The following is a 103,387-nucleotide window of genomic DNA, read 5'->3' as shown; positions in this document are numbered from 1 at the left end:
GGTGACCCCCCCCCGCCCCCCGCCGGCCCGCGGCGGGGGGGGGGGGGGGCCCCCCCCCCGCCCCCCCCCGGGCGGCCGGCCCGGCCCGGCCGACGAGCGCACGCCCACCGAGCGCCTGGTGGAACTGGCCGAGACCATCAAGGGCTCGGGCGCCAGGAAAGAAGAAGACCTGACGTGGCGCCAGGGCACGGTGCGCGAGCGCCTGACGCACTCGCTGGTGCATGGCATCACCGCCTTCATCGTCGAGGACACCGAGGAAGTCCGGGAGGAAATCATGTCGGCCGGCGGACGGCCCATCGAGGTCATCGAGGGCCCGCTGATGGACGGCATGAACGTGGTGGGCGATTTGTTCGGCTCCGGCAAGATGTTCTTGCCCCAGGTGGTCAAGTCGGCGCGCGTGATGAAGCAGGCCGTGGCGCACCTGCTGCCCTTCATCGAAGAGGAAAAGCGTCAGCTGGCCGAGGCCGGCGGCGACGTGCGCTCCAAAGGCAAGCTGGTCATCGCCACGGTCAAGGGCGACGTGCACGACATCGGCAAGAACATCGTCACCGTCGTCCTGCAATGCAACAATTTCGAGGTCGAGAACATGGGCGTGATGGTGCCCTGCGCCAAGATCCTCGAGAAGGCCAAGGAAATCGGCGCCGACATGGTCGGCCTGTCCGGCCTGATCACGCCCAGCCTGGAAGAAATGGCCTACGTGGCTTCGGAAATGCAGCGCGACCCGTATTTCCGTGAACGCAACATCCCCTTGCTGGTCGGCGGAGCCACCACCAGCAAGGTCCACACCGCCGTGAAGATCGCCCCCAACTACGAGGGCCCGGTGATCTACGTGCCCGACGCCAGCCGTTCCGTGGGAGTGGCCACCAGCCTGATGTCCGATCAGGCGGACGCTTATCTCAAAGGCGTCGCCGACGAATACGAGCGGGTGCGCGAACGCCATGCCAACCGCCAGGCCGTGCCGATGCTGACGATCGAAGAGGCGCGCGCGAACAAGCCGGCGATCGACTGGGCGAGCTACGTCCCGCCGCGGCCGAAGTTCATCGGCCGGCGGACTTTCAAGCATTACGACCTGCACGAGATCCTGAAATTCCTGGACTGGACGCCTTTCTTCCAGTCCTGGGGACTGATGGCGCAGTTCCCGGCCATCCTGACCGACGAAGTCGTGGGCGAGGAAGCCAGCAAGCTTTATGCGGAAGGCCAGGCCATGATGAAGCGTATCGTCGAGGGCCGCTGGCTGACGGCCAATGGCATCGTCGCCTTCTATCCCGCCAACAGTGTCAACGACGACGACATCGAGATCTATCGCGACGAGACCCGCAGCGAGGTGCTGCTGACCTGGCGCGGCGTGCGCCAGCAGACGCAGAAACGCGGCGGCGTGGACAACAAGTGCCTGGCCGACTTCATCGCGCCCAAGGACTCCGGCGTGACCGATTACATCGGGATGTTCGCGGTCACGGGCGGCATCGGCATCGAGCCACACGAAAAGCAGTTCCAGGACGCGGGCGATGACTACTCCGTCATCATGCTCAAGGCCCTGGCCGACCGCCTGGCCGAGGGCTTCGCCGAGACGCTGCACGCCCGGGTGCGTCGCGATCTGTGGGGCTACGTGCCCGACGAGTCCCTGCCCAACGAGGCCATCATCGACGAGCAGTATCAGGGTATCCGCCCGGCGCCCGGCTACCCGGCCTGCCCGGAACACCTCGTCAAACGGGAAATGTTCGACTTGCTCGACTGTGCCGAGATCGGCATGCGGCTGACCGAAGGGTTCGCCATGATGCCGGCCTCCAGCGTCTGCGGCTTCTACCTCAGTCATCCCCAGGCAAAATACTTCAACGTCGGCAATATCGGTGCCGATCAGGTCGCCGATTACGTCCGTCGAACGGGGCGCGACGAGGACGACGTGCGCCGCACCCTGGCCAGCGTGTTGCGCTGAGGCACGATGCACGGCGCCCGACCCGGAGACGACCATGCCGCGCGATGACGCGGCCCGGCGCCGGGAGCTGGGCGCCTTCCTGCGCAGCGCCCGGGCGCGCGTCGCGCCGGCCGACCATGGCCTGCCCCCCGGGGTGCGGCGCCGCACCCCGGGCCTGCGGCGCGAGGAGATCGCCCAGCTGTGCGGGATCAGCGCCACTTGGTACACCTGGATCGAACAGGGCCGCGACGTGTCCGTGTCCGTCGATGTCTGGTGCCGCTTGGCCGACGCGCTGCGGCTGGCGCGCGCCGAGCGGCATTATCTGTTCAGCCTGGCCGAGTGTGCCGACCCGCAGGCCGGCCATCTGGATGCGATCGCCCTGCCCGACGGGCTGCAGGATTGCGTCGACAGCATCCGCTGTCCGGCCTACGTGCTGGACCAGGCCTGGAACGTGCTGGCCTGCAACGCCGCCCTGTTGCGCGTGTTCGACGGCTGGCCCGTTCGCGGGCAACCCAACTTGTTGCGCTATATCTTCCTGGATCCGGCCGCGCGTACGCTGGTGGTGGACTGGGAAGAGCGCGCCAGCCGGGTGGTGGCCGAATTCCGCGCGGACGTGGCGGCGCTGGCGGGCGAACCGGGCATCGGCGCGCTGGTGGCCGAATTGCAGGCCGGCAGCCCCCTGTTCGCCCGGGCCTGGACGCGCCAGGTCGTGGTGGACCGGGAAGGCGGCCTGCGTGAATTCCAGCACCCGGCGGACGGACGGTTGCGTTTCCGGCAGTTCACCTTCCGGCTGGCGATCCGGCCGGATTGCAAACTGGTGATGCTGCTGAACGATTGAGGATCCTCATTCCCGCGCGCGCAACTGGCTGCCCGCGCGAGCCGGCAGGCGCCGGAAGGACAGGGCGGATGCCGCCACGATCGCGGCGATGACTGCGAACCCCCACATCACATCGATGCGGTCGGCCTCGGTGCCGCCGCGCAGCGTCATGCTGAGATTCAGGGTCATCGCCGCGCAGGCCACCCCCAGGCTGATGCCCAACTGCTGGGCCGTGGCGGCGAAACTGCTGGCCCGGCTCATTTGGGCGGAATCCAGGTCCGCATAGGTCAGGGCGTTGACGGCGGTGAATTGCAGCGAGCGGAAAAAGCCACCGACCAGCAGGACCGCCACCATGGCCCAGATCGGCGTGTCGGCCTGGAACAGGGCGCAGGCGGCGGTGAAGGCCGCCGCGATCAGGGCGTTGGCGATCAGGACGCGGCGGAAGCCGAAGCGGCGCACGATGGGCGTGGCCACCAGCTTCATCAGCATCGCCCCGGCGGCCGACGTGAAGGTGATCATCCCGGCCGAGAACGCCGACAGGCCGAAGCCCACCTGCAGCAGGATGGCCAGCAGGAAGGGCGAGGCGCCGACGGAGAAGCGGCACAGGTTGCCGCCCAGCACCGACACGGCGAAAGTCCGGGTGCGCAGCAGGCTCAGGTCGATGATGGGGTAGGTGACGTGGCGGGCGTGGCGGACGTAGAGAATGCCGCAACCCAGGCCCAGACACAGCAGCCCCGCAGTCGGCCAGAGCCCCAGGCCGCCGTGCCCGGCGGCTTCCAGGCAGGTCATCAGGGCCGCCATGGCGACGCCGCTGAGCAGGAAGCCCATGGTGTCCAGCCGGGGCCGGCTGGCGGGCACGTCACGGGCGATCCAGCGCCGCACCATGGCGATGCCCAGGATGCCCACGGGGATGTTGATCAGAAAGATCCAGTGCCAGGACGCGTAGGTGACGAGGAAGCCGCCGACCGGTGGGCCGATGACCGGTCCCAGCAGGGCGGGGATGGTGAGGAAGGCCATGGCCTTGAGCAGGTCGGCCTTGGGGATGCGGCGCAGCAGGATGATGCGCCCGACCGGCACCATCATGGCGCCGGCGGCGCCCTGGACGACCCGGGCGGCGACCAGCTGGCCCAGGGTGCCGCTGGCTGCGCAGGCGATGGATCCCAGGGTGAACAGCGCGATGGCCGCCAGGAATACGGCACGGGCGCCGAACCGGTCCGCCGCCCAGCCGCTGATGGGCACGAACACAGCCGTCGCCAGCAGATAGGATGTGATGGTGACATTCATGTGCACCACCGTGGTGCCGAAATCCAGCGCCATGGTCGGCAGGGCGGTCGCCACGACCGTGGAATCCAGCATCTGCATGAACAGCGCGCAGCCGACGATGAAGGGGATCATCCGGATTTCGCGCGACGAGGCGGCGGGCGGTACGGGGATGCGATGCTGGGATTCTGGCATGGACGGGCGTGAGCGGGGCCGAGTGCAGTAAACTTGGAGCCCATCGGTCATGGAAAACGGCTACGGCACCATTATGGCAAACAACTTCACCTCTGAACTGACCCAGTTCCTGAACCAGTACAAAACGGATCATCCCGACACGGAGTCGCGCCAGTTCGCCGGCCGCGCGCGCCTGTGGGACAAGGACCTGGACCCGGAGCAGCAGGAAGGCTTCCGGGCCGCCCGCGTGCCCCAGGATCCCTACGTCTACTATCAGAAGGCCTGACCGGGGGCCATGCCTCCCCGGCCGCCCGATCCCGGGCTGGACGCCCTGATGGCGCCCACGGAAGACAGTACCCCCGACGTGGTCGACCACGTCGCCTTGGCGCGCCTGTATGGCGAACCGCTGTTCTCCATTCCCCAGGATCTCTACATCCCGCCCGACGCCCTCGAGGTCTTCCTGGAAGCCTTCGAGGGACCGCTGGATCTGCTGCTCTACCTGATCCGCAAGCAGAACTTCAACGTGCTCGACATCCCCATGGCCGAGGTCACCGCCCAGTACCTGGCCTACGTCGATCAGGTGCGGCAATCGAACCTGGAACTGGCGGGCGAATACCTGCTGATGGCGGCGCTGCTCATCGAGATCAAGTCGCGCATGCTGCTGCCGGTGCGCCAGTCCGAGAGCGGCGAGGAAGCCGAGGATCCGCGTGCCGAATTGGTGCGCCGCTTGCTGGAATACGAGCGCATGAAACTGGCGGCCCGGCGTCTTGACGACATGCCGCGCGTCGGGCGCGATTTCCTGGTGGCCCACGCCGCGGCCGATTTCGAGGTCGCGCGGCTGCTGCCGGAAGTATCGGCGGACGACCTGCGCGAGGCCTGGTCGGCGATCATGCACCGGGCGCGCCTGAACGCCAGCCATCGCATCACCCGGGAGCAGTTGTCCGTGCGCGACCACATGAGCCATATCCTGCGTCGCCTGTCGGATGTGCGCTTCATGGAATTCACTGAACTGTTCCTCGAACGTGTCCGCATGGGCGAGCCGGCCGCCGTCATCGTGGTCCATTTCCTGGCGCTGCTGGAACTGGCCCGCGAATCCCTGCTGGAAATCACCCAGGCGGCGCCTTACGCGCCGCTCTACGTCAGACTGTCCTACACGCGCTCGGCCTGAGGCCGCTCGCCGGAGAATCCCCCGTGAAAGTCGTCCATTCCATCGAGGCCTTGCGCGACCAGTTGCGCGGCCAGCTGCGCGTCGCCTTCGTGCCCACCATGGGTAATCTGCATGCCGCGCACCTGTCGCTGATGCGGCTGGCGCGTCAGCATGGCGACCCCGTGGTCGCCAGCATCTTCGTCAACCGGCTGCAGTTCGGTCCGAACGAGGATTTCGACCGTTATCCCCGGACCCTTGCCGAGGACATCGAGAAGCTCGAGGCCGAGCGTGACGTCTACGTGCTGTTCGCGCCCGACGAGCGCGAGCTGTATCCCGAGCCGCAGAACTTCCGCATCCAGCCCGCCGAATCCCTGGGCAAGATCCTGGAGGGCGAGTTCCGGCCCGATTTCTTCATGGGCGTGAGCACCGTGGTGCTGAAACTGTTTTCCTGTGTCCAGCCGCGCGTGGCCGTATTCGGCAAGAAGGACTACCAGCAATTGATGGTGGTGCGTGCCATGTGCCGCCAGTTCCAGCTGCCCGTGGAAATCATCGCCCACGAAACCGTGCGCGATGAGGACGGTCTGGCGCTGTCCTCCCGCAACCGCTATCTCGGCGCGCAGGAGCGGGCCGAGGCGCCCAATCTGTACGGCCTGCTCCAGCGGGTGCGCGACCAGATCCAGTCCGGCCGGGCGGATGCCGCCGCGGCGGAGGCGCAGGCCATGTTGACCTTGCGCGAGCGCGGCTGGGATCCCGACTATGTCGCCGTGCGCCGTCAACGCGATCTGATGCCCCCCACCGCCCAGGAAATCCGCGATGGCGAGCCCCTGGTCGTGCTGACGGCCGCCCGCCTGGGGGCGACGCGGCTGATCGACAATCTGGAGTTCCAGAGCCTGGATTCCGAGGGCGCGGCAAGCTGTCAGAACTGACAGGTGCGGACTCCGCGTGGGTCATGCAGAATCCCCCTGCATACAACAATGAACAGGGGGAGCATCCATGCAGGAAAACCATTCGATCCGTGCATACCCGGACGGCCGGGATACGTCGCTGAGCCGCCTGACGGTGCGTGAACGGGAAGTCACGGACTATCTCACCCGGGGGCGGTCCAATAAATACATCGCCGCCGAACTCGGGGTCACGCAGCGGACGATCGAGGCCCATCGGGCGCGGATATTTCAGAAATTGCGTGTGCGCAACGCGGTCGAATTGACCCGCTACTGTCTGTCGGGCGATCCGCCCTGTCCGGACACCGGCACGGCCGTTTCGGGACCGTCCGCCTTGGGCGCCGTCCCGACTTCGCCCGGACTCAGCGTGCGGTGCAGGCTTCGGCCGGTTGCGATGCCAGCTCCTGGATGGGGTCGATATCTGCCTGGCGGGTCAACCGCGATTCCAGCAAAGGCGCCTGGCCGTCCATCCGGGTCAGGCGCAGGACGTTCGCCTGGATGAATTCCAGCGTGGCCCGGGCCTGGTCGCCGGTTTGCAGCACGATGCCGACGGGCTCGGTCGACACCAGATGCCAGCAGCCCATGGACGCCGTGGCCGTTGTGCCGTCCAGTGGCTTGCTGCGGGCGCGCCATTGGCCGTCCGGCGCCAGGGTCAGGGTCATGCGTCGCGCGGGACAGGCCTGTTGGCCGGCGGGGCAAGCGACAGTGCCCAGGTAGGTGCGGGTCTCGGCCAGCTCAGTGGGGATTTTCACGGGGGTTGCGGGGCGGGCGGGTTGTCCGGCCGCGTTTTCGGCGCCAGCACCGGTGCCGCTTTCCGAAGCCGGCTTTTTCTGGCTGTCGGCGCCGAATCCGAATTGCAATTGCGCGGGGGCGACCGTGCCCGCGTCGCCCTGGGCGCGATGCCGGGCGTCGGACGCCGTGTCGCCGCGCGGGACGTCATAGAAGCCGGGTTCGCGCTGCTGGGCGCAGGCGGCCAGCAACGCCAGCAGCGCCAGGCTGAATAGGCGGGGGATCGTGGTGGAAAGGGCGCGCGGCATGGTCATGACAGACAGGATCGTGAAGCCGCCATTCTACGCATTTGAGGGGGGCTTGGCGATGGGGAGCGGCGCAATGGCCGGGTGGGCGGACGGTGCGTTCCAGGGGTTGGCGATCCTGGCCGCCGCCGCGCAGGGCGCGGCTGGCTGGGGCGCGTACGGGTTGAACGCGGCGGCGGGCGCGGGCGCGGGTGTCTTCCTGGTACGTTGGGCCGAGGCCTACGCGGCGCGCCTGGCGGCCGGCGCGCCAGCCACGGCGCGCACGCTCTGGGCCGCGGCGGTGGATGCTCCGTCGCGGCCCTGGCGGCCAGCCCGGGATGGATCGATGGCGGTGCTGTTGGGCTTGGTGGCGGGGCTGCTGGCCGCCGCAGGCGCCCCCGGGCTCGCGCCGCTGGCGATCGTCCTGGCCGCGCTGGCCTGGATCGATACGCGCAGTGGTCTCCTGCCGGACGCGCTCACCTTGCCGCTGATGGCGGCCGGCTGGCTGCTGGGTGCCCGGAATCCCATGTCCGCCGTCATCGCTTCCGTCCTGGCCTGGGCGGGCCTGGCCGGCATGGCATGGCTGTATCGCCATCTGCGCGGACGGGATGGTTTCGGCGGCGGCGACGTGAAGTGCCTGGCGGCGCTGTCGGGCTGGCTCGGGCTGGAAGCCGCCGCCGGCATCCTCTGGCTTGCCTGCGTGCTGGGGCTGTTCGGCGGCCTGGGGCGGCGTGGCGGCTGGCGGCGGCCCTATCCTTTCGGGCCCTGCATCGCCCTGGCGGCCGCCGCATGGGTGCTGGCCCCGCTGGCGATGCGGGCTTGCGGTACAGTCATGATTCCGAATCATCATGCGGAGATGCCATGTTTTCCATCGGCCTGACCGGGGGCATCGGCTCGGGCAAGTCCAAAGTGGCCGACTGGCTGGCCGAATGGGGGGCGACGGTGATCGACACCGACCGGATCGCCCACGATCTGACGGCGCCGGGCGGCGCGGCCATCGAACCGCTGCGGGCCGCTTTCGGCACGGAGGCGATCGGGTCCGACGGCGCGTTGGACCGGGACTGGATGCGCGCCCGCGTTTTCGCCGATCCGGCGGCCCGCCGGCGGCTTGAATCCGTGCTTCATCCCATGATCGACCGGTCCGTGCGCGACCAGGCCGCACGGGCGCGGGGGCGCTACCTGGTGTTCGTCGTGCCGCTGCTGGTCGAATCCGGTCGCTGGCGCGACCGGGTGGACCGTGTCTGCGTGGTGGACTGCGATCCCGAGACCCAGGTGGGCCGGGTGCGGGCGCGCAGCGGGCTGACGCGCGACACCATTGAGCGTATCATGTCCGCTCAGGCATCCAGGGCGGATCGCCTGGCCGCTGCCGACGACGTCATCGTCAATGATGGCTCCACCGATCTGGACACGCTGCGCCAGAACGTCTCCCTGCTTCACCAGGCCTGGTGCGACCGCGCGTCCCGGCCGACGGATGGACGCACCACTCATGGATAGGGTCTTTTGCGCGTGATTCTGTACGAGTATCCCTGTAATGAACGTGTACGCACCCTGCTGAGGGTCGAATACCTGTTCGACCGCCTGTTCTTCTTCGCCCGGGGCGAAGACGCCCATTGCCATCAGATCGCCATGACCACGCTGTTCGATCTGCTGGACATCTGTGAACGCGCCGACGTCCGTACGGCCGTGCTCCAGGACATGGACCGGCACCGTTCCGCGCTGTCGGCGTTGCGCGAGCATCCCGGCGTCGACGGCGTCACGCTGGACAAACTCCTGACGGAAATCCAGGCGGTGTCGGCGGCGCTCGCCGGGCAGGGCCGCATCGGCCAATGCTTGCGCGACAACGAATGGCTCGCCAGCCTGCGCGGGCGCATCACGGTGCCGGGCGGATCCTCGCCCGTCGACATGCCTTCCTACTATTCCTGGCAGATCAAGCCATCCGATACGCGGGTCGCCGACCTGCGTGGCTGGATCGAACCGTTGATGCCGCTGCACCGGGCCATGGCCCTGATCCTGCAATTGCTGCGTGATGCCGGCGATGCACGCGATCAAATGGCCGGCCAGGGCGCCTATCAGGAAATGCTGGGCGGCAAGTCTTTCCAGTTGCTGCGTGTCTGGGTCGATCCGGCCCTGGGCGTGTTCCCGGAAGTCAGCGCCAACAAGTACGTCATCTGGGTGCGTTTTTCATCGCAGGACAACGAACTCAAGCCCCAGCCGGTCGGCCGCGACATCGCCTTCCGCCTGGCCCGCTGCAATCTGTAGGATTCCATCGTCATGACCAACGCAACGACGCGGCCCTGGTGGGCGCGCCGCAGGATTCTGGTGTGGATGGCGGCATGCGGTGTGGCGGCGTTCGTTCTGTGGCATTTCTGGCCGGGCGCGGCCGACGGGCCCGGCGGGCGGGGTTTCCGGATGGGCGGGCAGGCGACACCGGTGTCCGTCGCGCGTGCCGAGTCCGGCCGGATCGATCGCAGTGTGCGGGCGCTGGGGACTGTCACGCCGCTGGCGACCGTCACCATCCGCTCGCGTGTGGACGGCCCGCTGCAGTCGGTGGATTTCGCCGATGGCCAGACCGTGCGGGCCGGCGACGTGCTGGCGGTGATCGATCCCAGGCCTTTCCGCATCCAGCTGGACCAGGCCCTGGGCCAGCAGATGCAGCATGCCGCGCAGCTGGATCAGGCGCGCCGCGACCTGGCCCGCTACGAGCAATTGTTCAAGCAGGATTCCGTGGCCCGCCAGCAGCTGGATTCCGCGCGGGCCCTGGTGCGCCAACTCCAGGGGCAGGCGAAATCGGATCAGGCGGCGGTGGACGACGCCCGGCTGCAATTGGGCTACACCGAGATCCGCGCGCCCGTCGATGGCCGCCTGGGCCTGCGCAAGGTCGATGTGGGCAACATGATCCGCGCCTCTGACGCCGACGGCCTGGTCGTGCTGACGCAGAGCCGGCCGATCGATGTGGTCTTCTCCATTCCTCAAACACGCCTGCAGGACCTGCTCGAGGCGCGCCGCGCCGAGCCCGGCCTGCGGACGCAACTGTTCGGCGATGTCGCGGGCACGGCGCTGGCCACCGGAACCCTGGTGGCGGTGGACAATCAGATCGATGTGGCCACCGGCACCGTCCGGCTCAAGGCCCGTTTCGACAACGCCGACGAGTCCCTCTTCCCCAATCAGTTCGTCCAGGTCCGCCTGCGTCTGGGCGTGCAGGATGGGGTGACCCTGCCTCTGAGGGCGGTGCAGCGCAGTTCGCAGGGCGAATACGTCTATCGCGTGGACGCCGAACGCAAGGCCCGGGTCGTGCCGGTCGTGACCGGGGTGGATGACGGCGAGCGGGTGGTGGTCGAATCCGGTATCCAGGCGGGCGACACGGTGGTGGTCGAAGGCACGGACCGCTTGCGCGACGGCAGCGATGTGGAAATCGTCGTGCCCGAGGCCTCGGGCGCCGTGTCGTGAACCTGTCGCGCCTGTTCATCCTGCGGCCGGTCGCCACGACCCTGGCGATGGTCGCGCTGGCGTTGGCGGGCCTGCTGGCTTACCGCGAATTGCCGGTGTCGGCGCTGCCCCAGGTGGATTTTCCCACCATCCAGGTCACCACCCTGTATCCGGGGGCCGGGCCGGATGTCATGACCGCGCTGGTGACTTCGCCGCTGGAGCGTCAGTTCGGACAGATGCCGGGCCTGTCGCAGATGCTGTCCACCAGTTCGGGGGGCTCGTCGCGCATTACCCTGCGCTTTGACCTGGGCCTGCCGCTGGACGTGGCCGAACAGGAAGTCCAGGCGGCCATCAACGCGGCCTCGAATCTGCTGCCTCCGGACATGCCTTCGCCGCCGATCTACAGCAAGATCAATCCGGCCGATGCCCCGGTGATGACCCTGGCGGTGACGTCCCCCACGCTGCCGCTGCCCCAGGTGCGCGACCTGATCGAGGTGCGCGTGGCGCAGAAGCTGTCCCAGATCAGCGGCGTGGGGCTGGTCAGCGTGGCGGGCGGCCAGCGGCCGGCCGTGCGCATCCAGGTCGATCCGCAGGCGCTGGCGGCGCATGGCCTGACGCTGGCCGACGTGCGCAAGGCCGTGAACCAGTCCAACGTCAACCAGCCCAAGGGCAATCTGGACGGACCGCAGCGCTCGATCACCATCAGCGTCAACGACCAGCTCAAGGATCCGGCCGAATACGAGCGCCTGATCCTGGCGTACGAAAATGGCGCGCCGCTTCGGCTGGGTGACGTGTCGCAGGTGCGCCGCGCGGCGGAGAACCGCGACCAGGCCGCCTGGTTCGGCCGCACGCCGGCCATCCTCCTGAACATCCAGCGCCAGCCGGGCGCCAATGTGATCGAGGTGGTGGATCGCGTCCGGGCCTTGCTGCCCGGCCTGCGGGCCACGTTGCCCACCGGCGTGGATCTGCGGGTGGCGTCGGACCGCACGCGCACGATCCGCGACTCGGTGGCCCATGTGCAGATCGAGATGCTGCTGGCCATCGCCCTGGTGGTGGCGGTGACCTTTGTGTTCCTGCGGACCTGGCGCGCCACCCTGATTCCCGGCGTGGTGGTTCCCTTGTCCCTGGTCGGGACCTTCGCCCTGATGGCACTGCTGGGGTTCAGCATCAACAACCTGACCCTGATGGCCCTGACCATCGCCACCGGTTTCGTGGTGGACGATGCCATCGTCATGATCGAGAACATCGCCCGCCATATCGAGGAAGGCGAAACCGCGATGGCGGCCGCGCTGCGCGGGGCCAGGCAGATCGGCTTCACCCTGGTGTCGCTGACCCTGTCGCTGATCGCGGTGCTGATCCCGCTGCTGTTCATGGGCGACGTGGTCGGGCGTCTGTTCCGCGAGTTCGCCGTCACCCTGGCCGTCGCCATCCTGCTGTCGCTGCTGATCTCCCTGACGCTCACGCCCATGATGTGCGCGCGCATGCTGAGACCGGAATCCGAAGAGCGGCACGGTCCTTTCCTGCGAGGCACAGGGGTGTTGATGGACAGGCTGATCGCCGCCTACGACCGGTGGCTGACCTGGGTGCTGGCGCACCAGCGTGCGACCCTGTGGGCGTTCCTGGCGACGCTGGGCGTCACGGCGAGCCTGTACGTCGCCATCCCCAAGGGCTTCTTCCCGCAGCAGGACACGGGGATGGTGCAGGCCATCACGCAGGGACCGCAGTCGGCCTCGTTCCAGGTCATGGACCGCCTGCAGCGGCAGGCCGTCGAGCGGGTGCAGGCCGATCCGGCCGTGGATTCGGTGGCATCCTTCATCGGCATCGACGGCGACAATGCCACGCTGAACACCGGCCGTCTGCAGATCACGCTCAAACCGCTGAACGAACGCCGGGACCGGGCGGACATCGTGATCGCACGCCTGCAGGCGGCCTTGAGGCGGGTCGTGGGCCTGGAGGCCTGGTTGCAGCCGGTGCAGGAACTGTCGGTCGAGGATCAGGTCAGCCGCGCCCAGTTCCAGATGACGCTGGCCAGCCCGGACGAGGCCGCGCTGGCCGAATGGACCCCCCGGCTGGTGGATGCCCTGCACGCGCTGCCGCAACTGCGCGACGTGGCCGGCGATCTTCAGGATCGCGGCCTGGCGCTGGCCGTGGTGGTGGATCGCGACGCGGCGGCTCGTTTGGGCGTCACTCAGGCCTCGATCGACGATGCCCTGTACGACGCTTTCGGCCAGCGCCTGATTTCCACGATCTACACCCAGTCGGCCCAGTACCGGGTGGTGCTGGAGGCCGATGCGGACCTGCTCGACGGCGGCCCCGCGGCGCTGCGGCGCCTGCACGTGCCGACGGCCTCGGGCGGAGTCACGCCCTTGTCCACCGTGGCGCGCTTCGAGCCCGGGCTGGCGCGCCTGGCCGTGCAGCGCCTGGATCAGTTCCCGGCCGCCACCGTGTCGTTCGGCCTGACGCCGGGCACCGCCCTGTCCGACGCCGTGCGGGCCGTCGAGTCGGCACGCGCGGCGCTGGGCGTGCCGGACTCGGTCGAGATCCGCTTCCAGGGCGCGGCCCGGGCTTTCCAGGCTTCGCTGTCCAGCACGCTGTGGCTGTTGCTGGCGGCCGTCGTGACCATGTACATCGTGCTGGGCGTGCTGTATGAAAGCCTGATCCATCCGGTCACCATCCTGTCCACGCTGCCTTCGGCGGCCATCGGGGCGCTGTTGGCGCTGTGGCTGGGCGGCGCGAACCTGGACATGATCGGCGTGATCGGCATCATCCTGCTGATCGGGATCGTCAAGAAGAACGCCATCCTGATGATCGATTTCGCGCTGGACGCCCAGCGCGAGCGCGGCCTGGGGCCTCAGGCCGCGATTCACGAGGCGGCCCTGCTGCGTTTTCGCCCCATTCTGATGACGACCCTGGCCGCTTTTTTTGGCGCCATCCCACTGATGCTGGCTGCGGGATCAGGCGCGGAACTGCGCCAGCCGCTTGGCCTGGCCATGGTGGGCGGGCTGCTGTGCAGCCAGGTGTTGACACTGTTCACCACGCCCGTGATCTACCTGTTGTTCGAACGACTGGGGCGTCGGCGTGCGGTAGGTGGCTGACATGCGGTTCTTTGCCCTGTTCCTGCAGCGGCCGGTGGGCACATCGCTTCTGTGCCTGGCGCTGGCTTTGGCCGGGGCGCTGGCGCTGCGTTTCTTGCCGGTGGCTCCATTGCCGCAGGTGGATCTCCCGATGATCATGGTCTCGGCCTCGCTGCCGGGGGCCAGCCCCGAGACCATGGCCTCCAGCGTTGCCATGCCCCTGGAGCAGTCGCTGGGCGCGATTGCGGGGCTGGACAGCATGAACTCGCGCAGCAGAGAGGGCCAGACCACGATTGTCCTGGTGTTCGATCTCGACCGGGACATCAACAGTGCGGCGCGCGATGTCCAGGCAGCCATCAACGCTGCGCGGCCCATGCTGCCCTCGGGCATGCGTGACAACCCCACCTACCGCAAGGTGAACTCTTCGTCTTCGCCCATCATGACGCTGGCGTTGACTTCGGACACTGCCACGCGCGGCGAGCTCTACGACCTGGCGTCCACCGTGCTGGCGCAGAAGCTGGCCCAGGTCAACGGGGTGGGGCAGGTGACGCTGGGGGGCAGTTCGTTGCCGGCCGTGCGCGTGCTGGTGAACCCGCGGGCGCTGGAGTCCATGGGAATCCCGCTGGACCGCGTGCGCCAGGTCCTGCAGGACGTGAACTCGCTCAAGCCGGGCGGGCTGGCGCGGCGCGGCGATACCCAGTGGCAGATCCATTCCGACGGGCAGTTGCGCAAGGCCGCCGACTACGCGCCTCTGATCGTGGCATGGCGCGACGGCCGCCCCGTGCGGCTGAGCGACGTGGCGCGCATCGAGGATTCGGTCGAGGACACCAATCAGGTCGGTTATTTCAACGACCGTCCCGCCGTGCTGCTGATCATCCGCCGACAGGCCGACGCCAACATCATCGAGACCGTCGATGCCATCCGCGCGCTGCTGCCGGCATTCCAGTCGCTGCTGCCCGATCGGGTGCGCCTGGCCGTGGCCCAGGACCGTACGCCCAGCATCCGGGCCTCGCTGTCCGAGGCCGAGCTGACCCTGGTGCTGTCGGTCGTGCTGGTCGTGGCCGTGGTGCTGGTCTTTCTGGGTGACTGGCGCGCCGCCCTGATCCCGGCCGTGGCCGTGCCGGTCTCGCTGGTCAGCACTTTCAGCGTGATGTGGTGGTTCGGCTTCACCCTCAATACGATTTCCCTGATGGCCCTGATCGTGGCCACCGGCTTCGTCGTGGACGATGCCATCGTGGTGCTGGAAAACATCATGCGCTACATCGGGCGCGGCATGCGCCCGGCGCGTGCCGCCCTGCGCGGCGTGACCGAGGTCGGCTTCACCGTGTTGGCCATGAGCCTGTCGCTGATCGCCGTCTTCATTCCCTTGTGGCTGGTGGGCGGTCTGGTGGGGCGGTTGTTCAAGGAGTTCGCCGTTACCCTGTCGGTGGCCATCGTGGTGTCGCTGCTGGTGTCGGTGACGCTGACCCCGGTCATGGCGGCGCGCCTGCTGCGCGCGCCGGCCGCGCACGAACCGCCGCCACGGGGCCTGCTGCGGCGATGGCTGAGCCGTTGCGGCCAGGCGGGCGAGGCCGCCTACAGGCGGTCCCTGCGCTGGTCCCTGGACCATGGGCGCATCGTCCTGCTTTTGCTCGTGGCCACGATCGGCGTGAACGTCTATCTGTACGCCAGTATTCCCAAAGGGTTTTTCCCGCAACAGGATACGGGGCAATTGCTCGGTTTCTTCCGCGTGGATACCGGCATGTCCTTCGACGAGACCCAGGTCCGGTTGGACGCGTTCCGCCGCGCACTGCTGGCCGATCCGGCGGTGGACACCGTTACCGCCTACGCCGGCGGACGGGGCGGCAGCAACTCCAGTTTCATCCAGGTGCAGCTCAAGCCGCTGAGCGAGCGCACGGCCAGCGCCAGCGACGTCGTCGACCGCCTGCGGCCCCGTTTCGAGCACACGCCCGGGGCGCGCATGTTCCTGGTGCCGCAGCAGGACATCTTCGTGGGCCACTCTTCGCGGGCGGGCTCCTATTCCTATATGTTGATGGGCAGCGACCTGGCGTTGCTGAGCCAGTGGCTGCCGCGCGTGCGCAATGTCCTGGCCGCGCTGCCCGAGCTGGTCGATGTGGACGACGACGTCGAGGACAAGGGGCGCCGGGTGGAACTGGTCGTCGATCGGGACGCCGCGCGGCGGCTGGGCGTGCAGATGGCGGATCTGGCGGGGGTGCTGAACAACGCCTTCAGCCAGCGGCAGGCGGCCGTGCTGTACGGCGCGCTGAACCAGTATCACGTCGTCATGGCGGTGCAATCCCAGTACGCCCGCGATCTGCATTCCCTGCGGGCACTGGGCGTGCTCAACGCCGCCGGCGAGCGCATCCCCCTGACGGCCTTCACCCGGATCACCGAGGGCACCGCGCCGCGCTCGGTCCACCACGAGGGCCTGCTGGCGGCCGATTCGGTGTCCTTCGGTCTGGCGCCAGGGGTATCCCTGGATCAGGCGCTGACGGCCATCGACCGGGCCGTGGCGCGCATCGGCCTGCCGACGCAGGAACTCCAGGCGGGGCTCGACCAGAGCGCCAGCATGATGCGCGACGCGGTGGCGCAGCAGCCCTGGATGCTGGTGGCGGCGCTGGCGGCCATGTACCTGGTGCTGGGCATGCTGTACGAAAGCACCATCCATCCGGTCACCATCCTGTCCACACTGCCCTCTGCAGGGATCGGCGCCTTGCTGGCCCTGCGGCTGGCGGACATGGAATTCACCCTGATTGCGCTGATCGGCGTCTTCCTGCTGATCGGCATCGTCAAGAAGAACGCCATCATGATGGTGGACTTCGCCCTGCAGGCGCAGCGCTGCGAGGGCCTCGATCCGCGCGAGGCCATCTACCGCGCCTGCCTGGCCCGCCTGCGTCCGATCCTGATGACCACGCTGTCGGCCATGCTGGGCGCGCTGCCGCTGCTGCTGGCCACGGGGGCCGGGGTGGAGATGCGCCAGCCCCTGGGTCTGACGATCTTCGGCGGTCTGTTGGTCAGTCAGGTGCTCACGCTCTACACTACGCCCGTCGTTTACCTGAGCCTGGATCGTCTGCGTGGATCCCGCCGTCGTGCCGCCCCTTCGCCGCAACAGGAGCCTGCCCCTCATGGCTGATTGTGTGTCCACGCGCCCCGCCGTGCGCGTGCTGCTGGCCATCGTGGCGGCCCTGGCCCTGTCGGCCTGCGCCGTCGGCCCCGATTACCGGCGACCCGTCCAGGACGTCGGGGCGACCTATGCCCACGCGCCGGAAGGCCGCTGGATGCCGGCCGACACCCCGCCGCGCGCATTGCCCTCCGACTGGTGGACCTTGTTCGGCGACGCGGTGCTGGACGAACTGATGCGCCGGATGCCCCAGGGGAATCTGGATCTGGCCCAGGCCGAGGCCCGGTTCCGCGAAGCCCGCGCCGCCCTGGATGCGTCGCGTGCGGGCCTGTTCCCGACGCTGGGGGTGTCGGGCGCCGCGACCCGGGAGGGGCAGGGCGTGTCCAGGGCGGGCAACCCCGCCAATACTTACAGCCTGTCGGCCACCGCCAGTTGGGAAGTCGATCTGTGGGGCCGTGTGCGGCGCGACGTGGAAGCGGCCCGGGCCGGAGAGCAGGCCAGCGCCGCCGACCTGGAGGCCATGCGCCTGAGCCTGCGCTCCACCTTGGCGCAAGCCTATTTCGGTGTGCGGGCCAGCCAGCGTCAGGACGACTTGCTGGCCCGCACACTGGACGAATATGCGCGCGCGCTGGAGATGACGCGCAACCGCCTGGCGGCGGGCGTGGCGTCTCCGGCCGACGTGGCGGCGGCCTCCGTGCAACTGGATCAGGCCCGCGCCCAGCGCATCCGTCTGGGCTGGCAGCGCCAGCAGCGGATTCACGCCATTGCCGTGTTGCTGGGTCAGGTGCCGGGGCGCTTCCGCCTGGCGGACGGCCCCGGTCTGCCGACGGTGCCCGAGGTTCCGGTGGGCGTGCCTTCGGCCTTGTTGCTGCGCCGTCCCGACGTCGCGGGCGCGGAACGGCGCGCGGCGCAAGCCAATGCGCGCATCGGCGTGGCGCAGGCCGCCTGGTTTCCCGACCTGACCCTGAGCGCCCAGGGGGGCTACCGGGCGGCGGAGTTCGCTTCCTGGATCATGACGCCCGCGCGTTTCTGGACGCTGGGGCCGACCCTGGCGATGAGCCTGTTCGACGGCGGCGCGCGCGCCGCCGCCGCGGCCTCCGCCCGCGCGGCCTATGACGCCCAGGCGGCGGCTTATCGCAAGACCGTCCTGGATGCCCTGCGCGAGGTCGAGGATGCCCTGGTCCAGTCGCAGGCGCTGGCCGAGGAGCAGGTCGCCCGGGACCGGGCGCTGGCGGCGGCGCGCGAGACCCTGCGACAGGTCACCAATCAATACCGGGCCGGCCTGGTGGACTACCTGAGCGTGGTCCAGGCCCAGACCAGCGCCCTGAGCGCCGAACAGACCGCCCTGGACGTTCGCGCCGAGCGGCTGACGGCCTCGGCGCAACTGATCGCCGCGCTGGGCGGCGGCTATACGCCTAGCTGACCAGCATCCCGCGGATCGCCGCGATCCCGTGCGCGCCATGCCGGCGCGCGACGTCCAGCGTATCCAGCGATTGGCCCCCGATGGCGAAGACCGGTCGGCCGGCGGCATCCGCCAGGGCGCGGAAGCGCTCCCACCCCAGCGCCGGGAGGCCGGGGTGGCTGTCCGTGTCCAGCGCGTGTCCCAGCACCACGAAATCGGCCTGGAGCTGGCGCGCGCATTCGATGTCATCCGCCGTGTGGGCGGATACCCCCAGCCAGCCCGGTGGGCGTGTGTCGTCTCGCAGGACGCGGGCCGCGTCGCCAGCGCGCAACTGCACGCCATCGGCCTCGGACCACCAGGCGGTAGGATGGACACTGTTGACCAGGCAGCGGGCCCCATGCTGGCGGCACAGGGCCAGCGCGGCCAGGAAAGCCTCGCGCAGCGAGGCCGGATCGCCTTCCCAGCCCGGCTCGCGGAATTGCACCAGTTGCAGACCGCGCAGCAGTTCCTGGCGCAGGTCGGCCAACCAGCCGGCCAGCCGGTCGGGATGGCCGATCCGGCTGATGCGGTAGCGCGTGGGCAGGCGCAGCCAGCGCAGCGGCGGGGCGGCGGCCGGCAACAGCGAGCCGCCACCCGGGCCGATGGGGTGTTCGGATTCGTCCAGGCGGATTTCCCAGGGGTCCACCCAGTCCAGCGCCTGGTTCTCGCGGCCCTGGGGCTCGCCTTCCCAGGCGGTCACCTGGCAGAAGGCCAGTTCGACGATGGTCTTGGGATATTCATGCACGTGCACCACCCAGGGGTAGACGCATGTGGCCCGGATGCCGAGTTCCTCGTCCAGTTCGCGCACCAGGGCCTGTTCGACGGTTTCGCCGGCCTCGATCTTGCCGCCGGGGAATTCCCACCAGCCGGGCCAGGCCTTGCCTTCCGGACGCTGGCCCAGCAGCAGCCGGCCCCGGGAGTCGATGATCAGGCCGGCGGCCACGCGGATGTAGGGTTTGGAGTCAGTCATGGCGGTTTGGAAACGAGAGGAGGGTGGACGACGCCCAGTCAGACATGGCGGGCCGCCCAGTCGCGCGCGAATTGTCGGGCCACCCGTCCGGACCGGGAGCCGCGTTCCAGTGTCCATTGCAGGGCCTCGGTGCGCGCGTCCCGGACCTGGGCCTCGTCGCAGCCGTGGAACCGCAGCCAGTGGCCGACGATGTCCAGGTAGTCGTCCTGTGCAAAGGGGTAGAACGACAGCCACAGGCCGAAACGTTCGGACAGGGAAATCTTTTCCTCGACGGTTTCGCCAGGATGGATCTCGCCGTCGGGCTGGTGCCGGGCCTCCAGGTTCTCGCGCATGTATTCCGGCATCAGGTGGCGCCGGTTCGAGGTGGCGTAGATCAGCAGGTTGTCGCCCGGCGAGGCGACCGAGCCGTCCAGCGCGGACTTCAGCGCCTTGTAGCCGGCCTCGCCCTCCTCGAAGGACAGGTCGTCGCAGAACACGACGTAGCGTTCCGGGCGGTCATGGATGAGTTCGATGATCTGCCCCAGGTCGCCGAGATCCGATTTGTCGATCTCGATCAGGCGCAGGCCCCGGTCCGCATGGGCGTCGAGCAAGGCCCGGACCAGCGAACTCTTGCCCGTGCCGCGCGCCCCGGTCATCAGGACGTTGTTGGCCGGCTTGCCATCCAGGAAAGCCAGGGTGTTGCGTTCGAGGACGGCCTTCTGCCGGTCGACATGGCGCAGATCGTCCAGGTGGATGGGGGCGATGCGGCGGACGGCTTCGAGCCAGCCGCGCGTGCCCCGGCGCTGCCAGCGATAGGCGCGGGCCGTCCAGTCGATGGCGGGCGGGGCGGGCGGCAGCCAGGCTTCGAGCTGGGCCAGCACGCCCATCGCCCGGTTCATCAGCGCCTGCAATTGATCGTCTGCCACGGGGTTCTCCATGTGTCCTGTCGGGTGCGGTCGTGTATTCGGATTCTGCGGAAAGTATAATCTGGCTCTTTGCGGCCGCCGGAGTGGCCGCCCATCAGCATCCGGGTCCGTCTTGAACTTCTCAGAACTGTTCGCTCCCATCGTGTCCGACATGCGGGCGGTCGACGCCGTCATCCGCGCCCGCCTGGATTCCGAAGTCGTCCTGATCCGCACCATCGGCGATTACATCGTCGGCGCCGGCGGCAAGCGCATGCGTCCGGCCATGGTGCTGCTGGTGGCGGGGGCGCTGGGTTACCGGGGCGACAACCACCACCGCCTCGCGGCCGTGGTGGAATTCATCCACACCGCCACGCTGCTGCATGACGATGTGGTGGACGAGTCCGACATGCGCCGCGGCCGCGAGACGGCCAATGCCGTGTTCGGCAACGCCGCCAGCGTACTGGTGGGCGACTATCTGTATTCGCGCTCGTTCGAGATGATGGTCGAGACCGACTCCATGGGCGCCATGGCGGTGCTGTCGGCGGCCACCACCATCATCGCCGAGGGCGAGGTCCTGCAGTTGCTGAACGTGCACGACCCGGACGTCTCGCTGGACCGCTACCTGCAGGTGGTGCGCTACAAGACCGCGAAGCTGTTCGAGGCCGCCGCGCAGGTGGGGGCGATCATCTCCGGCGCGACGCCGGAACAGGAGACCGCCGCGGCCACCTATGGCCGGCACATCGGCACGGCTTTTCAACTGATCGACGATGTGCTGGACTACAGCGGCGACGTCCAGACCCTGGGCAAGAACGTGGGCGACGATCTGCGCGAGGGCAAGCCCACCCTGCCGCTGATCCGGGTGCTGGAAACCGGTACGCCGGAGCAGCGCGACCTGATCCGCGGCGCCATCGAGACCGGCGACGCCGACTTCGAGGCCGTGGCGCGCGCCATTCACGCCACCGACGCGCTGGACTATACCCGCCAGGCGGCCCGCGCCGAGGCCGATCTGGCCTGCGAGGCCCTGGCCGTCTTCCCAGATTCCGTTTATCGGGAAACTCTGCTAAAATTCTGTGCTTTCGCGGTCGAGCGAGACCGTTGAAATATTCCCGCTGGTGGGTGTTTGCCTGGTTTTCACCAGGCACCGGCATCCGCCTAGGCAGCACCGTCGGGGTGTAGCTCAGCCTGGTAGAGTACTACGTTCGGGACGTAGGAGTCGCATGTTCGAATCATGTCACCCCGACCATCCATTCCTGCAAAAGCGCACGGCCTGAAGCCGTGCGCTTTTGTTTTTGTGCCGGTGCCCGCAGGCGCGGTCGTGCGGACGCGTCACTTTGCCGTCAGCCTCAGCAACCCCGCGCCGTCGCCGTCCTCGATCACCCAGACCGCGCCGTCGGGCGCCACCGCCACGTCGCGGATGCGCCGGCCCAAGACCCAGCGGTCCGCCTGGCGGGCGGTCCCGTCCGCGCCGAAGACGACGCGCACCAGGCCTTCGGCGCGCAGGCCGCCGATCAGGGCCGAGCCTTGCCAGGCCGGGAATTGCGGCCCATGGTAGAACACCAGCCCCGCCGGCGCGATCACCGGCGTCCAGTACAGGCCCGGTGCGTCGAATTCCGGGCGGGTGGCGTGCCGGGGGATGGGCCAGCCGCTGTACTGGTCGCCGTTCGAGACTTCCGGCCAGCCGTAGTTGCCGCCGGGCCGGATGCGGTTCAGTTCGTCGCCGCCGCGCGGCCCCATTTCATGTTCCCAGAGCGCGCCATCCGGCGCGAAGGCCAGGCCGTAGGGATTGCGGTGGCCCATGCTCCAGGTCAGGGCGCGGATGCCGGCCCGCCCGGCCATCGGATTGTCCGGCGGCGCGGATCCGTCCGGATTCAGGCGCAGGATCTTGCCCCGGGCGGCGTCGGGGTCCTGGGCCGTGTCGGGCTCCATCCGGTCGCCGACGGTCAGGAACAGATGCCTGCCGCCGGGTGAAAAGGCGATGATGCCGCCGGGTTGCCCGCCGCGGCTGGCGGGCTGCTGGCGCCACAGGGTCTCCGGATCACGCAGGCGCGCGCGACCGCCGGATTCCTCCAGCCGGGCGCGGGCCAGGACCAGCGCGCCGCCGCCATCTCCGGGCGCCACGCGGGTGAAGTACAGCAGGCTGTCGCGGGCGAAGTCCGGCGAGGGGGCCACGTCCAGCAGGCCGTTCTGGCCCCGGTCGTCAACCGTCGGCACGCCCTCGATGGCGGTTCTGGCGCCGGACTGCGTGACCAGGAACAGGCGGCCGGCCTTTTCGGTGAGGACGAGGCGGCCGTCGGGCAGGAAGGCGATCGCCCAGGGGCGGTCGAAGGTCGCGACCCGCCGGGCGGCGAACGGGACGGTGCCGTCCGCCGGAAGGGCGCCGGCGTTTTCCGGGGCGGCGCTGCGTGCGCCGGCCGGTGCCAGCGCCAGCAGCGCGGCCAGCGCGAACGCGGCGGGAAGGGCGGGTCGGTTCATGGTGCGCGGACCTTCCGGAAGGTTTCCGATCGGGTTTCCATGACGGAGTTATAGTCGGCGCGCGCGGCGCCATCAAGGGGCGCGGTCCGGGTCTATACTCATTGGAGCAGGCGATATTTCACCCTGTGTTCATTCAACCCTCCGGTTCCGAACGATGACGATTTCCACGATGACGCCCCTCGCCTATCCCGATACCCGGCTTCTGATCGACAACCAGTGGGTCGACGCGGCCGACGGCCGGACGCTCGATGTGCTCAATCCTGCCGACGGCCAGGTGATCGGCCGGGTGGCCCATGCCGGCATCCCCGACCTGGACCGCGCGCTGGCCGCCACCCAGCGGGGTTTCGAGACGTGGCGCGACACGCCGGCGCATGAGCGCGCCGCCCTCATGCGCCGCGCGGCGGCCCTGCTGCGCGAACGCGCGGAGGACATCGCCCGCCTGCTGACCCGCGAACAGGGCAAGCCGCTGGCCGAGGCGCGGGCCGAGACCCTGGCCGGCGCCACGATCATCGAATGGTTCGCCGACGAGGGGCTGCGCGTGTACGGCCGCATTGTGCCGTCGCGCAATCCCTCGGCCCTGCAACTGGTCATCAAGGAGCCCGTGGGGCCGGTGGCGGCCTTCACGCCCTGGAATTTTCCCGTCAACCAGGTGGTGCGCAAGCTGGGCGCCGCGCTGGCGACCGGCTGCTCCTTTCTGTGCAAGGCCCCCGAGGAAACCCCGGCTTCGCCCGCCGCGCTGCTGCAAGTCTTCGTGGACGCCGGCCTGCCGCCCGGCGTGGTGGGACTGGTGTATGGCAATCCGGCGGAAATTTCCGGCCACCTGATCCCGCACCCCGTCATCCGCAAGGTCACGTTCACCGGATCCACGCCGGTCGGCAAACAATTGGCCGCGCTGGCGGGCGCCCACATGAAGCGGGTGTCCATGGAACTGGGCGGCCATGCGCCGGTGATCGTCGCCGAAGACGCCGACGTCGAGCTGGCGGCCAGGATCTCCGCCGCCGGGAAATTCCGCAATGCCGGGCAGGTCTGCATTTCGCCCACGCGCTTCCTGGTGCACAGCAGCCTGGTCGGCGAGTTCACCCGGGCCTTCGTGCGTCACGCCGAAGCCCTGAAGCTGGGGGACGGGCTGGACGAGGGCACCACCCTCGGGCCGCTGGCCAATGCGCGCCGCGTCGCCGCCATGACCCAGGTGGTCGAGGACGCCCGCCGGCGCGGCGCCGAAATCCTGACGGGGGGCGCGCGCGTCGGCGACACGGGCAATTTCTTCGCGCCCACCCTCATTTCGGGGCTCACCACCGAGGCCGACCTGTTCAACAACGAGCCCTTTGGACCGGTGGCGGGCATCCGCGCCTTCGAACGCCTGGACGAGGCCATCGCCGAGGCCAACCGCCTGTCCTACGGTTTGTCCGCCTACGCCTTCACCCGTTCGCTGCGCAACGCGCAACAACTGATGCACCGGATCGAAGCCGGCATGCTCTGGATCAACCAGCCGGCCACGCCCTCGGCCGAACTGCCGTTCGGCGGCGTCAAGGACTCCGGCTACGGTACGGAGGGCGGCCCCGAGGCGCTGGAGGCCTACCTGAACACCAAGGCGGTGTCGGCCGTGGGGATCTGAACCGCGGGCCGATCGTATCCATGGACGAGCCCCCGATCCACCGGACCATCGACGCCGTCATCTTCGACTGGGCCGGCACCATCGTCGATTTCGGTTCTTTCGCCCCGACTCAGGTCCTGGTCGACGCTTTTGCCGCGGCGGGCGTGGCGATCACCCTGGACGAGGCGCGCGGCCCCATGGGCCTGGCCAAAAGGGACCACATCCAGGCCCTGGGCCGGGTGCCGGAGATCGCCGCACGCTGGCGCGAGCGCCATGGGCGCGACATGAGCCGCGAGGATGTGGACGCGGTGTACCGGACCTTCATGCCGCTGCAGGTGGAACGCGTCGGCCACTATTCGGCCCTGATCCCGGGTGCGCTGCAGGCCGTGGAGGCTTTGCGCGCGCGCGGCATCCGCATCGGTTCGTGCTCCGGTTATCCGCGCAGGGTGATGGACGCGCTGGCGCCGATGGCCGCGGCGGGCGGGTATGCGCCGGATTGCGTGATCGCCTCCGACGACCTGAGGGCGGGCGGCCGGCCCGGCCCCTGGATGGCCCTGGCCAACGTGATCGAACTGGGCATCCGCGACGTGGCCGCTTGTGTCAAGGTCGACGACACGGTGCCAGGCATCGCCGAGGGTCTGTCGGCCGGCATGTGGACCGTCGGCCTGTCGGCGTCCGGCAACGAGGTCGGCCTGAGCTGGGATGCGTGGGTTGCGTTGCCGCCGGGCGAGCGGGATGTCCGCTGCAGGCCGGCCGAAGAAAAGCTGCGCGGGGCTGGCGCGCACGAGGTGATCCGCACCGTGGCCGACCTGCCGGCCGCGATCGCGCGCATCGAGGCGCGCAGGGGACGCGGCGAACGGCCCTGAGACTCGCTCAGGCGTAGGATACCAGCCCCTTGATCTTTTCCTGGTCGTAGCCCGACCAGGTCTCGCGGCCGGTTTCCACCACGGGGGCGCTGCGGTGGCCCAGGCCGATCAGGCGCTCGAGCTGGTCCTGGCGCTGGGTCAGGTCCACGGTTTCGTACGCGATGCCCAGGATGTCCATGTCACGCTTGGTCAGGTCGCATTGCGGGCAGTTGGGCTTCGAATAGACGGTAATGGGCATGTCGGCTCCTTGAGTGTTTCGGTCGTTGTTTGATCGGGGTGCGGCAGGGTGGGGCGAGGCGCTGGCGGATTCAGAAATCCACGTCGAACACTTCGTTTTCGTCGTCGCGCTTCATGACGCCGACCTTGTATTGGGCGGTGTCCTCTTCCTGGTTGGACGCTTGCACCTTGCTCATGTTGAGCCAGCTTTCCATGTATTTCAGGGGGTTCTCGGTGATGATCGGGAAGGACACCTGGTCTTCGACGTTGAAGAAGCGGGCCACGTCGGTGGCGCTGAAATGGACCCAGTCCTTCATCATCTGGCAGGTCACGCCGGTGAGTTCGCGGCCTTCGGAGAAGGCGTAGTCGGTCCATTCGACTTCGCTGGCGGTGACTTCGTCGAGGATCTGGACGATCTTGCCCCGGCACTGTTCGAAGGCGGTGCGGCCGCGCTCGGTCTTGAACATCGCGCGCAGGACTTCCTTGCCATACTGGACGTGGACCTCGAATTCGTCCTGGGCGATCTTCTGGACCGCCTTGCCGATGGGCTGGAACAGGCCCGTGCCGTCGCAGATGCCGAAAGTCACGGCGAAAGAGGCCAGGAACTGGATGCGCTCCATGCACAGGATCGCGACGATGAACAGGTAGATGGCGTTGTAGGTTTCCTGGTCGTTTGCGCGCTGGCCCCGGGCATAGTCGTAGCTGACCACGAAGGCCTGGTTGAAGACCTCGCTGACGACGCGCAGGCGGCTCATGGCCTCCTTGACCGAGAGAATCTCGTTGAGGATGTCGTCCGGGTTGTCGAAGCTGTTGCGGACGATTTCGGAGTAGGTGGCGGCGTGGACGATCTCGTTCTTGGTGATTTCCACCCAGCCGGACCAGGCCTCGCTGCTGGTGCAGACCGGTGCCAGCACGGCGGCGATGGAGCGCGACGCGACGCTGTCGGCCTCCCATTGCCACGCCAGGGTCTTGACCATCATGTCGTAGGTGTGGCGGTCGCAGGTCTTGAACTGCACGTTGCAGGTGGAATAGTCGAACTCGTTCTCGTCCCAGTCCTGGTTCTTCAGCGTCTTGTAGAGCTTCCAGATTTCGGGATAGAACTTGTTGATCGTGTCGAACAGGCCGAGATCCTGGCCCAGAATGATTTCCGGGAAGGCGTAGTCGGATTTTTCGGTGTTGAAGATCTTGGTGGGCAGGGCTTCTGGGGTCATTTTCGGATCATGGGGAAAGACGGTCGGCGGCCCCGGCGTGGTCGCCGGGGCCGGAAAGGGGGTGAAGCGGTCGAACCTTACATCGTGCAGCTTTCGCAGACGATCTTGTCCTCCACGCCGTCGTGGATGCTGCCGGCGTTGTCCAGCGTCTTGTCCGAGGCCACGTTCGAGTTGTAGTAGTAGCGGGTCTTCATGCCGTACTTCACCATGGCGAAGTAGTGGGTGAGCAGTTCCCGGCTGGAGACCTTGTCGTCGTCCTTGATGCGGCGCCACAGGTCGGCGGAAATCCCCTGGTCGGTGAATTTCTGGAACACCGCGTAGGCCTTGATCATGTCGACCTCGGAAATGTCCCAGGCCGACTGGTAGAAGTAGGCCGGGTTGTCGCTGTCGGGCGCGGCCCAGCGGATCGTGACCGACCCGTCGGTCTTGTTCAGCGTGATGTCGCGCACGGGATAGAGAGAATTGGGCTTGCCCAGCGCCTTGGAGGACGATTCGCCCGGCATGTAGGCCACCAGGCAGGAATGGCCGATGCCGCCGTTCTGCATGATCTCGGTGCGCAGGGCTTCCCAGTCGTAGCGATTGTGGAAGTCGCCCAGTTCGTCGACATTGCGATTGTAGGTGTCGATCGGCAGCCAGCCGTCGGGCCAGCGGGTCTTGTGCATCCAGGGCGCGACGCCGCGTTCCTTGCTGATGCGCAGAGAGGCGCGGATGGCATGGTACATGTGGCGCTCGGCGATGCGGTGCAGTTCCTCGCGGCCTGCGGCGGTGTCGTAGCGCAGACCCTTGCGGGCCATGTGGGTGGCCACGCCCATCAGACCCACGCCCGCGTTCATGCGGGCCTTGGCGGTCACCGCCACGTGGGGCAGCACGTAGTGCGAGTTGAGGATGCAGTAGTCGATCATCTTCAACGTCAGATACATCGCCTCCTGGTAGGTCTCGTCGTCGTCCTCGCCGATGGCGTCGTAGGCGATGGCGCCCAGGGAGCACAGGGCGATTTCGGGTTCCTCGTGGGTCTCGACCACGCGGGCGACCCGGCCGCCCTTGCCCGGCTCATCGGACAGGATGTCGTCGCCCGCCTTCAGCTCGCCGGCGAAGATGACGCGCGGCAGGGTGGAGTCGGCGACCGCGACGGTCAGGGGCGCGTTGAAATTGAAAGTCTGCGTCGCGCCGCCGGCCAGTTCGACCGTGATGAAACCGACCTCGCGGTCGGAATACAGGTCCTGCATTTCCTGATAGGGGCGATTGGGTTCGCTGATCTCCAGGCACAGATTGCTGGAATGGATCGGCTCCTTGAAGGGCGTGTGGCGGTTCATCTCGTCGATGTTGGCCAGGTAGGCCACGCCGGTCTCCAGCGCCTCGTTCAACGAAGTCAGGATCAGGTCGCGCGGCTTGAAGTATTCCTTCTTGAAAGAGGGATCGCGTTCCAGGCGTTCGTATTCGCGCTTGAAGGCGGCCGAGTCGGGGCCGAAGAACAACCGGGTGAGTTCGGGGGCGGTGCGTACGTTGAACGAGAAGGCTTCCTCGTTGCGGGCGGCCTTTTCGGCGAAGAGCTTGTTGGTGACCAGCGCGTAATGCAGGTCGCGGTTCTTGCGGTCCTCGGTACTGCGCGGGTTGCGCAGGTAGGCGATGACCTCGGCCTCGGGGTCGAAGCCGGAGTAATAGGTGGTGCAGGCGCCGCCGCGTCCGGCTTGCATGTTGGCGTGGACCGCCTTGCCCAGGGAGGCCAGGTAGGGCAGTTTGCCCTGGTGCTGGATCAGGCCGCCGCGCACCGGGTCGCCCTTGCTGCGGGTGATCAGGTGGCTGCCGATGCCGGCCGAGGCGGCCGTCATGCGGTAGGCGATGTGGTCGCCGATGGCCAGGGACGATTCGTTGTCGTCCACCACGTACAGGCAGCACGAGGCGAAGCCGCGCAGTTTGGTGCCCAGGTTGACGTAGTTGGGCGTCGGCGCCGAGATCCGCTTGGCGGAGAATTCTGTATAGAAGCGCCGCACCAGGTCGATCCGGCGCCCGGCGGGTTCGTTTTCCGACAGGGCCATGGCCATGCGCATGTAGACGAACTGCTGGGTCTCGTATTCCTGCCGGGTGACGCGGTTCTGCAGGCTGTACTTCTTGCGGATGTAGTGCAGCGAGAAGTGCGGCGTATCGTAGTCCTGTTCGTGGTCGATGAAGGATTCGATCTCGGCGTATTCGGCGTCGGTGTAGTTCATCCGCACCATCACCCCGTCGGCCACCATCCGGTCGTGCAGCGCCTTGACGGTGGGAATGGACGGGCCGTGGATGATCTTGTGCAGGTGGGACGCATAGAGCCGGCCCGCCATCAGGTAGTAGGACCAGGTGTCCTTGTCCAGGCAGTTCTGGATCAGTTTTTCCTGCAGGTCGGCGGTGGAGACCGTCTCGGGCATGGTGCTGACGGCCTGCAGGACGATGCTGCTCCAATCGACCTTGTGGCCCAGATTGGCGGCGGCCCATCGACCCCAGCCGTTGAGCTTGCTGGGGATATAGGGTTCGATGCGCCCATCACGCTTGACGATGTTCTTGATCACGGCCGGAAGTCCTTGGTGGAAAAGCTTTATTTTCTACATGTAGTGCGGTTTGAAATCATAAACACAATATATGGTGTGATCAAGCGGCGTTGCAATTTCTTTTCCTGAAACATCTTCGAGGTTTCGAATGTTCCCGGGCTCGTGATACCCTGGACCGCTTCAGGGGATTCCGAGACGGTTTCCGGACCGCGAAATCCCGGTGTCATTTCCCCGGATCCGCGTGGTCCGGGCTCCCTGCGCGTCACTTCATGAATCGCTTCATCCGGCCGTTGGCCGCGTCGGTCCTGCTGTGCGGCGCCTGTCTTGCCCCGGCCCGCGCCTGGCAGGCGGCCGGCACGGATCCGGCCCTCATCGATCTCGCCCCCCAGCGCTACGCCGTTCCCGACGTGCCCCGGGACACGCCGTCCGATGTCGCGCCGGATGCGGGTGCGTCCGGCGCGGCATCGGATTCGGATTCGGACATCCGCTACGACGTGCTGTTCCTGGACGGTCGCGCGGAAGGCTACCGCTACCGGCCGGACGGAGTCGGCCTGCGCTGGTTCGGTACGGCCGCCGACCCGGCCGAACCGCCGGACAGGCTCGGCACGGTGCCTTCCACGGGTCTGGATGCCTGGTCATTGGGTGCGCGGAATTGGCGTTATCGCAGTTCCGCCGGCTATCGCCTGACCCTGGGCAATACGGCGTCCGGCGCCCCGGGTTTGGGGCGGTCCGTGCATCTTGCCGGGGTGGGTCTGGCACGGTCCGTCACCCAGGATCGTCTGCCCGCCGGATCCTGGGACTACGCCGTGGTGGCCGGCGCCCTGGACGGACAGGCAAGCCGTCCGGCAGCCGAGGGCGACCTGGCGTACGGACCGGTCGCGATCGATGCAAGCACGCGCTACGCCCTGGACAGCGACCTGATTCTGGCCTCGCGACTGCAGCGCACCCCGGGCCTGACGGCGCTGGGCGTCGGCGGCGATTATTCCATGGGAGACGCGGGCGCCTGGCGGTTCGGAGTATCCGGCTCTCAGCGCCCGATGTCCCAGGGCTGGCGCCGCCAACTGGGCTATACCCTGGGCTTGCATCCGGGCTGGGACCTGTCCTGGGTGAACGCGCGGCAGGGAAACGGCTATGCCGACCTGGCCGCGTACGGCAGCGGCCAGGTCGGCTGCGACTGCGTCAGCAACCAGTGGCGACTGGATCTGGCGGCGGGCCGCTGGGGTTCGCTCAGCGGTTCATTCGAGCGGCGGGTGGACGCGGCGGGCAGTCTGGACGAACGGGTCGGCCTGGTCCACGGTTTTCGCTACGGCCCGCATCTGAGAGTGCGCCTGGAAACGAACCGCGACCTGACGTCCGGGGACTACGGCGTGGGTGCGCGGGTTTCCCTGCCGCTGGATTGGTAGGGAGGGGCGTCGGCCAAGGCGTCCGATGCCCGGGGCGAGAAATACGCTTGCAGGTGTTCGATGCAGGCCTTGACCTTGGCGGAATTGTCCAGCCGTTGCGGATAGACCGCCCAGATGCCGGCGTTCTGACGGTAGCTTGGCAGGATGTGGACGAGCGCACCCGTTTCCAGGTGCCTGCGGGCGTCCCAGAGCGAGCGCAGGACGATGCCGTGGCCCGCCAAGGCCCAGGCCAGGGCGATCTCGCCGTTGTTGGTGACCAGAGAGCCGCCGACCTTGACGGTGGTGATGACATCTTTGCGCGACAGGGACCAGATGCCCACGGGATGGTCGCGTTCGCGCACGATCAGGCAGTTGTGGCGCGGCAGGTCCTGCAGTCCGCGGGGCCTGCCGTGCCGCTCCAGGTACGACGGCGCGGCGCACAGGATGCGGTGATTGTCCGCCAGATGGCGCGCGATGTAGTTCGGATCGATCATGTCCCCGATGCGGATGTCCAGGTCGTATTGTTCCTTGGTCATGTTGACCAATTGGTCGAGGATGTCCAGCTTGATCTGGATGGCGGGGTAGCGCAGGGAAAAGTCGGCCAGGGCGGGGGCCACCACCTGGCGTCCGAAGCCCATGCTGGTCGATATCCTCAGCGTGCCCCGGGGCTCGCTCTTGAACTGGGCGATCCTGTCGTGCAGTTGTTCCACATCCTGCAGGATCCGCAGGGCCATGGCGTGGGCCTGTTCGCCCTGCTCGGTGAGCGTCACCTGGCGGGTGGTGCGGTGGAACAGGAGCGTGTCCAGCTCGGACTCCAGCAGTTTGATGTGCTTCGTGACGTAGGCGGGCGAACTGCCGATCATCCGTGCCGCCTGGGAAAAGCTCTGGTAGCGGGCCGCCTCGCAGAACACCCGCAGGGCGTCGATGGTCAGGTTTTCTTTCATGATTCATAAAAACTGTTTTAACAGTATGGGAATTGTAGGCTGGAAAGCTTCTTTATATAGTCACCCCAGAATCGAAAATGACGCGGCCGACGGCATCCATGCCCGGACCGCGGCACGCAGCGGGCAAGGGGGCCTCCATGGATCTGACGCATCTTTCTCTCGAGCAGTTGAGCAACGGCCTGCGCCGGGGGGACTGGTCGGCGGCGGATCTGGCGCGCCACTGCGAGGAAAATCATCACCGGCACGAGCCTGTCCTGCAGGCTTACAAGACCTGGAACGGCGAGGGCGCGATCGCCACGGCGGATCTGGCGGACCGGTTGCTGACGCGCGGCATCGACCTGGGACCGCTCATGGGCCTGCCCGTGTCGGTCAAGGACCTGTATGCCGTGCGAGGCCTGCCCACCTTCGCCGGTTCGGTCGAACCCCTGGGGCCTGACTGGGAACGGCCCGGACCCCTGATGGGCGGGCTGGAGCGTCAGTTGGCCCCGGTCATGGGCAAGACCCACACGGTGGAGTTCGCATTCGGCGGCATCGGCGTGAATGCCCACTGGGGCACGCCGCGCAACCCCTGGAAAACCGACGAACATCGCATTCCGGGCGGTTCCAGCTCCGGCGCGGGCGTCTCGCTGGCGCAGGGGTCCGCCGTGCTGGCGTTGGGCACCGATACTGCGGGCTCCGTGCGGATCCCCGCCTCGGTCACCGGCCAGGCGGGTCTGAAGCCGACGCATGGCCGCTGGCCGCAGGAAGGCATCGTGCCCCTGTCGCCCAGCCTGGATACGCCGGGCATCCTGGCGCGCTCGGTGGAGGATCTGGCATTCGGCTTCCGGGCCATCGAGCAAAGCCTTGGGCGGACGTCGGCGCCGATTGCCGTGCCGGCCGCGATGTCCTGTCTGCGCCTGGGACGGGCGGATGCTTTTTTCCTGGACGATGCCGACCCCGCCGTCGTGGAGGTCTATGACCGGGTCATGACGCAGTTGGCGGCCTTGGGCGCGTCCGTGCGCGGTGTCGAACTGCCCGGTTGCACCGAGGCTTATGCGATTTTCCGCCAGGGCGGTCTGGCGGCCCCCGAGTTCTGCGCCTTTCTGAAGGCCGAGCTGCCTGACCGGATGGACCGCCTGGATCCCGTGGTGCGGCTGCGCGTCGAAGGCGCCGAGTCCCTGTCGTCGGTCGACTATCTGCTGCGCGTGCGCACCTTGCGCGAAGCCGCGCGTCGGGCCTCGACCGCTTTCGGCATGGCCGATGTGCTGGCGATGCCCACTGTGGCCATCACGCCGCCGCGCCTGGACGCGATCCAGGACCCCGAGGCCTATCGCCGCGCCAACATGCTGGTGCTGCGCAACACCAGCATGGCCAATCTGCTGGGGCTGTGCGCGCTGACGCTGCCGATCGGGCTGGATGCCCAGGGCATGCCGGTCGGGCTGCAGCTGATGGCCCCGCCGGGGGCCGAGGAGCGCCTGCTGGCCGCCGCCCTGCTGATCGAATCCCATCTGGGGAAGCCCGTCGACGTACTGGGTTCCCCGCGTTTCCCGCAGTGAGCTTTTCATTTTTTCGTTACCCCCTCGATAGACAGACAAGGAGTGAGACATGATCCGTTTCCCCATCGGCAAGCTTTCCCTCGGCATCGCCGGCGCCCTGGTCAGCGTTTCGCTGGCCCAGGCCGCGGACTACACCTTCACCTTCGCCCATGTGCTGACCGAGCAGACGCCCAATGCGCGCGCAGCGGTCAAGTTCAAGGAAGAAGTCGAGAAGAATTCCAACGGTCGCATTGAAATCAACGTCCGGCCCGCCGCGCAGCTGGGCGGCGACGTGGAAATCATCGAGCAGACCCAGATGGGGCTGGTGCACATCGCGATCCCGCCGACCGGCAACCTGGCCAATTTCGAGCCCAAGATGTTCCTGTTCGACCTGCCCTACCTGATCAAGGGCGAGCAGTCGATGAAGCAATTGCTGGACGGCGAAGTGGGCCGCGAGCTGCTGGGTACGCTGGAAAAGAGCAATCTGCACGGCGTGAACTACTGGGGCGCCGGATTCCGCAACATCACCAACAACATCCGCGAGATCAACCAGCCCGACGATCTGAAGAACATCAAGATGCGCACGCTGCAGGCCCCGACCATCCTGGCGACCTACCGGGCCTGGGGCGCCAATCCCACGGCGATGGCGTACACCGAGGTCTACAACGGCCTGCAGCAGGGGGTGGTCGAGGGGCAGGAAAACCCGCTGGCCAACATCGACTCGATGAAGTTCTACGAAGTCCAGAAATACATGACCCTGACCGGCCACGCGTACCACACCTATGCGGCCGTGATGAACAAGGACGCCTGGGAATCCCTGCCGGCGGACCTGCAGAAGGTCATGGCCGATGCGTTCGACGTCGCGCGGGACTACGGCCGTGAATTGACCAAGCAGGACGAGGGCCAGATCCTGGAGAAGATCAAGGGCCAGATCCAGATCGTCGAACTCACGGACGAGGGGCGCCAGAAGTTCATCGAGCGTTCCGAGCCGATCTACAAGCAGTTCGAGGCCAACATCACGCCGGAATTGCTGCAGCGCGCGCTCAAGGCCGCCGCGGTGAACTGATCCCGACCTTCTCCCAGGAGACGCCCATGCTTGCGGGAATCAACCGGTGCCTCGACCGCGTCGAGTCGTTCGCCATGATCGTGCTGATGCTGGTGGCCACCTGCGTGGCCATCGTCCAGGTCATCGCGCGCTACGTGTTCAACAACTCGCTGTACTGGTCCGAGGAGACCGTGCTGTACACGCTCATCATGATGAGCTTCCTGACCTGCAGCATGGGCGTGCGCTACGCGGCGCACATCTGCGTCGAGATCCTGCCCCTGATGGTGGGGCCCCGGCTGGCCCGGGTGCTGCGCTACCTGGCGAGCCTCCTGGGCCTGGCATTCGCCGTGGTCCTGGTCTATTACGGCGGCCGCCTGGCGATCAACACGCTGAACATGAACCAGCTCTCCCCGGCCATGCGCATTCCGGTCGGGTACGTCTACATGGTCATCCCGATCTCGGGCGCCTTCATGGGGCTGCGCTACCTGTGGATCCTGTGGAGCATGCTCACGGGCCAGGAGTACCGGCCCCTGGCCATCGACATGAGTTCGGCGGGCTGAGCGCGGCGTTCGCGCCGCCCGTTCCGCACAGTCATACAAACGGATAGAGAAATCCCATGATTGCCGCCCTGGTTCCCATTTTCTTCGCGCTGCTGCTGTTCGGCCTGCCGATCTTCGCGTCCCTGTCGCTGGCCGTGGCGCTGGCGCTCAAAGGCTTCGGCACGATCGACCCGCTGGTCGTGCCGATGCGCATGTTCTCGGGGATGAACAACTTTTCCCTGATGTCCATTCCCTTCTTCATCCTGGCGGCCGAGCTGATGCGCATCGGCGGCCTGTCGGACCGGCTCATCGGCCTGGCCCGCGCCCTGGTCGGCTGGCTGCCCGGCGGCCTGGGCGCCGCCACCGTGCTGGCCTGCCTGTTCTTCGGCTCGATCTCGGGGTCCAGCCCCGCGACCGTGATCGCCATCGGCAGCATCATGTTTCCGGCGCTGGTGGCGGCCGGCTACAACAAGTTCTTCGCCATCGGCCTGATCACGACGGCCGGCACGCTGGGCCCGATCGTGCCGCCCAGCATCGCCCTGATCATCTATGGCTCGGTCACGGGTTCCTCGGTGGGCAAGCTGTTCGCCGCGGGCGTGCTGCCGGCCATTCTGATCGCGACGCTGTTGATCGCGTACTGCTGCTGGTATGCGACCCTGCGTCGCTATCCGCGCGAGCCCTTCCCCAGCCTGAAGCAAGTCCGGGAAGCCGTCGGCCGGTCGCTCTGGGGGATGGGTCTGCCCGTGCTGTTGCTGGGCGGCATCTACACCGGCCTGTTCACGCCGACGGAATCCGCCGCGGCCGCCTGCCTGTACGGCTGGTTCGTGGGGGCCGTGGTCTACCGCACGATTTCCCTGCGGGCCTCCCTGACCATCCTGCGCAACACCGGTGTGTTGTCCGGCACCCTGTTGCTGATCACGGCGGGCGCCTCGGCATTTTCCTGGATCCTGGCCAGTACCGGCGCGCCGTCCAAGCTGGCGGCCGAAGTCCTGTCCGGGACGGATTCGCCGATCGTCATCCTGATGCTGTTCAACCTGATCATGCTGGTGGCAGGCATGTTCCTGGACAGCGCGTCGGCCATCATCGTGCTGGCGCCCCTGATGCAGCCGATCGCCGCCCAGGTCGGCGTGGACGCTGTTCATTTCGGCGTCATCACGCTGGTGAACCTGTCGGTCGGCATGTTGACGCCGCCGGTGGGCCTGAACCTGTTCGTGGCCATGACGATTTCGGGCATGACGCTGTTCCAGGTGTTCCGCGCGGCGCTGCCGACCATCATTCTGATGATCATCGCCCTGATCGTCATCACGTATGTGCCCTGGTTCAGCATGGCCCTGCCCAACCTGCTGTATTGAATCCGGCGCGCCCGCCACGCGCCGGGCGGCGTGCTTCGAATGGAGGATCTCCCGATGGAACAGGCTGAAATCTTTGCCGCGGGCCATTATCGCTACGTGCCCAGCGGCGTCATGCAGTATTCGGGCGGCGCCGCCGCGATGCCCGGCCATGCGATCCGGCGCGCCGTCTTCGCCCGCCCCGTGCCGCTGGCCGAAGGTTTTGAACGGATCGCGCGGCTGCTGCGGGCCGAGGGGCGTCCCCTGACCGCGCTGTGCGGCTGCGAACTGCGCTCGCCGGGGCAGTTCAGCGAGGAAGGTTTCGCGCGCTTCAACGCGGAATACGTCGGCACGCTGCAGGCCTGGGGCATCGCCGACGATCGGGTCAACCCCGTGCCGCGCAGCAACGTCTGCCCGCAGGTGGATCCGCCGGCCGTGCCGTCCTTCCATGCCTTCAGCTACACCGTGCCCAGTCAGGCCGATGAGCGCAGTTTCGTCATCGCCGGCAGCAGCGAGGTGCCCGAAGGCCATGCCAACTACAAGGATCACCTGATCGCCTACCGGGACATCTCGCCCGAGGGCATGCGCAAGAAGGCCCGCTGGGTGCTCGACGAAATGGAGCGCCGCATGCGGGTGCTGGGATATGGCTGGGACGACTGCACCGGATCGCAACTCTACATCGTGCACGATCCGCATCCCTTCCTGGAAGAAGAGTTCGCGCGCCGGGGCGCCATGCGCCTGGGCCTGACCTGGCATTTCGTGAGGCCGCCGGTCGTGGACATGGAATTCGAGATGGATTGCCGCCGCGTCCTGCTGGAACGCGTCCTGCCGGTCGACGCCGCATGAAGCGCGTCGTCGTGCTGTCCACCGGCGGGACCATCGCCAGCCGGCCCGGCCCGGAAGGCCGCAACATCGCGGGCGCGCTGCCGGGGTCGGATCTGATGCGCCAGGTGCCCGGGGTCGAGGATATACGGGTCGAGGTGCGGTCCCTGTTCCAGAAGGCCAGCAACGCCTTGCTGCCGGATGATATCCAGGCGCTGCGCGCCGAATGCCAGCGGCTGGTCGACGAGGGAGGGGTCGACGGCATCGTCGTCACCCACGGCACCGACACGCTGGAGGACACCGCCTATTTCCTGGAATGCGGCGTGCGCGCACGGGACGTCGTTCTGGTCGTCACGGGTTCGCAGCGCGTGCCCCACGCACCGGGCACCGATGCCTATACGAACCTGCGCGACGCCATCCGGGCGGCCGCCTCGCCCCAGTGCCGGGGGCTGGGCGTGCTGGTGGTTTTCAACGAGACCGTCCATGCGGCCGCTTTCGTGCGCAAGACCAGCAGCTTTCAGCTCAATGGTTTCGAGTCCCCGGGTCTGGGCTGTCTGGGTTTCGTCGATGGCGAGGACGTGCGGATCTACCAGCAGCCCCGGCGCCAGCCGCTGTTGCAAGCCCCGTCCGGCGCCTTGCCTCAAGTCGAAATCGTGTCAGCCAGCCTGGGGGCAAGCCCTTTGGCGCTGCGCGCACTGGTCGACGCGCGTGTGCCGGGGCTCGTGCTGGAAGGGACAGGGCGCGGCCAGGTGCCGCCCTCCTGGGTGCCCGAGGCCGAGCGGGCCGCGCGCGCCGGCATCTCGGTGCTGGTGTGCAGTGCCGCGCTGCATGGGGCCGTCCTGCCCTGCTACGAATATCCGGGCTCTCTGCACAGCCTGCAGGAAGCGGGCGCCCTGGGCGTCAGCGGCCTGTCCGCGCGCAAGGCGCGCATGCGCCTGATGCTGGCGCTGGCCTGCCTGGGCGGCCAGGGCAATCGCGACGCCCTCCGGCCCCTGTTCGACTGGGGCGCTGGCCGCGACGCTTGAACGGGGCGGCATCCACCGCCTTCCGATGACCTTTGACTCATACGACATCATGCACACATTCAACATCGCCGTGATTCCCGGAGACGGGATCGGCAAGGAAGTCATGCCCGAAGCGCTACGCGCGCTGAACGTCCTGCGGCGCCGGCACGGCCTGGACCTGCGGTTCGAACACCTGGACTGGGCTTGTGCCGAGTATTGGCAGCGGCACGGCGACATGATGCCCGCCGACTGGTTCGACCGCCTGCGGGGCTTCGACGCGATCCTGTTCGGGGCGGTGGGTTGGCCCGAGGTGGTGCCCGATCATGTGTCCCTGTGGGGTTCGTTGCTGAAATTCCGCCGGGAGTTCGACCAGTACATCAACCTGCGGCCCGTGCGGCAGATGCCCGGAGTGCCGGCGCCTCTGGCGGGCCGAAGCCCGGGCGAGATCGATTTCCTGGTGGTGCGCGAGAACACCGAGGGCGAATACACCGACCTGGGCGGCCGGATGTACGCGGGCACCGAGCGCGAGATCGTGATCCAGGAATCCGTGTTTTCCCGTCACGGGATCGATCGTGTCCTGAAATACGCTTTCGAACTCGCGCGGCAGCGGCCCCGGGCCACGCTGACCTCGGCGACGAAGTCCAACGGCGTGGCGATCAGCATGCCGTACTGGGACGAGCGGCTCCAGGCGATGGCGGCGCACTATCCGGACGTGACCTGGGACAAGCATCACATCGACATCTTGTGCGCGCGGTTCGTGCTGCAGCCGCAGCGTTTCGACGTGGTGGTGGCCTCGAACCTGTTCGGCGACATCCTGTCCGACCTGGGGCCGGCCTGCACCGGCACGATCGGCATCGCACCGTCCGCCAACCTGAATCCCGAGCGGCGCTATCCCTCGCTGTTCGAGCCGGTGCACGGATCGGCGCCCGACATCTACGGGCAGAACGTCGCCAATCCGGTGGGCATGATCTGGTCGGCCCAGATGATGCTGGAGTTTCTCGGAGCGCGTGACGACGGCTGCAGGGCGGCGGCCGGCGAGCTGATGGAGGCCATCGAGTGGACGCTGGAGCACGGGCCGCGCACCCGCGACCTGGGCGGTGTGGCGGACACGACCGGGATGGGCTGCGCCATCGCGGAGCGCATCGAGGCGTTGTGATGCCGGTGGCGCGCCGCTTGCGCCGATGAAGGGACCGGCCGGGCCCGTGCCTTGTCCGCGCTCAGCCCCGGTCCTCCAGGTGGTCCATGAAGACCCGGCACAGGGCCTCCATGCCGCGCCGGTCATCCTCGTCGAAGCGGTCCGTGACGGGGCTGTCGACGTCCCAGACGCCCAGCAGCGATCCGTCCGCGCGCACCAGCGGCACGACGATTTCCGATTGCGAGGCGGAGTCGCAGGGGATGTGCCCCGGGAATGCGTTGACGTCGCGGACGACCTGGGTCCGGCGGGTTTGCGCGGCGGTGCCGCAGACGCCCGCGCCGAGCGCGATGCGGATGCAGGCGGGCTTGCCCTGGAAGGGACCGACCACCAGTTCCTCGCCGTCATACAGGTAGAAGCCCGCCCAGTTCAGTTGCGGCAGGCTGTCGAACACCAGGGCGCCGAAGTTGGCCGCATTGGCGATCAGGTCGGGTTCATGGCCGATCAGGCCGCGGGCCTGAGCGGCGAGATCGGCGTAGTGTTCCGCCTTGCTGGCGTAGGTCCGGGGGGCGAATGAGAACATCGGAAATCTCAGGTATTTATGATTGAGAAATGGAGGATCATTTTAGGCCCGGGCCGTGGTCCTGCGGCCACCGGCTTTTTTTCGGCGGATTGATTTCCGCGGGTTCCGTGTATATTTCTTCCTGACGGCATTTTCCTGACGCCGGACACGATACGCAGGGAGGCAAGGGTTGTCCGATTTTCGCGGCAAGCGTCTGCGCACAGGATGGTTCGACAGTCTTCAGGCGCGCCTGTTTCTGGCTGTTCTCGTCGTTGTCGTGCCCATGCTCTGCGGTCTGGGCTATTACGTCTGGCACCAGTATCGCGGGCTGATGGACAATAGCGACCGGGCGGCCGAGAGCCTGGTCGGCACGACCGCCGCTTACGATCGCGCCCTCATCAATGATGTGGGCGATGTGCTCCGGACACTGGCGGATTCCCCCATTCTGCGCCAGCAGCGTTGGGATGAATGCCGCGGCTACCTGAGATCCCTGTTGGGGCGTCTGCCACGCTACGTGAATCTGGCCGTGATCGGCCTCCATGGCTACCAGGTCTGCTCTGGGGTGGTCGACCCGAATCCGCAGGGTTCCTATCTGGGCGACCGCGATTACTTCCGCCAGGCCCTGCGGCAGCCCGACGTGGCGTTGGGCGGTTTCATCATCGGACGGTTGTCCAGAGTGCCCACCCTGGTGCTGGCGTTGCGTGTGCCCGGAGAATCCGGTGGCGACAGCGGGGTGGTTTACGGCGCGCTCGACCTGAACTACCTGCGCGCGGGCGCGGCCATGCCCGACTTGCTTCCCGGCGCCCGTCTCTGGATTCTGGATCGGGACGGGCATGTGTTGCAGCGTTTGCCGAACGGCATCAGCCACCTGGGTGAGCGACTGAATCCGCATCCCTCCGGCGTGACGGGTCTGGTGCGGGGCGCCTATGAGGACCCCGGTGGCGAACGCTGGGTGTCGCTGTCCATGACGGCGGGGCCGCGTGGGGACCCGCACGGTCTGTCCGTGCTGTACGAGATACCGGAGTCGGTGCTCTACGCCGAAGCGCGCCGCGCGCTATGGGTGGGTGTGATCGTCACCCTGTTGCTGCTGTGCGTGGCCGCAATGGCCGCCTGGAATCTGATGCAACTGGCGGCCGGGCGCAGTCTGCAGCATCTGCGCGAGGCCGTGCGCCGGCTGGCGGCCCAGGATTTTTCCGGGCGGGTGGCCGACCGGCTGCAAGGCCGGGACATGCGGGAAATCGGCCAGCAGTTCGACGACATGGCCGATGCGCTTCAAGCGTATCAGCGTTCATTGGCGCAGTCCGAGCAGAGCTACCGCCTGCTGTTCGAAGGCAGCCCCAATCCCATGATGGTCCTCAGCCTGGATAGCGGCCGGTTCCTGGCCGTCAACGACGAGGCGATGCGGCGCTATGGCTACGACCGGGATCAATTCCTGAGCCTGACGCTCGATGATTTGCGCATCGAGGTGCCCGATCATCAGCCGGACACCGCCTTCTCCTACGAGCGCCATCGCCGGGGGGACGGCCAGCCCCTGCTCGTCGAGGTCCGCAGCCTGTCCCTCATGTTCACCGGCCAGATGGCGCATGTGCTGGTCATTCATGATCTGACCGAGCAGGAAACGCTGAGTCGGGGGCTGCGGGAACGCGAACGCCTGATCAATCAACTGATGGATGTCACGGCGGAGGCCATTTACGGGCTGGATGCGACGGGGCGCTGCATCTTCGCCAACCAGGCCTGCTCGCACCTGCTGGGGTACGACCATCCCGATCAACTGGTGGGACAGCATTTCCACAGCCTGATCCACTATCGGCACGAGGACGGCCGTCCCTATCCCCTCGAGGAATGCCGCATGCATCTGGCCCTCGAAGAGGGCCGGGGGATTCACGTGGACGACGAGGTGCTGTGGCGTCGCGACGGTTCCTGCTTCCCGGTCGAGTACTGGTCCTATCCGATCTGGCAGGACAACCGGCTCGAGTTCTGCCTGGTGACCTTCCTGGACATCAGCGAGCGCCGGGCGCAGCAGCGGGCGCTGGCCTATCAGGCCGCGCATGATCCCTTGACGGGGCTGCTGAACCGGGGGGATATCCTGCGGCGCCTCCAGGCGCGTTCGGCACAGGACCCTGAAGCGCACTGGACCCTGGTCATGTCCAATCTGGACGGTTTCAAAGAGGTCAACGAGGCGCTGGGGCACGATGCGGGCGACCGGCTGCTCCAGGCGGTCGCCCAGCGGCTCCAGGGGATGCTGGGGCCGGCCTGCACGCTGGCCCGGCTGGGCAGCGACGAATTCGCCTTCTTGCTGGACACGGGGGACGAGGCCCAGGCCCAGGATCGGGTGCGCGTCCTGCTGGCCGCGTTGCGCGATCCGTTCGCGCTGAACGACCTGCAGATCCGGATCAGTTGCAGCTTCGGCCTGGCCGTGCACCCCGTGCACGCTCGCGAGCCGGATGAACTGATCCGCTGCGCCGACACCGCGATGCGCCGGGCCAAGCGCGATGGCCTGGGGATCGCCGTGTTCAATCCCCAGGACCGCGCCAGCGTCCACGATCGTCTGCTGCTGCGCGGCGAGTTGCGCACGGCGTTGGCGCAGGGCCAGTTCCTGCTGCATCTGCAGCCCAAGATCTTTCTGAACGGCGGGCCCGGCGGTTCGGGCGGGCCGATGGGTTTCGAAGCCCTGACCCGCTGGGCGCATCCCGAGCGGGGGATGATTCCACCGGACCGGTTCATTCCGGTCATCGAGGTCAGCGACCTGATCCATCCCTTCACCCTCTGGGTCGTGGATCAGGCGGTGGCCTGTTGCGCCAGGCTGCAGGCCGTCCATCCCGGGGTCGGCATGGCGGTGAACGTGTCCGCCCGCAACCTGCTGGACGGCCATTTCCCCGGCCAGGTCGGGGACGCCTTGCGGCGTCATGGACTGGCCCCCGCCCTGCTGGAACTCGAAGTCACGGAAAGCGCCATCATGGCCGATCCCGCCCGGGCGCTGGAAACCCTGCATGCCTTGAGTGCCCTGGGCGTGCGCTTGTCGATCGACGACTTTGGCACGGGCTATTCCTCGTTCGCTTACCTGAACCGCTTGCCCGTCAATGCGCTGAAGATCGACCAGTCTTTCGTGGCGGGCATGGCCGCCGACACCGACATGCGCGCCATCGTGCGTTCCATCATCGAGATGAGCCACACCCTGGGCCTGATGGTGATCGCCGAGGGCATCGAGACGCAGGAAACGCTGGACCTGTTGCGCGGCATGGGGTGCGATGTCGGCCAGGGCTACTTCATCGGGTATCCCGCGCCCGAGTCCAGCGCCGAGGACTGGCTGCGCGATCACTGACGCTTCAATGCCGAACCCCTTCATGACCGACCCCGCCGACGCCCATCTGATCGAGACCCTGCTTCGCAGCGAAACCCTGTGCGAGGGTGATTTCCTGAAGGCGCGCCGCGATACGGTGCGCATGCCCGACGGGGGCGTTTCGACGCGCGAATATATCGTGCACCCGGGTGCGGTGGTGGTGATCCCCTTGCTGGATGATCGTCACGTGCTGGTCGAACGCCAGTTCCGCTATCCCGTGGGTCGCGTCATGACGGAGTTTCCGGCCGGCAAGCTCGACCCGGGCGAGGATCCCTGGGCGTGCGCCCGGCGCGAGCTGCGGGAGGAAACCGGCTATACGGCCGCGGAGTGGGCGCAGGCCGGCGGCATGCACCTGGCTATCGCCTATTCCACCGAAATCATTCACGTGTTCTTCGCCCGGGGACTGAAGGCCGGCGAACGGCATCTGGACGCGGACGAGTTCCTGGATGTCCGCATCCTGTCCGACGAGGCCGTGTTCACGGCCTGTCGCGATGGCGCGCTCACCGACGCCAAGACCCAGACCTGCCTGCTGTGGCTGCAGAATGTGCGCAGCGGACGCTGGCCGCTGGACTGGCGCCCGAATCCGGATCAGGATTCAGTGTAGGGCTCGAAGCGGCCCGTCTCGGGGTCGCGTACGAACAGCACGCCCGTTGCGACGCCGAAATAGGCGCCATGGATGGTCAGCTTGCCGGCGTCGACGCGCTCGCGCACGGCGGGGAAGGTCATCAGGTTGCGCATGCTGTATTCCACCACACCCCATTCCATCCGGCGGATCCATTCGGTCCGGTCGCCCGCGCAGGGGCCGACCGCGTCGGCCACAGGCTTGATCTGCGACATCCATTTGCCGATGAAATCGCGTTTCGACAGGGGGGCGGCCTGGTTCGCATAGGCGGATATCCCGCCGCAGCTGGCGTGTCCCATGATCACGATGTGACTGACTTCGAGCGCGTTGACCCCGAATTCGACGCAGGCGCTGGTGCCGTGGAAAGCGGCTTCCGGGTTTTCATCGCATGGCGGCACAATGCCGGCGATATTGCGCACCACGAACATTTCTCCCGGGCCGGCGTCGAAAATGGTTTCGGGGGCCACGCGCGAATCGCCGCAACTGATCACCATGGTGTCCGGGCTCTGCCCTTTCTCGGCCAGTTCGAGGTAGCGTGCGCGTTCGGTTGCAAGTCGGCCGCGCAGAAAAGAGCGGTAGCCATCGGTCAGTCGTCGAGGGAACACGATGAAGTCCTTCAGAGTTGAATGGGGTCGGGCGCGTCGGCGAAGATGTCGCCGGCCGCCTCGCGTGAGAGCAGTTGATTGATCGGACCTGCCAGATGGCCGTGCCGGACCGTGATGGCATAGAAGTGTTCCGTCAGTTGCGAGGATTCGCCGACATGCACCAGTGCGCCCGAGTGCAGTTCATCCTGCACGACCACTTCCGGCAGTACCGTGATCCAGCCGCTGTCGCGGGCGATCAGGCGCAGCATGGTCATGTCGTCGACCTCGGCGCGCAGCCTGGGCTGGACACCGGCCGAAAAACACAGGGCATCGAACTGCAGGCGCACGCTGTGGCGCACGCTGGGCATGGCCATCTCGACGGCGTCCAGGTCTTGCGGCACCCGCAGCGCGGTACCTGCCCAGCGGTCGGCCCGGCCGACCAGGGAAATCACCTGGCTGCCAAGGAATCGCGAAGACGTCGGACGCGTCGGGTCGGAGGGAACGGGTTCGTTGGCGAGCACGACGTCCAGTTGGTGGCGCAGGAGCCGTTCCACCAGGGTTTCCAGCGATCCGGAATCCACCGAAAGCACGATGGTCGGGTCGCGCAGCAGCGGGCGCAGCCAGTTGACCTGAAAATTTCGTGACATGGTCGCCACGCTGCCTACGCGGACGCGGGTCGTGCCTTCATCCCGGCCATCGAGCCACCCGAGCATCTGTTCGCCCAGCGCGAAGATGTTTTCGGCGTAGGCGAAGACCTGCTGGCCCGTCGCCGTGAGCTCCAGATGGCGCCCTTGGCGATCGAACAAAGACATGCCCAGCCGGCTCTCCAGGTGCCGGATCTGCGTCGAGAGGGCGGACTGGGAAGTATGGATCTGTTCGGCCGCGCGCGTCAGGGAGCCTTCTTTGGCCACGCGCCAGAAATAGAACAGATGCTTGAAGTTGAGCTGGTTGATGTCCATCGTTCTTTTTTATAGAACTTTTCAATATTATAAATGTAATTTACAGAACATACGAAAACTTCAAGAATACGTCTACCGTTTTTATGCCCGGCCATGACCGCTGTAAACGAAAACGCGGGGTGGCCGGGTGTGATGCAGCAAGATATTTCTGGGGGTTTCCCGTGTTGAGTGATTTGAATGAATTGAATTTCGTGCTGGCGCTGGCGCCCGCGGTGTTGATGGCAATGGTCGCGGCATCGACATGGCGCAGCCAGGCGCCGGTCGACCGTCTATGGAAACGATCCAACGCGCTCACATTCGCCGCGCTGCTGTGCGCGTTGCTTGGTCTGGTGACGCAGTTGTCCATCTCCGAAGCGTCCGGCGTCATCCAGTCGGGCCTGGGCGACTGGCTGGCCGTGAATACGTTCGGCGCCTGGGTCAGCCTGCTGGTGCAACTGTTGGGCACAGCGATCGGCGTCTACTCTTCCAATCATCTCAACGGCGAGGCGCGGCAGCCGGTCTACATCGCCGCGCTGACAGCCGTGCTGGCGGCCGTGCATCTGCTGCTCCTGGCCAACCACTGGGTTGTCCTGATCGCCGCCTGGGCCGCCATCGGTGGCGCCATGCATCCTCTGCTGTGTTTCTACGGCGACCGGCCCTTCGCATTGCTCGCCGCGCACAAGAAACGCGTGGCCGATCGCGTGGCCGATCTGCTGCTGGTCGTGGCCGCCGCGCTGGCGTGGTCCGAGACGGGGAGCGGGTCCTTCTCCGTCCTGTGGGACCACATTGCCGCAGGCCATGCCTCCGGAACCCTGGCCTGGAGCGGCGTCTGCCTGGCGCTGGCGGTCATCGCGCGCACGGCGCTGATGCCGGTGCATGGCTGGCTGGCCCAGGTGATGGAAGCCCCCACACCGGTCTCGGCGCTGTTGCATGCCGGGGTCGTGAATCTGGGAGGGTACGTGCTGGTCCTGTTCGCGCCCTTGCTGGGTGTTTCGCTCGCCGCCCGCTGGCTGCTGGTCGTGTTCGGACTGGTGTCGGCGATGGTGGCCGGCATGGTCCTGCTGACCCGTGTCAGCCAGAAGGTGCATCTGGCCTGGTCCACGATCGCGCAGATGGGTTTCATGCTGCTCGAGTGCGGCCTGGGCCTGTACCTGTTCGCGGCGCTGCATCTCCTCGGCCACTCCTTGTACAAGGCGCACAACTTCCTCAATGCGTCCAGCACGGTCGGGGAATGCGAGCGCAAACTCCTGACGGGAGAGGCCCGCAATTCGGGTCTCAGCATGATCGTCGCCGTGCCCGTGGCCCTGGGGATCGTGTGCCTGCTGCGCGCGGCCGTCGGGCATGAGACCTGGCCATGGTGGTGGAGCGCCGTGCTGGCGCTTGCCTGGGCGCCGATCCTGTGGGTGCCGAAAGCCGGCGCCGATCGTTCCGGGGCCGTGATGGCGAGAGTGCTCGCCGCGCTCGGCATGGCTTCGTTTCTGACCCTCGCCGCGGTGCTCGCCGATCATGCGCCGATCGGGGCGGACAATGATCCGCTGGCTCCCGCCGGTATCGTCGCCTTGGTGGGCATGAGTGCCATGTACCTCGCGATGGTGGTTTTTCAGATCCGGCCGCAATCGGTCGTGACGCTGCGTCGCTGGGTGTATTCAGGCTTCTACATGGACGAAGGCTACACCTATTGGGTGCTGAGGCTGTGGCCTGTCCGCTGGGCGGGTGCCGGGCAGGCGGCCCGGGGCCAGGCCTGGAATCCGGGTGAGTCGGCCTTTGGGAAGTCCGGATCATGAGCGCCATTCCCGCAACCCCGGAGTCATCGGAAGAGGCTTTTGTGACACCTGAAGTCCGGAATGACGGAGCCCTCGAGGCGGCCGTCCGGGGCGCTTGCGCCCGCATCATGCCGGCCTGGCCGCTGGATCAGGCGGTGGCGGTCAATCCCCACTGGCGGCGGATCGATCAGCCGATCCGCCAGGTGGCGGCGCGGCTGGCGGTGCTGGGGGACTTCCACGTGTTTCCTCAGCGGGATTACATCCAGCGGAAGTGGTCCGCCGGGGAAATCACGCGTGCGGACCTGGAGGCGGCGCTGCGAGCCCAGGCCGCGCACGAAGCGTGCCATGTCACGGCCGAGCACTGTATCGCGGCATTGTCCGGGCGGCCCGGCGTGCGCCGCGAGCCCTTGCTGGTCGATCTGCTCGATGATGCCGCGCAGGAAAATCAGCGCTGGCCCTGGCGCGAGGCCATCGTGTTCCAGTTGAGCCAGGCCTGCGCCGCGTACTTTGATCGTCACCAGGCGGATTGGCGTGCTTCGGGCAGCCCCTCGCTCTACAGCTTCTGGCGTGAAAGCATGATCGGCGATCATGGCCAGAGCTCGAGGATGGGACTGCCGGGATTGATCGCGCAGATGCGGCAAATGCCCTCGCGGGCGGAAGATGCCCTGGGCTGGGCGCTGGAAGCGCTTCGGATCGAGGCGCCGGTCTGGCAGGCGTATTTCGAGGCATTGCTGCTTTCGATCAACGGATGGGCCGCCTGGTGCGCTTACGTGGGCTGGCAGAAGGTGCCGACAGGGCGGGAGGATCCCCGGCTGTCCGATCTGCTGGCATGCCGGATCGCCTGGGAAGCCGTACTGGCCCGCACCGTGCCGCCCGCCGCGCGGCGATCCGCGTGCGCCGCGCTGAGTGCCGCCTGGCAGGATTTCGACCAGCGTGTCGCGGAAGCGGATGCGGCCCTGGTGGTCGATGAAGTATGGCAGCGGGCGCTCGAAATCAGCTTTCAGCGGGAGTTCGCGCACACTTTGCGTTCGCCGGCGCCATCCGGAACGCCCCAGCCGCCGGAGGTGCAGGCAGTGTTCTGCATCGATACGCGCAGCGAGCTCATGCGGCGCGCGCTGGAAGCATGCTGGTCGGGTGTCGAAACGCATGCCTTCGCGGGTTTCTTTGGCCTCCCGGTGCATTACAACCCGCTGGGTACTGAAGTGCGTCGTCCCCAGTTGCCCGGGATCGCCTACCCGAGCGTCGCAATGAAAGACGTCGTCACGGCGCCGGGCCAGGCCTGTGCCGACGAGGCGCAATCGGCCCGGGCCGTGGCGGTCCGCCGTCGTCGGCTCGCCCGGATCGATCAGTGGCTGGGCGCCGTGCGTTGGCCGAACACGACCTTTTCCTTTGTCGAGGCCTTCGGGATCGGATACCTGGGCAAGATCGCGCAATGGATCCGCCCTCCAGCCACGCCGCGCGTGGCCGCGGACCGGCTCGGCATGCCCGCCGCCGTTCAGGCGCACTGCCGGCCCATGATGACCGGACTGGACGACGGGGCCCGGGTGGAACTGGCCGCCGGTATCCTGCATGCGATGGGTCTCGATGATCGTCTGGCGCCGCTGGTGATCCTGTGCGGCCATGCGGGGCACAGCACCAACAATGCGCACGCTTCGACACTCGATTGCGGAGCCTGCCATGGCAGGCCCGGCGATGCCAATGCCCGCGCCCTGGCGCATTTGCTGAATGATCCGCAGGTGCGCGAGGGGCTGCGCGCACAGGGACTGCATATTCCGGACGGTACGGTTTTCATGGGCGCCCTGCACAATACGACCACGGACGAGGTGACCGGTTTCGACCTGGACCTTCTGCCGGAGTCCGCGCGCGAGCGCTGGGAGACGATGGAGCGGGTCTTCGCGCAGGCGGGCGACCGCGTCCGCCGCGAGCGCGCGCCGAAACTGTCGATGAATGTCGATCTTGATCCGGCGGGCTTGCTCAAGGCCTTCCGGCGCAGGGCCAACGATGGTTCGCAGACCCGGCCGGAGTGGGGCCTCAGCCGCAATGCGGCATTCGTCATCGGTCCACGCGACCGCAGCAGGGGGCGGGTGCTCGACCGTGCCTATCTGCACGACTACGATGCGCGCTTCGATGCGGATGGCAAGGTGCTCGAGGCGCTGATGACGGGACCCATGGTCGTCACCCACTGGCTCTCCTGGCAGTACCACGCCTCCACCTGCGATCCCGTGCATTTCGGCGCGGGAAGCAAGGTGCTGCACAATGTCGTGGATGGACACGTCGGGGTGTTCGAGGGCAACGGCGGCGACTTGCGCATCGGCCTGCCGCGCCAGTCCTTGCATGATGGCGAGGACTGGTATCACCAGCCTGTACGCCTGACCGTCGTGATCGATGCGCCCGCCGCCGCGATCGAAAGCATCATCGCGCGTCATGCCGTGCTGGGCCAGTTGTGCGACAACGGCTGGTTGCTGCTGTGGCGCTACGAGGGCGACGATCTGCGGCGCTACGAGCGGGGCCGTTGGCTGCCGCTCGACGTCTGATCGCGCCCGCGCGGCGCGCGGCCTAACGCTCCGCGCGGGCGATGCCCCACGGGTTGTCCGCCCGCAGCGCGGGGGGCAGCAGACCGTCGGGGATATCCTGGTAGCACACCGGGCGCAGGAACCGCGTGATCGCCAGCGTGCCCACCGAGGTCGAGCGCGGGTCGGAGGTGGCGGGGAATGGCCCGCCGTGGACCATGGCGTCGCACACTTCGACCCCGGTCGGGAAACCGTTGACCAGGATGCGGCCGGCCTTCAGTTCCAGGATCGGCAGCAGTCCGGCCGCAAGGGCCTCGTCGGCGCCGCTCCCCAGATGCAGGGTGGCCGTCAACTGGCCTTCCAGCGACTGGGCGACCGCCGCCAGCTCCTCGGGGGATGCGCAGCGCACGACCAGGGCGCTGGCGCCGAACACTTCGGCGCCCAGACTCACCGGATCGGCCAGGAAAGCCTGGGCCGTGGTCGCCGCCAGGCCGGCCTGGCAGGGTGCGGGGCCGTCGCCCGCGGCGCCGCGCGCCAGGGGCTCGACACCCGCATGGCCATGCAGGTGTTCGATCCCTTCCCGGTAAGACCGGGCGATGCCCGCCGTCAGCATGGTGGCGGCGGGCGCGGCGCCCACGCCCTTGGCGGCCAGGCGGACGAAGCGGTCCAGGTCCGGCCCGTCCAGGCCGACGATCAGGCCCGGGTTGGTGCACAGCTGGCCCGCGCTGCCTGTCAGCGAGGCGACGAACCCTGTGGCGAGGTCTTCGGCGCGCGCGGCCAGGGCGCCGGGCAGCAGGAACACCGGATTGGTGCTGCTCATTTCCGCGTAGACAGGAATGGGAACAGGCCGCGCGGCGGCGGCCCGCATCAGGGCCAGGCCGCCCTGGCGGGATCCGGTGAAGCCGACCGCCTGGATCGAGGGGTGCCCGACCAGCGCCAGACTCAGTTCGTGGCCCGGTCCGGCCAACAGGGAAAAGACGCCTTCGTGCAGGCCGCATTGCCGCACGGCGCGGCGGATGGCCCGGCCCACCAGTTCCGATGTCCCTGGGTGCGCGGGATGCGCCTTGACCACGACCGGCGCGCCGGCGGCCAGGGCCGAGGCCGTGTCGCCGCCCGCCACCGAGAAGGCCAGGGGGAAATTGCTGGCGCCGAAGACGGCCACCGGCCCCACGGGGATGTGGCGCAGGCGGATATCGCCGCGCGGCATCGGCGTGCGTTCGGGCAAGGCGCGGTCGATGCGGGCGCCGATCCAATCGCCGTCGCGCACGACACGGGCGAACAGGCGCAGTTGGTTCACGGTGCGGCCGCGCTCGCCTTCCAGGCGGGGCCGGGGCAGGCCGGTCTCGCGCATGGCGCGCTCAATCAGGGCGTCGCCCAGGTCCAGGATGGATTGGGCGACGGCTTCCAGGAACACGGCGCGCGCTTCCAGACCGGTTTCGCGGTAGGCGGCGAACGCGGCTTCGGCCAGCCGCGCCGCCCGGTCCACCTGGCTTGCGTCGGCGCCGTGCCAGGCGGGTTCAAGCGTTTCGCCGGTGGCGGGGTCGTAGGCGTGGAACGCGGCGCCGGTGCCGGGGATGTCCTGGCCGCCGATCAGTTGGGTGCCGGTGATTTGCATGATGGAGTCCTTCATCTCAGTCGTCTGTCGGGGCCGCGTCGCCTGCGCGACGGGTCGGGGGCGGGCGGACATCGAGCCGCAGGCCGATGTCCAGGGATTCGTCGGGCGCCAGGACGCGCAACCCGGTGCCGGACTGTCCGAGCGCGCTCAGATTGACGGCGTCGCAGACATGGGTGGCCGGTTCGACGCACAGGTAGCGCCCGGCGCTGGCGTGCAGCACCACGTGTTCCAGCGGGCCCTCGGCATGCAGGTCCAGACCCGGACCCGCGTCCCAGTCCACCTGGGCGTGTCCATCCCAGCCGCCCAGGAAGGCCGTCCAGGTTTGCGTGCCGCGCGCCCACCCCACGCGGCGGTTGGGCCGGGGGAAACGCGCCAGTTCGTCTTCATGCGTCCACTCGGTCGCGGCGTTCAAACGGGCGCGCTGCGCGGTGAAGTACGGATGCAGTCCCAGGCCGGCGGGCATGGGGGTGTCCGACAGATTGCGCAGGGAAAGGCGGATGCGCAGGCCCGCGGAGTCCAGCCGGACGGTCTGGCGCAGGCGCCAGCGCCAGGGCCAGCCGCCGACGCCGGCCGGATGGTCCAGTGTGAGTTCGGCGTGGTCGATGCCGGATTCCCGCACCGTCCAGGCCATCGCCTGGGCCTGGCCGTGCAGGGCGTGCGGATGACCGGGCAGGGCTTCCAGCGCCAGGATGCCGGACCGCCAGCGCAGCCGGGCGTCGCGTACACGGTTGGAAAACGGCGCCAGCGGGAACAGGCCGCCCTTGGGCCAGGCGTGAGCGGGCCAGCCATCGCTGTCGATCGGGGCCAGCCAGTCGCGCGGCCCTTCGGGCAGATCGGTGGTCCAGCGCAGGACGCGCCCGCCCGCTGCGGGAGCGACCAGGACCCGGTGGGGGCCGTGGCGCAGATCCAGGCGGTCGGATCCGGCCGCCTCCAGCCGGGCGGCGTACAGGGAAAGCGACGTCATGCCTCGCGGGGCGCTTCCTTGACGCGGCTGACCAGCTGCGTCGGGCTGACGAAGCGCAGGGCGATCAACACCCACAGCAGGGTGATGGCCATATAGATCATCGCCATCGCGTCGATCGCCTGGGGCGCGCGCACGCCGGTGGAGAACACTGCGTAGTACAGCGCCACGACCAGGGTCTGGGAATCCGGTCCCGCCGTGAAGAAGGTCAGCTCGAACATGCCGATCGTGCGCACCAGCACCAGCAGGCCCGCCGCCAGCATGCCCGGGACCAGCAGGGGCAGCAGCACATGGCGGAAATACTGGAAGGTGTTGGCGCCGAAGATGCGCGCGGCGGATTCCAGGCCCGGGTCGATCTGCTCGATGAAAGGCGTCATCACCAGGATCACGAAGGGCAGGGCGGGTACCAGGTTGGACAGGATGACACCGGTCAGCGTGCCGCCGACGCCGATCTGGTACATGGCCGTGGCCATGGGGATGCCGTAGGTGACCGGCGGCACCATCATGGGCAGCAGGATCAGCAGCATGGCCAGGCGCTTGCCGGGGAACCGGGCGCGGGCCAGCGCGTAGGCGGCGGGCACGCCCAACAGGATCGACAGCAGGACCGTGGCGGCGACGACTTCGAGCGTCACCACCAGGATGTGCGCCAGTTGGAAGTCGTCCCAGGCGCGGCCGTACCAGGACAGCGTGAAGCCTTCCGGCAGCGGCGTGCCGAACCAGCGGGTCGCCACTGAATTGACCACCACGGTGGCGATCATGAAGACGACGTTCAGCAGGAAAAAGCCCATGACGGTCCAGATCGTGGCGCGCCACAGCCAGCCCCAGCGCCGCGAGGGCGAGGCGGCGTGCGCGCCGGTGTTCCGGGAAGTCGGGCGTGTGTGTGCATTCATGATCTCAACCCTTGCCGCTGGTGGCCGGCCCGCTGTAGAAGGCGCGCCGGAACGCGAAGATCGCGCAGACGATGAGCAACTGCACGAACCCCATGACGATGGCGATGGCCGAGGCCATGCCGTAGTCGTATTGCTCGAAGGCCGCCTCGTAGGCGGCGATGGAGATCACCCGTGTCGGTCCCGCCGGGGCGCCCAGCAGGATGGCGGACGGAAACACGGCGAAGGCCTGGACGAACGACAGCGCGGCGGCCATCGACAATCCCGGTACCAGCAGCGGCAGATAGATCAGCCGGAACTGGTTCCAGGGGCCGGCGCCCAGCGTGCCCGCTGCCCGTGCCAGCGTCGGGTCGATGCCCGAGATGTAGGACAGCGTCAGCAGGAAGGCGAAGGGAAAGCCGGAAATCACCAGGGAGATCAGCACGCCCCAGAAATTGTGGGTCAGCCGGACCTCGTCCATGTACAGGTGGAAGCCCTGCAGGAACTGAGGAAACCAGCCCGCCGGGCCATAGAAGGTCAGCATGCCGTCGGCGACCAGCACCGTGCCCAGGGTGATCGGGATCACCAGCAGCGTCGTGACGATGCGCTGCGAGCGGCTGTTGTGACGCAGGGCGAAGGCGACCGGCACGGACAGGCCGACGTTGATCAGGGTGGCGGGCACGGCCAGTTTCAGCGTTACCCACAGCGTGCCCCACTGGGACGGTGTGGTGAAGAAGTGCGCATAGTTGGCCCAGAAGCCGCCGCCGTCCATGGGCTGCGTCGAAATGACGACGCCATAAAAGAACGGGTAGATGAACAGGGCGAGCAACACCAGGACGGCGGGCGCCACCAGCCAGCCGCGCCGGTCTCCCGTGGGCGCGACGGCGTTCATGCGGCCCCCTTGGCGCTGTGCGCCGTCCCCCCAAGGGGGAATTCGTACTTGGAGCGGTCCTGCGTACTCATGCGGCCTCCGCGTAAGCCAGGACCCGGTCGGCCGGGATGTGCAGCCGGATGCGGTCGCCCGGCGCGAAGGCGCCCGGCAGCCGCACGTACAGGTCGCCCAGGGCGGTGGAGACGAACAGCAGGGAATCGCGTCCGCCGAACTCCAGGGACCGGACCGTGGCATCGATGCCGTTGGCCTGGCCCGCTTCGGCGAGCTGGAAATCGTCGGGCCGCATGGCGATGGCGACTTGCTGGCGGCCGGCCAGGTCGCCGATGGCCGTGCCGTTCATCTGGACCTGATTGTGTTCGACGACCAGGCCGTCGCCGGCCTGCCGCACCGTGCGGAAATCGAGTACGTTGCGGTAGCCCATGAAGCGCGCCACGTGCAGGTTGCGCGGACGGCCGTAGACTTCGCGAGGGGCGCCGATCTGTTGCACCGAGCCGGCGCGCATGACCACGATCCGGTCGGCCATCGATAGGGCCTCGTCCTGATCATGCGTGACGTAAATGGTGGCGCGTTCCAGCTGGCGGTGGATCCGGCGGATTTCCGCGCGCATCTCGATGCGCAGCTTGGCGTCCAGGTTCGACAGCGGCTCGTCCATCAGGATCACGGGCGGTTCGATGACGATGGCCCGGGCGATGGCGACGCGCTGCTGCTGGCCGCCGGACAACTGGCCCGGCAGCTTGTGTTCATGGCCTTCCAACTGGACCAGGGACAGGGCCGATTGGACGCGGCGGGCGATCTCGTCTTTGCGCACGCCGCGCATCTTCAGCCCGAAACCGACGTTGTCGCGCACCGGCATGTGAGGGAACAGCGCGTAGTTCTGGAACACCATGCCGAAACCGCGCCTTTCAGGGGGCAGCACGTCGATGCGGGTATCGTCCAGCCAGATGCTGCCTTCGGTGAGCGAGGTCAGGCCCGCCAGGCAGTTCAGGGCGGTCGACTTGCCGCAGCCCGACGGCCCCAGCAGGGCGATGAACTCGCCGCGCTGGATGTCGAGGCTGAGGTCGCTCAGGGCGGCGACGGCCGAACCGGAGGCCGTGTCGAATTTCCGGCCCACGGCATCCAGACGCAGCTGTTGAAAAGAATGATTCATGATTCTTGATCCAGGGAGGTCGGGCCACCCGCCCGTCCGGATCGGGCGGGTGGGCGGCCGGTCACGGAAAAGCGACTGCTTATTTCTTCAGGGCGCCGACTTCGGTGTCCCATTTGTGGAAGGCCTCGACCATGGCCTTCGCGTCCAGCGGCACGGCGTTCGGGCGACGGGCGATCAGTTCATCGTATTCCGGACGCCCGAACTTCTTGATGATTTCCTGGCTTTCGGCCGGCGCGGCCGACAGAGGCACGTCGCGGATGGCCGGGCCCGGGTAGAAATAGCCGGAGTCATAGGTCATGGCCTGCTGCCTGGGTTCGAGCATGAACTTCAGCAGCTTGAACAGGACCTTCTGCTTGTCGGCCGACACGCCCTTGGGGATCACCATGTAATGGGCGTCGTTCACCCAGGTGAAGTTGTCGAAGGCCTGGATCTTGAAGTCGGCGGGCACCACGCCCAGCGCGCGCGGGTTGATGTCCCAGCCCGTGACGGTCACCGTCATGTCGCGGCTGCCTTCGCCCAGTTCCTTCATCACGGCGGACGTGCCGCCCGGATAGTAGGGCACGCAATCGTTCAGTTCCTTCAGGAATTTCCAGGTCTTGTCCCAGCCGTTGATCGGATCGTAGGGATCCTTGTCGCCCAGCAGGTAGGGCAGGCCCATCAGGAAGGTGCGGCCCGGGCCCGAGTTCGCCGGGCGCGCGTAGATCAGCTTGTTGGGATTGGCCTTGCACCAGGCCAGCAGTTCGGCCGGCGTCTTGGGCGGATTCTTGACCTTGGCCGGGTTGTATTCCAGCAGCGGGCCGGCCGGCATGAAGGTGACTTCCAGTCCGTAGCCCTGGGCCAGTTCCTGCATGCGGGCGGGGCCCCGCGCGTACTGGTTCAGGATGCGCTTGAACTCGGCCTCGTGGTCGGGCAGCAGCTTCAGCCAGAGGTCCTGTTCGATGCCGGCGGCCAGGGCGTCGGTGCCGGTCAGGACCAGGTCGATGTCCGAGCGTCCGGCCTTTTGCATGGCCTTGATCTTGCCGGGCAGTTGCGGCGAGGGGGCGTTGGTGAAGGTGATGCTCGAGACCAGGTCGGGGTTCTGGTCGCGGAAGGCTTCCAGGGCCTTCTGCGTCAGGGCCAGGTTGCCCGCCACGTCGACGACGTTCAGCGTGACGGGAGCGGCGTGGGCCGACAGGGCGGCGCCGGCCAGGGCCAGGGCGCCCGCCAGGGCGTGGAATCGTCCCCTCCGGCGGGGCTGCTTGATGCTTTTCATGAATTGTCTCCTAGGGTGTTCGTCTGTGCGGGGAAGAATCCGGCGGACGGAAGTTCCGGTTCAGCCGGGGGCCTGGGGATCGGACCGTTCTTCTCGTAAGTCATCATATAAGTTGATGGGTGAGGAGGACAACATTTTTTTCCATCTCCAGCAGGAGGAAAGGCGGTTCAATAAAATCAAAAAATAAATTAGATATTTGATTTTAAAGATAAATTACTTGGTTATTTCTTGTGCGTCAGTATATTCCCTAGTAGTCCTGGATTGATGGCTGATTCTACAGTCTGCATGTCATACGACAACATGATTTCTTTCCGCGTCTCCCGCAAGGCCTCTCATGAAACTGAAGACTGTCAAGATCACGCCCATCGCATTCAAGGATCCCCCGCTGCTGAACGCGGCGGGCATCCACGAGCCCTATGCGCTGCGCACCATCATCGAGCTGGAAAGCGACACCGGTCAGATCGGTCTGGGCGAAACCTACGGCGATGCGCCCATCATCGAATTGCTGCGGGCCCTGCAGCCCAGCCTGATCGGCCTCGACCCCTTTGATCTGAACGGCCTGCGCCGGCGCATCCAGGATACGGTGGCCCGCACCCAGGTCAGCGCGAACACGGCCTACAAGCTCGCGCCCGGTACCGATCCGGCCAAGAATGTCCAGAAGCTGTATTCGGCGCTGGAGGTTGCGCTGATGGACATGCAGGCCCGTCACCTGGGCGCGCCGCTGGTCGATCTGCTGGGCGGCCGCGCGCGCGACGCGGTGCCCTTCAGCGCCTACCTGTTCTTCAAGTATGCCCGCCACGTCGATCCGGCCTATCCGGATGACGCCTGGGGCGAGACCCTGACCCCCGCGCAACTGGTGGCGCAGGCCGAGACCATGATTGGCCGCTACGGTTTCCAGAGCATCAAGCTCAAGGGCGGGGTGCTGGAGCCCGGGCTGGAGGTGGCATGTGTCCAGGCGCTGGCGGCCCGGTTCCCGGGCATGCCGCTGCGCATCGATCCCAACGGCAACTGGTCGCTGGCGACGGCGATCGAAATGGGCAAGCGGCTGGACGGCCTGCTGGAATACTACGAGGACCCCTGCCCGACGCTGGCCGACATGGCGGCGCTGCACAAGGCGACCGGCCTGCCGCTGGCCACGAACATGGTGGTCACGGACATGGCCCAGTTCCGCGACAATGTTTCCGCGAACGGTTGCCAGATCATCCTGTCCGACCATCATTATTGGGGCGGACTGCGGGACACCCAGTTGCTCGCGCGCATGTGCGAGGTATTCGGCATGGGCCTGTCCATGCACTCCAATTCGCACCTGGGCATCAGCCTGATGGCCATGGCGCACGTGGCGGCCAGCGTGCCGGCCCTGAGTTACGCCTGCGATACGCACTATCCCTGGCTGGATCCCGACGAGGAAGTCATCGCGGGAGGGCACCTGCGCTTCACTGGTGGCGCCATCGTGCTGGGCGACGCCCCGGGCCTGGGCCTGGAGATCGACCAGGACGCCCTGGCGCGGCTGCACGCGCAGTACCTGAACTGCGGCATCCGCTCTCGCGACGACGCCGCGCAGATGCGCAAGTATCAGCCAGACTGGAGCGGCAAGGCGCCGCGGTTTTGAGGCACAACCGGCCCGCTCAGGTGACCGGGCCGGGGTTGAACAGAACCAGATCGTTGACGATTCCCCAGTGTTCGGCCCAGGTCTTGCGGCCGCTGGCGACCTCCAGGATGCGCTCGAACAGTTCCTGGCCCAGCTCCTCGATGCCGGCCTCGCCGGTGGCGATCCGGCCGGCGTCGACATCCATCAGGTCGTGCCAGCGGCGCGCCAGGTCCGATCGGGTGGCGACCTTGATCACCGGGACCTCGGCCAGCCCGTAGGGCGTGCCCCGGCCGGTGGTGAAGATGTGGACGTTCATGCCGGCCGCCAGTTGCAGCGTGCCGCAGACGAAGTCGCCGGCCGGCGTGGCGGCGTACAGCAGGCCTTTTTCCCGGGCGCGTTCGCCCGGCGGCACGACGCCGCGAATGGGCATCGTGCCGGATTTGACGATGGATCCCATGGCCTTTTCGACGATGTTCGACAGGCCGCCGCGCTTGTTGCCCGGCGTGGTGTTGGCGCTGCGGTCCGCCTGGCCGCGCTGCAAGTAATCGTCGTACCAGGCCATCTCCCGGATCAGGTCGCGGGCGACCTCGGGCGTGGCCGCCCGCGCCGTCAACTGATCGATGCCGTCCCGTACTTCGGTGACTTCAGAGAACAGGATGGTGGCGCCCGCACGCACCAGCAAGTCGGCGGCATGGCCAACCGCCGGATTGGCCGTGGCGCCGGAAAAGGCATCGCTGCCCCCGCACTGCACACCCACCACCAGATCGGACGCCGGGCAGGTCTCCCGGCTCCGCCGGTTGAGGCGTTCCAGGTGGGTTTCCGCCATGGCCAGGATTTCGTCGATCATGCTGCCGAAGCCGATGTGCCGCTCGTCCTGCAGACGCACGAGGTCCGGATGCGTGTCGCCGCGGCCCTTGAAACGCTCGGGCATGAGGCGTTCGGGCTGCAGCTTTTCACAGCCGAGACTGACCAGCATGACCTCGCCGCCGAAGTTCGGGTTCTGCGCGATGTGGCGCAGGGTCTTCACTGGAATCGAGGCGCCGGGGGCGTCGATGGCCACGCCGCAACCGTAGCCGTGATGCAGCGCCACCACGCCGTCCACGTTCGGATAGCGCGGCAGCAGTTCGCGGCGGATGCGGTCCAGGGCGATGTCCGCCACCCCGGCCACGCATTGCACGGTCATGGCGATGGCCAGGATGTTGCGGGTGCCCACGGACCCGTCGGCATTGCGGTAGCCCTGGAATGTGAAGCCGGACAGGGGTTCCGGGACGGGGGCGGGGGCGGTGCAGATCGGCAGGTCGTCCAGGGACGGCGCCGGCGGCATGCGCATCACGGCCTCGTAGACCCAGCTGCCGGCGGGCAGCGGCCTGGTCGCATGGCCGATGACGACGCCGTAGCGCACGATGGCGCCGCCTTCGGGGATGTCGGCCAGGGCGACTTTGTGGCCTTGGGGGATGGCTTCGAGCAGGGTCGGGCCATCGGCGATGCGGGCACCTGCGGGCAACCCCCGTTCGTTGGCGATGATGGCGACATTATCGCCCACGCGCATGCGGATCATGCGGGGCACCTGGACAGTCGGCTTTGGGGGATGCACGAGAAAACTCCTTGTGATGATCTCATCATACAACTGTGGGTTTGGGCTGGCAATCCTGCCGCTCTAGAATGCTCAAGATCGTTTCCCTATGCAGATCGTTCTTTTTCCCCCGTGCGTTCGCGGAAAGATAATATGTCATCGTATGAGTTATCTCTTCGGGAATGCAGTATCATGAATCGTCGTATTCATAGGCTCCGCCCCATGGCCTCCGTCCCCGCGCGCCGTTCGCGCAACCTCACCCAGAATGTCGTCGCCGCGCTGTCCGAGCGCATCCGTCACGGCGAATTCCATGTCGGCGAGAAATTGCCGACGGAGTCCGCCCTGATGGAGTCCTTCGGCGTCAGCCGGACCGTGATCCGAGAGGCGATCTCCCGCCTGCAGGCCGCCGGCCTGGTCGAAACCCGGCACGGTATCGGGACTTTCCTGCTTGAGCCCCGCAACGAACAGCAGTTGCGCATCCGCACGGAAAACATCCTGACCATGCTGGACGTCCTGGCGATCCTTGAATTGCGGATCAGCCTGGAAACCGAAGCGGCGGGGCTGGCCGCGTTGCGGCGTACGGATGCCCAGGTCCAGCAGTTGCGCGGCATCCTGGACGAGTTCGCCGAACACGTGCGCAAGAAAACCGGCAATGCGGTGGTCTCGGACGTGGCGTTCCACCTGACGGTGGCGACGGCGACAGGCAACCGCTATTTCCACGACATCCTGAAACAGCTGGGCAAGGCCATCATTCCCCGCACGCGTGTCGATTCCGCAGCCCTGGCCGAAGACGACCGCACCGGCTATCTCGGCCGTGTCCATGTCGAGCACGAGGATATCTACAATGCCATTGCCCGAAAGGACCCGGACGCCGCCCGCGCGGCGATGCGCACGCACCTGACCAACAGCCGGGAACGCCTGCGCCGCGCCCAGGAAGCGGCCGAGCAGGGCGCCTGAGTCCGGGCGGTTCGTCGCCCACATCCGTCACGCATTGCAGACCGCCCCGCGCCGCCCGCCGCCGCGGGGCGGTCTGCAATATGCGAATGAATCCGTTGGAAATTCTTATAGATATGTCATCGTATAAGAAAGAAATCCCAGGGGGCTTGGCTGGGTTTTGACGAAATCGCTGCAAATCGATCTTTAATATCAGTGTATGTACTAGTCCGGATGAATGGGGCTTGTTGCTTGTCATCTGATGTCATATGATAACGTACGACATGAACAAGAGCGGATGGTGCGGCATGCGCCATTCCAGACCAGAGGACACCACGCATATGACGACTTGCCAGGAATTGAAGGACATCCTGAGGGACGGACTCCTGTCGTTTCCCGTCACGGATTTCGATGCCCGGGGCAATTTCGACCCCAAGGGTTACCAGGCCCGCCTGGAATGGTTGATGCCCTACGGAGCCCGCGCCCTGTTCGCGGCCGGCGGCACGGGCGAGTATTTCTCTCTGACGCTGGATGATTTTTCCCAGGTGGTGCGCACGGCGGTCAAGACCTGCCAGGGCCATACCCCGATCCTGGCCGGCGCGGGCGGTCCCACCCGCAATGCCATCGCCTTCGCCCAGGAAGCCGAGCGTCAGGGCGCGGCCGGCCTGCTGCTGATGCCGCACTATCTCACCGAGGCGCCGCAGGACGGCATTGCCGCGCACGTCAAGGAAGTCTGCCGCTCCGTCGGGATCGGCGTGGTGCTCTACAACCGCGGCCAATGCCGCCTGTCGGCGGCCGTACTGGAACAGCTGGCCGAAGCGTGTCCGAACCTGATCGGCTTCAAGGACGGTGTGGGCGACATCGAGAACATGGTCCGGGTGCGCCGCCGGCTGGGCGACCGCTTCGCCTATCTGGGCGGTTTGCCGACGGCCGAGGTCTTCGCCGAGGCTTACCGTGCCCTGGGCGTGCCGGTGTATTCTTCCGCCGTGTTCAATTTCATCCCCGCGACAGCGATGAAGTTCTATGAAGCGGTCCGTGCCGAGGATCATGAGACCACTGGCCAGCTGCTGGACAAGTTCTTCCTGCCGATGCTCGAAATCCGCAACCGCAAGCAGGGTTATGCGGTCAGCATCGTCAAGGCCGGCGCCCGCATCGTCGGCCATCCGGCCGGCCCGGTGCGCGCGCCTCTGGTGGATCTGACGGCGCCGGAAGAAGACGAACTGCGCGCGCTGATCGAAGCGCTCTGATCCGCCCATGCCCACGTCCGCCCGATCCGCCCCGCCTGCCGAACTGGTCCTGCATCCGCGCAATCTCACCGGCGAGAGCCCGGTCTGGCATCCGGGCGAGCAGGCCCTGTACTGGGTGGACATTCCCGCCGGAACGCTGCATCGCTGGCGTGCCGGTGACGGGCAGCACACCAGCTGGCGCGCCGGTCAGCGGCTGGCGTGCATCGCCCGGCGTGCCGATGGCGGCTGGCTGGGCGCCATGGAAGATGGCGTCTATCGCCTGTCGCCGCAGGCCGATCAGCGGCTGGGTACGACGCCCCTGGTCGGTGTCGTCCATGCGTGTCCCGGCATGCGGTTCAATGACGGTCGCTGTGACCGGCAGGGCAGATTCTGGGTCGGGTCGATGCTGGACGACGGCGGGCAGGGCGCGCCTGTCGGCGCCTTGTACCGCCTGTCGGCCCTGGACGGGGAGACGCGTCTGGACTGCATCGATCAGGGCATGCTGACGCCCAATGGGCTGGCCTTCAGCCCCGATGGGCGCACCTTGTATCTGTCCGACTCGCATCCCGACCGGCAGCGCGTCTGGGCCTTTGATTACGATTCCGATGACGGGGTGCCCAGCGGGCGCCGCGTGTTCATCGAGAAGCTGCCGGGCGGCCGTCCCGACGGCGCCGCCATCGACGCCGAAGGGTGCTACTGGATCTGCGGCAACGACGCCGGGCTGGTCCACCGCTACACGCCGGATGGCCGCCTGGATCGCAGCCTGAGCGTGCCGGTGGCCAAGCCGTCCATGTGCGCCTTCGGCGGCAGGGATCTGGATACCCTGTTCGTGACGTCGATCCGCCCGGCCGGTGCCGGCCCCCTGGCCCTGGATGGGGCGTTGTTCGCCCTGCGTCCGGGGGTGCGGGGGATCGAAGAGCCGGTATTCGCCATCTGATTCCCACGTCGCGGCCCGCAGGCCACTCCGATTCGGCAGGCACGGGATCGTCAAGGATCGGGGCATCCCCCCCCACGTCGCGCCTTGCAGGGCGCTCCGATTCGGCAGGCACGAGATTGTCGAGGATCGGGGCATCCCCCCCCACGTCGCGCCTTGCAGGGCGCTCCGATTCGGCAGGCACGGGATCGTCGAGGATCGGGGCATCCCCCCCACGTCGCGCCTTGCACGGCGCTCCGATTCGGCAGGCACGAGATCGTCGAGGATCGGGGCATCCCCCCCCACGTCGCGCCTTGCAAGGCGCTCCGATTCGGCAGGCACGAAATAGTCCGCAGGGACTATTTCGTGTCCTGCCTCATCCCGAGTTTCGTAGGCCTGCCGCGATCCCGTTGATGGTCATGTGGATCGCCCGCTGGTCGCGCGATTCCTGCTCGTCGGCGCGGCGCGCGGACGATTGGCCGGAACGCACGCGGCGCAGCAGTTCGACCTGCAGGTGGTTCAGCGGGTCGATGTAGGCGAAGCGCTCGGCCAGGGCGCTGCGCAGGGGCTCGTCGTGGGCCAGAAGGTCGTGACCGGTGATGGTGCGGAAGGCGTTCCGCGTGGCCTGGTATTCGGCCACGATCCGCTCGAAGATCCGCTTGCGCAGGGCCTTGTCGGGGACCAGCTCGGCATAGGCGCGGCCGATGGCGAGGTCGGTCTTGGCCAGCACCTGTTCCATGTTGGACAGCAGGGTGCGGAAGAATGGCCAGTCCCGGGCCATGGCCTGGAGGCGTTCCAGACGTGCTTCGCGCGACAGGGCCTGGTCCGGGCCGCCATCGGAGAGGTAGCGTTCGAGGGCCGTGCCCATGCCGTACCAGCCGGGCAGGGGCAGACGGCACTGGGCCCAGGAAAACGACCAGGGAATGGCGCGCAGATCCTCGATCCGCTGCAGGGCCTTGCGCGAGGACGGGCGCGATCCGATGTTCAGGCCGGCGATCTCGCGGATCGGCGTCGAGGCGAAGAAATAGTCCGTGAATCCCTCGGTGCCGTAGACCAGATCGCGGTAGGCGTGCCGGGCGGTTTCCGACATCCAGGCCATGGCTTCGCCGTAGTGGGCGGCGTGCTCGTCCTCGGCCCGGGTGGCCGGCGAGCCGGACGCCAGGCTGGCCTCCAGGGTGGCGGCGACGAACAGTTCCAGGTGCGACCGACCGACTTCGGCGTCCTTGTAGCGGCCCTGGATGATCTCGCCCTGTTCGGTCAGGCGGATCTGGTTGTTCACCGTGCCCGGGGGCTGCGACAGGATGGAATCGTAGCTGGGGCCGCCGCCCCGTCCCACGGAGCCGCCGCGCCCGTGGAACAGGCGCAGACGGGTGCGGTGCTTGCGGAAGACTTCGACCAGGCGCCGTTCGGCCTGGTACAGCGACCAGTTCGAGGTCAGGTAGCCGCCGTCCTTGTTGCTGTCCGAATAGCCCAGCATGACTTCCTGGATTCCGTGCTGGGCGTGGCGCACGCGCGCGGCCACCTCCGGCAGCGACAGCCAGGCGTCCATGATGTCCGGGCCGCGTTCCAGGTCGGGGATGGTCTCGAACAAAGGCACCACCATCAGTCCGCGGTCGAGGGCGGCGTCGTTGGCCGTGGTGGGGGCGATCAGGCCGGTTTCCTGTTGCAGCACCAGGACTTCGAGCAGGTCGCTGAGGGTCTCGGTGTGGGACACGATGGCCTGGCGCAGGGCGGCCTCGCCGAAGCGCCGGCGGCAGTCGGCGGCCATGCGCAGGATGGCCAGTTCCTTGGTTGTTTCGGCGGAATATTCGATCCAGGGCGAGACCAGGGGGCGCGGTTCGCGCAGTTCCTGGCGCAGGACGCGGACGCGGTCGGTCTCGGACAACCTGGCGTAGCGCACGGGTTTGCCGTCAAGTGTGACGCCGGCGTGGCGCATCAGTTCGTCCAGCACGCGCTCGTGGACATCGGAGCTTTGCCGCAGGTCCACCGTGGCCAGGTGCAGGCCGAAGATCCCGACCGCCTGGCGCAGGTGCGTCAGGCGCAGCCGCGCGACCAGGGCGCCATGGTGCGCGTCCAGCGACTCGGCGACCGTCCCCAGGTCCGTCGCGAATTCGGCGGCCGTCCCGTAGGCCGGGGCCTCGTAGATGTTGCGCCGGGCCAGGCGGCGCCCGGTCAGTGCGCGCGCGGTGGCGGCCAGCCGGGCATAGATGTGGATGCAGGCGCGCCGGTAGGGCTCGTCCTGGCGGTGGGGTGACGGATCCTGGCTGGCGGCGGCCAGTTCGGACAGGGCGGGCGTGACGCGCATCAAGGATTGCGAGACGGACAGTTCCGCGCCCAGGGCGTGGACTTCCGTCAGGTAGTAGCGCAGTGCATGGGCGGACTGGCGCAGCAGCGCCTGTTCCAGGGTGCCCGCGTCCACGTTCGGATTGCCGTCGCGGTCGCCGCCGATCCAGCTTCCCATGTGGACGAAGGGCGGCAGCGGCGTGTTGTCCACATCGAACACGGTGCGCGCCGGCTTGCGCAGCAGCGATCCCATGTCCAGATGAAGCTGGGGCAGGGTGCTGAAGAAGGTGCTGGTGTAGTAGGACAGTGCGTTGTCGATTTCGTCGAGCACCGTGAGCTTGCTCTGCCGCAGCATGCGCGTCTGCCACAGGGCGGCGATCAGCCCCGCCAGGCGCTCGTTCAGTCGGGCCGACTCCAGCGGCGCATGGGGCGCGTCCATCTGGCGCAGGTGTTGGGCGATGGCCTGGTGCAGGTCCAGCGTGCTCTTGCGCTGGACTTCGGTGGGGTGGGCCGTCAGGACCGGCACGATGCAGGCCGAGGCCAGGTGCTGGCGGATGCGGGCGCCGGACAGGCCGGCGGCCTGCAGCAGATCGACGGCGTGCCGCAGGCTGCCCGGCGTCGCGGGGCCTTCGGCCTGCCAGTGCAGGCGCTGGCGGCGGGTCTGGTCGCGGTCCTCGGCAATGTTGGACAGGTGCAGGAAATAGCTGAAGGCGCGCGCCACGGAATTGGCCTCGCCGTCGGCCAGGCGGCGGATCTGGCGTTCCAGCATGCGGCCGTCGCGGTCCAGGCCTTCGCGGCGGAATTTCACGGCGGCGCGGCGCAGTTTTTCGATGACGTCGTAGACGGCGCGGCCCTCGCAGTCCCGGATGACTTCCCCCAAGGTCCGGCCCAGCAGCCGGATGTCCTGTCGCAGGGGGGAATGGACTTCGTTCGGGATCGGGGGCTTCACAGGGTCTCCATTGTCGGGAATCTGGGCGTGCGCGGCCTGCCCGCCCCGTGTTGCCGGGCGGGAGGAACCGTTTATCATAAGCGTTTTGCCCCTTTCGTTTCCAGGACCGCCGCCATGCCGCACTACCGTTCCCGCACTTCGACCCACGGCCGCAACATGGCCGGCGCCCGCGCCCTCTGGCGAGCCACCGGCATGAAGGACGGGGATTTCAGCAAGCCCATCATCGCCGTGGTGAATTCCTTCACTCAGTTCGTGCCCGGCCATGTGCACCTGAAGGACATGGGCCAGCTGGTGGCGCGCCAGATCGAGGCGGCCGGCGGTGTCGCCAAGGAATTCAACACCATCGCGGTGGATGACGGCATCGCCATGGGGCATGGCGGCATGCTGTATTCGCTGCCCTCGCGCGAACTGATCGCCGACTCGGTCGAATACATGGTCAACGCGCACTGCGCCGACGCCATGGTTTGCATTTCCAACTGCGACAAGATCACCCCGGGCATGCTGATGGCCGCCATGCGCCTGAACATCCCCGTCGTGTTCGTGTCCGGCGGCCCGATGGAGGCCGGCAAGGTCATCGCCAAGGACGGCAAGACCGTGGTGCGCAAGCTGGATCTGGTCGACGCCATGATCGAGGCTGCCGATCCCAACATCACCGACGAGCAGGCCGAGACCGTGGAACGCAGCGCCTGCCCGACCTGCGGGTCCTGTTCAGGCATGTTCACGGCCAATTCCATGAACTGCCTGACCGAGGCCCTGGGTCTGGCCTTGCCCGGCAACGGCACGGTGGTGGCCACGCACGCGCGGCGCAAGGGCTTGTTCGAACTGGCCGGCAGCCTGATCGTGCAGTTGTGCAAGCGCTGGTACGAGCAGGACGACGCCTCCGTGCTGCCCCGCAACATCGCGACGTTCCAGGCCTTCAGCAACGCCATGACGCTGGATGTGGCGATGGGCGGTTCCACCAACACCGTGCTGCACCTGCTGGCCGCCGCCCAGGAGGCCGGCGTGGCTTTCACCATGGCCGACATCGACCGGATTTCGCGTCGCGTGCCCTGCCTGTGCAAGGTCGCGCCGGCCACCCCGGACTATCACATCGAGGACGTGCACCGCGCAGGCGGCATCATGGGGATCCTGGCGGAACTCGCCCGTGCGGACCTGCTGGATCTGAGCGTGGGCAACGTGCATGCCGGCACACTGGGCGAGGCCATCCGCCGTTGGGATGTGCGTGGCGAACAGGGTGCCGGCGTAGCGGATTTCTACCGTGCGGCGCCCGGCGGCGTCCCGAGCCAGACCGCGTTCAGCCAGGACCGCTACTACGAAACGCTGGATCTGGATCGCGAGTCCGGCTGCATCCGCGACCGGGCGCACGCCTATTCCCAGGACGGCGGCCTGGCCGTGCTGTACGGCAACCTGGCGCCCAACGGCTGCATCGTCAAGACGGCGGGGGTGGACGAAAGCATCCTGACTTTCACCGGCCGCGCGCGCGTCTACGAAAGCCAGGAAACCTCGGTCCAGGGGATCCTGGGTGGCGAGGTCGGTGCCGGCGACGTGGTCATCATCCGCTACGAGGGCCCCAAAGGCGGCCCCGGCATGCAGGAAATGCTCTACCCCACGTCCTACCTGAAGTCCATGGGCCTGGGCAAGTGCGCGGCCTTGCTGACGGACGGGCGCTTTTCCGGCGGTTCGTCGGGCCTGGTGATCGGCCATGCCTCGCCCGAAGCGGCCGAGGGCGGCAACATTGCCCTGGTCGAGGACGGCGATACTATCGAGATCGACATCCCCAACCGCCGCATCCAGCTGGCGATCGATGACGAGACCCTGGCGGCGCGCCGTGCCGCCATGGAAGCGCGCGGCCCGCAGGCCTGGAAACCCGTGGACCGCCAGCGGGAAGTCTCCCAGGCGTTGCGGGCTTATGCTGCGCTGGCCACCTCGGCCGACCGGGGGGCGGTGCGCGATGTCGGGCAACTGAAGTGATGCCGCGTGGCGGCGGTCTGCGGGCTGCCGCCACGGTTTTCAGGGTAATCCCTGATTCATAGTCATATGATGACGTATCACAATGCGGTTAAGCACTCTTGAATCGCATGGAGAAGCGGCGTGGTTGAAAACAGGTTCGAACGGCTCTTGCTGACGGGCGCGGCCGGCGGGGTGGGGCGCGTGCTGCGCGAGACGCTCAAACCGATGGCGCGCGTCCTGCGCCTGTCCGACGTCCAGTCGCTGGGCACGGCCGGGGAGGGCGAAGAACTCCATCCCTGCGACCTGTCCGACCGGCGGGCCGTGGACGAAATGGTCCGGGGTTGCGACGCCATCGTACACATGGGCGGCGTGTCGGTCGAACGGCCCTTCGAGGAAATCCTGGAGGCCAACATCAAGGGCGTTTTCCACCTCTACGAGGCCGCCCGCCGCCACGGGGTGCGCCGCGTGATCTTCGCCAGTTCGAACCACGCGGTGGGCTTCTACCGCCAATCCGAGACGATCGACGCCGCCATGCCCACGCGCCCTGACGGTTATTACGGCCTCTCCAAAGCGTATGGCGAGGGCATGGCCAGCTTCTATCATGACCGCTACGGCATCGAGACGCTGTCCATCCGCATCGGCTCTTCGTTTCCCGAGCCCCGGGATCGGCGCATGATGCACATCTGGTTCAGCTACCGGGATCTGACCGAGATGATCCGCCGGGGCCTGTTCACCCCGGGGATCGGCCACACCATCGCCTTCGGCATGTCCGACAACAAAGATCCCTGGTGGGACAATCGCCTGGCCGCGCACCTGGGCTACAAGGCCCGGGATACGTCCGAGGTCTTCCGGGAACAGATCGAGCGCCAGCCGATGCCGGCGGCCGACGATCCGACAATGGTCTGGCAGGGCGGGGTCTTCACGGCCCGGGGGCCCTTCGATCCGGTGGATGCCCCTTCCTAAATATAGGATGTCTGATCTTTAAGATGGGTACGCGCGCCCGGGCATCCCGGGCGCGGGTGCTTCCGGGATCAGAACGTGTAGGTGACCCCCGCCGTCACGCTGCGGCCGTTGCCGGGCAGGAAGGTAGGATCGGCGGCACCGGCCGTATTGCGGATGACGAAGGCGCTGGCGTAGGTCTCGTCGGTCAGGTTGTCGCCCTGCACATAGGCCTGCCAGTGCCTGTCGATCCGGTAGTCCACCTTGAAGCCCAGCAGGGTATAGCTGTCCTGCCGGGTGTCCGGCGTATTGGCGTGGTTGGTCTCCGTGGAGGATGGCATCCAGCGCACATTCGGGCCGAAACGCAGCCCGCCGACGCGGTAGAGGATCTCGGCGCCGACCAGGTGGCGCGGCACGCCGGCGATGCGGTTGCCCGCGTATTCGCCCCCTTTGAAGCGGAAGTCGCTGAAGGTGTAGGCGACGCGGTAGTCGAAGGCCGCGCCCCCGCCCGGGGCGGGCACGCTGCCGTTCAGGCCCAGTTCGATGCCCTGGTGGCGAGTGCCGCCCTGATAGTTGTAGGTGCCAGCCGGCGTGCCGTTGGCGGTGCTGACGGACATGAGTTCGTCCTTGACGTCGCTATGGTAGAGCGTCAGCGCCCAGTGCGGCGCGTAGGCCCCGGCGCCCAGGCGGCCTTCGCCGCCGATCTCGACGGTGTCGGCGCGCTGCAGCTTCAGGGCGCTGAGGCTGGTTGTCGCCGGAATCGGCATGACGGAGTTCGGACGGGGGGGCACCGCGCCGGTGACGATTTCCCAGTAGGTCGGTGCCTCGTTGCTGCGGCTGACGTTCACGAAGAAACGCTGATCCTCGGCGGGCCGCCAGACCAGGCCCAGCTTCGGGCTGACGTAGCTCCAGTCCTGGTCCAGGCTGTTGCCCGAGCCGCGTTCCCGGGCATCCCGGATCGCCTGCGTGAACTTGGCGTCGCCCACGACCGTCCAGTGCGGGTTGACGTGCCAGGCGAAGCCCAGCAGGGCGCTGCGGTTTTCCGCCTGCAGGTCATAATTGCCGAATCGTTGCAGACGGGAACCGTCCTCCGGTTTGACGACGTAAAGCGTGCGGTCCATGTCGCTGCGTGACCAGTCCAGCGCCACGCGGTAATCGATGGCGCGGTACTTGCCGGCGAGCTGCCATTGCGCGCCGTAGGTCATGCCGTCGGTCACGGTCGAGCTCAGCGGGTCCTGGAAGGTGTCGTCGATGCTCTGGGCGTAGAGGCCGAACGTATTGTTCAGATCCTCGGTGCCCCAGTAGGTGCGGTTGGCGGCGCGGAACTGGCTCGATGTGCGATGCGGATCGCGTTTGTAGACGTTCAGGGGGTGGTTGGCCGTCTTGCCGTCGCCGATCACGTCGGTTGGATCGTCCTCCATCATGGAACGAGGCACGACGAACGGAATGTCCACATCCAGATCCACGTACGACAGGGACGTCCGGTTCTCGAAGCCGTCGCCCTGGACGCCGAAATTGCCTTGCACGCTGGTGCGTCCGGAACCGGAATGGTGGCGGTAGCCGGCGTACTTGTCGTGGGTGACGCTCAGGCGGCCGTCCAGGTTGTCGCCGCGTAAGCCTTTGGCGGCCTGGGCGCCGAAGCGCCCGAAGCTGCCACCCTCCATGCGCAGGAGATCGCCTTCCGTGCCCGTCAGTGACTGGAAGTCCAGCTCGCCGCCCAGGGTGGTGGCGGCCGGCGACAGGGCATTGGCGCCCCGGCGCGCGCTGATCAGGCGGGCATTGCGCGGTTCCAGAAAGCCGATCACGAAGGATCCGTCCGCCTCGTTCAGCGGCAGGCTGTCCTGCAACAGCAGGACGCCCCGGTTCACGGGGTTGCTCTGGATGCCCGAGCCGCGGATGTTCAGCCGCGGCTGGTCCAGGCCACCGAAGAATTCCTGGACCACCAGACCGGGCTGGTAGTCCAGGGCATCCCGCAGTGTGACCAGGCGCGTTTCCTGCTGCGGCTCGATCAGGTTGGTGCCGCCGGCCACGCCGTCCAGGCGGGCGCGTTCGGCCTTCACGCCGGGATTCAGCGGGGTGGCCTGGGCGTCGCCGCTGACGGTGATGGGTGTGAGGCTCGTGACGTCCTGGGCCTGGACGGGCGCCGGGCCGGCGGCCGTCAGGGCCAGGGCCAGCGCCAGGGGAGTGCGGGCGTGTCGTACGCTCATGGGGGTTCCTTGGTCGGAGGAGGTGGGAAGGGGGGCGGTCTATGCGCCGGCTGGCCGGTCCGGCGGCGCCTCTGCGGCGGATTCGTCCGGACGGCCGGAGGGGACGGCCTGTTCCCGTATCCGGCCGCCGGCCACGCACAGGATGCGGTCCACCAGGCCGGCGAGTTCCCAGGGCTGGTGGCTGATGCAGATCAGCGCGGCGCCGGTGGCGCGGGCCTGCTCGGCGCATAGCCGCCCCAGGTCGGCGCGCAGCGCCGGGTCCAGCGCGCTGAAGGGCTCGTCGAGCAGCAGCAGATCGGGTTCCAGCGCCAGGGCGCGGGCCAGGGCGGCGCGCTGGGCCATGCCACCCGACAGTTCGCCCGGCCAGGCCCGAGCCGCGTCGGCCAGCTCCACGCGGGCCAGCCAGCGGTCGCGCCGCGCGGCGATCCGGTCGCCAGGGACGCCGCCCGCACGCAGGGCGATGTCCAGGTTGTCGGCCACGCTGCGCCAGGGCAGCAGGCGGGGCTCCTGGAAGACCAGGCGGGTGCGCGGGAAGGTGTTGCGGCAGGAGCCGCTGTCCGGGTGCAGCAGGCCGGCCGCCAGGCGCAGCAGGGTGCTCTTGCCGGCGCCACTCGGGCCGATGACGCCGATGCGCTCGCCGGGGCGCACGTCCAGGCGGATGCCGTCGAGCACGGGCCGGGGGCCGAAGGCCAGGCTCAGGTCGCGCATCTCAAGCATGGCTGGGCTCCTGCCAGCGGGTCAGCCGGCGCTGGACGGGTTGCAGCAGCAGGAATTCCAGCAGGGCCACCAGACCCAGGATCAGCAGCACCCAGGCGTAGAGCCGGCCGCTGTCGAAGGTGCTGCGCGCGTTGGCCAGCGCGTAACCCACGCCGCTCTCGGCGCCCAGTACCTCGGCCATGACCACGAGCCGCACGCCACCGCAGGCGGCGATCAGCAGCGCCGCCGTCAGGGGCGCGGCCAGGGCGGGCAGATAGAGGTGGCGCAGCCGCGCCCAGGTGCCGAAATGGTAGACCCGGCCCATTTCCAGCAGGCCGGCGTCGATCATGCGCATGCCCTTGACCGTGTTGACGTACATCCCGGGCGCCATCATCAGGACCGTGATGAAGATCACCATCCCCGAACCCAGGCCGAACCAGAGCATGGCCAGTACGACCACGACGACAGGCGGTATGGCCATCAGCAGCCAGCGCAGCGGCTCCAGCAGCCCCCGCAGGCGCGCGTCGTGCCCGGCCAGTACGCCCAGCGTGAAGCCGATGCCGCAGCCGGCGCCCACGCCCATGGCGATGCGGGCCAGGCTGTCGAGGCTGTGCGTCCAGAAGCCGGGGTCGCCGGCCAGGACGCCGATCGCGCGCAGGGCCTCCAGCGGCGTGGCCATCAGCATGGGCCCCATCAGGCGGGCGGCGAATTCCCAGCCGGCGAAGATCAGGATGACGCCCAGCGCGGACCAGCGCCGGGACGTGCGCGCGGGGCGGACCCGGGCCCCCTTGGCGCCGCTTGTGGCGCTCATGGTCCGTAGAAGCCGGCGTCGGGCAGGCGGCCGCCGACGGCTTCGGGATTGTGCCGCAGGATCAGGCCGTAGAGGGCCTCCAGGTCGGGCCGCGCGGATTGTGCGTTGCGGCTTTCCAGGCGGGTGACGCGGATCGAGGCTTCGATGGCCTCGACCGGCAGGAAATCCAGGTGCTTGTGCACCAGGCGGGCGCATTCGGCCGGTTCGGCCTTGCACCAGCGCGCCGACCGGTCGTAGGCGCGCGCGAAGGCCTCGCCCAGGGCGCGGTCGCCGGCCACGCCGACATTGGCCATGATGCCGGCCTGCGGCAGATCGGGATGGTCCGTGAAGGTCCCTCGCCAGGCGTCCTCCAGACTCTGTACACGGTGCAGCGGCGCGCCGCCCCGGCGGGCACTCTGCGCCAGCAGCAGCGAGACGGAGGGTTCCGGCAGCAGCGCGCTGCGCGCCTCGCCGGTCAGCAGCAGGGTGGTGGCGTCCTGGGCGTCGCGCGCATAGCGGATGGCCGGCGCGCGCGCGCCGGTCAGTCCCTGCGCGTCCAGCAGGCGTTCGAGCAGCAGGGCGGGCAGGTCGCGCTGGAAGGTCGTCAGCAGCGGCTTGCCGGCCAGGTCGGCGACCGTGCGCACGTCCGGATCGGCGCTGACGAACCACAGCAGTCCCCAGACGGAGACGTTCAGCAGGCGCACGGGCATGCCCCGATTGGCCATGATGGCGGGCAGGTTCACCGGCGTGGCGCTGAAATCGACTTCCCGCCTGGCAATCAGCACGCGCAACTGATCCGGGCTTTTCCAGTGGCGGAATTCCACCGTGTCGGCCCAGTCCGCCAGGGCGTCGGTCTCGGCCATGTGGATGAGCGGAAAGCTGACGGCGGCCGTAGGGCCGCCCAGAACCAGACGTTCACGTGGCGCGGCCGAGACGGAGAGGGCCGTGCCCAGCAGAACGGCCGGCAGGCAGATCCGCGCCAGGCGGTATGATGCTCGAAAAGATTCCCACATAACTGAATGCGAATTATTATCAATATCGTATCGTCGCATCCGAATTGTTGAGTGCCAATGACAAAAGTCAATCCGACCGAGGATTCTCCCGCCCGGGTGCTCGGGCATCCGCTCTTCAAGGACGCGCCTGCGGAAGTGGCGCGATTGCTGCTGCGTGACGCCGCGATCCTGCATGTCGAGGATGGGAATCCGCTGTTCAGGGAAGGCGAGGACGCCATCGAATATCTGTACGTCCTGAGCGGCGGCATCGAGGTGATGCGCCACACCCAGGACGGCCAGGATCGCGTATTCCACATTTTCCGGGTCGGCCAGTTGCTTGCGGAGACGGCGATGTTCATGACGCATGGCCGCTATCCGATGAACGCCCGGGCGCATGGCGATGCGATCGCGCTGTGCCTGAAGCGGGCCGGCCTGCAGGCGGCCTGCCGCGCCTGGCCTGAGCTGGCCATGCGGCTGCTGGCGCGTCTGAGCGACCGGGTCTACCAGCGGGTCAACGAGGTGGAGTGGCTCAGCGACAGTACGGCCGCGCAGCGTCTGGCCGACTACCTGTTGCGTCTGCGGCCCGGCGAGGGATCCTCCGTACACCTGCCGCTGACGCAGCGCCAGCTCGCGGCGAACCTGGGGGTGCGCGCGGAAACCCTGAGCCGGTTGCTGGCGGACTGGGTGGCGCAGGGCCGGATCGCCGGCGCGCGCCGGGACTGGATCCTGCTCGACCCTGCTTTCCTCGACGATCTGGCGCAGCCGGCCCGGCGCAGTTTCTGATTCCGGGCGCCGTGGCCTCGCCCAATACCCGCGCCCGGCGTGCGCGTGTCCGTTCTCTGTGCGGATGGAGGTCTTAAACTGAAGGATTCCGCTCCGACTTCTCGAAAGGACTCCGTCATGGCCAAACCGCTGCGTTCCTCGAACATCACCCAGGGTGTCGCCCGGGCGCCGAACCGCTCGATGTACTACGCGCTCGGCTACACGGAGTCCGATTTCGACAAGCCCATGATCGGTATCGCCAACGGCCAGAGCACCATCACGCCGTGCAACAGCGGTCTGCAGCCCCTGGCCGACGCGGCCGCCGCCGCCATCAAGGACGCCGGCGGCAATCCCCAGATGTTCGGCACGCCGACGATTTCCGACGGCATGGCCATGGGCACCGAAGGCATGAAATATTCCCTGGTCTCCCGCGAAGTCATCGCCGACTGCGTCGAAACCTGCGTCCAGGGCCAGTGGATGGACGGCGTGCTGGTGATCGGCGGCTGTGACAAGAACATGCCGGGCGGCATGATGGGCATGCTGCGCGCGAACGTGCCCTCGATCTACGTCTATGGCGGCACCATCCTGCCGGGCAATCTTTGCGGCCGGGATCTGAACATCGTCAGCGTCTTCGAGGCCGTGGGCGAGCACGCGGCCGGCCGCATGTCCGAGGCCGACCTGCACGACATCGAGACCCATGCCATTCCCTGCAGCGGTTCCTGTGGCGGCATGTACACGGCCAACACCATGAGCTCCTCCTTCGAGGCCATGGGCATGAGCCTGCCGTATTCGTCCACCATGGCCAACGTGCATCAGGAAAAGGCCGACTCGGCCGCCGAATCGGCCCGCGTGCTGCTCAAGGCCGTGGCGCTGGATCTGAAGCCGCGCGATATCGTCACGCGCAAGTCCATCGAAAACGCCGTGGCCGTGGTCATGGCCACCGGGGGGTCGACCAACGCCGTGCTGCACATCCTGGCGATCGCCCATGCCGCCGGCGTCGAATGGACCATCGACGACTTCGAGCGCGTCCGCCGCCGCGTCCCCGTCATTTGCGACCTGAAGCCCAGCGGCAAATACCTGGTGGTGGATTTTCACCGGGCGGGGGGCATTCCCCAGGTCATGAAGCTGTTGCTGAACGCCGGCCTGTTGCATGGCGACTGCGTGACCATCACCGGCAAGACCATCGCCGAGACGCTGGCCGACGTGCCCGATGCGCCACGCGCCGACCAGGACGTCATCCATGCGCTGGATGACGCCCTGTACCCCGAGGGCCATCTGGCCATCCTCAAGGGCAATCTGGCGGAACTGGGCGCGGTGGCCAAGATCACCGGCCTGAAGAACCCCGCCATCACCGGCCCGGCGCGGGTCTTCGACAACGAACAGTCCGCCATGGACGCCATCCTGGCCGGCAAGATCAAGGCCGGCGACGTGCTGATCCTGCGCTATCTGGGCCCCAAGGGCGGCCCCGGCATGCCGGAAATGCTGGCGCCCACCAGCGCCCTGGTGGGCGAAGGCCTGGGCGATTCCGTCGGCCTGATCACCGACGGCCGGTTTTCCGGCGGCACCTGGGGCATGGTCGTGGGCCACGTCGCACCCGAAGCGGCAGTGGGCGGCACGATCGCCCTCGTCGAGGAGGGCGATTCCGTGACCATCGATGCGCACAAGCATCTGCTTCAGGTGAACGTGTCCGCAGAGGTCCTGGCCGCCCGGCGCGCCGCCTGGACGCCGCCCGCGCCGCGCTACACGCGCGGGGTGCAGGCGAAATTCGCCTTCAATTGCTCCGACGCCAGTACCGGCGCGGTGCTGGATCGCTTCGAGGACCGCACGCCCGGAACGCGCTGAAGCGCCGGTCCGATCCGCTTCGCCGCCTGCTCGTTTTCCCGCAGACCCGGCGCGCCGCCAGCCGCCATCGCGCTGGCGGTGGAACCATCTTCCTGTCGCCGCTACTCATATAAAAATAAAAAGAAAGTGCGTGCTGCCGTCTCTTGAAGGGCGATAAGGAGGGTGGGATATGACGTTCGACCGGATCGGCTCGACAGGTATTTCATTAGGCGCTTCGCTGTATGCGGGGAGCGGTCTCGACGAGGTGCTGCTGGCGCGGCCCCCTTTGTCCCGCGGCGAACCCGCGGCGCGTGATCCCGCAAGACCCAGCGTCCAGATTTCCGAGGCCGGGCGACGCGCGCTGGCCAGGGAAACCGCCGATCGCGTGCCGCCAGAACCACCGCCATCGCAAAACCGCGATCAGCGGCCGGTGCAGGCGGCCTACGATATCAGGCCCCAGGGCATTCCCCGATACGATGCCGAGGGCAGACTGCGGGGCTTTACCGTGATCCGTCAGGCGCCTCCCCTGGAGTCCCTGGTATTCCAGGGCGGTGGCGCCAAAGGGCTCGTCAATGCGAATGCACTGGTCGAGATGCAGCATGCGGGCATGTTCGACGGCCTGAAGCACGTGGTGGGTTCTTCGGTGGGCGCACTCACGGCGATCGCGATGGCCGGCATGGATGCCGAGGCGTTCCAGGACTTCACCGACGAGATCGAGATGGGCAAATTGCGGGATACGTCGGATGGCTTCCGGACCCGCTATCCCATGGTCGACATGGATTGGCGCCTCGGTTTCCGGGCGGGACATGTGTTGGAGTTGATGGACCGGAAAATGGCGGAACGGGTATCGAGCTATCTCGATGCGCATTGGGACACCGCGGCCTTTCAGGACAAGCTCGATCGCTTGCGCGCCACGGAGGGCGAGAGCGTGCCTGACCGCCTGGCGCAGTTGCGTCGCCAGGATTTCGATACGGATCGCACTGGCCAGATGGTGACCTTCAACGACTTGCGTCTGATGCGTCTGCTCGATCCCGCACAATTCAGGACGCTGACCCTGACGGGATGGGACGCGACCCGCCGCGAGGAGATCTATTTCGACGCGCAAAGGACGCCCGATGTGCCGATTGCGGTTGCAGGCCGTATTTCCATGAGCTTCCCGATCTATTTCAAGGGCGTGGACTACGATCCGGGCGATGGTCATGGCCGCCGCACGTTTCTCGACGGCGGCGTCGGCAGCAACATGCCGGTCGAGGTCATCACCAAAGGCCTGCAGGGCCGGGAACTGGAGCAGGCGCGGGCGCGGACAGCCGTGTTGACTTTCGACGATGGCGGCAACGCTTACGAAATCCTGCATCGACCCTCGGCGCCCCCTTCCTTTTTCAGTCTGGCCGCGGTGAAGGGGAAAATCGCGGGTTTCTTCTCGGACAATCCGGATTACAACCAGACGTCCTATGGGGACCGGCTCAAAACGTATGATGCGGGCCCCAACGCCTTTGTCGTGTTCCATGGCGATATTGGCACGCTCGATCTGGGTGCCTCCCCTGAGCGGATCGACCGCGCCCAAACTCAGGCCACCCGGAAAATGCGTGAACAGATTGAACTGCGGCAGGGGCAGGCCTATGCCCAGGAGTGCTCGTCCGCCGAGGAATGTTTCGTACAATTGACCGGGCGTGAAAAACAGGCGATTGCCGATGGTCCGCTCCCTGACCCGGGCGCCTACCCCCAAGGCAGGGACGATCCCGGCTATCAATTCGAACTTGGCCTGTTCGAACTGGTCCGGCGCGAAACGTCGGCGCGCGCGGTGTGAACCGCGTGCCGTCTTTTGGCCGTCGCCTGTCCGCTGGACGCATGTGTTTTTTTATTGTGATTGGGCCGTTTGGCCGGACCGGAGTGCCGTTTTGCTGAATACTGAACAACGTGCCTTGCAGCTTCAGATTCGTCTTGCGCTGGACGTGGCCGATGCTTTCGATGTCCAGGACGAGATCGAGCGACGGCTCGACTTCCTGGCGGAACTGCTGCGCGCTTCCGGTGCCCGCGCCCTGGTGCTGGGCATCAGCGGAGGCGTCGATTCCCTGACAGCGGGCTGCCTGTCGCAGCGGGCCGTCGAACGCGTGCGTGCGCAGGGTGGAAACGCCCGGTTTGTCGCCATGCGGCTGCCCTACGGCGTCCAGCTCGACGAGGCGGACGCCCAGGCGAGCCTGGCGGTGATCCGGCCCGATGAGCGACTGACCGTGGATGTGCGGCCCGCCGCGGACGCGATGCTGGATTCGGTGCGTGCCTCCGGTCAGACGTTCCGCGACGCCGCCCAGCAGGATTTCCTGCACGGCAACATCAAGGCCCGCCAGCGCATGATCGCGCAGTACGCCGTGGCCGGGGCGCGCGGCGGGCTGGTGGTCGGCACCGACCATGCCGCCGAGGCCCTGATGGGGTTTTTCACCAAGTTCGGCGACGGGGCGGCAGACGTCACGCCCCTGGCGGGGCTGAGCAAGCGCCGCGTGCGGGCGCTGGCGACCGCCTTGGGCGCGCCCGATGAACTGGTGTTCAAGATTCCCACCGCCGACCTGGAACTGCTCAAGCCGCTCAAGCCCGACGAGGACGCTTTCGGTGTCAGTTACGAGCAGATCGACGATTTTCTGGAAGGCCGGGACGTCGCGCCGGACGCCTTCGACATCATCGTCGCCACCTGGCGGCGCAGCGCCCACAAACGCGCCCTGCCGATCGCGCCCTGAACCCCCGCCGGGCCCGGCAGGTCCGGGCGGCGATCAGGCGGCCGAAGCCATGAACTCCGCCGCGATCTCGTAGGACCGCATCCGGGCCGCGTGATCGTGCATGTTGCAGGTGATCATCAATTCGTCCGCGCCGGTGCGCTCGACAAAGGCGCGGATCCGCGCGGCGACGCTGTCCGGCGAACCGATGGCGGCGCAGGCCAGGACAGGGTCCAGCAGCGCTCGGGCGGGCGGCGGCAAGGATTCCAGGTAGCCCTCGACGGGGCGGGGCAGCAAACCCGGCCGGCCGGCGCGGAGGTTGACGAAGGACTGTTGCCAGGACGTCGCCAGGAACCGGGCCTGTTCGTCCGTGTCGGCGGCGAACACATTGAAGCCCAGCATCACGTAGGGTTTGTCCAGGTGGCGCGAGGGCCGGAAGTGGCGCCGGTACAAGGCGATGGCGTCCATCATCTGCGCCGGCGCGAAATGCGAGGCGAAGGCGTAGGGCAGGCCCGTCAGGGCGGCCAGTTGCGCGCCGAACAGGCTGGACCCCAGGATCCAGACCGGCACGTCGCAGCCTGCGCCGGGCACGGCGCGCACCGGTCCGCGGCCTTCGAAATAGTCCATCAGTTCGGCCACGTCGCGCGGAAAGGCGTCCGGGTCCGAGTCCAGTGCGCGGCGCAACGCCCGCGCGGTGGCCTGGTCCGAACCGGGCGCGCGGCCCAGGCCCAGGTCGATACGGCCAGGGTACAGGGTTTCCAGCGTGCCGAACTGTTCGGCGATCACCAACGGCGAATGGTTGGGCAGCATGATGCCGCCGGCGCCCACGCGGATGCGCGTGGTCGCCGCAGCGACATGGCCGATCAGCACGGCGGTGGCCGCGCTGGCGATGCCGGGCATGCCGTGGTGCTCGGCCATCCAGTAGCGCCGGTAGCCCAGGGCTTCCGCGTGACGGGCCAGTGCGGCCGTGTGGGCGAAGGATTCGGCCGCGTTGCCGCCTTCGGCGATGGGGGCCAGGTCCAGGACCGAGCACGGGATCGAAAGACGCGTCATGCGGGTTCCGGCAGGCTGATGAGGGTTTGCTGCATCAGGGCGACCGGGGTCTTTTCGCCCGCGTTCAATGCGTAGACGTCAACCTGGGCGACGGTCAGTGTCCGTCCGGCGCGCACGACCCGGCCGATGGCCTCAAGGGATTCTCCCCGCGCCGGGGCCAGCATGTTGATCTTGAATTCGACCGACAGGACCGTGTGGCCCTGCGGAGCCCGCGTCAACGCCGCGAAGCCGCCGGCGGTGTCGGCGATCGAGGTCGTCGCGCCGGCGTGGAAATAGCCCAGGTGCTGGGTCAGGTCGGGCCCGTAGGGCAGGTGGATGTGTACCCGGCCCGGGGCGACGTCCCCCAGGCGGGCGCCCAGGTGGCGCATCAGGCCGGAACGGTCGAAGCTGTCGCGGATGCGGGCGTGCAGTGCGGCGGGGTCCGGCGTGCCGGGCGCGGCGGTCGATGTCGTCATGAGGGGTCCTGTATAGTCGTGGGTCGCAAGCATCCCGAGATCGGAAGTCGTCCTCGCTGTGTCCTACGATAAGCCATTTTCCCCCGCGCGCCAAAACCCGGCGCCCGTCCGCCGCGAGTCGTCCGGACGGCCCGGTCCGGGTGTCGGACTGGCGTTCTGCATGGCCGTGGCCGCCATGGTCAGTGTGCAGACCGGCGTGTCGCTGGCCGTGCCGGTGATCCACGATCATGGCGCGCTCAGCACGTCCAGCCTGCGCCTGTGCTGGGCCGCGCTCGCGCTGCTGCTGTTCGTGCGCCCGCCGTTGCGCCGCTATGACGCCGCCCAGTGGCGGGCGGCCCTGATCCTGGGCGGCGGCATGGCCGTCATGTCCCTGTCTTTCTTCCTGGCGATCGAGCGTCTGCCTCAACACCTGACCGTGGCGCTGGAATTCTGCGGTCCCCTGGCGGTGGCCGCACTGGGTGCGCGCGGCTGGCGCGCCCTGGCCTGGCCGCTGCTGGCGGCGGCCGGGATCGGGCTGCTGGTGTCGGGCGATGCGCGCATGGCCGGCGGCGTGGACCCGGCCGGCATCGCTTTCGCCCTGCTGGCGGCGGCGGGGTGGGGCGTCTACATCGTCATGATGAAGCGGATCGGCCCCGCGTTTCCCGGCCTTCAGGGCCTGGCCGTTTCGCTGATGGTCGCCGCCCTGCTGTCCCTGCCGTTCGCGGCGGCCGAGGCCGGCACGCTCCGGTTCCCCTGGGAGCAACTGGCCTGCACGGCGGGCCTGGCGGTGCTGGTGCCGTTGGTGCCCTACATCCTGGAGATCAATGCCCTGCGACGCATGCCTGCCGCCATGTTCGGCGTGCTGATGAGTCTGGAACCCGCCGTTGGGGCGACGACCGGCTGGGTCTTCCTGGGCCAGGGCATGAGCGCCGCCCAGATGCTGGGTACCGGTCTGGTGGTCGCCGCCAGCGCCGGGGTCGTGCGGGCGGGACGTTAGTGGCCATCGGCCCATCGTCGTCCGGCCGCGGCGGCACGGGCGCGCCTGGGGATTCCATCCGGCGAGCCTCGCGGGAGATGGAACTTTCGGGGCGATGTCGTGACTCAGTATCCATCATATGCTCCCCAACCCCGGGTGGGCGCTCAAGGGCCCCGGCTTTTCCATGCGATTTCCGCTGATTCCAGCATTTCTGTTCAGCCTGTTGATTGCGGCATGCCTGGCCGCAGGCGCATGGATGACGGAGGGATCGCTGCTCAAGGCTTATCGCGGCATCCTCGAATCCCGTTTTGCCATCGCATTGGACCGCGTCGCCGAAGGCGCCACGCATGCCGCCTCCTTGGGGGTGGGGCTGGAAAGCCAGGAAGCGACCCTGGGCGCCGCCCTGGGGCGCGAACGAGCCCTGGATGCCGACATCCTCGGCATGGCCGTCCAGGATGCGCAGGGACGGCGGCTCTATGGCGACGGCCTCTTGCCGGATCCGGCGCCACCCGGCACGCTCGGGCAGACCCTCCACGACGATCTCGGGTTGCCCTCCGGGCGGATCCTGCTGCGCTACGATCGCCGCGCCCTGGAGGCGCCCTCGGCGGAAATCCGCCAGGACATGCGCCGGCATGCCTTGCCCATCGTGGCGGGCGCGGCCTTTCTGGGCCTGCTGGCCGCACTCGCGCTGCGCGCCGGGCGCGACGGGCGCGGCAGGCTGCGCCTGCCCCTGGCACTGGCGCTCATTCTGGGGGGCGGCCTGTTCCTGATCGACCATCAGGCGCTGCGCATCATCGACCGTACCTTGAACCCCCTGATCGAAACCAAGGTCGAATCGATCGGCAACGGCGCCCGATCATTGATCGACAAGGCGCTGGCCTTGGGGATTCCGCTCGATCAGATGCAGGGGGTGCCCGAATATTTGGCGTCGCTTCGGCGGCATTATCCGGAGCTGGAACAGATCAAGCTCATCGCGGTTCCGCCGTCCGGTGTCGAGGCCACTCCGGCGGCGGGCGGCCTGCTGTTGCCGATACCGGCCCGGGGGCCCGCGCAGGCCGCGCTGGAAGTGGTGCCCGACAATCGCCATGCGGCCGCCCAGATCCACGGCCTGCTGCTGGATACGGCCTTCCTGGGCCTGGTCGCCTTGCTGGTCGGTTTCGAACTGCTGTCGCTTTTGACGCAGACAAGCGTCTTCCGGAAATCCTCCGATGCGTCCGGCATGCGCGACACGGGCCCACTCCCGGCCGAGCAGATCCGGGGCGTGCTGTTCGTGTTCATGATGGCCGAAGAACTGAACCGCCCTTTTCTTCCCAGTCTGACCGCGAATCTGCTGCCGGCCGGTGTGGCGCATGCGCCGCTGCTCGTCAGCTTGCCCATCGTCGTCTTCATGGCGATCGTCGCGCTGGGGCAGATCCCCATGGCGCTCTGGTCCGAACACCTGGGCAGACGCCGCGGATTGATGCTGGGCGCCGCCGTGGCCGGTATCGGCTATGGCCTGTGCGCCTTTGCCGATTCTTATTCTGGCCTGTTGCTGGCCCGGGCGCTCAGCGCCCTCGGTTTCACCCTGGTCTTCACGTCGGCACAGGGGTATATCGTCGACCAGGCGGATCCTGCGGCCCGCACGGCGGGGCTTGCCGTCTTCATCCGCGCCATCCTGACCGCCGCCTTGTGTGCTCCGCCTCTTGGCGGTTTCCTGGCCGAACACTTCGGCGGCGGCACGGCGTTCCTTGCCGCCGCCGGCCTGTGCCTGGTCGCGCTGTGCCTGGCGCGGGCCATGATGTCCGCGGCCCGGCCGTCGGATCGACCGCGCACCGCCTGGCCGACATCCGATGCGCTTCGGGAGGCCTGGCGCATTCCCGGCATGCGTTCCCTGTTGCTGGGGTGCGCGGTGCCGGCCAAGCTGATCCTGACGGCCTTGTGTTTCTTTCTGGTGCCGCTCATTCTGTCCAACGAAGGCCATTCGTTGTCCAGCATCGGTCGCGTGCAGATGATTTATCCGCTGATGATGGTCCTGTGCGTCCCGCTCTTCGCCCATTGGGGCGAGACGCCGGAACACGATTTCCGGCCCCGCAAGATCATCCTGGGCGGGCTCATCGCCGGCCTGGCCGTGGTGCCCGTCCTGTTCTGGCCCGGCCTGGGCGCCATCATGGTTTTCCTGTTCTTTCTGGGACTGGGCCAGGCTTTGTCGATCACCCCCCAGTCGTCCATGATGGCCACCTATGCTCATCATGGGCAGGGCCGCCATTCCGCGCAAGTGCTCGGGCTGTTCCGCCTGGTCGAGCGCGGCGGATCGGCCGCCGGTCCGGCACTGGCCGGCGCGGCGCTGGGGCTGGCCGGTCCGGCGGCCACGCTGGCCCTATTCGGTTTGTTGACCACCGGTGGCGCCCTGCTCTACGGTTATGGGCAATGGCGCTCCGTTTCCAATGCTTCCGGCAGTCTCTCATGAACGCTCACGCTCCTTCGTCTCCTGTCCGCCGGCGCCTGTTGCGCGCCGCCCTGTCCACCGGGCTTCTGGGGGGGGCCGCCCCCCTGGTGGCGCGCGCGACGGCCCGGCGCCGTATCCTGATGATCACGTATCGTGGACGCACGGAAGTCGAGGACGGCTTTCTGGAATACCTGCGGTCGCAGGGCCGTGAACCGGATATCGTCCACCGGGACGTCGGGCAGGACATCCGTCGGCTGCCCGCCATTCTGGACGAGATCCCCGCGCTGGCCCCCGACCTGATCTACACCTGGGGCACGCCCGTGACCCTGGGGGTGACGGGCACCTGGCGCGATCCCGATCCGTCCGGCAAGGTGGGCTCCATCCCCGTCGTCTTCGCCCTGGTGAGCGCGCCGGTGGCCGCCGGCATCGTGCCTTCCCTCACGCAGCAGGGGCGAGACGTCACAGGGGCCGTGCACGTGGTCCCCACTGAAACCCAGGTCAAGGCCATGGCCGCCTACAGGGAATTCAACCGGGTCGGTCTGCTGTACTCGACCACGGAGCCCAATTCCAGGGCGATCGCCTCCGAAATGGATGCCTTGTGCGCCGCCACGCAGCGGACGGCCATCCACCGCCATTTCAGCCTCGATGCGGCGGGCCGTCCCTCCGCGGATGGCCTTGGCCGGCTGGTCGCCGAGTTGCGTGAAGAGGGCGCGCAATGGTTCTATCTGGTGCCCGATACTTTCCTGGGCTCCGTCTATGACCAGGTGATTCCCGCCAGCATCGAGCAGCGACTGCCGACGTTCGGCGTGACCGAACTCGCCGTCCGGGAATACTCCGCACTGACCGGTCTGGTCAGCCGCTATCGTTCCGTCGGCCGGCTGGCCGCCGTGAAGGCAGAGGCCATCCTTTATGAAGACGTGCCCGCCGACCGGATTCCCATCGAAACCCTGAAGCGCTTCGCCTTGCTGGTCAATCTGCATACGGCCAAGGCACTGGGAGGCTTCTATCCACCCATCGAAATGCTGAACTACGCCGACGTGATCACCCAGGCTCCGGCGTCGACGAGGCATGTCGGATGACCCGCCGCGTGCCTGTCGACTTGCATTGGGACATGCTCGGCCCGGCGGATCTCGACCGGATCGTCGACCTGCATGCGCGCGCGATCCGCGGCATGGGCTCCGACCAGGTCAAGCCCGAGCACCCCGAGTTCTTCGCCGCGCTGCTGGACGGGGCGGGGCGGATCATCGGCGCCCGTGCGCCGGCCGGGGATCTGGTGGCCTACGGCGTGCTGCAGGATGGCCCCGACCCGGGCACCCGCCCGGATCTCTGGCTGGGCTGGCCAGCGGATGCGCGGATCCAGAAACTGGCCGGCTCCTCGGTCGCCGAGGCCTACCGGGGCCGGCGTCTGCAATGCGAGCTGATTCGCCGCCGCGTCGAACTGGCCGATCCGGACGCCTGCCTTTACGCTACGGCCGCGCCGTCGAATCCGGCCAGTTGGCGCAGCCTGTTGCGAGAGGGCTTCGAGATCCGGCTGTTGCGTCGGGTCTATCAGAATTCTTTGCGCTACATCCTGGCTCGCCCGGCACGGACGGCGGCCACGCCCCTCGCGCCCACGGATGAGGAGGCCGCACGTCCGCTCGATGGATTGCCGCTGGACGAGCAGGACCGGTTGTTGTCCCATGGATGGCGTGGACGGTTCGTGGCGCCGGCCGTCTGCGCCCTCGTGCCTCCGGAGGTCGTCGAGACATGAACGCCACCGCGCATGCCGATTCCCCCGTCATGGACATCGACCTGGCTCGCCTGGCAGGCAATTGGCGGACCGTTCGCGGCCGCTACACGGGAAACGACCTGGGCGCCGTGGTCAAATGCAATGCCTACGGACTGGGGCTGGAGCCCGTCGTCAACACCTTGTCGGCTCAGGGCTGTCTGCAATACTGGGCGCTTGGCTATGACGAGGCCTGCCGCGTGCGCGCGCTGGCACCCGCCGCAGAGGTCTTCATCCTGAACGGCCTGCGCGGCGCTTCGGCGCGGGATTGTCATATCCAGCGACTGATTCCCGTGCTCAACGACCTGGACGAAATCGCACAAGCGCGTCGCGCGGGGGCCTTGACGGTCGCCGTCGCGCTGGATACCGGCCTGGGCCGCCTCGGCCTGAGGCCCGAAGCGGTGGCGCGCCTGGCGGCGCAGGACCTGTCGCCGCTGCGCGTGCGGGCCTGGATCACCCAGCCGTCCAGTTTCAGCAGGCCCGAGAGTCCGGACCGGCTGAATCCACATGACCGTTTTCTGGCGTTGATCGCGCCGTTGCCTGCGGCATCCCGCAGCCTGGCCATTTCGGCCAGCGTCTTTGCCTGCCCCGGGCACCATCTCGACATGGCGCGCGTGGGCAGTGCCTTGTATGGTGTGGACACCACCCCCTCGCGGACCTTGCCGCTGAAACCCGTGGCCAGCGTGCATGCGCCGGTTCTGCGGGTCGCCGACCTGCCCGCCGGGGCCGAGATCGGCTACGATCAGCAATTCCGTTGTCCGGCTCCCATGCGCATCGCGACCTTGGGTATCGGTTATGCCCACGGCTTGCCCTATGCCCTGATGAACCGGGGCGCCGTGTATTTCGGCCCGCATCGCGCGCCCATCGTGGGGGGCATTTCCATGGGCCTGACCAGCGTGGACGTGAGCGGGCTGCCGCCCCGGCTGACCGCCCCCGGGCAATGGGCCGAGGTCTTCGGCGAGCAACAGCGCCTCGAAACCCTGGCCGACATCGCCGGCCTGCCCGCCAACGCCTTGCTGAGCGCGACCGCAGCCGGGTGCGGCAGGCGCTACCATGCTCTCCATCCTGAACAGCCCCTCGCATCCCGCTTGTCGGAAAGTCTGCCATGAGAACGCCCCTGATCCTGATCCTGGCCCTGGTCTGCTGCGCGCTGACCGCTGTATTCGGCGCCACATGGCTGACCGTGCGCATCGAACAGCAGGCCATCGACCAGACGCGCCAGTCACACGAAACATACGTGCTTGGAAACCTGCGCAGCGTCATCGAGGCCAATCTGACCCTGGGTTTGACACTGGAACAGAGTTCGAGCCTGCAACAGCTGATCGAGCGCGAAAAATCCGGCATGCCGGACATTCGTGACATCAGTGTCTATGGCGCGTCCGGTCAGGTGCTCTACAGCACGGATCAGGGAAGGCAGGGCCGCCCCATTCCGACCGACTGGGCGCGGGCGGCCGGCGCCGAAGGCGTCTGGTGCATCGACGACGACACTGTGCGTAGCTGCGGCATTGCCCTGCAGGACGAACTGGGGCGGACGGCGGGCGGTCTGGTTCTGGCTGCGCCGCATACGGCGCGGGCCTACAGCCTTCAGGCCTGGCTTGCACGGGGGCTGCCCACGCTGGCGTTGGCAGTGATAGCCTCTCTGGTCGCGGGCCTGGGAGCGGTCTGGCTGGCTCGCCGGCGTCTGCGGCCGTTCCTGTGGGCCGGCAGGATTCTGCGGGGCGAGGACGCGCCCGGCGGAAATCGGGACCCGCTGGTCGCCGCCGCCCGGCGTGCCAGAGAACGCCACCAGGCCAGCCTGCAGGCCCTGGACCGGCAGCGGCAGCAGTTGAAGGAGCTGGACCATGTCGATTGATCACGGTATCCGTGCCCGGCTGCGCGATGCCGCCAGCGGCTTTCTGATTGTTCTGGTCGCGGCCGGTCTGACCAGCGGCATCCTGCTCGCACGTCTTCAGGGGACCGTGGCGTCCGCCGTCCAGGAGCAATCCCGCGAGCTGGCCTCTTCGGTCGGTCGCGCGCTGGGACGGCAATTCATTCGGGCGAGCCAGCTCGGCGTCCCTCTCAATGAGATTCCGGCCATCAGCCGCAGCTTGAAGGGCACGCTGGAGCATGTCCCCCAACTGAACCGCATCATGCTGACCGATGTCGATGGCAGGGTCCTGGGGTTCGCGCAACGTCCCGGCGCCGAGATATCGGCGTCCGTGAGTACGGAACTGCAGACCGGTTCGCAGCGGATCGGCACCCTCGAAGTCGAGGCGGCGCCTCCCGTCCTGAGCGGTTCGCACGCGACCCTGCTGACCGGCATGTTGTTGCTGATCCTGCCGCTGGCGTTGCTGGGCGGTCTGTTCACCGCGCTCTACGGCGCCCGTATCCAGCAACATCGGCGCGCCTTGTTGGCCTTGCTCGGGCAGGCGCCCGATGATCTTGTGCCGCCGGTCCCGGGGCCGCGTCCCGATCCCCAGGACATCCTGGGCCAGGCCTGGGACAGTTTGCAGGCGATGGCGACCGACGTCGCGCAGCAAAGAGCCGACTTGACGCATCAGGTCGAGTCCTTGCTGTCCGTCGATTTCGATGGCCGGGTGCGGCCTCGGCTCGAAGCACTGGACATCCTGCCCCCGGGGCCCGCGCCGAGCGTGCAGATCGTTCCGCCGGACCGCTCACGCCGTCTGTCGCTGCGCCTGCGCCTGCCGCTCATCATCGCTTTGGGCTTCGCCTTGGTGATCGGGGCGCTGTCAGGCCTGCAGGCCCTGCGGGAACACTTGCTGCGCCAGCAGGCCGCCAATCTCGGCCTGGAAGACCAGAGCGCCCTTTGGGCGCAGTTCCTGGTATCCCAGACGAAGGACATCTCCGGACGGTTGCATGCCCTGACCCCCCGGCTGGATGTTTCGCGCGGCCCCTCGAATGCGCTGCCCGGACCGGAACCCTCGCTGGACTACCTGGCGCTCGTCGATCCCAATCGCGAGGTGTATGTCCTGCAGGGCGCTGACACCGAGGCCGACCCGCTGGATGCCGGAACGCTGGACAATGTGCTGTCCGGAAAGAAAGCCAGGGGATTGCGCAATCTGGACGGCAACCTGACCATGCTGATGGCCGCTCAGCCTGTCCGGCTTCAGGGTGCGACCTGGGGGTTGATCGGTGGACGCACCCTGGAACGGGCGGCGCAGCAGATCGATCCGATCCGGGATGACGAAAGATATAGCGTTCACTTCCTGAATTCCCGCGGGCACCTTGTCGCCAGTACCAGTCCCGGTCAGTGGTCGCGTCTCGACCTGACGCTGACCGTGCAGGATGCGCAATACCGGACCCTGGAGGACCGGGACAAAATCCTGCTTTTGACGGCGACGCCCGTCATCAGCATCTCCGGAAGCGCTGGCGGCTTGCTCGTGACGCTCAAGGACGTCACGACCCTGATGAAGCCCAGCCTGACCTTGGGCCGGCTGGCGCTGTTGCTTGCCGCCGGCCTGGCCATTATGGGGCTGTTGCTGATCCACCTGATCATCTGGCGCAGCTTCCGGCCGTTGCAGGACTCGCTCGAGACGCTGGACGAGCTCAGCGGTCCGCAGGCCGGCGCGGCCCGGCGTTCCGGCGTGGGTCATCAGGACGAGATCGAGCGCCTGGGACGCAGCATCGCCGCCTTCCGGCACAAGACCCTGCAGCTCGTCCGCGATCAGTCTCAGCAGGCGCGCGTCCGGCGACTGCATGAAACCGTCATGGCGGGCGAGCTCCGTGCGCTGGCCGAGTCGATGGACTCGATCAGCCGCCAGGAAGTCCAGGCGCTGATCGACCGCCAGCACCACTCGGACGATGATGGCGATGGCCTGCGGCGCCTGGCCGAAGTCATGGGGGACCTGCGCCGTCGGCTGGTCGAGCAATACCAGCGGTTGTCCGACATGGTGATTGAACTGCGCGACGCCCTGATCACCAAGACCAAGCTGGCCGGGCTGCAGCAGGAACTGCAGATCGCCAGTGCCGTGCAGCTCAGCATCCTGCCGCGCACCATGCCGGACGACCCGCGCATGGAGATCGACTGCCGGATCTTCCCGGCTCGCGACGTGGGAGGAGATTTCTACGATTTCTACATGCTCGATGAGCATCATCTGGGGTTCGTCATCGCCGATGTTTCGGGCAAGGGCATCCCCGCCGCCCTGTTCATGGCCATTTCGCGCACCTTGCTGAAATCCACGGCGCGCTTCGTGCGTCGGCCGGCCGACTGCGTCCAGCGTGTCAATGCGCTGCTGGCCGCCGAGAACGAGCAGATGCTGTTCGTGACTTTGTTCTATGCCACGCTGGATCTGCGCGATGGTCGGCTGGATTATGTCAATGCGGGGCACCATATGCCCTGGCTGATCGATGCCCAGGGCGAATTGTCGGCCTTGGCGCCGACGCATGGCATCGCCGTGGGGATCGAGGAGGACATGCCTTACACCCAGAAGACGCTGTATCTGCGACCGGGCGACCTGCTGTACCTGTATACCGATGGCATTACCGAAGCCTTCAACCCGGCTGGGCAGGTATTCGGCGAAGAACGGCTGGCCGGCCTGCTGCGTGCGCAGCCTGCGAATGTGCCGCTGGATGTCTTGACCGATGCGGTGATCGCCGACGTGCGCACGTTCGAGGACGGCACCGATCCGACCGACGACGTCACCAGCCTGTGCCTGCGTTATCGGGGCTGAGCGGCGGCGGGTGACGGCCTGAGACCCCACCCGTCGCGGGCGGGGTCTCAGGCCGCCGTCATGACCATGGTCAGGCAGTTCCAGCCGTCCTGGCGCCGATACGAGAGCGTTTCCAGGTAATGCCGCATCAGCCGTACGCCCTGTCCGCCGATGTAGGCCTCGTCCAGGCAGGCGACCAGGGGCGGTGGGTCGCCCGCCGTCGGATCATAAGGGCGGCCATTGTCGCGCAGTTCGATGGTGATGCGTGCGCCGTCCGCCTGGCACGAAACGGCAATGGCCGGCGTTTCCGGCCCGGGTGGATCGAAGGCATAGGACAGCACGTTGGTCAGTGCTTCGTCCAGCGATAGCGTCAGCCCGAAAGTGACGCGGGAAGGCCATTGGAGCCGCTCGGCAAGGCCCTCGATCCATTGCAGGGCAAGCGGTACCGCGCCCAGGTCGGCGGGCAGATAGAGCGTGTCGTGACTGTCGGTCATGGGATATCCGGTGCGGACCGATGCTCACTGAGGCGCATCGCCCCGGATGCGCGCGGCCAGGTCGGCAGCCACCTCGGCCGACGGGACTTCGAACGCCAGGATACCGCGATCCAGCGCGCCCGATATACGGGGCGCGGCCACCAGTTCGCGGCCGATGACCAAGGCCAGCAGATTGCCGACGTTCTGGCGGCTGACGGCGCCCAGCCTTTCGGCGCCTGCGGGCGTCAGCCGCAGGCCGACGAAGTGTCCGCCCTGGCGGTCGGAGAGGGCTGCCGCGTCGGTCAGGTCCTCGCGGGCGAGCATGGGGCGGGCATGGAGGTAGACCATGCCGTCGGGCACCGGAACGGCGACCAGTTGATCGCCGGGCGCCGATTGCGCCAGATAGATGGCGACCGGTTGCACGATGCGGCTGGCATTGGTGTCCGGGCCGGTGGTGGTGCGCGTATCGGACGATGCCGGCCGGGATGCCGAAGGGAGATTCTGGCATCCCGCGAGGCCCAGCAGAGTAGCCATCAGGAAAGGGGCGAGGAAACGGGTATTCAGGTGCATGGTGGTGGCGTTGAAGGCCTGGCAGAGTGGAAACCGTCCGCCGCATGAGTGCCCGCCCACGGGGATGAATGTCGGGGGGCGTCGATCGGTAGTCGGCCGGCGTGCAATAGCGCCGCCACCAGAAACTATACACATGGACCGTGTTCAAGCCAATGGCCGTATTCATCGAAGGGTCGATCGTGTCGAGAGAGGGAACCTGGCGCCGGAGGGCGTTACTCATTGCCTGTGATAAGTTTCTATCAGGATGTGGAGAGACAGAATGGCAATTGGTCTCAGCAATTTCAGGCAATTGAGCGGTGGATTCTTCGAGCGGGAAATCCGCCAGAATCCCCAAGGGCAGGAGGGCGTGCGCCAAAGCGGCCTGTCGCGCCTGGCGAGCCGCATCCAGGGCTGGTTCCGGTCGCCCCAGGAACAGCAGGCGCGTGTCCAGGAACGCGTCCAGGTCAAGCAGGCATTCCTCGGCCTGCTCGAGAAGACCGAAGGGCAGGCGGGGGCGCAGCGGGCCCTGAGGGCCTGCGGACTGCCACAGGGCTGGGCGACCAATGACCGCCCTTTGACCAACCACCAGGTTGGCAAGATCCTGGGCAAGGCCCAGGAATACCGGCTGCAGGTGGTGCGGCACAATGAATCCTTGCTGGGCGAGACGCTGAAAGGCCTGGAAGGCCCCGAACTGCGCGATGTGCGGGCGGCGGTCATCCGGGAAGTGCGCAACGACTCCCGCTATGGCAATACCCCCCTGAGCCGGGTGGACGTCCAGTCCCTGCGGACCCGGGCCGAAACCGAGGTGCGTGAACAGCGCGCCCGGCAATGCGAGGAGCGCTTCCCCGCGCTCACGGACCTGGTCCGCAATGCGCCCCAGGGCAGTCCGCTGTCGCGGGTCGGGCTCGATCCCGGCCGCCTGAGCCAGGAACTGCGCCAGATTTATGGCGGCGGCCCGAGACACGACCCCCAGGTGACGGGCGCGCTGGACCAGATCGACCGGACCACGGAATTGCTGGGACGGCAGGCCTGGAACCAGGACAGCCTGCGGGGCCTGTCCGAGGCCTTGGGTCATCAGCGCGACGACCTGGAAGTCTGCCAGGGCGGTTTGCGCGATGGCATCCAGACGCTTCGGAATGAGCTGGGCGCGCTGAAGGAAGAACTGAACGAGGTCGACCGGGATCTTCAGGCTGCGCGCGAGGGCTCCAACGAGGCGAAAACGTTGCAGACACGCAAGGGCGAGCTCGAGGGCCAGATCCGGTTCCGCAATGAAAAGCTGTCCGTCGGTCAGGCGCTGGTTCACGATATGGACCGACAGATCGGTCTGCTCGATGCCAAGAGCGACTATGTCGATGAAATGCGCCTGACCGATCCCCTGACCAACCGCTCCGTCAAGCACAGCGACCTGATCTGGGCCCAGGCGGGCAACCACCTGCTGGATCGCCTGAGCGAGGATGCCCAGGGGGGCGATCCCGCGCTCACCGAAGAGCAGTTGGGCGCCTTGGCGCAGGTCCGCGGCCAGTGGACGGAACTGTGCGAAGCGCGCAGCCAGGCCTACCGGGACAGTGTCGATGTGAATACCCTGCAACCCATCGAGGCGCCCAGCAAATCGAACAAGGACACGCACCCCGTCGTCCAGGGCAAGCGCGACACGATGCAGGACTTGCGCACCCGCCTCGAGGACATCGGCATTCCCCGTGGCACGCTCGACGCGTTGTTCTCCAAATCCAGCATGACGCGCAGCGAACGTCAGGCGTTGGCGGGGCTGGAAACCTGGCAGCCCGTGATGCGCGACATGCCGGTGATGCGCGATGGTGTGATGCGCACCTACAAAAGCGAGGTCGTGCCGGCCCAGTTCATCGGCCATGAATTGGGTGTCGATCTGGGTCAGGGCCGGATCGGCGGGGTGTCCGCTGGCGTCAAGGACAGCGAGGATCATGCCCGCAATCTCAAGGTCAGCCGTCTGCGCGATCCCGAGGGTCAGGTGATGACCACGGTGGTGGGCCATGGCGTGCTGGACATGTGGGGCGTGGAGGACGGCGGCGATCGTCAGACCTCCAATGAACGCGGCGCGCGCGAAGTGCTCGAGGTCGCCCTGACCAGCAACGACCGCCTGCGCGGCGTGCTGACCGATCCGGACCGGCCGCAGGATGCCCCGCCGCCCCGGCTGGTGCACGTCAGCGTCAACCTGATCTCGCCCGATTCGCTGCGCGACAATCTGGGCATCCAGGATTACCAGGAACGCACCTACACGCAGAACCAGTTCCGGGCCTTCGAGGCCAATTCGGGGCAGGGACAGACCCTGCGGGTGTTCGATCCGGACCATCCGGAGCGGCAGGGCGAGGCGCGGACGGTGGATGTGGACGCCATCACGTTCTCTTTCGGCATCAACGCCATTTCCACAGGCGGACGCGAAATGCTCATGCGTGTCTGGAACAATGTCCACGAGCACAACACCACCAACATGATCAAGCTGGTGGGCGACCTGGGCGAAGGCACCTTCGGCGCCCGGGGCGTGCGGCCGGGCGGCTTCGTGGGCGAGGTCTATGACCGCCTCGAGACCGTGGTCAACGACCCGACCACGCCGCCCGATCAACTGGCCAAGGCGGAGGGCCTCATGGCTCAACTGCGTGGCCAGACCGACCTGGTGCGCAGCATGTTCACCGAGGAAGCCTTCCGCACGGGCAATGGCGATACCGCCAAGATGGGGCGCGAGATCCTGGTTCTGCAGGGGCTGGCCGAGCAGGGTCTGGGCCTGGTGGGTGCCACCGATCTGGCGGGCACGATGTCCAAGGGCTGCAAGAGCGACAAGGATCGCGGCGGTGTCACCGACGTCGAACTGAAGTCCAAGCTGATCCTGCGCGATCTGGGGGGCGAGATGAACCCCGACGAGCGCCTGGAAGGCGACGACCAGGGCGTCTACTATACGGTCAGCGCCAGTTCCGGTCAGCTCGAAAACCAGCGCTGGAATACGGGGATGGCCGGCAGCAAGGAAGCCGGCCACCTGAAGGACCGGTTGCCCGATCCCGAAGTCCGCCAATTCCTTTGCGGGCTGGGCAAGTTCGCCAAAGCCTGATCACGATCCATGACCCAATCCACTGAATCACAGGAGTACCGCATGTCTCTTTCTTCATACCAGGCCTTGATCGCCGAACTGGGCCGGACGCTGGGCATGGCCGACATGGCTGCGGGCGAGGACGGCTACGTGGGGCTCGTGATCGACGGTCACGAAATCCACATCCAGCATGAGGCGGAGGATGACGAAGTCATCCTGTTCGCCCGCCTGCCCGAGGTCGACCCCGATCGCCGGGAGGGGATCTACGCCATGCTGCTGGCGGCCAACATGTTCTGGCAGGGCACCCGTGGGGCGACCTTCAGCGCCGATTTCGACACGGGACGTGTCTTCCTGGCGGATCGGCGCGCGTGCGCAGCCCTGGATGTGGAATCGCTGTCGGTCTGGATCGAGCGATTCGCCAGCGTGGCCGCCCATTGGCGCACGCGCATCGAGGACGCCAACGACGGCGGCCCTTTGCGCACCGGCGACATGGCGGATGCGGCGCCGGGCGACCTGGACGGCATGCCGCCCGGCGATTCCCTGGCCTGAGCCGTTTCCCGGGATCCGAACCAGGGGGCGCCTGTGCGCCCTCTGGTTTTTGCCATCTGTTCAATCGCGCCGGTCTGGCGTACCTTTAACAGTCCGCAATCCAAGAAACCCGCTCATGCGGGACGTATCGTTCATGTCCGTCGACTCTTCCTATGCCCATCTGATCGCCGAACTGGGTCGGACGCTGGGCATCGCCGGTCTGGCGCCCTCGGCCGAGGGGGTCTGCCAACTGGTGTTCGACGGCCGCCAGATCGTGCAAGTGGTGCACGTGAGCGCGCATGGACAGGTGCTGGTCTCGTGCCGGCTGGCCGATCACGGAATCGACGCCCGCCAGGCCGACCGCATGGCCCGGGCCAATTTCATGCAGGCGGGGCATGGCGCGGTGCTGTGTCTGGCCCCGGATGGACGGCCGCACATGCAGGTGGCCCTGAGTCTGTCCGAATGCACCGCCTCCATGCTTTGCTCGGTGGTGGAGTCCCTGCTGGACCGGGCCGATGACTGGACCCGGGCGGGCGCAGCCGAAGCGTCCACCTCGCGGGATCCCGCGTTCTTCCTGCAGTCGGTCTGAGTCCCGCCCCGGTGCCGGGCGGGTCGTCAGGAGACGGATGAGACCCGTCTTCGCGCCCTCAGGACGACTTCTGGATGATGCCTTTGAGCGAATCGGAAATCTGTTTGGTGATGTTGCTCTGCAACTCGATCAGCATCGTCCATTGTTGTGTCTGCTGCTGCAGCATCAACAGGTCGGTTTGCGAGATGTTGCCGTCGGCGTCCGTCTGCACATTGGAGAGTGTGTCGCGCAGCTTGTTTTCCTGGGTGCGGATGGCGCTGTAGACCGTGTTGTTGACGGTGTTGAAGTTCAGTTCGGACGAGCCGGAAAGACCGCTGATTGCCATGATGGGCTCCTGGCGAGGGTGAAAAAAGGATCAAAGAGGCTGCGCGGGCCCGGGCGGGTCTGCGGAGGATGCTTCGTTGGCCGGCCACGCGGCCAGAATCGCCGCCCCCCCCCCCCCCCCGGGGGGGGGGGGGGGGGCCCCCGGCGGCCGGCCCGGCCCGCCCGACCGGTTCGGGCCGGTCGAGCACCACGTCCTCGACCAGGTCGCGCACCTGCTTGTCCAGGTCGGAATACACCCCCAACTGGCCGGCGTTGACGATGCCCATGGTCAGGCCGCGTTGCACGGCGTAATACAGAAACACCGCGTGGATGGCCTCGCGCATGGCCTCATTCCCGCGGAACGAGAAACTGACGTTCGAAATCCCGCCCGACACGCGCGCGTGCGGCAGGTTTTCCGTGATCCAGCTCGTGGCCTCGATGAAGTCCACGGCGTAGTGGTTGTGTTCGTCGATCCCGGTGGCGATGGCGAAGACGTTGGGATCGAAGATGATGTCCTCGGGCGGGAACCCCACCTGGTTCACCAGGATGTCGTAGGCCCTGGAACAGATGTCGATGCGGCGCTGCAGGGTGTCGGCCTGGCCGTCTGTGTCGAATGCCATGACCACCACCGCCGCGCCGTATTTCCGGCACAGCCTGGCCTGCTCGATGAAGGGACCTTCGCCTTCCTTCATGGAAATCGAATTGACCACGCACTTGCCCTGAACGCAGCGCAGGCCGGCCTCGATCACCGGCCACTTCGAGCTGTCGATCATCACCGGCACGCGCGAGATGTCCGGTTCGGACGCCAGCAGGTTCAGGAAGCGCGGCATGATGGACAAGGCGTCGAGCATGCCCTCGTCCATGTTCACGTCGATGATCTGGGCGCCGTTTTCCACCTGCTGGCGGGCCACGGACAGGGCCTCGTCGAATTTTTCCTCGCGGATCAGGCGCAGGAACATCTTGCTGCCGGTGACGTTGGTGCGCTCGCCCACGTTGATGAACAGCGTCTCGCGGTCGAAATTGAGCGGCTCGAGACCCGACAGGCGCGTCCTGACCGGAATGACCGGCGGCTGGCGACGCGGCAGGGCGCGCACCTTGCGGGCGATTTCCCGGATGTGGTCCGGCGTGGTGCCACAGCAGCCGCCCACCACGTTCACCAGCCCGGCCTGGGCGAATTCCTCCAGCAGGCCGGAGGTGTCCGAGGGCGTCTCGTCGAAGCCGGTCTCGGCCATCGGATTGGGCAGCCCGGCATTCGGGTAGACGCAGACATAGGTGTCGCAGATCTTGGACAGCTCGGCCACGTAGGGGCGCATCAGCGCCGCGCCCAGCGCGCAATTCAGGCCGATGGTGACGGGGCGCGCGTGGCGCACGGAATTCCAGAAGGCCTCGACCGTCTGGCCCGACAGGATGCGCCCGGACGCGTCGGTCACCGTGCCGGAGATCATGACCGGCAACCGGATGCCGCGTTCCTCGAAAATGGTTTCGATGGCGAAGATGGCCGCCTTGGCGTTCAGCGTGTCGAAGATGGTCTCGATCAGCAACAGGTCCGCGCCGCCGTCGATCAGGCCATTGACCTGTTCGGTATAGGCCACGCGCAATTCCTCGAAGGTGACGTTGCGCGCGCCCGGATCGTTCACGTCCGGCGACAGGGAGGCCGTCTTGGGCTGCGGCCCGACGGCCCCGGCCACGAAGCGGGGATGATCGGGCGTCGACACCGCGTCGCAGGCCTCGCGCGCCAGCCGCGCCGAAGCCACGTTCAGCTCGTAGGCCAGCTCCGGGAGGCCATAGTCGCCCTGAGCCACCCGCGTGGCGCCGAAGGTGTTGGTCTCGACCACGTCGGCCCCGGCGTCCAGATAGGCCCGGTGAATTTCCCGGATGACGTCGGGCCGCACCAGGGACAGCAGTTCGTTGTCGCCCTTCAGGTCGCGGTCATGACCGGCGAAGCGCTCGCCCCGGAAATCCGCCTCGGTCAGCTTGTAGCGCTGGATCATGGTGCCCATGGCCCCGTCCAGCACCACGATGCGCCGGCCCAGCAGGCGCACGAACTCGGCCCCGCGCGTATAGGACTCGATGGGATGGGGCAAGGTGGGGTAGGTCACAGGGCGATCCGGACGGAAACAGAGGGAAGGCCACATTGTATCGTTGCACGTCGCGCCGGGACGCGGGCGACCGGCACGATCCGCATGCCGGCCCGGCCTTCGATTCGCCCAGTCCGTCCGCCGCCCGTCCACCGCGCGCGCCTGACACTCCACCAGGCAACGCCCTCGCGGCCAGCAAGGGTATCGTTCTTGCCCCCGACAGCGCGTGCTATAGTCCGCGACGAAACAGGTATGCGCCGCGCCACACGCGCCGGCGCATTCAAACGGGAAACAGACGGCTCGCCCCCGAGCCCGGCTGTGCTGCCCCCGCAACGGTGCGCATGCCTCCATGCCAGCCCGATACCGGCCTGCTTCGACACCTGATCCCGCACGACGTGGCCATCGGCATTCCCAAACAGCGGATCGAGGCCCTCGGGCGTTTTTCGATAACGGCGTGCGGGGACGCGCGCCACACAGGGCCTCGTCATGTCTGCCTCTCTCCCGCGCCGCCTCGCGGCCGCCTGCTGTCTGCTTCCATTGGCCGCCATGGCCCAACCCACCGCCTCCGCTGCCACCGTGCCAACGCTGCGGGACATCGTCGTCACCGCCAGCCGCAGTCCAGAACCTCTGTCGGACGTGGTCGGCGACGTCACCGTCATCGACTCGGAACAACTGGCCGAGGCGCGCGGCGACAGCATCGCCGAGATCATCGGGCGCCAGCCCGGCGCGCAGTTCACGACGTATGGCGGCCCGCAAACACAAACCGGCCTGTTCCTGCGTGGCACGAACTCCACCCATGCCCTGATCCTGATCGATGGCATGCGGATCAATGGCGCCACCAGCGGCGGCACCGCATTTCCGGCCATCGACCCCGCCGTGATCGAACGGGTCGAAATCCTGCGCGGATCGGCCAGCAGCCTGTATGGGTCGGACGCCATCGGCGGCGTGGTCAACATCATCACGAAAAAAGGTGCGCAGGACCGGCCGCTGTCCGCCTGGGCCAATATCGGCTACGGCACCTACGAAACCGCCAAGTCCAGTCTGGGCCTGTCGGGCGCCGACCATGGCTGGGACTACAGCTTTTCCACCAGCGCGGCAACCAGCAAGGGCTTCGACGCGCTCCGGCGCCACAAGGCCAACAACACCGCCATCACAGGTCACTACCCGGACAAGGACGGCTATCGCAGCCACTCGGTCTCCGGCACGCTGGGCTATCGCTGGGCCGAGGGCCACCGCATCGGATTGACCGCCTACAACGGATATCTGGATGGCGACTATGACAATGAATTCACGCGCTACCCGGATACCCACGCCATCTACCGACAGCAAGCCTACAGCCTGAGCAGCACCGACAGGATCACGGATTGGTGGGAAAGCGACCTGCGCTTCGGTTTCACCAAGGACGACAACGACAATCGCAGCGACACATCCAGCGTATTCAATACCCTCAAGCGCCATTACAGCTGGACCCAGACCTTCAGGCCGCACGCCGATCACCGGATTTCCGTCCTGCTGGAACGTCAGGAGGAACGCGTCCGGGGCACGACGACGCAATATGACCGGGACGCACGCAACACCAACGCGGCGGCATTGATCTACAAGGGCCGCATCGACCGCCTGCACGCGCAGGCCAGCGTCCGTAACGACAATATCTCGGGTTATGGCAACCAGACGACAGGCAGCCTGGGGCTGGATTTCGATCTGACGGACACCTGGCAGGTCGGGATCGCGGGCAACACGGGTTTCCACGCACCGACCTTCAATGACCTGTACTGGCCCCTTGAAGTGTCGGCATGGGGCTCCTATGGCGGCAATCCCGACCTGAAGCCTGAAAAATCCAGGAACGTCGAGGCCCATCTGCAATACCGCACTGAGCACAGCCGCGTCAGAGTGACTGCATTCACGAACAAAATCCGCAATCTGATCGCCACCAACACCGTGGAAACCGCCCCCTGGTTCTACGAAACGACGATCCAGAACATCAACCGGGCCACCATTCGCGGCCTGACCCTGGCCGGCGAACACGACTTCGGCGCCACGACCCTGCGCGCCAGCGCCGATTTCCTGGACCCGCGCAACGACGACCCCAGACCTGGGGAAGGCTCGCAACTCAGCCGCCGCGCCCGCCAGGTCTTCCACCTGGGCGTCGAGCACCGCATCCAGGCATGGAAACTGGGCGCGGAATACCAGTACACGGGGAACCGCTATGACGATCTCGCCAACAAGACCCGCCTGGGCGGTTATTCCCTGGTCAACCTGACCGCCGCCTACGACTTCAGCAAGTCGCTGGGCGTACAGGTGCGCTGGAACAACGTGCTGGACAAGGACTACGTGCTCGTGGACGGCTACAACACGCCGGGCTCCAACGTGTTCGTGAATCTGTCCTGGCGGATGTAGCGATGAAGCGCGCGGCGGACGGCTTCGGCGGGATGCGTCGGCGCATCCTGGGCCTGGCGGCCGCCGCCTGCCTGTGCGCCGGCCCGGCCCGGGGGGCAGGCACCCCGCCGCGCATCGTCACCCTGGCGCCCAACGCCACGGAACTGGTCTACGCCGCCGGCGCCGGCGGCGCCATCGTCGGAACTGTCCTGCGCAGCGACTATCCGCCTGCGGCACGCGCCATTCCGCGCGTCGGCGACGGCATCCAGCTCAGCGAGGAAAGCATCCTGGCCCTGCATCCGACCCTGGTGGTCGGCTGGCAGCCTTCCGACGGCACGCGATCCCTGGCGCAGCACCTGGCCCCGCTGGGCGTGCCCCTGATCTATGCCGACCCGAAATCGCTGGACGACATCCCGGCGCTGGTCCGTGACCTGGGCGAGCGCCTGGGCACCCGGGCGGCGGCCAACGCCGCCGCGCGTGGCCTGGAGCGCCGCATCCACGCCCTGCGGCCGGCGGCGCCCCCGCCGCAGACCGTCTTCATCGAAATCGGCGCCGACCCGCTGTACACGCTGGGCCGCGATCCACTGACCAACGATCTGCTGGCGCGCTGTGGCGGCGTCAACCCCTATGCCGAGGGCGCCATCGCCGCGCCGCAGGTCAGTGTGGAATCGGTGCTGCGCCTGAATCCCCGGGTGCTGATCCTGTCGCCCTATGGCCGCGACACGCTGGCCGTCCGGAGAGCCTGGTGGTCCCGGCACGGCCTGGCGGCGGCCCGCGCGGGCCGCATCTACGCCATCGATCCGGATCTGCTGCACCGGCCGGGGCCGCGCCTGGTGGACGCGGCGGAGGCGATCTGCGCGGATCTGCGGGACAGCCGCTGAATGTCGGGAATCACCAGGGCGCCGGCCCGCCGGCATCGGCCCGTTTCTCGAACTCGCCACACAGATTCAGGGTCTTCGCGTCCCCCACCAAGGACAGCAGGCACCGCCCGGTAGTCTCCAGACGAATGCCCGGCAGCCTGTGGCGCTTGGCCAGATAGGCCTCCATGGGCAACAAGGCCTGATTTGGCCCGACCTCGGCATGTGACTGATTGATGGTTCTCCGGACCAGATCCGGATCCCGACTGCCGCTCAAGTGGCGATAATATTGAGCGAACGTCCAGACAGTCCGATTGGGACTGAAATAGCTGCGAGCCAAATAAGCCTGCGCCTTTGCCTCGTCGCCCAGCAAGCGGTGCGCCATGGCCAGCCGGTTCGTGACCGACACGTTGCCTTCCAGACTCGGCGGCATCGACATCCGCTCGACGGCCGCCAGGCCGCGCCGGAGCCTGGCTGCATCCGTCGCCACCAGATTGTTCATTCTGAACAGATAATCCACCGACGCGAAGCGCGGCGGCGCCTTGCCCTGAACCCGTCGGCGCTCCTCGGAGGTCAGGCGTCTGGATGCCGCGAGGATCGCCTTCAAACGGCTGTCACGATCCTGATAAACACTGTCCTGCGCCCCCGTCCAGATCTTGCTGCAGGCCTTCAGCCTTTTGTCGTCGAACCGTCGGCCGCCGGCGGCGCACACGGCGGCTGCGGATGACGGATGTGACGCGTGCGCGCCATACTGTGCCAATTTCCTGACCGCCATCTTCAGGCCGCTGACGGAATAACCAGCTTTTACCAGGAGGTCCATCGCGAAAAGATCCGCATCCATTTCCTGCTCGACATTCCAGCGTCTGTAAATCAAACCCCGGGACACGTCATCGACATAGTCCTCCAGCATGATCGAGTAGCCACCAGCCCCCGCTGCCCATCCTGCCGCATTGATGGCGAATATCGTGGCGTCCTGGAACATCCCCTTGACTGCATCCAGGGAATAGACATGGCCCAACTCATGCGCAATGATCGCCGCGAGTTCGTCTTCCGAGTCGACCTGAGCCACGACACCGGCCGACACTACGGCCGTCTTCGTCGAAATCGAATAGGCCTCGTAACCGCCGAACGAATCCACGAGCACCACACAGTCGCAGGGGTCACCATGAGCCGCCTCCAGTTTGCCGCGAATTCCCTGGACGTAGGAGGCCAACGCGGGATCGCCGACCATGGTGCGGTCCATCTGGTGCAGATACTGGGTGTCAATGACATTCACCTGCCGGTCATAGCCGGCGATCTCCTTGCCTTTCCCGGTCCCCGGGATGCCCGCACACCCTGCCAATGCCAGAAGCAGAAGAAGCGCCGAAAACACACGCATCATTTCCCGCATCCTTCGCCCGCGCCCTTGACGCTGGCCTGCTTATGATCGTAAGGAAGAGACACCGGCACAGTACCGCAGGCATCCACCACGAGCGCGTCTTCATCGGAGAGGGTGACATCCGCCCGATCAATTTCATACTGTTCCCCGCGAAACCGGAATCGCAGCCGGTCGCCCGGCACGCTGGCCGCGCGAACCGGGGGCTGCAGGCCGTCGACATCAGACCACCACAAATCCGCGCCATCCGAAAGCCGGATCACTTCCACGAACTCGGGACTGGCCACCTGCACTACGGTCAAGGTCTTTGCCTGGACGCCAAGACACAATAAAGCGATCCACCCCGCTCCCAGCCTCTTCAAGCCGGTTTTCCACATAATGCCTCCTCGTGAACTCACGACCGCCGCCCCGGCGGCGCGCCATCCCAAAACAACAGCAAGGACACCAAGCCGATCATGAACAGCCACCCTTGCAGCGCAATATCCAGGACCGAATAGCACAGCGCATAAATCAGCAGCACCATCAAGGTCCAGATCAGCAGCCACACGGCGCGCCGCACAATGCGAACGGTTCCGCGCCGGATGCCCGGCCGCATGGAGACCGGAACGGCCAGAAACCGCAGAACTCGCTCCGACAGGATCGAACTGCGGCGCCAGCGCGTGGTTTTCTCCTGAACGCACTCGCGCCAGCAGCAGACCAGGGCGGTCAACGCCAGCCACACCAGCAGGGAGACATGCCTGATCTCGCGCACACGAAGATAGTCGCTACCCAGACGATCAAGATTTTCCAGCGCCAGGGCATGGAGGTAGACGCCCGCCAACCGTTCGTAGAGCGGCGTCGCGTGATAATCGTTCAGGCTGGGCATGACCACGCCGACCAGCACGACGAACGGTTTGCCGGGGTCGAGATACGGCGGCCTGAGACGCCCCCCATCGGGCAAGAACAGCTCGGACAGATTGACCTGATGCACCGGCAGGCAGTCGGCCGAAGCCATCACCGGCGCACCGCCGAAACCCAGATAGCGAAAAATGGTCCGCAGAACGTAGCCGGGCACCCTGGCGGCCCAATCGCCGCACGACGCTTTGTCCCCACGGAGCACCCACTGCGGCGACAGGACGTCGTGCGCCTGGATGCCGCTGCAGTCCTCCTGGCGCGCCCGGCACAATGCCTGATACAGCGCCCATGCCGCGCTAGGCGCCGAGGAGGGGACGGCGGTCTCGAGATCGGCACCATGCAGGTCGTGACTAAGCGGATAGTCGTCACCCAGGCCGTCCCACGCGGAAACCGCCAGCCTGGGGCGATTCAACAAGGCGTAGCTCTCGTCCGACATCGGCACTCTCCCGCCCCCGCCCGCCAGATAGACGGACGGGTAAGACTGACCGCCCCGCCCCTGCTCGATGCGGCCCAGTGCCCTGGCAAGCCGCCGCATGTCCCCGCTGGCCGTCCGGGGCCGTTCAAAGAAAACGTCGTAGAACACTGCGGCGGGCACGTCTTCCCGTCCCTGACGCCTGTCCGCCCCCGGGCGCGAGACCAGCCTGCTCAAGATGCGCGCATGGTCGTCATAGGTCAGGGGCCAGTCGTTGGCGTCGAGCCGATGCGCCTCATGCAAAGCCCGGATGCTCTCGTAATCGATGTTCACGACCGTGATCGGAGCGGGCGCAACCGGCTGGAAATAGGCTCGTGAGCGACTGACGTCCTCCGCCAGCGCCCGCTCGCCAGCCGAGGACAGACCGAAAGGATCCGCCCAGATCA

80 protein-coding genes, 1 tRNA gene and 2 pseudogenes (1 of these 83 cut by a window edge) are annotated in these 103,387 nt (G+C 67.3%); 51 read left to right on the top strand and 32 right to left on the bottom strand.

The window, feature by feature from the left end; translation table 11 throughout:
- Positions 1-1,933 (top strand): vitamin B12 dependent-methionine synthase activation domain-containing protein (locus O4H32_RS04105; RefSeq protein ID WP_269356915.1); only part of this gene is annotated, 1,933 nt, incomplete at its 5' end.
- Positions 1,934-1,967: 34 nt separating this feature from the next.
- Positions 1,968-2,750: a helix-turn-helix transcriptional regulator gene (locus tag O4H32_RS04100; protein ID WP_269356913.1), complete on the top strand. Its 783-nt coding sequence runs from the start codon at positions 1,968-1,970 to the stop codon at positions 2,748-2,750.
- A 6-nt stretch (positions 2,751-2,756) separates the two neighbouring features.
- Here O4H32_RS04100 and O4H32_RS04095 read toward each other — a convergent pair whose 3' ends face one another.
- Positions 2,757-4,184, bottom strand: coding sequence for a DHA2 family efflux MFS transporter permease subunit (locus tag O4H32_RS04095; protein WP_269356911.1), 1,428 nt, complete (start codon positions 4,182-4,184; stop codon positions 2,757-2,759).
- 73 nt (positions 4,185-4,257) lie between these two features.
- Here O4H32_RS04095 and O4H32_RS04090 point away from each other — a divergent pair, with 73 nt between their 5' ends.
- The 4 genes and pseudogenes from O4H32_RS04090 to O4H32_RS04075 form a co-directional block, all read left to right on the top strand.
- A complete protein-coding gene (locus O4H32_RS04090; RefSeq protein ID WP_269356985.1) occupies positions 4,258-4,449 on the top strand; it encodes a DUF3460 family protein in 192 nt (63 codons plus the stop codon).
- A gap of 9 nt (positions 4,450-4,458) precedes the next feature.
- Positions 4,459-5,331, top strand: coding sequence for a segregation and condensation protein A (locus O4H32_RS04085; protein ID WP_269356909.1), 873 nt, complete (start codon positions 4,459-4,461; stop codon positions 5,329-5,331).
- Positions 5,332-5,354: 23 nt separating this feature from the next.
- Positions 5,355-6,236 carry a pantoate--beta-alanine ligase gene (gene panC, locus O4H32_RS04080; protein ID WP_269356907.1) on the top strand — a complete coding sequence of 294 codons (882 nt, stop codon included), beginning with the start codon at positions 5,355-5,357 and terminating at the stop codon, positions 6,234-6,236.
- Between the two features lie 67 nt (positions 6,237-6,303).
- Positions 6,304-6,513, top strand: a pseudogene (locus O4H32_RS04075) (LuxR C-terminal-related transcriptional regulator); the annotation flags it as partial.
- Positions 6,514-6,613: 100 nt separating this feature from the next.
- Here the strand turns inward: O4H32_RS04075 and O4H32_RS04070 are convergent.
- Positions 6,614-7,294 (bottom strand): hypothetical protein, encoded by a 681-nt coding sequence (locus tag O4H32_RS04070; RefSeq protein WP_269356905.1) that lies wholly within the window; start codon positions 7,292-7,294, stop codon positions 6,614-6,616.
- A 67-nt stretch (positions 7,295-7,361) separates the two neighbouring features.
- On the opposite strand from O4H32_RS04070, the gene O4H32_RS04065 reads away from it, so the two are divergent.
- Genes O4H32_RS04065 through O4H32_RS04035 form a run of 7 tightly spaced genes read left to right on the top strand, consistent with a single transcriptional unit; the run spans position 7,362 to position 18,308 of the window.
- Positions 7,362-8,144: a prepilin peptidase gene (locus O4H32_RS04065; protein WP_269356903.1), complete on the top strand. Its 783-nt coding sequence runs from the start codon at positions 7,362-7,364 to the stop codon at positions 8,142-8,144.
- Entirely contained in the window at positions 8,126-8,758 is a 633-nt protein-coding gene (gene coaE / locus O4H32_RS04060; protein ID WP_269356901.1) for a dephospho-CoA kinase, read from the top strand. The genes O4H32_RS04065 and coaE overlap by 19 nt, the downstream gene beginning before the upstream one ends.
- 12 nt (positions 8,759-8,770) lie before the next feature.
- Positions 8,771-9,523 (top strand): cell division protein ZapD, encoded by a 753-nt coding sequence (gene zapD, locus O4H32_RS04055; RefSeq protein ID WP_269356899.1) that lies wholly within the window; start codon positions 8,771-8,773, stop codon positions 9,521-9,523.
- Between the two features lie 12 nt (positions 9,524-9,535).
- Positions 9,536-10,711: an efflux RND transporter periplasmic adaptor subunit gene (locus O4H32_RS04050; protein ID WP_269356898.1), complete on the top strand. Its 1,176-nt coding sequence runs from the start codon at positions 9,536-9,538 to the stop codon at positions 10,709-10,711.
- On the top strand, positions 10,708-13,785 hold the full coding sequence (locus O4H32_RS04045; RefSeq protein WP_269356896.1) for a multidrug efflux RND transporter permease subunit: 3,078 nt from the start codon (positions 10,708-10,710) through the stop codon (positions 13,783-13,785). Before O4H32_RS04050 ends, O4H32_RS04045 begins: the two co-directional genes overlap by 4 nt.
- A gap of 1 nt (position 13,786) precedes the next feature.
- A complete protein-coding gene (locus O4H32_RS04040) occupies positions 13,787-16,897 on the top strand; it encodes an efflux RND transporter permease subunit (protein WP_269356894.1) in 3,111 nt (1,036 codons plus the stop codon).
- Positions 16,890-18,308: an efflux transporter outer membrane subunit gene (locus O4H32_RS04035; RefSeq protein WP_269356892.1), complete on the top strand. Its 1,419-nt coding sequence runs from the start codon at positions 16,890-16,892 to the stop codon at positions 18,306-18,308. Before O4H32_RS04040 ends, O4H32_RS04035 begins: the two co-directional genes overlap by 8 nt.
- Here the strand turns inward: O4H32_RS04035 and O4H32_RS04030 are convergent.
- Positions 18,301-19,296 (bottom strand): Nudix family hydrolase, encoded by a 996-nt coding sequence (locus tag O4H32_RS04030; RefSeq protein WP_269356891.1) that lies wholly within the window; start codon positions 19,294-19,296, stop codon positions 18,301-18,303. The two genes, O4H32_RS04035 and O4H32_RS04030, sit on opposite strands and share 8 nt — an antisense overlap.
- A 38-nt stretch (positions 19,297-19,334) precedes the next feature.
- On the bottom strand, positions 19,335-20,213 hold the full coding sequence (locus O4H32_RS04025; RefSeq protein WP_269356889.1) for an ATP-binding protein: 879 nt from the start codon (positions 20,211-20,213) through the stop codon (positions 19,335-19,337).
- A 100-nt stretch (positions 20,214-20,313) separates the two neighbouring features.
- On the opposite strand from O4H32_RS04025, the gene ispB reads away from it, so the two are divergent.
- Both ispB and O4H32_RS04015 read left to right on the top strand, forming a co-directional pair.
- Positions 20,314-21,279: an octaprenyl diphosphate synthase gene (gene ispB / locus O4H32_RS04020; protein ID WP_269356887.1), complete on the top strand. Its 966-nt coding sequence runs from the start codon at positions 20,314-20,316 to the stop codon at positions 21,277-21,279.
- Between the two features lie 67 nt (positions 21,280-21,346).
- Positions 21,347-21,423, top strand: a tRNA-Pro gene (locus O4H32_RS04015).
- 83 nt (positions 21,424-21,506) lie between these two features.
- Here the strand turns inward: O4H32_RS04015 and O4H32_RS04010 are convergent.
- A complete protein-coding gene (locus tag O4H32_RS04010) occupies positions 21,507-22,652 on the bottom strand; it encodes a PQQ-dependent sugar dehydrogenase (protein ID WP_269356885.1) in 1,146 nt (381 codons plus the stop codon).
- Between the two features lie 154 nt (positions 22,653-22,806).
- Here O4H32_RS04010 and O4H32_RS04005 point away from each other — a divergent pair, with 154 nt between their 5' ends.
- Together O4H32_RS04005 and phnX are read left to right on the top strand one after the other, a co-directional pair.
- Positions 22,807-24,267 carry an NAD-dependent succinate-semialdehyde dehydrogenase gene (locus O4H32_RS04005; RefSeq protein WP_407932598.1) on the top strand — a complete coding sequence of 487 codons (1,461 nt, stop codon included), beginning with the start codon at positions 22,807-22,809 and terminating at the stop codon, positions 24,265-24,267.
- 20 nt (positions 24,268-24,287) lie between these two features.
- Complete coding sequence (gene phnX, locus O4H32_RS04000) at positions 24,288-25,112, top strand: phosphonoacetaldehyde hydrolase (RefSeq protein WP_269356883.1); 825 nt, start codon at positions 24,288-24,290, stop codon at positions 25,110-25,112.
- A gap of 7 nt (positions 25,113-25,119) precedes the next feature.
- Here phnX and O4H32_RS03995 read toward each other — a convergent pair whose 3' ends face one another.
- From O4H32_RS03995 to O4H32_RS03985, 3 genes are all read right to left on the bottom strand, one after another.
- Complete coding sequence (locus O4H32_RS03995; RefSeq protein WP_269356882.1) at positions 25,120-25,350, bottom strand: glutaredoxin family protein; 231 nt, start codon at positions 25,348-25,350, stop codon at positions 25,120-25,122.
- Between the two features lie 70 nt (positions 25,351-25,420).
- On the bottom strand, positions 25,421-26,539 hold the full coding sequence (locus O4H32_RS03990) for a ribonucleotide-diphosphate reductase subunit beta (RefSeq protein WP_269356881.1): 1,119 nt from the start codon (positions 26,537-26,539) through the stop codon (positions 25,421-25,423).
- Between the two features lie 77 nt (positions 26,540-26,616).
- On the bottom strand, positions 26,617-29,082 hold the full coding sequence (locus O4H32_RS03985) for a ribonucleoside-diphosphate reductase subunit alpha (RefSeq protein WP_269356879.1): 2,466 nt from the start codon (positions 29,080-29,082) through the stop codon (positions 26,617-26,619).
- Between the two features lie 248 nt (positions 29,083-29,330).
- Between O4H32_RS03985 and O4H32_RS03980 the strand changes: the two genes are divergently transcribed.
- A complete protein-coding gene (locus O4H32_RS03980) occupies positions 29,331-30,464 on the top strand; it encodes a fimbria/pilus outer membrane usher protein (protein WP_269356877.1) in 1,134 nt (377 codons plus the stop codon).
- Here O4H32_RS03980 and O4H32_RS03975 read toward each other — a convergent pair.
- Positions 30,422-31,387 (bottom strand): LysR family transcriptional regulator, encoded by a 966-nt coding sequence (locus O4H32_RS03975; RefSeq protein ID WP_269356875.1) that lies wholly within the window; start codon positions 31,385-31,387, stop codon positions 30,422-30,424. The genes O4H32_RS03980 and O4H32_RS03975 overlap by 43 nt on opposite strands.
- Before the next feature lie 137 nt (positions 31,388-31,524).
- Between O4H32_RS03975 and O4H32_RS03970 the strand changes: the two genes are divergently transcribed.
- The 7 genes from O4H32_RS03970 to O4H32_RS03940 are packed head-to-tail and all read left to right on the top strand — an operon-like array spanning position 31,525 to position 38,795.
- Complete coding sequence (locus tag O4H32_RS03970; protein ID WP_269356873.1) at positions 31,525-32,922, top strand: amidase; 1,398 nt, start codon at positions 31,525-31,527, stop codon at positions 32,920-32,922.
- Positions 32,923-32,971: 49 nt separating this feature from the next.
- Positions 32,972-33,967 (top strand): TRAP transporter substrate-binding protein, encoded by a 996-nt coding sequence (locus tag O4H32_RS03965; RefSeq protein WP_269356871.1) that lies wholly within the window; start codon positions 32,972-32,974, stop codon positions 33,965-33,967.
- A gap of 26 nt (positions 33,968-33,993) precedes the next feature.
- A complete protein-coding gene (locus O4H32_RS03960; RefSeq protein ID WP_269356869.1) occupies positions 33,994-34,506 on the top strand; it encodes a TRAP transporter small permease in 513 nt (170 codons plus the stop codon).
- A 56-nt stretch (positions 34,507-34,562) separates the two neighbouring features.
- On the top strand, positions 34,563-35,837 hold the full coding sequence (locus tag O4H32_RS03955) for a TRAP transporter large permease (protein ID WP_269356868.1): 1,275 nt from the start codon (positions 34,563-34,565) through the stop codon (positions 35,835-35,837).
- A gap of 54 nt (positions 35,838-35,891) precedes the next feature.
- Positions 35,892-36,659 carry a 2-amino-5-chloromuconate deaminase CnbZ gene (gene cnbZ / locus O4H32_RS03950; RefSeq protein WP_269356867.1) on the top strand — a complete coding sequence of 256 codons (768 nt, stop codon included), beginning with the start codon at positions 35,892-35,894 and terminating at the stop codon, positions 36,657-36,659.
- Positions 36,656-37,660, top strand: coding sequence for an asparaginase (locus tag O4H32_RS03945; protein ID WP_269356865.1), 1,005 nt, complete (start codon positions 36,656-36,658; stop codon positions 37,658-37,660). The genes cnbZ and O4H32_RS03945 overlap by 4 nt, the downstream gene beginning before the upstream one ends.
- 49 nt (positions 37,661-37,709) lie before the next feature.
- Positions 37,710-38,795 (top strand): tartrate dehydrogenase, encoded by a 1,086-nt coding sequence (locus O4H32_RS03940; protein WP_269356863.1) that lies wholly within the window; start codon positions 37,710-37,712, stop codon positions 38,793-38,795.
- Positions 38,796-38,856: 61 nt separating this feature from the next.
- Here O4H32_RS03940 and O4H32_RS03935 read toward each other — a convergent pair whose 3' ends face one another.
- Positions 38,857-39,354, bottom strand: a complete 498-nt coding sequence (locus O4H32_RS03935) for a GAF domain-containing protein (RefSeq protein ID WP_269356862.1) — start codon at positions 39,352-39,354, stop codon at positions 38,857-38,859.
- 169 nt (positions 39,355-39,523) lie between these two features.
- Here O4H32_RS03935 and O4H32_RS03930 point away from each other — a divergent pair, with 169 nt between their 5' ends.
- Positions 39,524-42,655, top strand: a complete 3,132-nt coding sequence (locus O4H32_RS03930; protein WP_269356860.1) for a bifunctional diguanylate cyclase/phosphodiesterase — start codon at positions 39,524-39,526, stop codon at positions 42,653-42,655.
- Positions 42,648-43,277, top strand: coding sequence for an NUDIX domain-containing protein (locus O4H32_RS03925; RefSeq protein WP_407932608.1), 630 nt, complete (start codon positions 42,648-42,650; stop codon positions 43,275-43,277). The genes O4H32_RS03930 and O4H32_RS03925 overlap by 8 nt, the downstream gene beginning before the upstream one ends.
- Here the strand turns inward: O4H32_RS03925 and O4H32_RS03920 are convergent.
- Positions 43,262-43,900 carry a carbonic anhydrase gene (locus O4H32_RS03920; protein WP_269356856.1) on the bottom strand — a complete coding sequence of 213 codons (639 nt, stop codon included), beginning with the start codon at positions 43,898-43,900 and terminating at the stop codon, positions 43,262-43,264. The genes O4H32_RS03925 and O4H32_RS03920 overlap by 16 nt on opposite strands.
- An 11-nt stretch (positions 43,901-43,911) precedes the next feature.
- Positions 43,912-44,838, bottom strand: coding sequence for a LysR family transcriptional regulator (locus tag O4H32_RS03915; protein WP_269356855.1), 927 nt, complete (start codon positions 44,836-44,838; stop codon positions 43,912-43,914).
- Between the two features lie 164 nt (positions 44,839-45,002).
- Here O4H32_RS03915 and O4H32_RS03910 point away from each other — a divergent pair, with 164 nt between their 5' ends.
- Entirely contained in the window at positions 45,003-46,601 is a 1,599-nt protein-coding gene (locus O4H32_RS03910) for an NADH-quinone oxidoreductase subunit L (protein ID WP_269356853.1), read from the top strand.
- The gene (locus tag O4H32_RS03905; protein WP_269356852.1) at positions 46,598-49,114 is read left to right on the top strand and encodes a YbcC family protein; all 2,517 of its coding nucleotides are present in this window, start codon (positions 46,598-46,600) and stop codon (positions 49,112-49,114) included. Before O4H32_RS03910 ends, O4H32_RS03905 begins: the two co-directional genes overlap by 4 nt.
- Before the next feature lie 22 nt (positions 49,115-49,136).
- Here the strand turns inward: O4H32_RS03905 and O4H32_RS03900 are convergent, their stop codons facing one another.
- The 6 genes from O4H32_RS03900 to O4H32_RS03875 form a co-directional block, all read right to left on the bottom strand.
- Positions 49,137-50,705 carry an aldehyde dehydrogenase (NADP(+)) gene (locus O4H32_RS03900; protein ID WP_269356850.1) on the bottom strand — a complete coding sequence of 523 codons (1,569 nt, stop codon included), beginning with the start codon at positions 50,703-50,705 and terminating at the stop codon, positions 49,137-49,139.
- Between the two features lie 16 nt (positions 50,706-50,721).
- Complete coding sequence (locus O4H32_RS03895; protein WP_269356849.1) at positions 50,722-51,669, bottom strand: aldose epimerase family protein; 948 nt, start codon at positions 51,667-51,669, stop codon at positions 50,722-50,724.
- On the bottom strand, positions 51,666-52,556 hold the full coding sequence (locus O4H32_RS03890) for an ABC transporter permease (RefSeq protein ID WP_269356847.1): 891 nt from the start codon (positions 52,554-52,556) through the stop codon (positions 51,666-51,668). Before O4H32_RS03890 ends, O4H32_RS03895 begins: the two co-directional genes overlap by 4 nt.
- Before the next feature lie 4 nt (positions 52,557-52,560).
- On the bottom strand, positions 52,561-53,424 hold the full coding sequence (locus tag O4H32_RS03885; RefSeq protein ID WP_269356844.1) for an ABC transporter permease: 864 nt from the start codon (positions 53,422-53,424) through the stop codon (positions 52,561-52,563).
- A 67-nt stretch (positions 53,425-53,491) separates the two neighbouring features.
- Positions 53,492-54,571, bottom strand: coding sequence for an ABC transporter ATP-binding protein (locus O4H32_RS03880; protein WP_269356843.1), 1,080 nt, complete (start codon positions 54,569-54,571; stop codon positions 53,492-53,494).
- Positions 54,572-54,650: 79 nt separating this feature from the next.
- Positions 54,651-55,823, bottom strand: a complete 1,173-nt coding sequence (locus O4H32_RS03875; RefSeq protein WP_269356841.1) for an extracellular solute-binding protein — start codon at positions 55,821-55,823, stop codon at positions 54,651-54,653.
- 334 nt (positions 55,824-56,157) lie between these two features.
- On the opposite strand from O4H32_RS03875, the gene O4H32_RS03870 reads away from it, so the two are divergent.
- Positions 56,158-57,432 carry a glucarate dehydratase family protein gene (locus O4H32_RS03870; RefSeq protein WP_269356839.1) on the top strand — a complete coding sequence of 425 codons (1,275 nt, stop codon included), beginning with the start codon at positions 56,158-56,160 and terminating at the stop codon, positions 57,430-57,432.
- Positions 57,433-57,448: 16 nt separating this feature from the next.
- On the opposite strand, the gene garD is transcribed toward O4H32_RS03870, so the two are convergent.
- Positions 57,449-58,969, bottom strand: a complete 1,521-nt coding sequence (gene garD, locus O4H32_RS03865) for a galactarate dehydratase (protein ID WP_269356981.1) — start codon at positions 58,967-58,969, stop codon at positions 57,449-57,451.
- A 237-nt stretch (positions 58,970-59,206) separates the two neighbouring features.
- Between garD and O4H32_RS03860 the strand changes: the two genes are divergently transcribed.
- The 3 genes from O4H32_RS03860 (at position 59,207) to O4H32_RS03850 (ending at position 62,080) form a co-directional block, all read left to right on the top strand.
- Entirely contained in the window at positions 59,207-59,941 is a 735-nt protein-coding gene (locus O4H32_RS03860; RefSeq protein ID WP_269356837.1) for a FadR/GntR family transcriptional regulator, read from the top strand.
- 317 nt (positions 59,942-60,258) lie between these two features.
- Positions 60,259-61,164: a 5-dehydro-4-deoxyglucarate dehydratase gene (gene kdgD / locus O4H32_RS03855; protein WP_269356835.1), complete on the top strand. Its 906-nt coding sequence runs from the start codon at positions 60,259-60,261 to the stop codon at positions 61,162-61,164.
- Between the two features lie 7 nt (positions 61,165-61,171).
- Positions 61,172-62,080 carry an SMP-30/gluconolactonase/LRE family protein gene (locus tag O4H32_RS03850; RefSeq protein ID WP_269356833.1) on the top strand — a complete coding sequence of 303 codons (909 nt, stop codon included), beginning with the start codon at positions 61,172-61,174 and terminating at the stop codon, positions 62,078-62,080.
- 352 nt (positions 62,081-62,432) lie between these two features.
- On the opposite strand, the gene ppc is transcribed toward O4H32_RS03850, so the two are convergent.
- Positions 62,433-65,366, bottom strand: coding sequence for a phosphoenolpyruvate carboxylase (gene ppc, locus O4H32_RS03845; protein ID WP_407932597.1), 2,934 nt, complete (start codon positions 65,364-65,366; stop codon positions 62,433-62,435).
- 36 nt (positions 65,367-65,402) lie between these two features.
- Here ppc and ilvD (O4H32_RS03840) point away from each other — a divergent pair, with 36 nt between their 5' ends.
- Both ilvD (O4H32_RS03840) and O4H32_RS03835 read left to right on the top strand, forming a co-directional pair.
- The gene (ilvD, locus tag O4H32_RS03840) at positions 65,403-67,259 is read left to right on the top strand and encodes a dihydroxy-acid dehydratase (protein ID WP_269356830.1); all 1,857 of its coding nucleotides are present in this window, start codon (positions 65,403-65,405) and stop codon (positions 67,257-67,259) included.
- 120 nt (positions 67,260-67,379) lie between these two features.
- Positions 67,380-68,201, top strand: coding sequence for an NAD-dependent epimerase/dehydratase family protein (locus tag O4H32_RS03835; RefSeq protein WP_269356829.1), 822 nt, complete (start codon positions 67,380-67,382; stop codon positions 68,199-68,201).
- Between the two features lie 68 nt (positions 68,202-68,269).
- Here the strand turns inward: O4H32_RS03835 and O4H32_RS03830 are convergent, their stop codons facing one another.
- Genes O4H32_RS03830 through O4H32_RS03815 form a run of 4 tightly spaced genes read right to left on the bottom strand, consistent with a single transcriptional unit; the run spans position 68,270 to position 72,883 of the window.
- Complete coding sequence (locus tag O4H32_RS03830) at positions 68,270-70,384, bottom strand: TonB-dependent receptor family protein (RefSeq protein WP_269356827.1); 2,115 nt, start codon at positions 70,382-70,384, stop codon at positions 68,270-68,272.
- 39 nt (positions 70,385-70,423) lie between these two features.
- The gene (locus O4H32_RS03825; RefSeq protein ID WP_269356825.1) at positions 70,424-71,101 is read right to left on the bottom strand and encodes an ATP-binding cassette domain-containing protein; all 678 of its coding nucleotides are present in this window, start codon (positions 71,099-71,101) and stop codon (positions 70,424-70,426) included.
- Positions 71,094-71,891, bottom strand: coding sequence for an ABC transporter permease (locus O4H32_RS03820; protein WP_269356824.1), 798 nt, complete (start codon positions 71,889-71,891; stop codon positions 71,094-71,096). Before O4H32_RS03820 ends, O4H32_RS03825 begins: the two co-directional genes overlap by 8 nt.
- Positions 71,888-72,883 (bottom strand): ABC transporter substrate-binding protein, encoded by a 996-nt coding sequence (locus tag O4H32_RS03815; protein WP_269356821.1) that lies wholly within the window; start codon positions 72,881-72,883, stop codon positions 71,888-71,890. The genes O4H32_RS03820 and O4H32_RS03815 overlap by 4 nt, the downstream gene beginning before the upstream one ends.
- Positions 72,884-72,940: 57 nt before the next feature.
- On the opposite strand from O4H32_RS03815, the gene O4H32_RS03810 reads away from it, so the two are divergent.
- The 4 genes from O4H32_RS03810 (at position 72,941) to nadE (ending at position 78,174) form a co-directional block, all read left to right on the top strand.
- Positions 72,941-73,645, top strand: coding sequence for a Crp/Fnr family transcriptional regulator (locus tag O4H32_RS03810; protein ID WP_269356820.1), 705 nt, complete (start codon positions 72,941-72,943; stop codon positions 73,643-73,645).
- 117 nt (positions 73,646-73,762) lie between these two features.
- Positions 73,763-75,466, top strand: a complete 1,704-nt coding sequence (ilvD, locus tag O4H32_RS03805) for a dihydroxy-acid dehydratase (RefSeq protein ID WP_269356818.1) — start codon at positions 73,763-73,765, stop codon at positions 75,464-75,466.
- A gap of 169 nt (positions 75,467-75,635) precedes the next feature.
- Entirely contained in the window at positions 75,636-77,252 is a 1,617-nt protein-coding gene (locus tag O4H32_RS03800; RefSeq protein WP_269356816.1) for a patatin-like phospholipase family protein, read from the top strand.
- A gap of 94 nt (positions 77,253-77,346) precedes the next feature.
- Positions 77,347-78,174, top strand: a complete 828-nt coding sequence (gene nadE, locus O4H32_RS03795) for an ammonia-dependent NAD(+) synthetase (RefSeq protein WP_269356979.1) — start codon at positions 77,347-77,349, stop codon at positions 78,172-78,174.
- Positions 78,175-78,207: 33 nt separating this feature from the next.
- Here the strand turns inward: nadE and O4H32_RS03790 are convergent, their stop codons facing one another.
- Both O4H32_RS03790 and O4H32_RS03785 read right to left on the bottom strand, forming a co-directional pair.
- Positions 78,208-79,203, bottom strand: coding sequence for an LLM class flavin-dependent oxidoreductase (locus O4H32_RS03790; protein WP_269356814.1), 996 nt, complete (start codon positions 79,201-79,203; stop codon positions 78,208-78,210).
- Entirely contained in the window at positions 79,200-79,658 is a 459-nt protein-coding gene (locus O4H32_RS03785; protein ID WP_269356812.1) for a PaaI family thioesterase, read from the bottom strand. The genes O4H32_RS03790 and O4H32_RS03785 overlap by 4 nt, the downstream gene beginning before the upstream one ends.
- Positions 79,659-79,818: 160 nt before the next feature.
- Here O4H32_RS03785 and O4H32_RS03780 point away from each other — a divergent pair, with 160 nt between their 5' ends.
- The 7 genes from O4H32_RS03780 (at position 79,819) to O4H32_RS03750 (ending at position 89,473) form a co-directional block, all read left to right on the top strand.
- Positions 79,819-80,634 carry an EamA family transporter gene (locus O4H32_RS03780; protein WP_269356811.1) on the top strand — a complete coding sequence of 272 codons (816 nt, stop codon included), beginning with the start codon at positions 79,819-79,821 and terminating at the stop codon, positions 80,632-80,634.
- Between the two features lie 235 nt (positions 80,635-80,869).
- Entirely contained in the window at positions 80,870-83,059 is a 2,190-nt protein-coding gene (locus O4H32_RS03775) for an MFS transporter (RefSeq protein WP_269356809.1), read from the top strand.
- Positions 83,056-84,117: an ABC transporter substrate-binding protein gene (locus tag O4H32_RS03770; protein ID WP_269356808.1), complete on the top strand. Its 1,062-nt coding sequence runs from the start codon at positions 83,056-83,058 to the stop codon at positions 84,115-84,117. Before O4H32_RS03775 ends, O4H32_RS03770 begins: the two co-directional genes overlap by 4 nt.
- Before the next feature lie 8 nt (positions 84,118-84,125).
- Positions 84,126-84,788, top strand: coding sequence for a hypothetical protein (locus O4H32_RS03765; RefSeq protein ID WP_269356806.1), 663 nt, complete (start codon positions 84,126-84,128; stop codon positions 84,786-84,788).
- Entirely contained in the window at positions 84,785-85,912 is a 1,128-nt protein-coding gene (locus tag O4H32_RS03760) for an alanine racemase (protein WP_269356805.1), read from the top strand. Before O4H32_RS03765 ends, O4H32_RS03760 begins: the two co-directional genes overlap by 4 nt.
- A complete protein-coding gene (locus tag O4H32_RS03755; protein WP_269356803.1) occupies positions 85,909-86,655 on the top strand; it encodes a hypothetical protein in 747 nt (248 codons plus the stop codon). Before O4H32_RS03760 ends, O4H32_RS03755 begins: the two co-directional genes overlap by 4 nt.
- The gene (locus tag O4H32_RS03750) at positions 86,645-89,473 is read left to right on the top strand and encodes a PP2C family protein-serine/threonine phosphatase (RefSeq protein ID WP_269356801.1); all 2,829 of its coding nucleotides are present in this window, start codon (positions 86,645-86,647) and stop codon (positions 89,471-89,473) included. The genes O4H32_RS03755 and O4H32_RS03750 overlap by 11 nt, the downstream gene beginning before the upstream one ends.
- A gap of 47 nt (positions 89,474-89,520) precedes the next feature.
- Here the strand turns inward: O4H32_RS03750 and O4H32_RS03745 are convergent, their stop codons facing one another.
- Positions 89,521-89,946, bottom strand: a complete 426-nt coding sequence (locus O4H32_RS03745; protein ID WP_269356799.1) for an ATP-binding protein — start codon at positions 89,944-89,946, stop codon at positions 89,521-89,523.
- A 24-nt stretch (positions 89,947-89,970) separates the two neighbouring features.
- Complete coding sequence (locus O4H32_RS03740; RefSeq protein WP_269356797.1) at positions 89,971-90,495, bottom strand: SecDF P1 head subdomain-containing protein; 525 nt, start codon at positions 90,493-90,495, stop codon at positions 89,971-89,973.
- Positions 90,496-90,754: 259 nt separating this feature from the next.
- Between O4H32_RS03740 and O4H32_RS03735 the strand changes: the two genes are divergently transcribed.
- The 3 genes from O4H32_RS03735 to O4H32_RS03725 all read left to right on the top strand — a co-directional run bounded on the left by O4H32_RS03735 (position 90,755) and on the right by O4H32_RS03725 (position 94,646).
- Positions 90,755-93,550 carry an inositol phosphate phosphatase SopB gene (locus tag O4H32_RS03735; protein WP_269356795.1) on the top strand — a complete coding sequence of 932 codons (2,796 nt, stop codon included), beginning with the start codon at positions 90,755-90,757 and terminating at the stop codon, positions 93,548-93,550.
- A 42-nt stretch (positions 93,551-93,592) separates the two neighbouring features.
- Positions 93,593-94,078: a type III secretion system chaperone gene (locus O4H32_RS03730; RefSeq protein WP_269356793.1), complete on the top strand. Its 486-nt coding sequence runs from the start codon at positions 93,593-93,595 to the stop codon at positions 94,076-94,078.
- A gap of 115 nt (positions 94,079-94,193) precedes the next feature.
- The gene (locus O4H32_RS03725; RefSeq protein WP_269356791.1) at positions 94,194-94,646 is read left to right on the top strand and encodes a type III secretion system chaperone; all 453 of its coding nucleotides are present in this window, start codon (positions 94,194-94,196) and stop codon (positions 94,644-94,646) included.
- Positions 94,647-95,116: 470 nt separating this feature from the next.
- On the opposite strand, the pseudogene O4H32_RS03715 reads toward O4H32_RS03725, so the two are convergent.
- Positions 95,117-97,048, bottom strand: a pseudogene (locus O4H32_RS03715) (homocysteine S-methyltransferase family protein); the annotation flags it as partial.
- Positions 97,049-97,513: 465 nt separating this feature from the next.
- Between O4H32_RS03715 and O4H32_RS03710 the strand changes: the two are divergent.
- Positions 97,514-99,424: a TonB-dependent receptor plug domain-containing protein gene (locus tag O4H32_RS03710; RefSeq protein WP_269356789.1), complete on the top strand. Its 1,911-nt coding sequence runs from the start codon at positions 97,514-97,516 to the stop codon at positions 99,422-99,424.
- 2 nt (positions 99,425-99,426) lie between these two features.
- Positions 99,427-100,284, top strand: coding sequence for a cobalamin-binding protein (locus tag O4H32_RS03705; RefSeq protein WP_269356787.1), 858 nt, complete (start codon positions 99,427-99,429; stop codon positions 100,282-100,284).
- 10 nt (positions 100,285-100,294) lie between these two features.
- On the opposite strand, the gene O4H32_RS03700 is transcribed toward O4H32_RS03705, so the two are convergent.
- The 3 genes from O4H32_RS03700 to O4H32_RS03690 all read right to left on the bottom strand — a co-directional run.
- Positions 100,295-101,641 (bottom strand): M48 family metalloprotease, encoded by a 1,347-nt coding sequence (locus tag O4H32_RS03700; RefSeq protein ID WP_269356785.1) that lies wholly within the window; start codon positions 101,639-101,641, stop codon positions 100,295-100,297.
- On the bottom strand, positions 101,638-101,937 hold the full coding sequence (locus tag O4H32_RS03695; protein ID WP_269356783.1) for a hypothetical protein: 300 nt from the start codon (positions 101,935-101,937) through the stop codon (positions 101,638-101,640). Before O4H32_RS03695 ends, O4H32_RS03700 begins: the two co-directional genes overlap by 4 nt.
- A 92-nt stretch (positions 101,938-102,029) precedes the next feature.
- On the bottom strand, positions 102,030-103,387 hold the 3' portion of the coding sequence (locus tag O4H32_RS03690; RefSeq protein WP_269356782.1) for a CHASE2 domain-containing protein. It continues 79 nt past the right edge of the window; only the last 1,358 of its 1,437 coding nucleotides appear in the window; its start codon lies beyond the right edge, outside the window; it ends in the stop codon at positions 102,030-102,032.

It is taken from the genome of Castellaniella denitrificans (genome assembly GCF_027214045.1).
GTDB classification, from domain to species: domain Bacteria; phylum Pseudomonadota; class Gammaproteobacteria; order Burkholderiales; family Burkholderiaceae_B; genus Castellaniella; species Castellaniella denitrificans_A.
The sequence above is the reverse complement of the archived record's forward strand: the minus strand, read 5'-3'. Positions and strand labels throughout refer to the sequence as shown.

Bases quoted from the DNA above. Each gene is read 5' to 3' on its own strand.
- O4H32_RS03775 (WP_269356809.1), top strand. From the start codon at position 80,870: ATGACGGAGGGATCGCTGCTCAAGGCTTATCGCGGCATCCTCGAATCC.
- ilvD (WP_269356818.1), top strand. From the start codon at position 73,763: ATGGCCAAACCGCTGCGTTCCTCGAACATCACCCAGGGTGTCGCCCGG.
- O4H32_RS04005 (WP_407932598.1), top strand. From the start codon at position 22,807: ATGACGATTTCCACGATGACGCCCCTCGCCTATCCCGATACCCGGCTT.
- O4H32_RS03900 (WP_269356850.1), bottom strand. From the start codon at position 50,705: ATGCAAATCACCGGCACCCAACTGATCGGCGGCCAGGACATCCCCGGC.
- O4H32_RS03955 (WP_269356868.1), top strand. From the start codon at position 34,563: ATGATTGCCGCCCTGGTTCCCATTTTCTTCGCGCTGCTGCTGTTCGGC.
- O4H32_RS03725 (WP_269356791.1), top strand. From the start codon at position 94,194: ATGCGGGACGTATCGTTCATGTCCGTCGACTCTTCCTATGCCCATCTG.
- O4H32_RS03750 (WP_269356801.1), top strand. From the start codon at position 86,645: ATGTCGATTGATCACGGTATCCGTGCCCGGCTGCGCGATGCCGCCAGC.
- O4H32_RS03860 (WP_269356837.1), top strand. From the start codon at position 59,207: ATGGCCTCCGTCCCCGCGCGCCGTTCGCGCAACCTCACCCAGAATGTC.
- O4H32_RS03790 (WP_269356814.1), bottom strand. From the start codon at position 79,203: ATGACGCGTCTTTCGATCCCGTGCTCGGTCCTGGACCTGGCCCCCATC.
- O4H32_RS03755 (WP_269356803.1), top strand. From the start codon at position 85,909: ATGAGAACGCCCCTGATCCTGATCCTGGCCCTGGTCTGCTGCGCGCTG.
- O4H32_RS04085 (WP_269356909.1), top strand. From the start codon at position 4,459: ATGCCTCCCCGGCCGCCCGATCCCGGGCTGGACGCCCTGATGGCGCCC.
- O4H32_RS03870 (WP_269356839.1), top strand. From the start codon at position 56,158: ATGAAACTGAAGACTGTCAAGATCACGCCCATCGCATTCAAGGATCCC.
- O4H32_RS03825 (WP_269356825.1), bottom strand. From the start codon at position 71,101: ATGCTTGAGATGCGCGACCTGAGCCTGGCCTTCGGCCCCCGGCCCGTG.
- O4H32_RS04095 (WP_269356911.1), bottom strand. From the start codon at position 4,184: ATGCCAGAATCCCAGCATCGCATCCCCGTACCGCCCGCCGCCTCGTCG.
- O4H32_RS03945 (WP_269356865.1), top strand. From the start codon at position 36,656: ATGAAGCGCGTCGTCGTGCTGTCCACCGGCGGGACCATCGCCAGCCGG.
- O4H32_RS03895 (WP_269356849.1), bottom strand. From the start codon at position 51,669: ATGACGTCGCTTTCCCTGTACGCCGCCCGGCTGGAGGCGGCCGGATCC.
- O4H32_RS03810 (WP_269356820.1), top strand. From the start codon at position 72,941: ATGACAAAAGTCAATCCGACCGAGGATTCTCCCGCCCGGGTGCTCGGG.
- garD (WP_269356981.1), bottom strand. From the start codon at position 58,969: ATGATCCGCATGCGCGTGGGCGATAATGTCGCCATCATCGCCAACGAA.
- O4H32_RS03905 (WP_269356852.1), top strand. From the start codon at position 46,598: ATGAGCGCCATTCCCGCAACCCCGGAGTCATCGGAAGAGGCTTTTGTG.
- ilvD (WP_269356830.1), top strand. From the start codon at position 65,403: ATGCCGCACTACCGTTCCCGCACTTCGACCCACGGCCGCAACATGGCC.
- O4H32_RS03990 (WP_269356881.1), bottom strand. From the start codon at position 26,539: ATGACCCCAGAAGCCCTGCCCACCAAGATCTTCAACACCGAAAAATCC.
- O4H32_RS04050 (WP_269356898.1), top strand. From the start codon at position 9,536: ATGACCAACGCAACGACGCGGCCCTGGTGGGCGCGCCGCAGGATTCTG.
- phnX (WP_269356883.1), top strand. From the start codon at position 24,288: ATGGACGAGCCCCCGATCCACCGGACCATCGACGCCGTCATCTTCGAC.
- O4H32_RS03700 (WP_269356785.1), bottom strand. From the start codon at position 101,641: ATGATGCGTGTGTTTTCGGCGCTTCTTCTGCTTCTGGCATTGGCAGGG.
- O4H32_RS03880 (WP_269356843.1), bottom strand. From the start codon at position 54,571: ATGAATCATTCTTTTCAACAGCTGCGTCTGGATGCCGTGGGCCGGAAA.
- O4H32_RS03935 (WP_269356862.1), bottom strand. From the start codon at position 39,354: ATGTTCTCATTCGCCCCCCGGACCTACGCCAGCAAGGCGGAACACTAC.
- O4H32_RS03940 (WP_269356863.1), top strand. From the start codon at position 37,710: ATGCACACATTCAACATCGCCGTGATTCCCGGAGACGGGATCGGCAAG.
- O4H32_RS03820 (WP_269356824.1), bottom strand. From the start codon at position 71,891: ATGAGCGCCACAAGCGGCGCCAAGGGGGCCCGGGTCCGCCCCGCGCGC.
- O4H32_RS03890 (WP_269356847.1), bottom strand. From the start codon at position 52,556: ATGAATGCACACACACGCCCGACTTCCCGGAACACCGGCGCGCACGCC.
- O4H32_RS03830 (WP_269356827.1), bottom strand. From the start codon at position 70,384: ATGAGCGTACGACACGCCCGCACTCCCCTGGCGCTGGCCCTGGCCCTG.
- O4H32_RS04040 (WP_269356894.1), top strand. From the start codon at position 13,787: ATGCGGTTCTTTGCCCTGTTCCTGCAGCGGCCGGTGGGCACATCGCTT.
- O4H32_RS04030 (WP_269356891.1), bottom strand. From the start codon at position 19,296: ATGACTGACTCCAAACCCTACATCCGCGTGGCCGCCGGCCTGATCATC.
- O4H32_RS04065 (WP_269356903.1), top strand. From the start codon at position 7,362: ATGGCCGGGTGGGCGGACGGTGCGTTCCAGGGGTTGGCGATCCTGGCC.
- O4H32_RS03995 (WP_269356882.1), bottom strand. From the start codon at position 25,350: ATGCCCATTACCGTCTATTCGAAGCCCAACTGCCCGCAATGCGACCTG.
- O4H32_RS03815 (WP_269356821.1), bottom strand. From the start codon at position 72,883: ATGTGGGAATCTTTTCGAGCATCATACCGCCTGGCGCGGATCTGCCTG.
- O4H32_RS03705 (WP_269356787.1), top strand. From the start codon at position 99,427: ATGAAGCGCGCGGCGGACGGCTTCGGCGGGATGCGTCGGCGCATCCTG.
- O4H32_RS04035 (WP_269356892.1), top strand. From the start codon at position 16,890: ATGGCTGATTGTGTGTCCACGCGCCCCGCCGTGCGCGTGCTGCTGGCC.
- O4H32_RS03710 (WP_269356789.1), top strand. From the start codon at position 97,514: ATGTCTGCCTCTCTCCCGCGCCGCCTCGCGGCCGCCTGCTGTCTGCTT.
- O4H32_RS03800 (WP_269356816.1), top strand. From the start codon at position 75,636: ATGACGTTCGACCGGATCGGCTCGACAGGTATTTCATTAGGCGCTTCG.
- O4H32_RS03965 (WP_269356871.1), top strand. From the start codon at position 32,972: ATGATCCGTTTCCCCATCGGCAAGCTTTCCCTCGGCATCGCCGGCGCC.
- O4H32_RS03760 (WP_269356805.1), top strand. From the start codon at position 84,785: ATGAACGCCACCGCGCATGCCGATTCCCCCGTCATGGACATCGACCTG.
- coaE (WP_269356901.1), top strand. From the start codon at position 8,126: ATGTTTTCCATCGGCCTGACCGGGGGCATCGGCTCGGGCAAGTCCAAA.
- ppc (WP_407932597.1), bottom strand. From the start codon at position 65,366: ATGATAAACGGTTCCTCCCGCCCGGCAACACGGGGCGGGCAGGCCGCG.
- O4H32_RS03735 (WP_269356795.1), top strand. From the start codon at position 90,755: ATGGCAATTGGTCTCAGCAATTTCAGGCAATTGAGCGGTGGATTCTTC.
- O4H32_RS04070 (WP_269356905.1), bottom strand. From the start codon at position 7,294: ATGACCATGCCGCGCGCCCTTTCCACCACGATCCCCCGCCTATTCAGC.
- O4H32_RS03785 (WP_269356812.1), bottom strand. From the start codon at position 79,658: ATGACGACATCGACCGCCGCGCCCGGCACGCCGGACCCCGCCGCACTG.
- O4H32_RS03780 (WP_269356811.1), top strand. From the start codon at position 79,819: ATGGCCGTGGCCGCCATGGTCAGTGTGCAGACCGGCGTGTCGCTGGCC.
- O4H32_RS03740 (WP_269356797.1), bottom strand. From the start codon at position 90,495: ATGCACCTGAATACCCGTTTCCTCGCCCCTTTCCTGATGGCTACTCTG.
- O4H32_RS04010 (WP_269356885.1), bottom strand. From the start codon at position 22,652: ATGAACCGACCCGCCCTTCCCGCCGCGTTCGCGCTGGCCGCGCTGCTG.
- O4H32_RS03745 (WP_269356799.1), bottom strand. From the start codon at position 89,946: ATGACCGACAGTCACGACACGCTCTATCTGCCCGCCGACCTGGGCGCG.
- O4H32_RS03770 (WP_269356808.1), top strand. From the start codon at position 83,056: ATGAACGCTCACGCTCCTTCGTCTCCTGTCCGCCGGCGCCTGTTGCGC.
- O4H32_RS03885 (WP_269356844.1), bottom strand. From the start codon at position 53,424: ATGAACGCCGTCGCGCCCACGGGAGACCGGCGCGGCTGGCTGGTGGCG.
- O4H32_RS03980 (WP_269356877.1), top strand. From the start codon at position 29,331: ATGAATCGCTTCATCCGGCCGTTGGCCGCGTCGGTCCTGCTGTGCGGC.
- O4H32_RS03915 (WP_269356855.1), bottom strand. From the start codon at position 44,838: ATGGACATCAACCAGCTCAACTTCAAGCATCTGTTCTATTTCTGGCGC.
- O4H32_RS03875 (WP_269356841.1), bottom strand. From the start codon at position 55,823: ATGAAAAGCATCAAGCAGCCCCGCCGGAGGGGACGATTCCACGCCCTG.
- O4H32_RS04090 (WP_269356985.1), top strand. From the start codon at position 4,258: ATGGCAAACAACTTCACCTCTGAACTGACCCAGTTCCTGAACCAGTAC.
- O4H32_RS04025 (WP_269356889.1), bottom strand. From the start codon at position 20,213: ATGGAGAACCCCGTGGCAGACGATCAATTGCAGGCGCTGATGAACCGG.
- O4H32_RS03730 (WP_269356793.1), top strand. From the start codon at position 93,593: ATGTCTCTTTCTTCATACCAGGCCTTGATCGCCGAACTGGGCCGGACG.
- O4H32_RS03970 (WP_269356873.1), top strand. From the start codon at position 31,525: ATGGATCTGACGCATCTTTCTCTCGAGCAGTTGAGCAACGGCCTGCGC.
- cnbZ (WP_269356867.1), top strand. From the start codon at position 35,892: ATGGAACAGGCTGAAATCTTTGCCGCGGGCCATTATCGCTACGTGCCC.
- O4H32_RS03975 (WP_269356875.1), bottom strand. From the start codon at position 31,387: ATGAAAGAAAACCTGACCATCGACGCCCTGCGGGTGTTCTGCGAGGCG.
- O4H32_RS03960 (WP_269356869.1), top strand. From the start codon at position 33,994: ATGCTTGCGGGAATCAACCGGTGCCTCGACCGCGTCGAGTCGTTCGCC.
- O4H32_RS04100 (WP_269356913.1), top strand. From the start codon at position 1,968: ATGCCGCGCGATGACGCGGCCCGGCGCCGGGAGCTGGGCGCCTTCCTG.
- O4H32_RS03850 (WP_269356833.1), top strand. From the start codon at position 61,172: ATGCCCACGTCCGCCCGATCCGCCCCGCCTGCCGAACTGGTCCTGCAT.
- kdgD (WP_269356835.1), top strand. From the start codon at position 60,259: ATGACGACTTGCCAGGAATTGAAGGACATCCTGAGGGACGGACTCCTG.